Origin of the sequence: Microbacterium sp. RD1 (genome assembly GCF_052220165.1) — a bacterium.
Classification (GTDB): domain Bacteria; phylum Actinomycetota; class Actinomycetes; order Actinomycetales; family Microbacteriaceae; genus Microbacterium.
The window spans coordinates 1,081,360-1,194,091 of record NZ_JBQPOL010000002.1; the positions used below are offsets into that span (position 1 = coordinate 1,081,360).

At 71.4% G+C, this 112,732-nt stretch carries 101 protein-coding genes (2 of these 101 running past the window's edge); 47 read left to right on the forward strand and 54 right to left on the reverse strand.

The features are described from left to right. Positions 1–874, reverse strand: the 5' portion of a protein-coding gene (locus tag ACTU3I_RS13915; protein ID WP_442926284.1) for a 5-oxoprolinase/urea amidolyase family protein. 701 nt of this gene lie to the left of the window's left edge; only the first 874 of its 1,575 coding nucleotides appear in the window; it begins with the start codon at positions 872–874; its stop codon lies beyond the left edge, outside the window. Further along, positions 871–1,629, reverse strand: a complete 759-nt coding sequence (gene pxpA, locus ACTU3I_RS13920; protein ID WP_442926285.1) for a 5-oxoprolinase subunit PxpA — start codon at positions 1,627–1,629, stop codon at positions 871–873. The genes ACTU3I_RS13915 and pxpA overlap by 4 nt, the downstream gene beginning before the upstream one ends. Positions 1,630–1,717: 88 nt before the next feature. On the opposite strand from pxpA, the gene ACTU3I_RS13925 reads away from it, so the two are divergent. Continuing rightward, complete coding sequence (locus ACTU3I_RS13925) at positions 1,718–3,355, forward strand: ABC transporter ATP-binding protein (RefSeq protein WP_442926286.1); 1,638 nt, start codon at positions 1,718–1,720, stop codon at positions 3,353–3,355. Positions 3,356–3,367: 12 nt separating this feature from the next. On the opposite strand, the gene ACTU3I_RS13930 is transcribed toward ACTU3I_RS13925, so the two are convergent. The 3 genes from ACTU3I_RS13930 to ACTU3I_RS13940 all read right to left on the reverse strand — a co-directional run bounded on the left by ACTU3I_RS13930 (position 3,368) and on the right by ACTU3I_RS13940 (position 7,132). Beyond that, entirely contained in the window at positions 3,368–4,327 is a 960-nt protein-coding gene (locus ACTU3I_RS13930; RefSeq protein ID WP_442926287.1) for an ABC transporter permease, read from the reverse strand. After that, on the reverse strand, positions 4,324–5,328 hold the full coding sequence (locus ACTU3I_RS13935) for an ABC transporter permease (protein WP_442926288.1): 1,005 nt from the start codon (positions 5,326–5,328) through the stop codon (positions 4,324–4,326). The genes ACTU3I_RS13930 and ACTU3I_RS13935 overlap by 4 nt, the downstream gene beginning before the upstream one ends. Positions 5,329–5,464: 136 nt before the next feature. Further along, complete coding sequence (locus tag ACTU3I_RS13940) at positions 5,465–7,132, reverse strand: ABC transporter substrate-binding protein (RefSeq protein WP_442926289.1); 1,668 nt, start codon at positions 7,130–7,132, stop codon at positions 5,465–5,467. Between the two features lie 177 nt (positions 7,133–7,309). Between ACTU3I_RS13940 and ACTU3I_RS13945 the strand changes: the two genes are divergently transcribed. From ACTU3I_RS13945 to ACTU3I_RS13955, 3 genes are all read left to right on the forward strand, one after another. After that, positions 7,310–8,176, forward strand: coding sequence for a spermidine synthase (locus ACTU3I_RS13945; RefSeq protein WP_442926290.1), 867 nt, complete (start codon positions 7,310–7,312; stop codon positions 8,174–8,176). Positions 8,177–8,250: 74 nt separating this feature from the next. Further along, entirely contained in the window at positions 8,251–8,778 is a 528-nt protein-coding gene (locus tag ACTU3I_RS13950; RefSeq protein ID WP_442926291.1) for a hypothetical protein, read from the forward strand. A 30-nt stretch (positions 8,779–8,808) separates the two neighbouring features. Further along, a complete protein-coding gene (locus ACTU3I_RS13955; RefSeq protein ID WP_442926292.1) occupies positions 8,809–9,297 on the forward strand; it encodes a SprT-like domain-containing protein in 489 nt (162 codons plus the stop codon). A gap of 177 nt (positions 9,298–9,474) precedes the next feature. Here the strand turns inward: ACTU3I_RS13955 and ACTU3I_RS13960 are convergent, their stop codons facing one another. After that, the gene (locus tag ACTU3I_RS13960) at positions 9,475–10,074 is read right to left on the reverse strand and encodes a 2-phosphosulfolactate phosphatase (RefSeq protein ID WP_442926293.1); all 600 of its coding nucleotides are present in this window, start codon (positions 10,072–10,074) and stop codon (positions 9,475–9,477) included. Between the two features lie 68 nt (positions 10,075–10,142). Here ACTU3I_RS13960 and ACTU3I_RS13965 point away from each other — a divergent pair, with 68 nt between their 5' ends. Next, entirely contained in the window at positions 10,143–10,649 is a 507-nt protein-coding gene (locus ACTU3I_RS13965; RefSeq protein WP_442926294.1) for a hypothetical protein, read from the forward strand. Between the two features lie 88 nt (positions 10,650–10,737). Here ACTU3I_RS13965 and ACTU3I_RS13970 read toward each other — a convergent pair whose 3' ends face one another. The 5 genes from ACTU3I_RS13970 to ACTU3I_RS13990 all read right to left on the reverse strand — a co-directional run bounded on the left by ACTU3I_RS13970 (position 10,738) and on the right by ACTU3I_RS13990 (position 15,865). After that, positions 10,738–12,195, reverse strand: coding sequence for an FtsX-like permease family protein (locus ACTU3I_RS13970; RefSeq protein ID WP_442926295.1), 1,458 nt, complete (start codon positions 12,193–12,195; stop codon positions 10,738–10,740). Further along, complete coding sequence (locus ACTU3I_RS13975) at positions 12,192–12,962, reverse strand: ABC transporter ATP-binding protein (protein ID WP_442926296.1); 771 nt, start codon at positions 12,960–12,962, stop codon at positions 12,192–12,194. Before ACTU3I_RS13975 ends, ACTU3I_RS13970 begins: the two co-directional genes overlap by 4 nt. An 81-nt stretch (positions 12,963–13,043) precedes the next feature. After that, positions 13,044–13,688, reverse strand: coding sequence for a response regulator (locus tag ACTU3I_RS13980; RefSeq protein WP_442926297.1), 645 nt, complete (start codon positions 13,686–13,688; stop codon positions 13,044–13,046). Further along, positions 13,685–14,827 (reverse strand): sensor histidine kinase, encoded by a 1,143-nt coding sequence (locus tag ACTU3I_RS13985; RefSeq protein WP_442926298.1) that lies wholly within the window; start codon positions 14,825–14,827, stop codon positions 13,685–13,687. Before ACTU3I_RS13985 ends, ACTU3I_RS13980 begins: the two co-directional genes overlap by 4 nt. A 93-nt stretch (positions 14,828–14,920) precedes the next feature. After that, positions 14,921–15,865, reverse strand: a complete 945-nt coding sequence (locus tag ACTU3I_RS13990) for a diacylglycerol/lipid kinase family protein (protein WP_442926299.1) — start codon at positions 15,863–15,865, stop codon at positions 14,921–14,923. Between the two features lie 209 nt (positions 15,866–16,074). Between ACTU3I_RS13990 and ACTU3I_RS13995 the strand changes: the two genes are divergently transcribed. After that, complete coding sequence (locus tag ACTU3I_RS13995; RefSeq protein ID WP_442926300.1) at positions 16,075–17,496, forward strand: DUF6421 family protein; 1,422 nt, start codon at positions 16,075–16,077, stop codon at positions 17,494–17,496. Between the two features lie 229 nt (positions 17,497–17,725). Here ACTU3I_RS13995 and coaBC read toward each other — a convergent pair whose 3' ends face one another. Further along, a complete protein-coding gene (gene coaBC, locus ACTU3I_RS14000) occupies positions 17,726–18,937 on the reverse strand; it encodes a bifunctional phosphopantothenoylcysteine decarboxylase/phosphopantothenate--cysteine ligase CoaBC (protein WP_442926301.1) in 1,212 nt (403 codons plus the stop codon). Positions 18,938–18,982: 45 nt separating this feature from the next. Between coaBC and ACTU3I_RS14005 the strand changes: the two genes are divergently transcribed. Together ACTU3I_RS14005 and ACTU3I_RS14010 are read left to right on the forward strand one after the other, a co-directional pair. Then, complete coding sequence (locus ACTU3I_RS14005; protein ID WP_442926302.1) at positions 18,983–19,714, forward strand: NRDE family protein; 732 nt, start codon at positions 18,983–18,985, stop codon at positions 19,712–19,714. Between the two features lie 4 nt (positions 19,715–19,718). Continuing rightward, a complete protein-coding gene (locus ACTU3I_RS14010; protein WP_442926303.1) occupies positions 19,719–20,402 on the forward strand; it encodes an SDR family NAD(P)-dependent oxidoreductase in 684 nt (227 codons plus the stop codon). Here ACTU3I_RS14010 and ACTU3I_RS14015 read toward each other — a convergent pair. Continuing rightward, a complete protein-coding gene (locus ACTU3I_RS14015) occupies positions 20,399–21,811 on the reverse strand; it encodes an MFS transporter (RefSeq protein ID WP_442926304.1) in 1,413 nt (470 codons plus the stop codon). The two genes, ACTU3I_RS14010 and ACTU3I_RS14015, sit on opposite strands and share 4 nt — an antisense overlap. 54 nt (positions 21,812–21,865) lie before the next feature. Between ACTU3I_RS14015 and ACTU3I_RS14020 the strand changes: the two genes are divergently transcribed. Then, positions 21,866–22,936 (forward strand): threonine aldolase family protein, encoded by a 1,071-nt coding sequence (locus tag ACTU3I_RS14020; protein ID WP_442926305.1) that lies wholly within the window; start codon positions 21,866–21,868, stop codon positions 22,934–22,936. A gap of 196 nt (positions 22,937–23,132) precedes the next feature. On the opposite strand, the gene ACTU3I_RS14025 is transcribed toward ACTU3I_RS14020, so the two are convergent. From ACTU3I_RS14025 to mmsA, 3 genes are read right to left on the reverse strand one after another with little or no spacing between them, the layout of a single operon-like run. Then, positions 23,133–24,248, reverse strand: coding sequence for a substrate-binding domain-containing protein (locus ACTU3I_RS14025; protein ID WP_442926306.1), 1,116 nt, complete (start codon positions 24,246–24,248; stop codon positions 23,133–23,135). 49 nt (positions 24,249–24,297) lie between these two features. Next, positions 24,298–25,638, reverse strand: coding sequence for a multiple monosaccharide ABC transporter permease (gene mmsB / locus ACTU3I_RS14030; RefSeq protein ID WP_442926307.1), 1,341 nt, complete (start codon positions 25,636–25,638; stop codon positions 24,298–24,300). Further along, a complete protein-coding gene (gene mmsA / locus ACTU3I_RS14035; protein ID WP_442926308.1) occupies positions 25,635–27,188 on the reverse strand; it encodes a multiple monosaccharide ABC transporter ATP-binding protein in 1,554 nt (517 codons plus the stop codon). The genes mmsB and mmsA overlap by 4 nt, the downstream gene beginning before the upstream one ends. Before the next feature lie 147 nt (positions 27,189–27,335). Here mmsA and ACTU3I_RS14040 point away from each other — a divergent pair, with 147 nt between their 5' ends. Beyond that, positions 27,336–28,343 carry a LacI family DNA-binding transcriptional regulator gene (locus ACTU3I_RS14040; protein WP_442926309.1) on the forward strand — a complete coding sequence of 336 codons (1,008 nt, stop codon included), beginning with the start codon at positions 27,336–27,338 and terminating at the stop codon, positions 28,341–28,343. A 1-nt stretch (position 28,344) separates the two neighbouring features. Here ACTU3I_RS14040 and ACTU3I_RS14045 read toward each other — a convergent pair whose 3' ends face one another. After that, a complete protein-coding gene (locus ACTU3I_RS14045) occupies positions 28,345–30,264 on the reverse strand; it encodes a M3 family metallopeptidase (protein ID WP_442926310.1) in 1,920 nt (639 codons plus the stop codon). A gap of 60 nt (positions 30,265–30,324) precedes the next feature. After that, the gene (locus ACTU3I_RS14050) at positions 30,325–30,942 is read right to left on the reverse strand and encodes an NUDIX hydrolase family protein (RefSeq protein ID WP_442926311.1); all 618 of its coding nucleotides are present in this window, start codon (positions 30,940–30,942) and stop codon (positions 30,325–30,327) included. Positions 30,943–31,026: 84 nt separating this feature from the next. Between ACTU3I_RS14050 and ACTU3I_RS14055 the strand changes: the two genes are divergently transcribed. Further along, on the forward strand, positions 31,027–31,680 hold the full coding sequence (locus ACTU3I_RS14055; protein WP_442926312.1) for an alpha/beta hydrolase: 654 nt from the start codon (positions 31,027–31,029) through the stop codon (positions 31,678–31,680). A 110-nt stretch (positions 31,681–31,790) separates the two neighbouring features. Here the strand turns inward: ACTU3I_RS14055 and ACTU3I_RS14060 are convergent, their stop codons facing one another. Further along, on the reverse strand, positions 31,791–33,938 hold the full coding sequence (locus tag ACTU3I_RS14060; protein ID WP_442926313.1) for a thioester domain-containing protein: 2,148 nt from the start codon (positions 33,936–33,938) through the stop codon (positions 31,791–31,793). A gap of 259 nt (positions 33,939–34,197) precedes the next feature. On the opposite strand from ACTU3I_RS14060, the gene ACTU3I_RS14065 reads away from it, so the two are divergent. Further along, entirely contained in the window at positions 34,198–35,868 is a 1,671-nt protein-coding gene (locus ACTU3I_RS14065) for an ABC-F family ATP-binding cassette domain-containing protein (RefSeq protein WP_442926314.1), read from the forward strand. 4 nt (positions 35,869–35,872) lie between these two features. Here the strand turns inward: ACTU3I_RS14065 and ACTU3I_RS14070 are convergent, their stop codons facing one another. After that, positions 35,873–37,480, reverse strand: coding sequence for a sensor histidine kinase (locus ACTU3I_RS14070; protein WP_442926315.1), 1,608 nt, complete (start codon positions 37,478–37,480; stop codon positions 35,873–35,875). A gap of 125 nt (positions 37,481–37,605) precedes the next feature. On the opposite strand from ACTU3I_RS14070, the gene ACTU3I_RS14075 reads away from it, so the two are divergent. The 3 genes from ACTU3I_RS14075 to ACTU3I_RS14085 all read left to right on the forward strand — a co-directional run bounded on the left by ACTU3I_RS14075 (position 37,606) and on the right by ACTU3I_RS14085 (position 43,599). After that, positions 37,606–42,237, forward strand: a complete 4,632-nt coding sequence (locus ACTU3I_RS14075; protein ID WP_442926316.1) for a DNA glycosylase AlkZ-like family protein — start codon at positions 37,606–37,608, stop codon at positions 42,235–42,237. Continuing rightward, positions 42,230–43,006: a DNA-formamidopyrimidine glycosylase family protein gene (locus ACTU3I_RS14080; protein WP_442926317.1), complete on the forward strand. Its 777-nt coding sequence runs from the start codon at positions 42,230–42,232 to the stop codon at positions 43,004–43,006. Before ACTU3I_RS14075 ends, ACTU3I_RS14080 begins: the two co-directional genes overlap by 8 nt. A 185-nt stretch (positions 43,007–43,191) precedes the next feature. Further along, entirely contained in the window at positions 43,192–43,599 is a 408-nt protein-coding gene (locus ACTU3I_RS14085; protein WP_442926318.1) for a transferase, read from the forward strand. Position 43,600: 1 nt separating this feature from the next. On the opposite strand, the gene ACTU3I_RS14090 is transcribed toward ACTU3I_RS14085, so the two are convergent. Next, positions 43,601–43,999: a DUF1304 domain-containing protein gene (locus ACTU3I_RS14090; RefSeq protein ID WP_442926319.1), complete on the reverse strand. Its 399-nt coding sequence runs from the start codon at positions 43,997–43,999 to the stop codon at positions 43,601–43,603. Between the two features lie 194 nt (positions 44,000–44,193). Between ACTU3I_RS14090 and ACTU3I_RS14095 the strand changes: the two genes are divergently transcribed. Both ACTU3I_RS14095 and ACTU3I_RS14100 read left to right on the forward strand, forming a co-directional pair. Next, positions 44,194–44,748: a LysR substrate-binding domain-containing protein gene (locus ACTU3I_RS14095; protein ID WP_442926320.1), complete on the forward strand. Its 555-nt coding sequence runs from the start codon at positions 44,194–44,196 to the stop codon at positions 44,746–44,748. Between the two features lie 35 nt (positions 44,749–44,783). Further along, positions 44,784–45,518 carry a glutamine amidotransferase-related protein gene (locus ACTU3I_RS14100; RefSeq protein WP_442926321.1) on the forward strand — a complete coding sequence of 245 codons (735 nt, stop codon included), beginning with the start codon at positions 44,784–44,786 and terminating at the stop codon, positions 45,516–45,518. Position 45,519: 1 nt separating this feature from the next. Here ACTU3I_RS14100 and ACTU3I_RS14105 read toward each other — a convergent pair whose 3' ends face one another. Then, entirely contained in the window at positions 45,520–46,323 is an 804-nt protein-coding gene (locus ACTU3I_RS14105; RefSeq protein ID WP_442926322.1) for a tryptophan-rich sensory protein, read from the reverse strand. Positions 46,324–46,514: 191 nt separating this feature from the next. Then, positions 46,515–47,555: an isopenicillin N synthase family dioxygenase gene (locus ACTU3I_RS14110; RefSeq protein ID WP_442926323.1), complete on the reverse strand. Its 1,041-nt coding sequence runs from the start codon at positions 47,553–47,555 to the stop codon at positions 46,515–46,517. Between the two features lie 277 nt (positions 47,556–47,832). Between ACTU3I_RS14110 and ACTU3I_RS14115 the strand changes: the two genes are divergently transcribed. After that, the gene (locus ACTU3I_RS14115; RefSeq protein ID WP_442926324.1) at positions 47,833–48,027 is read left to right on the forward strand and encodes a hypothetical protein; all 195 of its coding nucleotides are present in this window, start codon (positions 47,833–47,835) and stop codon (positions 48,025–48,027) included. Here ACTU3I_RS14115 and treZ read toward each other — a convergent pair. The 11 genes from treZ to ACTU3I_RS14170 all read right to left on the reverse strand — a co-directional run bounded on the left by treZ (position 48,024) and on the right by ACTU3I_RS14170 (position 62,802). Beyond that, positions 48,024–49,790, reverse strand: a complete 1,767-nt coding sequence (gene treZ, locus ACTU3I_RS14120; RefSeq protein ID WP_442926325.1) for a malto-oligosyltrehalose trehalohydrolase — start codon at positions 49,788–49,790, stop codon at positions 48,024–48,026. The genes ACTU3I_RS14115 and treZ overlap by 4 nt on opposite strands. Positions 49,791–49,902: 112 nt before the next feature. Beyond that, complete coding sequence (gene treY, locus ACTU3I_RS14125; protein WP_442926326.1) at positions 49,903–52,326, reverse strand: malto-oligosyltrehalose synthase; 2,424 nt, start codon at positions 52,324–52,326, stop codon at positions 49,903–49,905. Between the two features lies 1 nt (position 52,327). After that, entirely contained in the window at positions 52,328–54,538 is a 2,211-nt protein-coding gene (glgX, locus tag ACTU3I_RS14130) for a glycogen debranching protein GlgX (RefSeq protein WP_442926327.1), read from the reverse strand. Between the two features lie 61 nt (positions 54,539–54,599). Further along, positions 54,600–55,097, reverse strand: a complete 498-nt coding sequence (locus ACTU3I_RS14135) for a glutaminase (RefSeq protein ID WP_442926328.1) — start codon at positions 55,095–55,097, stop codon at positions 54,600–54,602. A 10-nt stretch (positions 55,098–55,107) separates the two neighbouring features. Continuing rightward, complete coding sequence (locus ACTU3I_RS14140; protein ID WP_442926329.1) at positions 55,108–56,361, reverse strand: cation:proton antiporter; 1,254 nt, start codon at positions 56,359–56,361, stop codon at positions 55,108–55,110. Between the two features lie 31 nt (positions 56,362–56,392). Next, positions 56,393–56,938 carry a hypothetical protein gene (locus tag ACTU3I_RS14145; protein WP_442926330.1) on the reverse strand — a complete coding sequence of 182 codons (546 nt, stop codon included), beginning with the start codon at positions 56,936–56,938 and terminating at the stop codon, positions 56,393–56,395. A gap of 53 nt (positions 56,939–56,991) precedes the next feature. After that, a complete protein-coding gene (locus ACTU3I_RS14150) occupies positions 56,992–58,179 on the reverse strand; it encodes an alpha/beta fold hydrolase (protein WP_442926331.1) in 1,188 nt (395 codons plus the stop codon). Next, positions 58,176–58,577 (reverse strand): BP74-related protein, encoded by a 402-nt coding sequence (locus tag ACTU3I_RS14155; RefSeq protein WP_442926332.1) that lies wholly within the window; start codon positions 58,575–58,577, stop codon positions 58,176–58,178. Before ACTU3I_RS14155 ends, ACTU3I_RS14150 begins: the two co-directional genes overlap by 4 nt. Then, positions 58,574–59,422, reverse strand: a complete 849-nt coding sequence (locus ACTU3I_RS14160; RefSeq protein WP_442926333.1) for a transposase — start codon at positions 59,420–59,422, stop codon at positions 58,574–58,576. The genes ACTU3I_RS14155 and ACTU3I_RS14160 overlap by 4 nt, the downstream gene beginning before the upstream one ends. 122 nt (positions 59,423–59,544) lie before the next feature. Next, entirely contained in the window at positions 59,545–60,225 is a 681-nt protein-coding gene (locus ACTU3I_RS14165) for a GTP pyrophosphokinase (RefSeq protein ID WP_442926334.1), read from the reverse strand. Positions 60,226–60,270: 45 nt separating this feature from the next. Beyond that, positions 60,271–62,802, reverse strand: a complete 2,532-nt coding sequence (locus ACTU3I_RS14170; RefSeq protein WP_442926335.1) for an MMPL family transporter — start codon at positions 62,800–62,802, stop codon at positions 60,271–60,273. Between the two features lie 106 nt (positions 62,803–62,908). Here ACTU3I_RS14170 and ACTU3I_RS14175 point away from each other — a divergent pair, with 106 nt between their 5' ends. Next, complete coding sequence (locus ACTU3I_RS14175) at positions 62,909–63,481, forward strand: TetR/AcrR family transcriptional regulator (protein ID WP_442926336.1); 573 nt, start codon at positions 62,909–62,911, stop codon at positions 63,479–63,481. A gap of 14 nt (positions 63,482–63,495) precedes the next feature. Here ACTU3I_RS14175 and ACTU3I_RS14180 read toward each other — a convergent pair whose 3' ends face one another. After that, positions 63,496–64,497 carry a LacI family DNA-binding transcriptional regulator gene (locus ACTU3I_RS14180; RefSeq protein WP_442926337.1) on the reverse strand — a complete coding sequence of 334 codons (1,002 nt, stop codon included), beginning with the start codon at positions 64,495–64,497 and terminating at the stop codon, positions 63,496–63,498. 155 nt (positions 64,498–64,652) lie between these two features. Here ACTU3I_RS14180 and ACTU3I_RS14185 point away from each other — a divergent pair, with 155 nt between their 5' ends. From ACTU3I_RS14185 to ACTU3I_RS14200, 4 genes are read left to right on the forward strand one after another with little or no spacing between them, the layout of a single operon-like run. Further along, positions 64,653–65,936: an ABC transporter substrate-binding protein gene (locus tag ACTU3I_RS14185; RefSeq protein ID WP_442926338.1), complete on the forward strand. Its 1,284-nt coding sequence runs from the start codon at positions 64,653–64,655 to the stop codon at positions 65,934–65,936. Positions 65,937–65,953: 17 nt separating this feature from the next. Beyond that, on the forward strand, positions 65,954–66,949 hold the full coding sequence (locus tag ACTU3I_RS14190; RefSeq protein WP_442926339.1) for a carbohydrate ABC transporter permease: 996 nt from the start codon (positions 65,954–65,956) through the stop codon (positions 66,947–66,949). Then, the gene (locus ACTU3I_RS14195) at positions 66,946–67,821 is read left to right on the forward strand and encodes a carbohydrate ABC transporter permease (RefSeq protein ID WP_442926340.1); all 876 of its coding nucleotides are present in this window, start codon (positions 66,946–66,948) and stop codon (positions 67,819–67,821) included. Before ACTU3I_RS14190 ends, ACTU3I_RS14195 begins: the two co-directional genes overlap by 4 nt. Position 67,822: 1 nt before the next feature. Then, positions 67,823–70,120, forward strand: a complete 2,298-nt coding sequence (locus ACTU3I_RS14200) for a beta-glucosidase (protein ID WP_442926341.1) — start codon at positions 67,823–67,825, stop codon at positions 70,118–70,120. Between the two features lie 33 nt (positions 70,121–70,153). On the opposite strand, the gene xylB is transcribed toward ACTU3I_RS14200, so the two are convergent. Then, a complete protein-coding gene (gene xylB / locus ACTU3I_RS14205; RefSeq protein WP_442926342.1) occupies positions 70,154–71,551 on the reverse strand; it encodes a xylulokinase in 1,398 nt (465 codons plus the stop codon). 93 nt (positions 71,552–71,644) lie between these two features. Continuing rightward, positions 71,645–72,832, reverse strand: coding sequence for a xylose isomerase (gene xylA / locus ACTU3I_RS14210; protein ID WP_442926343.1), 1,188 nt, complete (start codon positions 72,830–72,832; stop codon positions 71,645–71,647). A 76-nt stretch (positions 72,833–72,908) separates the two neighbouring features. On the opposite strand from xylA, the gene ACTU3I_RS14215 reads away from it, so the two are divergent. From ACTU3I_RS14215 to ACTU3I_RS14225, 3 genes are read left to right on the forward strand one after another with little or no spacing between them, the layout of a single operon-like run. Further along, positions 72,909–74,090, forward strand: a complete 1,182-nt coding sequence (locus ACTU3I_RS14215; protein WP_442926344.1) for an ROK family protein — start codon at positions 72,909–72,911, stop codon at positions 74,088–74,090. Between the two features lie 48 nt (positions 74,091–74,138). Continuing rightward, on the forward strand, positions 74,139–74,315 hold the full coding sequence (locus tag ACTU3I_RS14220) for a hypothetical protein (protein ID WP_442926345.1): 177 nt from the start codon (positions 74,139–74,141) through the stop codon (positions 74,313–74,315). A 58-nt stretch (positions 74,316–74,373) separates the two neighbouring features. Continuing rightward, positions 74,374–75,774, forward strand: coding sequence for an aspartate aminotransferase family protein (locus tag ACTU3I_RS14225; RefSeq protein WP_442926346.1), 1,401 nt, complete (start codon positions 74,374–74,376; stop codon positions 75,772–75,774). A gap of 2 nt (positions 75,775–75,776) precedes the next feature. Here ACTU3I_RS14225 and ACTU3I_RS14230 read toward each other — a convergent pair whose 3' ends face one another. Continuing rightward, the gene (locus ACTU3I_RS14230) at positions 75,777–75,902 is read right to left on the reverse strand and encodes a hypothetical protein (RefSeq protein WP_442926347.1); all 126 of its coding nucleotides are present in this window, start codon (positions 75,900–75,902) and stop codon (positions 75,777–75,779) included. A gap of 128 nt (positions 75,903–76,030) precedes the next feature. Here ACTU3I_RS14230 and ACTU3I_RS14235 point away from each other — a divergent pair, with 128 nt between their 5' ends. Further along, entirely contained in the window at positions 76,031–76,360 is a 330-nt protein-coding gene (locus tag ACTU3I_RS14235) for a DUF7882 family protein (RefSeq protein ID WP_442926348.1), read from the forward strand. Between the two features lie 2 nt (positions 76,361–76,362). Here ACTU3I_RS14235 and ACTU3I_RS14240 read toward each other — a convergent pair whose 3' ends face one another. Next, the gene (locus ACTU3I_RS14240) at positions 76,363–76,680 is read right to left on the reverse strand and encodes a DUF7882 family protein (protein WP_442926349.1); all 318 of its coding nucleotides are present in this window, start codon (positions 76,678–76,680) and stop codon (positions 76,363–76,365) included. 108 nt (positions 76,681–76,788) lie between these two features. Between ACTU3I_RS14240 and ACTU3I_RS14245 the strand changes: the two genes are divergently transcribed. After that, the gene (locus ACTU3I_RS14245; protein WP_442926350.1) at positions 76,789–77,100 is read left to right on the forward strand and encodes a DUF7882 family protein; all 312 of its coding nucleotides are present in this window, start codon (positions 76,789–76,791) and stop codon (positions 77,098–77,100) included. Positions 77,101–77,112: 12 nt separating this feature from the next. Here the strand turns inward: ACTU3I_RS14245 and ACTU3I_RS14250 are convergent, their stop codons facing one another. Both ACTU3I_RS14250 and ACTU3I_RS14255 read right to left on the reverse strand, forming a co-directional pair. Beyond that, a complete protein-coding gene (locus tag ACTU3I_RS14250) occupies positions 77,113–77,373 on the reverse strand; it encodes a three-helix bundle dimerization domain-containing protein (RefSeq protein WP_442926351.1) in 261 nt (86 codons plus the stop codon). Positions 77,374–77,450: 77 nt separating this feature from the next. Beyond that, the gene (locus ACTU3I_RS14255; protein WP_442926352.1) at positions 77,451–77,999 is read right to left on the reverse strand and encodes a MarR family winged helix-turn-helix transcriptional regulator; all 549 of its coding nucleotides are present in this window, start codon (positions 77,997–77,999) and stop codon (positions 77,451–77,453) included. Between the two features lie 165 nt (positions 78,000–78,164). On the opposite strand from ACTU3I_RS14255, the gene ACTU3I_RS14260 reads away from it, so the two are divergent. Next, entirely contained in the window at positions 78,165–78,662 is a 498-nt protein-coding gene (locus tag ACTU3I_RS14260) for a MarR family winged helix-turn-helix transcriptional regulator (protein WP_442926353.1), read from the forward strand. Then, complete coding sequence (locus ACTU3I_RS14265) at positions 78,659–79,384, forward strand: DUF72 domain-containing protein (RefSeq protein ID WP_442926354.1); 726 nt, start codon at positions 78,659–78,661, stop codon at positions 79,382–79,384. The genes ACTU3I_RS14260 and ACTU3I_RS14265 overlap by 4 nt, the downstream gene beginning before the upstream one ends. A 79-nt stretch (positions 79,385–79,463) precedes the next feature. Here the strand turns inward: ACTU3I_RS14265 and ACTU3I_RS14270 are convergent, their stop codons facing one another. The 7 genes from ACTU3I_RS14270 to ACTU3I_RS14300 all read right to left on the reverse strand — a co-directional run bounded on the left by ACTU3I_RS14270 (position 79,464) and on the right by ACTU3I_RS14300 (position 86,702). Further along, on the reverse strand, positions 79,464–80,162 hold the full coding sequence (locus ACTU3I_RS14270; protein ID WP_442926355.1) for a hypothetical protein: 699 nt from the start codon (positions 80,160–80,162) through the stop codon (positions 79,464–79,466). Positions 80,163–80,275: 113 nt separating this feature from the next. Next, positions 80,276–80,935 carry a response regulator gene (locus ACTU3I_RS14275; protein WP_442926356.1) on the reverse strand — a complete coding sequence of 220 codons (660 nt, stop codon included), beginning with the start codon at positions 80,933–80,935 and terminating at the stop codon, positions 80,276–80,278. Then, complete coding sequence (locus ACTU3I_RS14280; protein ID WP_442926357.1) at positions 80,925–83,009, reverse strand: sensor histidine kinase; 2,085 nt, start codon at positions 83,007–83,009, stop codon at positions 80,925–80,927. Before ACTU3I_RS14280 ends, ACTU3I_RS14275 begins: the two co-directional genes overlap by 11 nt. Before the next feature lie 67 nt (positions 83,010–83,076). Next, positions 83,077–83,316 (reverse strand): DUF3072 domain-containing protein, encoded by a 240-nt coding sequence (locus ACTU3I_RS14285; protein ID WP_442926358.1) that lies wholly within the window; start codon positions 83,314–83,316, stop codon positions 83,077–83,079. An 84-nt stretch (positions 83,317–83,400) separates the two neighbouring features. Beyond that, positions 83,401–84,405, reverse strand: a complete 1,005-nt coding sequence (locus tag ACTU3I_RS14290) for a sugar phosphate isomerase/epimerase family protein (RefSeq protein ID WP_442926359.1) — start codon at positions 84,403–84,405, stop codon at positions 83,401–83,403. Positions 84,406–84,427: 22 nt separating this feature from the next. Next, positions 84,428–85,567: a Gfo/Idh/MocA family protein gene (locus ACTU3I_RS14295; RefSeq protein WP_442926411.1), complete on the reverse strand. Its 1,140-nt coding sequence runs from the start codon at positions 85,565–85,567 to the stop codon at positions 84,428–84,430. Between the two features lie 88 nt (positions 85,568–85,655). Then, positions 85,656–86,702: a substrate-binding domain-containing protein gene (locus ACTU3I_RS14300; RefSeq protein WP_442926360.1), complete on the reverse strand. Its 1,047-nt coding sequence runs from the start codon at positions 86,700–86,702 to the stop codon at positions 85,656–85,658. A gap of 309 nt (positions 86,703–87,011) precedes the next feature. Here ACTU3I_RS14300 and ACTU3I_RS14305 point away from each other — a divergent pair, with 309 nt between their 5' ends. Genes ACTU3I_RS14305 through ACTU3I_RS14315 form a run of 3 tightly spaced genes read left to right on the forward strand, consistent with a single transcriptional unit; the run spans position 87,012 to position 90,753 of the window. Continuing rightward, entirely contained in the window at positions 87,012–88,487 is a 1,476-nt protein-coding gene (locus tag ACTU3I_RS14305; protein WP_442926412.1) for a sugar ABC transporter ATP-binding protein, read from the forward strand. After that, positions 88,484–89,527 (forward strand): ABC transporter permease, encoded by a 1,044-nt coding sequence (locus ACTU3I_RS14310; protein ID WP_442926361.1) that lies wholly within the window; start codon positions 88,484–88,486, stop codon positions 89,525–89,527. The genes ACTU3I_RS14305 and ACTU3I_RS14310 overlap by 4 nt, the downstream gene beginning before the upstream one ends. 47 nt (positions 89,528–89,574) lie before the next feature. Continuing rightward, on the forward strand, positions 89,575–90,753 hold the full coding sequence (locus tag ACTU3I_RS14315) for an ROK family protein (RefSeq protein WP_442926362.1): 1,179 nt from the start codon (positions 89,575–89,577) through the stop codon (positions 90,751–90,753). 7 nt (positions 90,754–90,760) lie between these two features. Here ACTU3I_RS14315 and ACTU3I_RS14320 read toward each other — a convergent pair whose 3' ends face one another. Both ACTU3I_RS14320 and ACTU3I_RS14325 read right to left on the reverse strand, forming a co-directional pair. Beyond that, complete coding sequence (locus tag ACTU3I_RS14320) at positions 90,761–91,780, reverse strand: Gfo/Idh/MocA family protein (RefSeq protein WP_442926363.1); 1,020 nt, start codon at positions 91,778–91,780, stop codon at positions 90,761–90,763. Between the two features lie 100 nt (positions 91,781–91,880). Next, positions 91,881–92,396, reverse strand: a complete 516-nt coding sequence (locus ACTU3I_RS14325) for a cupin domain-containing protein (protein ID WP_442926364.1) — start codon at positions 92,394–92,396, stop codon at positions 91,881–91,883. 222 nt (positions 92,397–92,618) lie between these two features. Between ACTU3I_RS14325 and ACTU3I_RS14330 the strand changes: the two genes are divergently transcribed. The 7 genes from ACTU3I_RS14330 (at position 92,619) to ACTU3I_RS14360 (ending at position 101,105) form a co-directional block, all read left to right on the forward strand. Then, positions 92,619–93,470, forward strand: a complete 852-nt coding sequence (locus tag ACTU3I_RS14330; protein WP_442926365.1) for an SMP-30/gluconolactonase/LRE family protein — start codon at positions 92,619–92,621, stop codon at positions 93,468–93,470. 161 nt (positions 93,471–93,631) lie between these two features. Continuing rightward, the gene (locus tag ACTU3I_RS14335; protein WP_442926366.1) at positions 93,632–94,870 is read left to right on the forward strand and encodes a PucR family transcriptional regulator; all 1,239 of its coding nucleotides are present in this window, start codon (positions 93,632–93,634) and stop codon (positions 94,868–94,870) included. Next, positions 94,870–96,492 carry a long-chain-fatty-acid--CoA ligase gene (locus ACTU3I_RS14340; RefSeq protein WP_442926367.1) on the forward strand — a complete coding sequence of 541 codons (1,623 nt, stop codon included), beginning with the start codon at positions 94,870–94,872 and terminating at the stop codon, positions 96,490–96,492. Before ACTU3I_RS14335 ends, ACTU3I_RS14340 begins: the two co-directional genes overlap by 1 nt. Positions 96,493–96,557: 65 nt before the next feature. After that, positions 96,558–97,586, forward strand: a complete 1,029-nt coding sequence (locus ACTU3I_RS14345; RefSeq protein ID WP_442926368.1) for a sugar ABC transporter substrate-binding protein — start codon at positions 96,558–96,560, stop codon at positions 97,584–97,586. After that, positions 97,583–99,115: a sugar ABC transporter ATP-binding protein gene (locus tag ACTU3I_RS14350; protein WP_442926369.1), complete on the forward strand. Its 1,533-nt coding sequence runs from the start codon at positions 97,583–97,585 to the stop codon at positions 99,113–99,115. The genes ACTU3I_RS14345 and ACTU3I_RS14350 overlap by 4 nt, the downstream gene beginning before the upstream one ends. After that, positions 99,112–100,083: an ABC transporter permease gene (locus tag ACTU3I_RS14355; protein ID WP_442926370.1), complete on the forward strand. Its 972-nt coding sequence runs from the start codon at positions 99,112–99,114 to the stop codon at positions 100,081–100,083. Before ACTU3I_RS14350 ends, ACTU3I_RS14355 begins: the two co-directional genes overlap by 4 nt. Further along, the gene (locus ACTU3I_RS14360) at positions 100,080–101,105 is read left to right on the forward strand and encodes an ABC transporter permease (RefSeq protein WP_442926371.1); all 1,026 of its coding nucleotides are present in this window, start codon (positions 100,080–100,082) and stop codon (positions 101,103–101,105) included. Before ACTU3I_RS14355 ends, ACTU3I_RS14360 begins: the two co-directional genes overlap by 4 nt. Positions 101,106–101,116: 11 nt before the next feature. On the opposite strand, the gene ACTU3I_RS14365 is transcribed toward ACTU3I_RS14360, so the two are convergent. Genes ACTU3I_RS14365 through pdhA form a run of 3 tightly spaced genes read right to left on the reverse strand, consistent with a single transcriptional unit; the run spans position 101,117 to position 104,653 of the window. After that, positions 101,117–102,550, reverse strand: coding sequence for a dihydrolipoamide acetyltransferase family protein (locus ACTU3I_RS14365; protein WP_442926372.1), 1,434 nt, complete (start codon positions 102,548–102,550; stop codon positions 101,117–101,119). Then, on the reverse strand, positions 102,550–103,569 hold the full coding sequence (locus ACTU3I_RS14370) for an alpha-ketoacid dehydrogenase subunit beta (protein WP_442926373.1): 1,020 nt from the start codon (positions 103,567–103,569) through the stop codon (positions 102,550–102,552). Before ACTU3I_RS14370 ends, ACTU3I_RS14365 begins: the two co-directional genes overlap by 1 nt. A 1-nt stretch (position 103,570) precedes the next feature. Next, positions 103,571–104,653, reverse strand: coding sequence for a pyruvate dehydrogenase (acetyl-transferring) E1 component subunit alpha (pdhA, locus tag ACTU3I_RS14375; protein ID WP_442926374.1), 1,083 nt, complete (start codon positions 104,651–104,653; stop codon positions 103,571–103,573). Between the two features lie 158 nt (positions 104,654–104,811). On the opposite strand from pdhA, the gene ACTU3I_RS14380 reads away from it, so the two are divergent. The 7 genes from ACTU3I_RS14380 (at position 104,812) to ACTU3I_RS14410 (ending at position 112,464) form a co-directional block, all read left to right on the forward strand. Then, positions 104,812–105,252: an Lrp/AsnC family transcriptional regulator gene (locus tag ACTU3I_RS14380; protein WP_442926375.1), complete on the forward strand. Its 441-nt coding sequence runs from the start codon at positions 104,812–104,814 to the stop codon at positions 105,250–105,252. A gap of 86 nt (positions 105,253–105,338) precedes the next feature. After that, positions 105,339–106,670, forward strand: a complete 1,332-nt coding sequence (locus ACTU3I_RS14385) for a M20/M25/M40 family metallo-hydrolase (RefSeq protein ID WP_442926376.1) — start codon at positions 105,339–105,341, stop codon at positions 106,668–106,670. Positions 106,671–106,807: 137 nt separating this feature from the next. Further along, positions 106,808–107,806, forward strand: coding sequence for an amino acid ABC transporter permease (locus ACTU3I_RS14390; protein ID WP_442926377.1), 999 nt, complete (start codon positions 106,808–106,810; stop codon positions 107,804–107,806). Next, the gene (locus ACTU3I_RS14395) at positions 107,803–108,591 is read left to right on the forward strand and encodes an amino acid ABC transporter ATP-binding protein (RefSeq protein ID WP_442926378.1); all 789 of its coding nucleotides are present in this window, start codon (positions 107,803–107,805) and stop codon (positions 108,589–108,591) included. Before ACTU3I_RS14390 ends, ACTU3I_RS14395 begins: the two co-directional genes overlap by 4 nt. Positions 108,592–108,635: 44 nt before the next feature. Then, a complete protein-coding gene (locus tag ACTU3I_RS14400; RefSeq protein ID WP_442926379.1) occupies positions 108,636–109,637 on the forward strand; it encodes an ABC transporter substrate-binding protein in 1,002 nt (333 codons plus the stop codon). A 70-nt stretch (positions 109,638–109,707) separates the two neighbouring features. Then, positions 109,708–110,853, forward strand: coding sequence for an LLM class flavin-dependent oxidoreductase (locus ACTU3I_RS14405; protein ID WP_442926380.1), 1,146 nt, complete (start codon positions 109,708–109,710; stop codon positions 110,851–110,853). A gap of 267 nt (positions 110,854–111,120) precedes the next feature. Next, entirely contained in the window at positions 111,121–112,464 is a 1,344-nt protein-coding gene (locus ACTU3I_RS14410) for a DUF222 domain-containing protein (protein ID WP_442926381.1), read from the forward strand. A 219-nt stretch (positions 112,465–112,683) separates the two neighbouring features. Here the strand turns inward: ACTU3I_RS14410 and ACTU3I_RS14415 are convergent, their stop codons facing one another. After that, positions 112,684–112,732, reverse strand: the end of a protein-coding gene (locus tag ACTU3I_RS14415; RefSeq protein WP_442926382.1) for an FAD-dependent oxidoreductase. The gene runs 1,061 nt beyond the window's last position; only the last 49 of its 1,110 coding nucleotides appear in the window; the start codon falls outside the window, past its right edge; the stop codon is at positions 112,684–112,686.

The window sequence follows — 112,732 nt, forward strand, 5'->3', positions numbered from 1 at the left end:
TGACCTCGATGCCCGCGGCGGCTTCGTCATTGCCCACCAGTCGATTGCCCCGCCGCAGCGCCGCCCGATCCAGCGCGCCCGACCGGGCGATCCCGAGCGCCGCGCGTCCCCCCCGCCCGAGGTCCTGCACCGTGGCGAGGAGGCCGGTCTCGAGCACGCGGAAGCCGGCCTCGGCGCCGCCCCTTCCCAGCGAGACTGCATCCGCGCCACGAGACTGCGTCCCACGGCTGCTGTCTCGTGGCGCGGGTGCAGTGTCGCGAGCGGTCTCGACGAAGCGCACGCGCGCGCCGGGAGCCAGCAGCACCGGGTCGGGCGATGCCGGGTCGAACAGCGGCGCGTCGGTCGTCGCGATCAGCTGCCAGCCTCCGGGGGTCTCGCGCGGGTAGGCGCCGCAGAACGCCCCGGCAAGACCCACGGCGCCGGCGGGCACGCGCGTGCGCGGCGACTCCCGCCTCGGCACGTCGTAGGGCCACGCGTCGCTCACGAGGTAGGCGAACCCCGGCGCGAACCCGGTGAAGGCGACCCGCCATCGGGCGTCACGATGCCGCGCGACAAGTTCTCCGGGCGATACGCCGAGGAGCTCGGCGGTCGCGGCGAGGTCGGGGCCGTCGTAGCGGACCGGGACCTCGACGAGCGGCCCGGATGCGGCGGCAGCGGTGCCGGGCTCGGCACCGGTGATCCACGCACGCACCGCCGACGCCGGCAGCACGTGGGGATCGAAGGTCACCAGCACCGTCCGGGCGGCGGGGACGAGGTCGAGAATCCCGGGCGGGCGCGACCCTGCGAGCGCGGCCGACAACGCCAGCGCCTCGGCGAGCGAACCGGTCTCGGCCAGCATCGCTCGCTCCCCCATCGGACGCAGCGCGACGCTCACCACGGCGAGGCGACGCGGATGCCCGCGGCGTCGAGCGCGGATCGCACGGCACGGGCCATCGCGACGGCGGCCGGGCTGTCGCCGTGAAGGCACAGCGACGAGGCGCGCGCCTCGATCACGGTGCCGTCGACGGCGTCGACCACCCCCTCGCGCACGAACCGTACGGCCCGCTCCGCGACGCGACGCGGGTCGTCCAGGAGCGCGCCAGCCTCCCCGCGCGGCACGAGGCCGCCACCGGCCGTGTAGCCGCGGTCGAGGAAGGCCTCCGCGACGAACGGCATCCCCGCCTCTCGCGCCGCGCGGACGATCTCGCCGCCGAGCCCGAGGATCGGCAGCGCCCGGCCGATCCGGGCCGAGACGTCGGCGACGGCGGCAGCCACCGCATCCGCCTGCGCCGCGTCGACGGTGATCGCGTGGTAGAGCGCGCCGTGCGGTTTGACGTAGCGCAGGTCGGCGCCCGCGGCCACGAGCGCCTGCACCTGCGTCGCGACCGTCTCCCGCAGCTCGGCGGACGGCGGATCGTGACGGAGGCGTCCGAAGTTCCCGGGATCGTCGTAGGACGGATGCGCCCCCACGGCCACCCCATGACGCGCCGCACGCGCGACCGCCTCGCGCATCGAGTCCGCGTCGCCCGCGTGGCCCCCGCACGCGACGTTCGCGCTGGAGACGACGGCGAACAGCGCCTCGTCGTCGGCGGTGGGCACCCCGCCGATCGTCTCGCCGAGGTCGGCGTTGAGGTCGATCGCATCCGGCATGCCTTCACGCTACCGATGTGGCCCGAGTTCGGACGCTGCCCCCCCCCAGGCAGGTGCGGGCCGCGACGCCGGAAGGCAGGATGGGGGGATGACCCCCGGCACCCCCCTCCTCTCCGTCCGCGACCTCGCGGTCGAGTTCGCCACGATCGACGGACCCGTGCGCGCGGTCGACGGCGTCGACCTCGACATCGCCGCGGGCGAGACAGTCGCCATCGTCGGCGAGTCCGGCTCCGGCAAGTCCACGACGGCCATGGCGATCATCGGCCTGCTCGCGTCGGGCGGCTCCGTCGCGCGCGGCAGCATCCTCCTCGACGGCGAGGACCTCACGCGTTTCTCCGAGTCGCGCATGCGCGAGGTGCGCGGGCGCCAGATCGGCCTGGTCCCGCAGGATCCGATGTCGAACCTCAACCCCGTCGCGAAGATCGGCACGCAGGTCGCTGAGACGCTCCTGGCCCACGGGCTCGCCACGCGCTCCGACGTCAAGCGCAAGGTGGTCGAGACGCTCGAGGCGGCCGGGCTCCCGGATGCCGAGGCCCGCGCGAAGCAGTACCCGCACGAGTTCTCCGGCGGCATGCGCCAGCGGGCGCTGATCGCGATCGGAATGGCGTGCAACCCGCGTCTGCTCATCGCCGACGAGCCCACGAGCGCGCTGGACGTCACGGTGCAGCAGACGATCCTCGACCAGATCGACCGCATGACGACCGAGCTCGGCACCGCCGTGCTGCTCATCACCCACGACCTCGGGCTCGCCGCCGAGCGCGCCTCGCGCGTGATCGTCATGCACCGCGGCCGGGTGGTCGAGCAGGGCCCGGCGACGCAGATCCTCGAGGCGCCGCAGCATCCGTACACGCAGTCCCTCGTGGCCGCCGCCCCCTCGGTCGCCGCCGTACGGCTGCGCCCGGAGGAGTTCGCCCGGCTCGGCCTGGCCGGTGCTGCACCGACCGAGAACATCGTCGAGATCGAGAACCTCACGAAGGTGTATCCGCGACGGGGAAAGGGAGAGGACTTCCGGGCGGTCGACGACGTGTCGCTGGCCATCCCCCGCGGCCAGACGGTCGCCATCGTGGGAGAGTCGGGGTCGGGCAAGACGACGACGGCGCGGATGCTGCTGAAGGTCGTCGAGCCCACCAGCGGCAGCATCCGGTTCGAGGGGCAGGACGTGGCAACGCTGAAGGGCCGGGCCCTGCGCGACTTCCGCCAGAAGGTGCAGCCGATCTTCCAGGACCCTTACTCCAGCCTCAATCCGATGTTCACCATCGAGCGGATCATCGAGGAGCCGCTGTCGTTCTACAGACGCGGGTCGGCGAAGGAGCGATCGGCACGCGTGCGGCAGCTCATGGACGACGTCGCGCTGCCGCAGACGATGCTGCGCCGCTACCCGTCGGAGCTCTCGGGCGGGCAGCGCCAGCGCGTCGCGATCGCGCGGGCCCTCGCCCTCTCCCCCGATCTCATCGTGTGCGACGAGCCCGTGTCGGCGCTCGACGTGCTGGTGCAGGACCAGGTGCTGACGCTGCTGCGCGACCTGCAGCGCGAGTACACGCTCAGCTACCTGTTCATCTCGCACGACCTGGCCGTGGTGCGCCTGATCAGCGACTACGTGTGCGTCATGAAGGACGGCCGGCTCGTGGAGGCGGCATCCAGCGAGGAGATCTTCACCAACTCGCGCGACTCCTACACGCGGCGCCTGCTGGCCTCGATCCCCGGCAACGAGCTCAACATCGCCTGATCGGGCGGCTCCTCAGCGGGCGCGGGTGCGCGGGTCCATGGCCTCCCGCAGCGCCTCGCCGAGGAGCGTGAAGCCGAGCGCGGTGACGGCGATGCAGATGCCGGGGAGGAACGCCAGCCACGGCGCGATGGCGAGCTCGGCCTGGGCGTAGGTGAGCATCCGGCCCCATTCCGCCGTCTGCGGGAGCCCGCCGCCGAGGCCGAGGAACGACAGCGCGGCGGCGTCGATCACGGCGGTGGCGAGGGTCAGCGTCCCCTGCACGATGACGGGCCCCACGCTGTTGGGGAGCACGTGGCTCATCGTGATCGTGCGTCGCGAGAGGCCGAGCGTCTGCGCCGACAGCACGTAGTCGGCGCCGCGCTGCTGCAGCATCGAGGCGCGCAGCAGCCGCGCGAACACGGGCACCTGCGAGGCCCCGATCGCGATCATGATCGCCAGCTGGCTCTGGCCGAGGATGGCGGCGATCGACACCGCGAGGAGGAGGTTCGGCACCGACAGCAGGATGTCGACGAAGCGCATCACGACGTTGTCGACCCAGCCGCCGAACATGCCCGCGAGCAGGCCCAGGAACATGCCGCCGACGAGGCCGAACGCCGTCGACACGACGCCGATCACGAGCGATGCCTGCGCGCCCCAGATGAGCTTGGACAGCACGTCGCCGCCGAAGCGGTCGAGCCCGAGCGGGAACTGCGGCAGCTCCCCCGGGCCGGGGATGTGGGTCGGGGTGATGTAGCGCTGGCCGGGGAGCGCCTCGGCAGGATAGGGCGCGAGGATCGGGGCCAGGAGCGCGACGAGGAGGAACAGCGCCACGATGGCGGCGCCGATCCACGCGGTGGGGTTGCGCCGGATGCGGCGGAACACGTCGCGCCAGAACCCGCCGCGGGTCTGGGCGGCGAGCACGCCGGCGTCGACGATCGCGTTGTCGTCGACGGGGCCGCCGCTGGGCGCGGGGGGAAGGATGCCGGAGCTCATTGCACTCTCACTCTCGGATCGATGACGCTGTAGCTCACGTCCACGAGCAGGTTGATGAGGGCGTACGCGATCGCGATGAAGATGATGAAGCCCTGCAGCACCGGGAAATCTCGCGTGAAGATGGCGCGCGCGAGGAACTGCCCGATGCCGGGGAAGGCGAACACCGTCTCGGTGAGCACCGCCCCCGCGATGAGGAGACCGGTCTGAAGGCCCACCGTCGTGATCACCGGCAGCATGGCGTTGCGCAGGATGAAGCGGTTGCGAAGCGTCGCCTGACCGACGCCCTTCGCCCGGCCCGTCCGCACGTAGTCGGCGTTCTGCACCTCAAGGACCGACGCGCGCGTGATCCGCACGATGATCGCGAGCGGAATGGTGCCGAGGGCAAGCGCCGGCAGCACGAGATGCAGGATCGCGTCCCACGCGGCGTCGAACTCTCCCGTGATCAGCCCGTCGAGCACGTACAGGTTCGTGTAGTGCGTCGCGTCGATGCGGGGGTTCTGCCGCCCGTCCGAGGGCAGCCACCCCAGCTGCACGGCGAAGACGTACTTGAGGATGAACGCGAGGAAGAACACCGGCACCGTGATGCCGATGAGGCTGAGGACGACGGCGATGTGATCCCACGCCTTGCCGTGCTTGCGCGCCGCCCAGTAGCCCAGCGGGATGCCGATTCCCACCGCGACGATCAAGGCGGCGATCGACAGCTCGACCGTGGCGGGGAAGCGGCGCCAGAACTCCTCCAGAACCGGTCGCCCCGTCTGGATGGACGAGCCGAAGTCGCCCGTGAGGAGGCGTCCGAGCCACGTGAAGTACTGCACGTACAGCGGCTCGTTGAAGCCGTACAGCTCGTTGATGCGCTCGACGGCCTCGGGGGTGGCCCGCTCACCGAGGAGCGCCACGGCCGGTCCGCCCGGCAGGGCGCGGACCCAGAAGAACAGCAGGACCGAGAGACCGAACAGCGTGGGGATGAGCAGGAGCAGACGCCTGCCGATGGTGCGAAGCACGAAATCTCCGGGGTAGGAATCCTCGACTTGCGTGAATCGGCTGCTAAACGCGGCGCTTTAGCAGCCGATTCACGCAAGTGGGCGGGATGCTGCGACCCGGGCGCCGCGAGGAGACCCGGGCCGCAGCATCAGGGCGTCACTCGGAGAGCTCCACCATGTTGTAGACCTCGTCCTGCACCGGGCTGGCCGGGTACGACGTCACACGCGCGTCGAACGCGAGCGTGGGGACGGGGCTGGCCAGCGGAACGCCGGGGAGGAACTGGGCGATCTGCTCGTTGATGTCCTGGTAGGCCGCCTCCTGCTCCTCCTCGGTCGCGAGACCGCGCGCCGCCGTCAGAGCCGAGAACAGGTCGGGGTTGTCGAAGCCCCACTCGTTCGAGGCGGCGCCGAAGAACGTCCCCACGAAGTTGTCGGGGTCGTTGTAATCGCCCGTCCAGCCGAGGAGGTGGATGCCGTGGTCGGTGCCGCCCTGGATGAGGTCGAGGTACTCGCCCCACTCGTTCGACACCGGGTTCACGACGATGCCGACGGCCTCCAGCTGCGACTGCAGGTTCGCGAAGATCTGCTCCGGGTTCGGCATGTACGGCCGCGAGATGTTCGACGGATAGTTGAACGTCAGCGTCAGCGGGTTGGCCTCGTCGTAGCCGGCCTCCGCGAGAAGCTGCGTCGCCGCATCCGGGTCGTAGTCGTACGTCGTGACCGCGTCGTTGAAGCCGATGACGCTCTCGGGCATGAACTGGTCGGCCAGCTCGGTGCCCTCCGGGAGCACCTGGGTGACGAGCTGCTCGCGGTCGATGGCGTGCGCGAGAGCCTGCCGCACCCGGATGTCGGCCAGCGCCGGGTCGGCCTGGTTCATCCCGAGGTACAGGACGTTGAACGGGTCGCGGTTCACCAGGGTGAAGCCGGCGTCCTCCAGGGCGCCGAGGTCGGCCGGGGCGACGAGGTCGAAGCCGTCGATGGATCCCGATTCGAGCGCCTGGCGACGCGCCGTGGTGTCGCCGATCACGCGGAAGATGACCTCTTGCACCTGACCCTGCTCGCCCCAGTAGTCCTCGTACGCCGACAGGGTGGTCTCCGCTCCCGGCTCCCACGAGTCGAACGAGAAGGGGCCGGTGCCGGTCGGGTGCGCGGTGGCGTACTCGCTCTGCGTCGGCGCCTCCGAGGTGCCGCCGACGTTGTCGGCCTCGTACTCCTCGAGAGCGGTGGGGCTCTGGATCGCGAAGGCGGGCAGCGACAGCGCGGGGATGAAGCCGGCGAACGGCTGGGTGAGCGTGATCGTCACCTCGGTCGGGCTGGCCGCCTCGCATCCGCCGTAGATCGAGGTGCCGGTGTCGGCGTAGCCCCGCATGAGCTTGCCCCAGTAGTACGACAGGCTCTCGCTCTGCGCGACCCCGGTGAAGTTGTTCTGCCGGTCGAAGTTGAAGCAGACGGCGTCGGCGTCGAACTCCGTGCCGTCGTGGAAGGTCACGCCCTCCTTCAGCTGGAAGGTGTAGGACAGACCGTCTTCGGACTGCTCCCAGCTCTCCGCGAGAAGCGGCGCCGGGTCGGCCGTGCCGGGCTCGACGCCGACCAGGCCCTCGAAGATCTGCCGTGAGACGCGGAACGACTCGCCGTCGTTCGCGAAGGCCGGGTCGAGGCTCGTCGGGTCGCCGGAGGCGCCGAAGACGAAGGTGCTGTCGACGTCGCCCGACGGCTCGTCGTCGCCTCCTCCGCCGCGCTGACTCGAGCAGGCCGACAGCGCCAGCGCGCCGATCGCGATCGCCGCGGCGCCCGTGAGCAGGCGTCGCCGATAGTTGTGTGCCATGTGCTGTGCACCTTCCATGGGGGGATGGAACGGCCGAAAGTCGCACGACGACGTGCCGCTCCGGTTTCACCGATGTACCGACCGTACCCGTAACGCGGCGCCTCGCCGTTCCGGCTGTGTATCGATCTTGTTGCGACGGACCGGCCAGGGGTCGCCGACCGCCGCTAGCGTTGACGGATGGCACGAGCCCGCGTCGAACCCGCCGAGATCGCCTCGACCCGGCTGTCGGACGGCACCCTGGCGCGCATCGTGCCCTCGGCCTACGCGGCCGGGTACGAGCTCGTCGTCGACGGCACGCCGCAGTCGCACGTCGACCTCGACGACCCGACGCATCTGCACTTCGAGTACGTCGCGCGGATGGCGGCGGTCATCGACCGGCTGCGGATGCCGGGGCAGCCCCTCACCGCCGTGCACCTGGGTGCCGGGGCCTTCACCGTCCCGCGGTACATCGAGGCCACCCGTCCCGGCTCCCGCCAGCAGGTCATCGAGCTGGAGCCGGCGCTCGTGGAGCTCGTCCGCGGCGCGCTGCCCCTTCCCCGGGGAGCCTCACTGCGGGTGCGCATCGGCGACGCGCGCGACGGGCTGGAGCGGCTCCCCGCCGGACTCACCGGCGCCGTCGACCTGCTCGTGAGCGACGTCTATGCGGGGGCTCAGACGCCCGCGCACCTCACCACAGTGGAGTTCTACCGGGCAGCCGTGCGCCTGCTCGCCCCCGACGGCGTCCTGCTCGTGAACGTCGCCGACGGCGCGGGGCTCGCCTTCGCACGACGCCAGGTCGCGACGGTGCAGGCGGTGCTCCCGCACGTTCTCGTGCTCGCCGAGGTGCAGGTGCTGAAGGGCCGCAGATTCGGGAACCTCGTCATCGCGGCATCCGCCGCCCCGCTCCCCGCGCAGTGGCTGCCGCGCCTCATGGCGGCGGGTCCGCATCCGGCCAAGGTCGCCGCCGGCGCCGAACTGGAGACGTTCGCCCGCGGAGTCTCCCCGGCGACGGATGCCGACGCCACGCCGTCGCCCAAGCCGCTTCCGTCGCTCTTCGACCGCTGACCCGGCGTGCCGCGCCGGGGGAATCCACGCGCCATCGCAGACTGGGGAGGTCGATCGAGCGAGAGGGGACGACGATGAGCTACATCCGCGGATACGACGCCGAGACCCTGCGTGAGATCGTCGACCTGCGCGAGTGCGAGGAGCGCCTCGCCGAGATCGGACCGCAGCGGAGCCTTCCCGCCCTCCTTGAGCGCGTATGGCTGCTGAAGGTGCTCGACCGCCTGGACGAGGCGCTGTCGGTGTCGGAGCAGTCCGTGCGCGTCGCGCGCATGGCCGGCACGCGCAAGGATCTGCTGCGCGCCCGCATCCTGCACGCGACCGTGATGCAAAGCGGCGGCTCCCTCGCCGCCGCCGCCCAGGAACTCACGACCTGCGCGGAGGAGGCCGAGGGCGCCGGATGGGCCGGGATCGCGGCGTTCGCGCTGCAGCACCGCGGCAAGGTGTCGTACGACGGCGGCGACTACGACGAGGCGCGACGGGATTTCAAGCGCGCCCTGTTCCTGCGGCAGGAGTCGGGAACGCCCGACGAACAGCTCGAATCCACGCTCCTCGCGATCGACGCCGCCGACCGGCGTCGCGCGCACGCATCCGTCGCCAGCTGACTGTCGGACCTCGGGTCTACTGTTCCCCCCATGTCGGATCTGCAGCGAGTGCGCGTGTGGGCTGAGGCGCTCGTGGACCTGCACCTCGACGGCACGTGGTCGTTCGGGTTCGACAACGCCAAGCGCCGCGCCGGCCTGTGCGATTACACGCGGCGCCGCATCACCGTGTCGCGGTACCTCGCCGCACGCTACGACGACGACACCAACCACCAGACCCTGCTGCACGAGGTCGCCCACGCCCTCGCCGGACCGACCGCCGGCCACGGCCCGCACTGGAAGCGCGTGGCCCGCGGCCTCGGGTACGTCGGCGGCACGACCCACGCCGGCGAGACCGCGGTCGAGCTCGCGCCGTGGGTGGGGGTGTGCCCGGCGGGCCACGTCGCCTACCGGCACCGCCGCGCGACCCGTCCGACGTCGTGCGCGAAGTGCGCGCCGCGATTCGATCCGCGCCATGTCTTCACGTGGACCCGCCGCGAGATCACCCCCGCTGCGCGCCTCGCAGCGCAGACCCCGCGCTGATTGGGCGCTTCGTCTCGCTGCGCTCGCTCAGCGACCGGTGCTGCCCCGACCCTCAGCGACGCGGGGATGAGCGACGCGGGGATGAGGAGCGAACGACCCCGTCAGGTCGCAGCTCGGGTCGCCACACACGCCTGAAAGCGGCATCGGCTGACACCCGAGCCGCGCGCGGCGGAAGGCTTACGCGGCGACGAACGCGCCGTCGCGCAGCACGGGGACCACGGATGACGCGTCGACGGCGGCCGCGGCCCGCACCTCGTCGCCCCGCCCGGCCGCCTCGAGCGCGCGACCCGAGCCGCTCGCGGTGAGGAGGTGCCGCGCCGCGCCGCGAAGGGCGCGGAAGGCCTCGGCGGCGACGGCGGCCTCGGGTGAGCAGTGGTCGATGCCGAGGTCGCCGAGCGCGGCGATGATCGCCCCCGCGCCGAGGTGGTCCTCGACGGCGTAGCGCCCCTCGTTCCCGGCGGCGACCACGTTCACGCTCGTGCGGGCGCCGCGCTCGGTCTGACGCCGCACGACGTATCGCGCGACCGCCGACGCGTTGCGCAGCGCCCCGACGATCCGGTCGCCGGGGCCGGGGCCGGGGCCGGGGCCGGGGCCGGGGCCGGGGGGAGCCTCCGCCGGATGCTCGGGACGCGCCTCCGCGACGGCGATCTCGGTCGCCGAGACCCCGAGCACGTCGACGATCACGGTGATGTCGGCCGGCGCGAGCCGCGTGAGGGCCTCGCTCCCCCACTCGAGCCGCACCTGGTACGTCGCCTGGGCGAAGGCATCCGAATCCACGCCACGAGCCTAAGCGCGGCGGGCCGTCGTGCGGTGACGCACGACCCGTCGTCGGGGAGGATGGGGCGATGCGCATCCTCCTCAAGCTCGTGATCGACTGCGACGCGGATGCCGCGTGGCGGGCGCTGCACTCCCCCACCGCTGTCGCGGAGCTCTACGGGCCGCTCCTGGCGATGCAGCCGCTCGCCGACCCGCCCACATCATGGGACGCCGGAACCGACCTGCCGGTGCAGCTGTCGGTCGCCGGCGCCGTGCCGGTGGGGCGGCAGCTGATCTCCGTCACCGAGCGCGAGACCTCCGACGCCACTGGGCGCGTCCGCATCTTCCGCGACAGCGGCATCCCGCTCACCGGCCCGCTGTCGAGCCTCGACGTCTGGGATCACCAGATGGCCGTCTCGGCCGCTCCCGGCGACCCGGGCCGGACGCTGTGGCGCGACCGGCTCGTCATCGGCGGCCCGACCGCGGCACTGCTGTGGCCGGTGCTGTGGTCGACGTGGCAGTGGCGGGGCGCCCGCATCCGCGCGCTCGCCCCGACGTGGGCCCACGATCCCGAGCAGGCCGGGCAACCCGAGTAGCCCGGAACAGGCAAGACGCCGAGAACAGGACGACCGGCTCGCGCATCGTCCTGTTCGCGGCATCGGCCCTGTTCTGGGATGCCGTGCGCTACTCCGCGAGCGCCGCCACGGGGCTCACGCGCGTGGCCAGGCGGGTGGGGACCACCGCCGCCACGAGCGTGAGCACGGCTGTCGCTCCGATCACGATCAGGAGCGGGCCGAGCGGCACCGACGGCAGCACGAACGTCGGCGCCGAGAAGCTCGGCGGCATGCCGGCCGATCCGAGGAGGGACTGCGCGCCGGCCCATCCATAGGCGACCCCGAGCACGACGCCGACGATCAGCGAGGCGATCGTGATGTGCGCGGCCTCCAGGAGCACCATGGCCCGCACCTGCACGTTCGAGACGCCGAGCGCGCGCAGAAGCCCGAGCTCACGCCGACGCTGCACGACCCCGATCGTCAACAGGTTCACGAGCCCGACCGCCGCGATGACGGCGCTGACGGCCACGAGCGTCATCATGACCGCCGAGAACGAATCGATGAGGGTGGCGAACTGGGGCTCGATGCGTCCGCCGCTGGAGATGGCGATCATCGTCTTGACCGACTCCAGCGCGACCGCGAACATCAGCACCAGCGTGACCCCCATGACCACCCCGATCGCCATGCGCGACGACCGCTCCGGGTAGCGCAGCGCGTTCTCCGCGGCAAGACGTGCGGCGGCGGACCGACCGAACATGCGGCCAACCAGGCGCAGCACCGGCGGCATGATCAGTCCCGCCCCGAGCGCGAGCCCCGTGAACGACAGGATCCCGCCGACGAACGCGACGACGACGCCGAGGGGAGTGACGAGCCCGGCGAGGATGCCGAGGGCGAGCAGGGCCGCGCCGCCGACCAGCAGCACCAGCGCCCCCACGTTGCGTCCGGCGCGCGCGGCCAGGGCCTCGTGCGACGCCTCGACCGCCCCGCCGATCGCCTGGAGCGGCGTGACGGAGAGCACGCGCCGCGACCCCACCCACGCGGCCGCCCACGTGGTGAGGGCGACGACGACGGCCGGCGCCAGAAGCGCCGGCTGCACGATGGCGGCATCGACGTCGCGAAGGCCGAGCGCCTCTCTCGCGACGGCCGCGCCGGCGACGGAGACCAGCGTTCCCGCCGTCACACCGATCGCCGCCCCGAGCACCCCGACGACCAGGCCCTGGCGTGCCACCTCGGCGCGCTGGGATCGAGCGGATGCTCCGATGAGGCGAAGCAGCGCGATCCGGCGGGTGCGCCCGGCGACGACAGTCGCGAACGTGTTGGCCGTGACGATCGCGGCCACGTACACCGCCACGCCGATGAGGAGCCACGCGACGATGGCCGTCACCGCGGCGAGCGTACCGCTGTCGCCGATGTACGGGTCGGCACGGAGCATCGCCGCGAGGAAGGTCGTCGCCGACAGCAGCACCGCGCCGAAGGCGGCAGAGAGGGCGGCGACGAGGACGCTGGCGCCCATGCCGCGCTCGCGCAGCCAGGTCAGCCGCCCGGCCGCGGACCGCGGCATCCGCACGTCGACGGAGACGGCGGTCATGCCCGCGCCTCGGCCGTCTCGGCCTGCAGCATGTGCGCGGAGATCTGCTCGGGGCTCTGCCGCGGCTTGTCGGCGACGATGTGCCCGTCGCCGAGGAACAGCACGCGGTCGGCGTAGGCGGCGGCGACGGGGTCGTGCGTGACCATGGCGATCGACTGGCCGTGCTCCCGGCTAGCCGCCGCGAGGAGCCCGAGCACCTCGCGGCCGGACCGGGAATCGAGGTTGCCGGTCGGTTCGTCGGCGAAGACGAGGTCGGGGGCGGTGGCGAGAGCGCGCGCGATGGCGACGCGCTGCTGCTGACCGCCCGAAAGCTCGTGCGGGCGGTGGCGCAGGCGCGACCCGAGTCCGAGCGTTTCGATGAGCCCGTCGATACGGGCCTTCTCGAGCGCCGACGGCCGACGCCCGTCGAGGTCGAACGGCAGCAGGATGTTGCCGAGCGCATCGAGGGTGGGGACGAGGTTGAACGCCTGGAAGACGAACCCCACGCGCCGACGGCGCAGGATGGTGAGCTCGAGGTCGCCGAGTCCGGTGATCTCGGTGTCGCCGATCCACGCGCGACCCGACGTGGGGGCGTCCAGGCCGGCCATCACGTGCATCAGCGTCGACTTGCCCGAGCCCGAAGGCCCCATGATCGCGGTGAACTGGCCGCGGCGGATGCCGACGGAGACGCCGTCGAGGGCGGAGACGGCGCCCTCGCCCTGCCCGAAGGTCTTCGTGAGGTGCTGGACCCGCGCGGCGAGCCCCAGGTCGGTGGAGGTGATCTGCATGCCTCCGACGCTACGAACCGCCCGGGTCCCCGCGCGTCGCCTGGGCGGGGCATCCGGCTACATCGCAAGGATGATTCCGCGTCAGACCAGGCCGTGGTCGTACGCGAAGACGACCAGTTGTACGCGGTCACGCAAGCCCAGCTTGGGCAGGATGCGGCTGATGTGCGTCTTCACGGTGGCCTCGGACAGGAACTCCCGCGCGGCGATCTCGGCGTTGCTGAGTCCCTGCGCCGCCAGCGCGAACACCTCGCGCTCCCGGTCGGTGAGCGTGCCGTAGGACGGCGGCACCGGGGCGGTCGGACGAGAGGCGGCGGCGAACAGCTCGCGCGTCGCGGTGGCGGCGATCACCGCGGAGCCGGCGTGCACCGTGCGGATGGCCGCGAGGAGGAATTCCGGTTCGGCGTCCTTGAGGAGGAACCCGCTCGCCCCCTGCCGGATGGCGCGGGCCGCCGCCTCGTCGAGGTCGAAGGTCGTGAGCATCACCACGCGCGGCGGCTCGGGGCGGGCCAGCAGCTCCGCCGTGGCGGCGAGTCCGTCCAGAACGGGCATCCGGATGTCCATGAGCACCACGTCGGGGCGCGTGGCGGCGACCACGGCGAGCGCCTCGCGCCCGTCGGATGCCTCACCGACCACCTCGAGGTCGGGTTGCGAGTCGATGACCATGCGGATCCCGGCACGGAACAGACCCTGGTCGTCGACGAGGACGACGCGGATGGGCGTGGTCATGCGGCCTCTCCGATCGGCAGGCGGGCGGTGACGGTGAACGTGCCGCGGTCGGGTCCCGCTTCGAGCGTGCCGCCGACGAGCTGGGCGCGCTCGCGCATCCCGATGATCCCGTGCCCGCCGCCGGCCGCCGCCGCGGAGCCGTTCAGCGGATTGCGGACGGCGAGGTCGACGAAGGCCGGATGCCACGCCAGCCGGACCGAGACGGGACCAGACGTCCCGTGACGGAGGGCGTTGGTGAGGGCCTCCTGCAGGATGCGGTAGACGGCCAGCTGCACCGACGCCGACGGCTCGGCGACGGGCGCGGGATCGACATCGACCGAGAGGTCGACACCGGCCGCGCGCACTTGCGCGTACAGCGCCTCCACGTCGGCGAGCGTGGGCTGCGGGCCGGCAGCCTCGCTGTGACGCAGCTGCGTGAGGAGCAGCCGGACGTCGCCGAGGGCCGCCCGCGCGGTCGAGGAGATCGTGTCGAGCGCGGCCGTCGCGGCGGCGGGGTCGGATGCGGCGGCGTAGCGCGCTCCGTCGGCCTGGGCGATGACCACCGCGAGGGAGTGGGCGACGACGTCGTGCATGTCACGGGCGATGCGCACGCGCTCCTGTTCGGCGACGGCATCCGCCTCGGCCGCCTCGCGCGCGCGGCGGGCCTCGCGGGCGCGGATCGCCGTGCGCACCAGCGCGCCGGAGACCCACGCCAGCAGGAGCGCGAAGGTGGCGGCCACCAGCACCGCCAGCCCCACGCTCAGCAGCGACAGGGTGAGGGTCCCACCGGTGAAGACGTACAGGTAGAGCGTGATGACCAGCGCGCCCAGGAAGGCGGACGCGAACCCGAGCCAGTAGACGATGCGCCCGCCGTAGGCGGCGCTGGCGTAGAGGACCGCGAAGATCGCGAGGTTGGAGGGGGAGGGGTTCAGCAGCGCCAGCATCTGCACGAGCGCGCTCACCCACGCGATGCCCAGCGCGAGGCCCGGGGCGAGCCGGCGAAGCGCGAGCGCGAGCGCGAGTATCAGGGCCACGGCGACAGCGGCGAACAACTGCCCGGCGCTGCTCAGACTCAGGAGCGAGGCCTCCACGGGCACGGCGATCAGCGCGAACAGCACCGCCACAACCGCGTCGACGACGATCTGAGAGGGGCGGAGCATGCGGAACATCTCTCCCGAGGCTACGCGCGGGCCCGCGCCGCGGCATCCGTCGCCCGATGTATTCGCGGGCCGGTGACGGACCGGTGCGGGGAGCTACGGGGCGTAGACGCGGAGTGCGGCCGGGATGGCGCGCACGCGCAGGGTGAAGCCGGCGGGGTCGGCCTCCTCGAGCTCGCCGTCGTGCACGTACACCGGGGGCGCGTCGTCGGGCTGCACGCGCACCTCCCACGTCTGCTCGACGAACCGCTCGAGGTCGGACGAGCGCGGCATGAGGCGCAGTGCCCGCAGCACGGCAATGGTCCGCCGCCCGAACGCGAGCGAGGCCATCGCACGCACCCGCGTGCCGCGGGCGTGATGCACGCGGACGTCGAGCACCGCGTCGTTCAGGCCGGAGCGCTGCATCATGGCGTGCCGATCGGGGTCATTGCGGCCCACACTGACGAACACCGACCAGATGCGTGCCCGCCGATCTCCCACGCGGATGCGGATCGGGCGCGCCCCGCGCAGCTCGCGCTGGATGGCCACGACCCCGCCGAGCCACTTGCCGAGCGCACCCCGTCGCTCGCGCTCGGCGAGGAATTGGGGATAGGCGCCCAGCGACACCGCGTTGAGCACGGTGATCGGCTCCCCGTCGTCGACCGTCACCTCGGCGACGGCCACGTCGCGCAACTGCCCCGACGCGAAGGCATCGAGCGCGGCATCCGGGTCGTCCAGGCCGGCGGCCCGCGCGAAGTGGTTGAACGTGCCGCCGGGGATCACCAGGAGCGGCACGTCATGGCGCCGAGCCAGATGCGCCAGGCGCGAGACCGACCCGTCTCCGCCGAGGACTCCGAGAACGCGCGGCGGATGCTCCGCCGCCATGGCGGCCGTCACCGCGTCGTCGAGGCTCTCGTCCTCGCCCAGCTCGTGCACCGTGGCGCGCGCCAGCCGCTCGCGCACGCGGGGCAGCGGGTCGGCGCGCACGACCGCCTGCCCCGACCGGCTGTTGGTGACGAGGAACACGCCCTCGCCGTCGGGCGCGGCGGCGGTGTCGGGCATGTCCCGACGCTAGCGCGGCGCAGCGCCATGGCGGTAGCCCGGACCGCGAGACTGCAGGGCGCCCACGAGACAGCGGCCGACGGATGCTGTCTCGTGGCGCCCGTGCAGTCTCGCTGAGCGGGCGGGGGCGGGAGCTACGCTGGACGGACCACACCACCCCGCCGGTGCGCCGCGTGCACGCCGGCCGACCCCGAAGATCGGAGGTTCCCATGTCCATTCACGCCGCTCCCACCCGTGAGCAGAAGGCGATCGTCGGCGAGCCCGAGGTTGTCGAGGACGGCCGAGCCTCCGGCGCGGAGCGATCGGCCGCGTGGCTGTCGCTGAAGGCGGCCGCCACCGACCTGCAGGGGCTGCAGGCGCAGGACGGATCGGTCCCGGATGCCGCGGACCACGCCCGCGCACGCGAACTCGTCGGCGCGATCACCGCCGCGATCGCCGAGCTGGCGCCGCTGTTCCCGCACGACGCCGCGTATCTGCAGACATCGGTCGCCGACTTCCGGCGCTGGGAGGACGAGGGATTCGGCGTGCCCGACTTCCTCGACTCGCTCGTCGCCTTCCGGCCGCAGGAACACCGCGTCGACGGCATCCGTCACCTCGTGGTCTTCCCGATGTACACGCAGAACGGGTCGCGCGACCGGCATGTGGAAGCCGTTCTCGCCGAGGTCATCTGGCCGGAGTTCATCGCGCAGCTGGAGCAGGAGTACACCAACCGGCTGTTCGTGTCACTGCGCCTGATCGATTTCACGCCCGGCTACGACACGAACTCGGCGGTGCTGTTCCCCGAGACCGTGTCGATGCGTGAGATCCCGACGTTCACGTGGGGCGCGATCTTCCAGGATCGGGAGGCGGCGCGCTACGGCCGCGTCGTCCGCGCGGCTGCGGAGATCACGAAGCTCGAGCTGCCGGCCGAGGCGGCGCGGCTGCTGGACGATCAGGACCTCGCCGAGCAGACGTTCGTCATGTGGGACCTCATCCACGACCGCACGCACATGCGGGGGGATCTGCCGTTCGATCCGTTCATGATCAAGCAGCGGATGCCGTACTTCCTGTACTCGCTGGAGGAGCTGCGGTGCGACCTGACCGCGTTCCGCGAGTGCGTGGCGATCGAGAGGCGCCTGTGCGAGCGGGACGATCCGCTCGACGCCGCCGAGACCGCCATGCTCGAGCACGCCCGGCTGGTGCAGTACGCGGTGATCTTCGACCGGATCTTCCGGTTCGCGATCACCGGCTCGCGCGTGCGCAACTACGACGGGCTCGGCGGGCAGCTGCTGTTCGCGTGGCTCCATCAGCGCGGGGTCCTGCACTGGACCGACACCGCACTGGCGTTCGACTGGGACGAGGTCTCCGCCGCCGTCGTGGCCCTCGGGGATGCGATCGACGAGCTGTACTGGCGCTCGATCGACCGTCCGAAGACAGCGCATTGGCTCGCGGCCTACGACCTCGTGCGCGGCGTCGTGACGCCGCATCCGGCGTCGACGTGGAACCGCGGGCTCGCGGACGAGATCCTCGCGGGGCCGCCGAAGGGATACACCGACGCGGTCCTGGACGACGAGTTCCCGCTGTCGATGTTCTACGAGGCGCTGGAGAAGAAGATGCGGCCGGTCATCGAGTCGACCGCCGGCATCCACTGACCCGCGGTGCCAGCGACCCCCGTCCGCCCACCGGCGCGCGGGGGTCGCGTGCACTCGGCTCCCGTGAACTCGGCTCCCGTTCACTCGGCTCCCGTGCACGTACTCAGGCTTGCGTGTCGGCGCGGCGAGCGCCCCGCCCGTATTTCCGGGGATCGCGACCGCCATCCGGGGTCTGCAGCCTGAGTACGTGCCACGCGGCCGCGGCCGCACTGCGGGGTGTCGTGGACGCTCAGCGGAGGGAGAGCACGGCGTCCCAGATCGCGTCGGCGACCTCGCGTTTGGAGCCGGATGCCTCGGCGAGCACGGCGCCGTCACGCGAGACCACGACGATCGCGTTGTCGGGCGTGCCGAAGCCGGCGTTCCAGCCGACACGGTTGGCTACGAGCACGTCGACGCCCTTTCGCGCTGCCTTGCGCTGCGCGCGGCCGAGGAGGGCGTCGCGGTCTTCCTCCGTCTCGGCGGCGAACGCGATGACGATCTGGCCGTCGCAGCGCTGGGCGGCCAGCCCCGCGACGATGTCGGGGGTGCGGACGAGCTCGAGCGTCAAGCCGGGGCCCGCGGCATCCTCTTTGCTGAGCTTGTGGTCGGCGACGTCCGCCACCCGATAGTCCGACACCGCTGCGGCCATCACGACGAGGCCGGCCTCCGCGGCCGCGTCGGTCATCGCCGACTGCATCTGCGCGACCGTGCTCACGCGCTGGATGCGGATCCGCGGATGCCGTGCCACGGCGTCGAGCACGCCGTCGTCGACGTGCGCGGCCACGAGCGTCACCTCGGCGCCCCGGTCGGCGGCGGCCAGCGCGAGCGCCGCGCCCTGCCGTCCGCTGGAGCGATTGCCGAGGTAGCGGACCGGATCGATGGGCTCACGCGTCCCTCCCGCCGAGACGACGACGCGCGCACCGGCCAGATGGGCGCGCGCCGGGACGACGGCGAGCGCGGCCGCGGCGATGGCGTCGGGCTCGCTCATCCGGCCCGGGCCGCTGTCGCCGCCGGTGAGCGCCCCGTCGTCGGGACCGACGACGTGCACGCCGCGCTCGCGCAGCGTCGCGATGTTGGCCTGTGTGGCGGGGTGGCGCCACATCTCGGTGTGCATCGCGGGCGCGACGACGACGCGCGCGGAGGTCGCGAGCAGCGTGGTGCCGAGGAGATCTCCGGCGAGCCCCGCGGTCATCTTCGCGAGGAAATCCGCCGTGGCCGGCGCCACGATCACGAGCTCGGCGCGGCGGCCGAGGGCTACATGGCGCACCTCCGCCACATCCTCGTGCACACTGGTGGTGACGGGGTGGCGGCTGATCGCCTCCCATGTGGTGAGCCCGACGAACCGCAGCGCGTCCTCCGTCGGGATCACGTGCACCTCGTGGCCGGCGGTCACGAGGAGCCTGATGAGAGAAACGGTCTTGTACGCGGCGATGCCACCGGTGACGCCCACGACGATGAACACGCGCCCATCCTTCCATGCATGGGCGGAGGCGGAAGGAATCAGCCCATGTGCACGGTGATCGTTCGCGTGCCCGACGATCCGACGGCCCCGACGCGGCTCCTGGCCGTGCGCGACGAGGACCCGGGCCGCGCGTGGGACCCGCCGGGACCCTGGTGGCCCGACACCCACCCCGGTGTGGTCGGCGTGCGCGACGCCCGCGCGGGCGGGGCCTGGCTCGCGGCCGACTCCGCCGACCGGCGCCTCGCCGTGATCCTCAACCGCCACGACGTGCCGGGCGCGACCGCATCGCGCGGCGCCGTCGTGCTCGACGCGGTTGACGGGCGCCTCCCCACGGCGCCGCTCACGAACGGGTTCAACCTCGTGACCGTGGACGCGGGCGGGACGCACGTGACGTCGTGGGAGGGCACCGCGGTGCGTCTGACGCGCCTCGACCCCGGAGTGCACATGATCGCGCACGACGACGTCGACGACCCCGCGACTCCCCGCATCGCACGCTGGCGCGAGGAGTTCGCCGCCGCGAGCACGGATGACGCCGGCGAGCGGCCGTGGTGGGCCCCGTGGCTCGGCCTCCTCGCCCGCACCGCCGAGCTGGAGCCCACCGACGTCCGCGCGATCGTGCGCGACAACCGGCCGTACGGCGTGCCGACGCTGTCACTGCTCGTGTGCGCCGCATCCGTGTCGCCGGCGGGGATCGACCTCGAGTACAGCGAGCTGGCCGAGCCCGGGCACTGGAATGCGCTGTCCCTCCAGCCCCCGCAGGGCGCGCACCTACACTGACGGCATGACTTACGATGCGCGCCCCGTCGACGGGCGCCTTGTCCTCCTCTCCGGCGGCACCAGCACGGCGGGGGCGTCCGCCGCCGGCGCCCTGCTCGACGCCGGCGCCCGTGTGGTGGTGGCCGGGCGCAGCCGCGCGAAGCTCGACGCCCTCGCGACGGAGCATCCGGGGATCCTCACCGAGGAGTGCGACCTCACCGACGAGGCCGAGGTCGCCGCGCTCGCTGACCGCGTGCACGACAGCGCCGGGCCCGTCGACGGCGTGCTCCACCTGGTGGGCGGGTGGCGCGGGGGCGGCGGGCTGGCGGGGCAGACGGATGCGGACTACCGCGCGCTGGAGTCCTCCTTCACGTCACTCCGGCACGTCTCGCGCGCCTTCGACGCCGACCTGCGGTCCTCCGCCGCGGGCCGGCTCGCGATCGTGTCGTCGACGGCCGTCGCCCATCCCCTCGCCGGCGGGGCGAACTACGCGGCGGTGAAGGCCGCGAGCGAAGCGTGGACGCGCGCGGTGGGGCAGGGGTTCGCCAAGACGGCACGCGACGGAGGGTCGGCGCTCTCCGGCGCGGCTGTCATCTTCCGCGTGGGTACGCTCGCGGGGCTCGAGGACGCGCTCGCCGACGCGTTCGTCGCACTGTGGGACGACCCCGCCGAGGACTGGAACGACGTCGTGGTGGAGATCAGCGCCTAGGCCTCGGCGTCGACGGACGCGGTCGCGGCCACGTCGTCGTTGGCGTGCGATGTGCGGTACTGCTCCGAGAGGACCCGGTACGAGCGGGTGAGGAAGGCCAGGAGCGCCACCACCACCATGATCAGCCCGGCGACGAGGAACACCAGCGCGATCCCGCGGGCGTCGCCCTCGCCGAGCGCCCAGCCCCACGCGGCCTGGCCCGCCTCGCCTTCCATATACGGGATGATGAGGAACTCCGCGATCGGGGCGATGAGGAATGACGTGACGGGGGCCGCTGCCGACTCGAATGCCGCCGCGAAGCCGAAGACGCGGCCCTGCGTGCGGAACGGCACGACCTTCTGGATCACCGTCTGTTCCGCCGCCTCGACGGCGGGGTTGAGGCCCATGAAGAGCCAGATGCCGAGGGCGTAGAGCCACCACCATTCCCGGATCGTGAAGAACGCCCCGAGCACCCCCATCGCGACGACGAGGAACAGCAGAGTGCGGATCGGGTTGCGCCCGAGCCCCAGCTTGCCGACGAGAAGACCTCCGAGGATGAAGCCGGTGGAGGCGAACCCCAGCACCACGCCCCAGATCTCGACGCTGAAGAGCGTCAGACCGTAGGGGTCCATGAGCGCCATGTAGACGCCGCCGATGAGGTTGTTGAAGGTGCCGAAGATGATGAGGGCGAACAGCCCCGTCGCGGCACGGACGGCGCGGATGCTGCCCCGCAGGTCGAACGCCGCGGATCTGTCGGCGCCCGCCTGCGGGACCTGCTCGGGGATCCGCAGCGTCAACAGGTGCCCGAAGGCGAGCAGCGTCATCACGATCGCGATGACGAGCGTCCACCCCATCCCGAGCTGGCCGACGGCGAGGCCGCTGAAGACGCTCGTGATCACGAAGGCGATGCCCTGCACCGTCCCGACGTATCCGTTGGCGTTGGCGTGGCGTTCGACGGGAACCAGCAGCGTCACGGTCGTCGACAGCGCGATGTTGCGCATGTTCTCCACCACCGCCCCCGCCAGGATGATGCCCGCGAAGAGCCAGAACCACGGACCGCCGAGATCGAGGAGGGCGCTCTCGGGGAACGCGAGGTAGAGCCCGCCCGCGACGAGGAAGGCCGACAGGGTGACGACGCTCGAGACCACCATGACGCGGTGCTTGCGGTGGCGGTCGACGATGGAGCCGAACAGCATCGCGAACACGGCCAGCAGCAGCATGTAGGCGCCGCCGATGATGCCCGTCGCCAGGACCGAGCGGGTCTCGAGGTACACCCAGAACGTCAGAGCCCACCACAGGAAGCTCGTGGTGAGATTGGCGACGGCGGTGTTGACCAGCACGCCCGCGAAGGTACGCATCCCGTGAGGCGGCGGCGGGGGGTGAGCCACGTCTGGGGCGGATGCCGCGGCGGGCGGCGTCTCGGCGGACATACCGGCAGGCTAGCCCGGCCCGCCGACACGGTGCCACCGTCTTAGGCTGAGTGGGTGACCTCCCTGCATGATCCGGCCGTCCGCGGCTTCGCGTCCGACAACTATTCCGGCGTCCATCCCGACGTCCTCGCCGCGATCGCCGCCGCGAACGACGGCCACCAGACTTCCTACGGCGAAGACGTCTACACCGAGCGCCTGCAGGAGGTGTTCGCCGGGCACCTCGGCGAGGGCGTCGAGGCGTACCCCGTGTTCAACGGCACCGGCGCCAACGTGGTCGGTTTGCAGTCGATGCTGCCGCGCTGGGGCGCGGTGATCGCCGCCGCATCCGCCCACATCAACGTCGACGAGGGCGGCGCGCCGGAGCGGGTCGGCGGCATCAAGATCCTGAACGTCCCCACCGGCGACGGCAAGCTCACGCCGGAGCTGATCGACCGCGAGGCGTGGGGCTGGGGCGACGAGCACCGCGCGCAGCCGCTCGTGGTCTCGCTGACCCAGTCGACCGAGCTCGGCACGCTCTACAGCGTCGAGGAGCTGCGGACCATCTCCGCGCACGTGCATGATCGCGGCATGCGCCTTCACGTCGACGGCGCGCGCATCTCCAACGCCGCCGCGTCGCTCGGAGTGCCGCTGCGCGCCTTCACGCGCGACGTCGGCGTCGACGTGCTGAGCTTCGGCGGCACGAAGAACGGCGCGATGATCGGCGAGGCCGTCGTCGTGCTCAACCCCGGAGCATCCGAGGGGCTCACCTACCTCCGCAAGCTCGACATGCAGCTGTCGAGCAAGATGCGCTTCGTCTCGGCGCAGCTGATCGCGCTGCTCGAGGGCGACCTGTGGCTGCGCAACGCCTCTCACGCCAACGCGATGGCGCAGCGCCTGCGCTCCGGGATCGAGGCGGGCCTCGCGGACGGATCGATCCGCGGTGTCGGCTTCACGCAGCCGACCCAGGCCAACGGCGTCTTCGCGACGGTGCCGGACGGCGTCGCCGACCGGCTGCGCGAGAGCTTCCGCTTCTACGACTGGGACGCCGCGAAGAACGAAGTGCGCTGGATGTGCAGCTTCGACACGACCGAGGACGACATCGACGCGTTCGTCGCCGCGATCGCCCGCGAGACCTCGCGCGGCTGACGCGCGATTTGGCTGCCACGGCGTCCCCGAGGGAGGGCATCTCACCACGGGAGTGCCGGATGCGGCCCGCGCGCCCTCCGCTCGTGAAATGCCCTCCGCTCGTGACCGCGACGGCTGAGCGGCCCGCCGGACGCGAGCGAGCCCCAGCATCCGGGCGGATGCTGGGGCTCTGGCTTGCGCCCTTCGACGGGGCTGCCTACTGGGCAGCCTCGACGATCTCGAGGAGGTTCGGGACGTTCTGGTAGGCGTCGGCCGCGTTCTCCTTCGTCACGATGACGGGATCGAGCAGGTACGCCGGGACGACCTTCACGCCGTTGTCGTACTGCTCGGTGTCGTTGACCTCGGCCTCTTCGCCCTTCTGGAGCTGCTCGATCATCTTGATCGTCTGCTCGACGAGGAGCGTCGTGTCCTTGTTGATGGTGGAGTACTGCTCGCCGGCCATGATCGACTTCACCGACTCGACCTCGGAGTCCTGCCCGGTGACGGTGAAGGTCGAGACGTCCTTGCCGGCCTGCTTCACCGAGGTGAGGATGGCACGGGCGAGCGTGTCGTTCGGCGACAGCACGCCGTCGACGGTCTCGGTGCCGTAGGTCGACGTGATGATCGCGTCCATGCGGCTCTGGGCGTTCTCGGCCTCCCAGCCCTGGGTCGCGGTCTGCGCGATCTCGGTCTGGCCCGACTTCACCACGAGGGTGCCGTCGTCGATCTTCGGCTGGAGCACGTCCATGGCGCCGTTGAAGAAGACCGCGGAGTTCGCGTCGTCGGGCGATCCGGAGAACAGCTCCACGTTCCACGGCGCACCGTGGCCCGAGCGCTCCTCGAGCCCTGCCAGCAGGGCCTCGCCCTGGAGCTGGCCGACCTTGAAGTTGTCGAAGGCGACGTAGTAGTCGACGTTCTCGGTGTTCTCGATGAGCCGGTCGTAGGCGATGATCTTGACGCCCGCGTCGGCGGCCTGCTGCAGCTGAGCACCCAGCTGCTTGCCGTCCTTGGCACCGATCACGATGACCTTCGCGCCATTGGTGATCATGGCCGAGATCTGGTTCTGCTGCTCGGCGACGGTGTTCGACGCCGGGGCGTACTGCACGTCGGCCTTGAAGCCGGCCTCTTCGAGCCCCTCGGTGAACAGGTCACCGGCGAGCACCCAGTTCTCGCTGGTCTTGTCCGGAAGGGCCACGCCGATGGTCGCGTCGGCGGCGAAGCCGGCCGCGTCGGAGGAGTCCCCGCCGGCGTCGGTGCGCGCGTTCGAGCACCCCGACAGAGCCAGCGCGGCGACGGCCGCGAGGGCAGTCGCTGCGAGAGCGATCTTCTTCATGGATGAATCTCTTTCTTTCGGTGCGGAGACGAATCGGCCCGCGGGGTCGTCACTGACGGCTCGCGTCGACGGGCTGACTCGTCTCATTGGTTCCCGCAGTCGGTACGACTGCCGGAGGATCGAGGGGCTCCATGCGCGCGCGTCGCCGCGACGACCAGATCCCGATGATGGAGGGGCGACCGCTCATCTTGCTGAGCACGTCGACACCGACCGCGATGAGCAGCACCAGACCCTTGATGATCGACTGCCAGTCGGCGTCGACACCGGTCAGCTGCAGGCCGTTGGTGAGGAAGGCCATCACCAGGCCACCGACGATCGCGCCGATGACCGTGCCGATGCCGCCCGATACCGCCGCGCCGCCGATGAACACCGCGGCGATCGCATCGAGCTCCCAGCCGTTGCCGTCCTGCGGCCCGGACGCACCGGACCGTGCGACGAAGATCATGCCGGCGAGGGCGGCCAGGACCGACATGTTCATCATCACGAAGAAGTCGACGCGCCGGTCCTTCACGCCCGAGAGGGTCGCGGCGAGCCGGTTGCCGCCGACCGCGTAGATGCGACGACCGAACGTGGTGTTGTTGGTGATGAACGAATAGACGATCACGAGCACCAGCAGGATCACCCCGGAGATCGGGAAACCCGTGCCGGGGCGGCCGGTCGCGAACTGCCAGGCGGCCGCGAGGATCACGCCGCCGAGGACGACGACCTTCACCGCCGAGACCCACCCGGGCGCCGTCTCGGCGCCGGTCCGCCGCTGGCGGGCGCGCAGCCGCAGTTCGTTCACCACGATCCAGGCGGCGCCCACGACGCCGAGAAGGAGGGTGAGCACGTTGAACGGCACGGCGAGAGGCAGCTCCGGCACGTACCCCGCGCCGATCACCGTGAACTCCTGCGGGACGGCGAGGGTCGTCGACTGACCGACGACCTGGTTCGCCCCGCGGAAGATCAGCATCCCGGCGAGGGTCACGATGAAGGCCGGCACACCGACGTAGGCCACCCAGAACCCCTGCCACGCGCCGATCAGAGCGCCGACGACCAGACCCAGCACGATCGCCAGCGGCCAGGGAAGGTTCCAGTCGGCCATGGACTTCGCCACGACGATCCCGACGAACGCCGCCACCGATCCCACCGACAGGTCGATGTGGCCCATGATGATGACCATCACCATGCCGATCGCCAGGATCAGGATGTAGGAGTACTGGTTGATGACGTTGATGAGGTTGATCGAGGAGAGCGTCAGGCCGTTGGTCGTGAACTGGAAGAACAGCACGATCACGACGAGTGCGCCGAGGATGCCCAGCTGACGAGCGCTCGACGTTCCACCGCCGAAGGCCTTCCGGATGTCGGCGAAGCCTCCCCTGCGTCGGGGGGTGGTCTGAGCCTGGCTCATGCGGACACTCTCTTTCCTCGGTCGGCGGTCATGCTGCGCATCAGCTCCTCCGGCGTCGCCTGTGCGGCGGGGATCTCATCCGTGATGCGCCCCTCGAACACGGTGTAGATCCGGTCGGCCATGCCGAGGAGCTCGGGCAGCTCGCTGGAGATCAGCAGCACGCCCTTCCCCTGCGAGGCCAGGTCGTTGATGATCGTGTAGATCTCGTACTTGGCACCGACGTCGATGCCGCGCGTCGGCTCGTCGAGGATCAGCAGATCGGGGTCGGTGAACATCCACTTCGCGAGCACCACCTTCTGCTGGTTACCCCCGGAGAGCTTGGAGACGCCGTTGTCGACGTCGCCCGTCTTGATGCGCAGCCGCTTGCGGTACTCCTCGGCGACGGAGCGCTCCTCGTCCTTGTGCAGCACCCCGCGCGGCGCGATCTTGCGCAGCTTCGCCGAGACCACCGATCGGCGGATCGTGTCGAGCAGGTTCAGCCCGAGCACCTTGCGGTCCTCGCTCACGTAGGCCATGCCGTGCGAGATGGCCGAGGGGACGTCCTTGATCGAGACGGGCCTGCCGTCGATGAGGATCTGCCCCGACTCGTAGACGCCGTAGGAGCGGCCGAACAGGCTCATGGCGAGCTCGGTGCGCCCGGCGCCCATGAGGCCGGCGAGCCCCACGACCTCGCCTCGGCGCACGGTCAGGTTCGAACCCTTCGCCACGAGGCGTTCCGGGTCCTGCGGGTGGCGCACCGTCCAATCGCGGACCTCGAAGAACACCTCGCCGATCTGCGCCTCGCGCGGCGGGAACCGGTTCTCCAGCGATCGGCCGACCATGCCGCGGATGATGCGGTCCTCGTCGACGCCGCCGGCATGCACGTCCAGCGTCTCGATCGTCTTGCCGTCGCGGATGATCGTGATGGAGTCGGCGATCTGTTCGATCTCGTTGAGCTTGTGGCTGATGATGATCGAGGTCACGCCGCGGTCGCGCAGGTCGGTGATGAGCCCCAGGAGGTGCTGCGAGTCGGTCTCGTTGAGGGCTGCCGTCGGCTCGTCGAGGATCAGCAGCCTCACGTTCTTGGACAGCGCCTTGGCGATCTCGACGAGCTGCTGCTTGCCCACGCCGAGCTGCTTGATGGGCGTGGCGGGGTCGTCGTGCAGACCGACGCGCTGAAGCAGCTCGCGAGCGCGTGCCCGCGCGGCGTCCCAGTCGATGCGGCCGAAACGCGACACCTCGTTGCCGACGAAGATGTTCTCGGCGATGGACAGCTCGGGGATCAGCGCCAGTTCCTGGTGGATGATCGCGATGCCGGCGTGCTCGCTCGCCCGGACGTCCCGAAACTGCACCGGTGCGCCGTCGAAGACGATGTCGCCCTCGTACGAGCCGTACGGATACACGCCGGAGAGCACTTTCATCAGGGTGGACTTGCCGGCGCCGTTCTCGCCGCAGATCGCGTGGATCTCGCCCGCGCGCACCGACAGCGAGACGTCGGAGAGGGCGATCACCCCGGGGAAGCGCTTGGTGATGTTGCGCATCTCCAGCAGCGGTGCGGATGCGGCGGTCATCGCGCGTGTCCAGTGAATGTCAACGTTGTCATGGCGAGTGGCGACTATACGCCGGTTCGGCGTATTGGGGAAGTCGGAGGGAAGTCACGATCGTGCAACGGGCGAGGGAGGCGCTATCGTGTCTCACGTTGTCACAGTGAGGGACACATGAGCACGCCGACGGCGAGAGCCACCATCGAAGATGTCGCGCGTCTGGCAGGAGTCAGCGCGAAGACCGTCTCCCGCGTGTTCGCCGACTCCTCGCAGGTCGCCCCGGAGACGAAGGAGCGGGTGCTCTCCGCCGCATCCCGCCTGCGTTTCCGGCCGAACGCCCTCGCGCGCAACCTCCGCCGAGGCGGCGTCACGAGCACTGTCGCGTTCATCATCGGCGACATGCAGAACCCGTTCTACTTCGCCGTCGCCGCGGGCATCGAGCAGGAGCTCGCGCAGCACGGCTACACGATGCTGCTCGCAACGACCGACGACTCCCCCGCGACGGAGCGGCGCGTCATCGACGTGCTGCTGGCGCAGCGGGTTCGGGCGCTGCTGCTGATCCCCGTCGCCGACGACCAGTCGTACCTCGACGGCGAGCGTCAGCTGGGCACGCCCGTCATCGGCGTCGACCGGCCCCTGGGCGATCTCGTCGCCGACACCGTCGTGCTCAGCAACCGCACCGGCATGGCGGAGGCCGTGCGCTCCCTCGTCGCGCGGGGCCATCGTCGTATCGCGTTCGTCGCGAATCCGGCGGCGGTCTACACGGTGCAGGAGCGCCTCGCCGGCTACCGGCAGGCGCTGGCGGAGGTCGGCGTGACCGACACCGCGCGCTGGGAGCGGCTCAGCGACGACCCGACGAGCATCACGAGAGACGTCGTGCGCGGCCTGCTGGGAGCCGCTGAGCCGCCGACGGCGATCGTCACCGGCAACAACCGCGCGACCGCCGCCGTGCTGCGCGCACTCCGCGACACCGGCGCGTCGACGGCGGTCATCGGCTTCGACGACTTCGAGCTCGCGGAGATGCTCGGGGTCTCGGTGGTGTCGTACGACGCCTCCGCGCTCGGCCGCGCCGCCGCGCGGCTGGCGATCGACCGGATCGCCGAGCCCTCCGGGCGCGCGCGGGAGATCGAGATCCCGACCCACCTGGTGCACCGCGGGTCGGGCGAGCGCCCGCCGTCGTGACTCAGCGTCCGGCGAGCCATCCGGCATAGGCGTCGAACGAGAACGGCCGCCCGAGGAAGTCGGTCACGAGCTCGTCCGCATCGCGGCTGCCGCCCGGCTCGAGGATGCGGGTGCGGTAGCGGAGGGCGGCATCCGGGTCGGAGAGCCCGTTCGCCTCGAACACCGAGAGCAGATCGCGCGCGATGACGAGACTCCACTGGTACGTGTAATAGCTCGCCCCGTAGCCGGTGAGGTGACCGAATCCCGCGTAGGGGTGGAGCCCGGGGAGCGGCTTCACGGGCGAGGAGCGCGCGTACCAGCGTTCGACGGCGCTCTGCAGGTCTCCCGGACGGTCGACATGCAAGCGGTACGACACCGTGGAGTGGCCGAGCTGACGGCGCACCTCGAGGGCTCTTCCGAACGCGTCGGCGCGGCGCATGCGGGCCACCAGGTCGGGAGGGATCGCCTCGCCCCGCTCGTTCGTCGCGAACGACGCCAGCGCCCCCGCATCCCAGGCCCACTCCTCGAGCAGCTGGCTGGGCGCCTCGACGAAGTCCCACTCGGTCTCGAAACCGCTGAAACGAGCCCACGGCTGGTCGCCGCCGAGGATCGCGTGCACGAGGTGGCCGAACTCGTGGAAGAAGGTCACGACCTCATCGTGCTCGAGCAGCCCGCGGGAGAAGTTGCACAGCAGCACCGCCTCGGGGAGAACGCGCCCCCGCACGCCGGGCGCGAGCGGGAAGCAGGCCGCGTGGTTGTACTTGCCGTCCCGGGGGTGCAGGTCGAGGTGGATGCGGCCGAGACGGACGCCCGCGCGCCGCACGTCGTAGGTGCGCACATCCGGATGCCAGGACGGCGCGTCGACCGGGAGGTACTCCACGTCGAGGAGTCGCGCCGTGGTCGCCAGCACTCCGGGCAGCACGCGCTCGAACGCGAAGTACGAACGCACCTCCTGGGCGTCGACGTCGAACTCCTCGCGCTTGAGGGTCGCGAGCAGGTACCAGAAGTCGGCGATGCTGACGTGTTCCGCGTCGGGCACGTCCTGCCGCAGACGCTGGAGCAGCCGCGCGTACTCCCGGGCGGCCGCCTCGGCCGAAGCCTCGTCCAGGCTTGCCAGGAAGCTCGGGACGCGATCGCCCGCCCCGATCATCCGGACCTGGGCCTCGTAGTCGGCCCAGTCCGGAAAACCCAGCAGGCGCGCCCGCTCCGCGCGGACGGTGAGCAGCTCGGCGAGGATCTCCTCGTTCTGGGGCCAGGCGAGATCATTGTAGGCGGCGACGAGGGCGGTGCGCGTGTCTCGATCCCGCGCATATTCCCGAACCGGCATGAGATCGGTGTACTCGGTCGTCAACAGCACCGAGCCGTCTTCCCCGGCGGGGTGGGACGCGAGAAAGTCGTCGGGCAGGCCGGCCAGACCCGACGGCGGCACCCGGATCTCCCGCCGCCCCTCGCGGATGTTGCGGGCGAACGCCAGCGACAGCTCGGTGTCGCGCTCCGCCAGGATGCGTACCCTCTCCCGTCCCGCGTCGTCGAGGTCGACGCCGCCGCGGCGGAAGTCACGACGGATGTGCCGCAGCATCCGCATCTCATCGTCGGCGAGATCGTCTTCGGTGAGGTCGGAGAACGCGGCCCACAGCCTGCGGTCGAGGAGGCGGGACGCCGCGAACGCCTCGACCTCGCTGGCCCGGGTCTCGGCCGTCGCGCGTACGTCCGCCGAGGGATGCGCCTCACTCAGCAGATACGCCTCGTTCAGCGCCTCCCGGAGGGCGATCTCGGCGTCGTTCCACAGCGCCAACCGCTCCCTCGCCGTTCGGGCGGTTCCTGCGGTGAGGCGCGCGTCAACCTGCCGGACGGTCGCGATGCGGTCGGTGGGGCGCTCCGAGACGAACGCGAGCCAGCCGTCCGGGTCGGTCGGCAGGGGGAGGGGATCCGGGGTGCTCATCCCCCGAGCCTAGAACCGGGGGGGCCTCCTCCGGAGGCCGGCACAGGGCTCAGCGGACCCTCAGCGCAGGGCGCCGACGCTGGCCAGCGCGAGACGCACGAGAGTTCCGCGGCCGCCCTCCATCTCGGCGGCGAGAGCGTCGGATGCGGCCTCCTCCGGTGAGAGCCAGGTGACCTCGAGCGCGTCCTGGCGCGGCTCGCACGTGCCGGTCACGGGCACGACGAAGGCGAGGGAGACCGCGTGCTGGCGGTCGTCATGGAAGGCGCTCACGCCGGGGATCGGGAAGTACTCGGCGACCGTGAAGGGCGTCGGCTGCGGCGGGAGGGTGGGGAACGCCATCGGGCCCAGGTCGTTCTCGAGGTGGCGGAAGAGCGCGTCGCGCACCGTCTCGCCGTAGCGCACGCGCCCCGACACGATCGTGCGGGTCATCTCCCCCACGGGCGTCGCGCGCAACAGGATGCCGACCTGGACGACCGTTCCCATGCCGTCGGTGCGGACCGGTACCGCTTCGACATACAGCATCGGCATCCGCCGTCGCGCCTCCGCGAGCTCGACGTCGCTGAGCCAGCCGGGGTTGGCCGACGCCTCGGGCGACGACGTCTCGAAGGGGGCGCCCAGCGGCGGGCGGCGCTCGTCGCCGTCGTCGGCGGGTTCGGGGTCGGGGGTGCGCACGGGCATGCTCCCTGTATAACCGACGCGGGGCGATCTCGCCCGATCGAATGCGGCGTCGCCGCGAGCCCGGTGGCCTGGAAGGATGGCGATATGCCCGACGCACCGCGCATCGATCCCGATCTCGTCCTGTGGTCCGCATCGCCGGACGAGCGCGCGGGTCGGCCGCTCCTGGTGCTGCTGCACGGCTACGGCGCCGATGAGCGCGACCTGTTCGGACTCGCCCCACGCCTCCCCGAGGCGTTCGCCGTCGCCGCCGTCCGGGCGCCGTTGACGCCGCCGTGGCCGGCACCCGGCTACTCCTGGTACGCGATCGACGGGCTGAACGGCCGCGACTCGGCCGCCGTGACCGCGGCTGCGGAAGGGCTGCTGGCCTGGCTGGATGCTGCGCCGCCGGCACCGCACGTCGGACTGCTCGGCTTCTCCCAGGGGGCCGCGGTGGCGCTGCAGGCGCTGCGGCTCGCGCCGGAGCGCTTCGCTTTCGCCGTCAACCTCTCCGGCTATGTCGCGCCGGGCGCGGTGCACGGCGACGCCGCCCTCGCGCAGCGCCGGCCACCGGTCTTCTGGGGCCGCGGCACGCACGACGAGGTCATCCCGGAGCCGCTCGTCGCCCACACCGTCGACTGGCTCCCCCGCCATGCCGATCTCAGCGGCCGTGTCTACCCCGGCCTCACGCACAGCGTGTCGGAGGACGAGCTGCGAGACGTCCGCACGTTCCTCGACAAGCGCCTCGACGACCTGGCCTGAGGCGGCGCGGCCTCCGGCGCGGCGCACAACGGCGGAGACCCGCGCCGACACGCCGCCGCATCCGCCCGCCGGCCGGCATGTCGCGCATCATCTCCGCCGTTGTGCGGAGTTCAGAGCGAGCGGCGGCGAACCCGGAGCGACACGAGTACGGCGAGCGCGCCCGCGATCAGCAGCGCGAACCCGCCCACGCCCCAGGCGGTGAGGTCGGCACCACCGGTGGGCGGCAGCGGCGCGGGCGTCGAGGTGGGTGTCGGGGTGGGAGTGGGCGTCGGCGGAGGAGCGGGCAGCGCGTAGGCGTTCGCCAGCGCGAGCGCGGCAAGGCCGCCCGGGGGCACGACGGTCGAGGGAGGCGTGACGGAGGACGACGAGAGCACGGCGCGCGCGTTCGCGCCGTCGGTGGTCTGCGCGAGCGTGCAGACGCTCTCGGCCTCCACGCTCGGGAAGGTGGCGGCGACGATCGAGCCGGTCGTCCCCGCCGGAACTGACGCGGCGTACGGGGTGGTCGCGCCGTCCACCGTGCAGCTCACCGCGAGCGAGACCGCGGACTGCTGTCCCGCTGCCGCCCCGGTGATCCTCGCGTCGATGCGCAGCGTCCCGGTGGCCGGCACGGGGACGGCGTAGGTGTCCACGATCGCCAGCGCGTTCGCGCCGGCGGCGATGACGACGGGACCCGGCGGGACGAACGCGGATGACTGCAGCGCGGCATCCGCGTTGCTCCCGTCGGCTGTCTGCACGGCGGCGCACGAGGTTCCCACCGGGATGTCGGAGACCGCGCCGAGCACGACGGTGCCGGTGGCCCCCGCCCCGCCGGTGAGCACCCGGCTGAACGTGGTGGAGGGGTCGCTGCACGTCACGACCAGCTGGATGTCGGACTGATCGCCGGCCGCCGCACCCTGGAACGTCGCGGAGACCTCGAGCGACCCCGTCACGACGGGCGCGACGTAGGTGTCGACGACAGAACCGGCGGACGTGCCGCCCGCCACGATCGGAGACGGCTGCGTGATCGCCGGTGGACCCGAGAGGGTGGCGAAGGCATTCTCCCCGGCATCCGGCTGCGTCAGCACGCAGTCCGTGCCCGCCGGGAGGTTCGGGATGGTCGCCACCTGGTGGCTGCCGGTGACGCCCGCGGGAACCGTGGCCGGGAAGGCGTGCGTGTCCCCGCCGAGCGTGCAGGTCGCGAGGAGATCGATCGCGCCCTGTCGGCCGGCGGCGGCGCCGTCCACGGTGAGGTCGACGGTCAGCGTGCCGGTCGTGACGGGCGCAGGGACGACCTCGCCGCTCGCGCGCAGCGGGACGACCGCCGGGGCGGCCAGGACCAGCTTCTGCGCGGTCGTGCGAGGCGGGTTGCCCTGGTCGTAGACGAAGACGTTCCCCGCGACGACCGTGGGCGCAGCCGACACCGCGAATCCGTCCGGGGCGATGTCGGGGTCGTACCTCACCCACAGGCTCGTCCCCGACGAGATCGTGGCGCCGTCGGCCACCGGCAGTGCCGGATCGTCGGCGGAGAACACCTCCGCGCCGTCGAAGATGTCGATCGTGGACTGCGCGACGCTGCCGCCCACGACGAACGGGCCGATCAGCTCGCCCGGGACCGCGCCCTCCCGGGAAGCCGGGTCGACTGTGAGGGTCGGAAGCGACGGGGTGGGCGGGGCTCCTCCGGCGACCGCGGCCTGCGCCGCATCGACGATCGCCTTCACCGCCGCGCGCTCCTCGGGGTAGAAGCGCGACACGACGAACTGATCCGTGAAGTACCACAGCGCGCCCTGCACGGCGCGCACCTTCTCGGCGTCCGTCCCCGCCGGCGCGGTCGGGACCTGGGGGAAGTAGTTCGTGAGGATCCACTGCACGTAAGGCTGCGCGTCGGGTGGCAGGATCTCGGTCGACCAGTCGCCCAGCTCGTAGTGCACGCCTACCTCGGTCTCGGTGCCGAGGTCGATGCAGTAGGTGACGAGATCCTGACGGCCCGCAGCGTTCGGATCGTCCAGCACGATCTGCGCGGTGGTCACGCTCCGCTGATTCGTCAGCCCGCCGCTGGGGTAGGGCGTCTGCGGCGTCGCGGAGGCGACGTCGCCGCCGAACAGGCCGCTCGTCAGGCGCATCTCGACGATCGTCGCCTCGGTGGTCACTCCCGGTGCGGCGCCGGCGACGCCGTCGAGGTCGGGCGCGGCGAAGGCCGGCGCGGCGACGAGCGCGGACGCGGTCACGGCGATCGTGGTGAGCACCGCCGCGACCACGCGGCGGACGGATGATGTCGACACGATTCCCCTCGCTGACATGCCCACCCTCGGGCCCATCAGCGCCACTCTGCCAGATGCGGGGTTGCGGCGCTGCATCCGGAGCCCTATCGTGGCGGAGTCCTGTCCCGAGTGTGAGGAACCCTCCGGTGAAGATCGTCGACGCTTTCGCGCCCGCATCCGCGCGCTGAACCGTCGACCCGCCGTAGCTCGGTAGACCTGCCCGCCTGCTCCAGGCAGCGGCCGCGTCCGGTTTCAGTGCATCCCACTGATCGGAGGCTCCATGCCCGCCCTCGCCCCTTCTCTCATCCTCGACGCCGTCTCCTTCACGTGGGATGACGGCACCCCCGCGCTGCGGAGCGTCTCCGGCGCGTTCGGGGCCGGTCGTACCGGACTGGTCGGCCGCAACGGCTCCGGCAAGTCCACGCTGTTGCGCCTGATCACGGGGGAGCTCCGCCCGAGCAGCGGCGCGATCACGCGCGGCGGCGACATCGCCTATCTGCCGCAGCGGTTGACACTCGATGTGGATCGGCCGGTGGCGGAGCTCCTCGGCGTCGCCGCGCCTCTCGCGGCGGTCCGCGCCATCGAGTCGGGCGACCCCGACCCGCGGCACTTCGACGCCGTCGGGGACGCGTGGGACATCGAGGCGCGGGCCGTCGCCGCGCTCGCCGAGGCCGGCCTGCCGCCGGATGCGCTCGATCGCGACATCGGCTCGCTCTCCGGCGGAGAGTCGATCCTGGCCGCGATCGCCGGCATCCGTCTCGCCGAGGCGCCCATCACCCTCCTGGACGAGCCGACGAACAACCTCGACGGCCCCGCCCGCGCTCGGCTGGCCGAGGCCGTGCGCACGTGGCGTGGGGCGCTGATCGTCGTCAGTCATGACGTGTCGCTTCTCGAGCTGATGGACGACACCGCCGAGCTCTACGCCGACGAGCTCTCGGTCTTCGGAGGACCCTATTCGGCGTGGCGAGCGTGGCTGGAGACGGAGCAGGATGCGGCTCGCCAGGCCGAGCGCGCGGCCGTCCAGGTCGTCCGCCGCGAGAAGCGCGAGCGCATCGAGGCCGAGCACAAGCTCGCCCGCCGCGCGCAGGTGGGGCACAAGGCTCAGACGGAGAAGCGCGTGCCGGGCATCATCGCGGGCGCCCGAAAGCGCGCGGCCCAGGTGGCGGCGGGGCGGCTGCGATCGGAGGTCCTCGGCAAGGAGTCGGCCGCCCGCGCGGCGCTGGAGGTCGCCGAGCGCCGTGTGCGCAACGACGAAACGCTCCGGATCGACCTTCCCGATCCTCGGGTCGCGCCGTCGCGGCGCATCCTGAGCCTCGGCAGCGGCGAGCGCACGTGGGTGGTGCAGGGCCCTGAGCGGGTCGCACTCGTGGGAGCCAACGGCGCCGGGAAGACGACGCTCCTGCAGTCGCTGGTGCGCGCTTCGGGCGGACCGTGCTCCGTCTCCGCGGATGCGGGCGCTCCTTCCGACCCCGGGATTGCGCGCATGGCCGGCGCGAGCGCACCGCTCGGGCCGGGTACGGTACGCGGGGAGCTCTTCACCGACCGCGTGGCGTACCTGCCGCAGCGGGTCGACGGCCTCGACGAGCACGCGTCGGTCCTGGCGAACGTGCGGGCGGCGGCGCCTGGCCTCCCGATCGCCGAGCTGCGCAACCGCCTGGCACGGTTCCTCCTCCGCGGCGACACCGTCGATCGCGCCGTCGCGACCCTGTCGGGCGGCGAGCGCTTCCGCGTCGCCCTGTCCCGACTGCTCCTGGCCGATCCGCCGCCGCAGCTGCTGATCCTGGACGAGCCGACGAACAACCTCGACCTCGAGACCGTCGACCGGCTCGTCGAGGCCGTGGACGCGTATCGCGGCGCGGTGCTCGTCGTGAGCCACGACGACGCATTCCTCCACCGCCTCCGACCGGACCTCACGCTCGAGATCGATCGGAACGGGATGAGCCAGCGGTGACGGCCTAGGCGGGGAGGGTGAGGCGGAAGCATGCGCCGTCGTCGGCCGGCTCCGCTGTCAGCGTGCCGCCGTGGGCGACCATGATCTCGCGGCTGACCGACAGGCCGATACCCGTGCCCGGGACGGCATCGCGCTGCGCATTGCGGCCGCGGTAGAACCGATCGAAGATCCGCTCCAGGTCCTCGGCGTCGATGACGGATCCGCTGTTTCGCACCGTCAGCCACGCCGTGTCGCCGTCCACGTCTGCACTGATGCGGATGGTGTCGCCCGCGCGCGAGAACTTCGCCGCGTTGTGCAGCAGGCTGTTGAGCACCGTCCGAAGCCCTCCGGGATCGGCGACCACCGCGAGGTCGTCGGTCACCTCGACCGACACCTCGCGCTCGGCGAAGCCCGGCGTGGTCAGGAGCACGTCGAGCGTCTCCTCGATCAGCTCCCGCACCGCCACCTGCACCCGCTGCACCTCGGGCGGGCGATGCAGTCCGTCCAGGAATGCCGACGTCATCGCGAGGAGATGCTCGGCGTTGCGGGCGATGACATCGACGCGGGTAGATGCGGCCGGCGGAAGCGGGTCGGCGCTCAGGAGTTCGGCGTATCCGACGATCGAGGTCAGCGGCGTGCGAAGCTCGTGGGCGAGCGTGGCGAGGGCGTCCTCGCGCGTGCGCTCGGCGCGGAGCGGATCGGTGATGTCCTGCACGATGAGCATCGACCCGGCCACGCGTCCGTCGCTGCGATGGACGATGCGGCCGTTCGCCAGGAGCGCGCGCTGCCGCCCGCGCGGGCCCACCCAGTGGAGGAGGTCCTGCACGGCCTCGCCCCGTCGCAGTCGCGCGACCGGTTGCTGATCGGCGGGCATGGGCGTCACCTGGTCGTCCTCGAAGACGAGCCTGCCCCCGCCGCTGAGATCGTCGTAGTGCGCCATCTCGCCGAACGCGACGATCGGCTTGTTGAACATCGGCGGAGCGCCGTCGGCGTCGAGGAAGACCATCCCCAGATCGATCTCGTCCGAGAACGAGCGCATGACCGCGCCGATGCGCTCCGACTCGGCAGCGGCGGCGTTGCGCTGCTCCATCGCCTGCCGCGTGCGTTCGTTGGAGCGCTGGATCCGGCGCACCAGGATCACGGCGACGCCCGCCAGCACCGACACGATCACCGGCGGCAGCAGAGCGGACGTCCATGCCGCCGGGGACGGCGGTGTGTGCGCGTACATCAGCGGCACGATCGCCGCGATGTACCCCGCGACGATCCCGACCCCCGCCCCCACGAAGCCGCCGATCACCGCGAGCCAGATGACGGGGAAAGCGGCGAGCATGCTGGCCGTGGGGATGTCGTCGTGCAGCGCGGCGGCCAGCACCGTCACCCCGACGAGATCGAGGACCGCCATGATGCCCTGGCTGCGCGTGGGAAGCCGCTCCCACGGAACGACGAGCGCGGCGAGGGTCGTCGCCCCGAGGATCCCCGTGGCGAGCACGAGCGACCCGAGGTGCGCGGAAAGGTCGACGCCGAAGGCGGCGGCCACCAGCAGCAGGATGAGGACCGCGGCGGCCAACGGGGCCTGCGAGCGCAGGAACAGCGCCCAGCGCGGGCGCTGCTCTCCCTCGAGCACTCTGGCCATGGCGGACCCCGAATCCTAGTGAGGACGAACCTATATCCCGCGACGCGGCGGGCGGGATACGGACGCGCGGGCGGCGACGCGGTCAAGCCCGCCGCGATGTCGGAGGCCCGGGGGAAGATGGGGGGATGGACGCCGTCCTCGACCGGTTCGGTCCTGCCACGCAGGACTGGTTCCGCAGTGCGTTCGCCGCACCCACCGACGCGCAGATCGGCGCCTGGGAGGCGATCTCCGCGGGGCGCCATGCCCTCGTGGTCGCGCCGACCGGCTCGGGTAAGACGTTGTCGGCCTTCCTCTGGGCGCTGGACCGGGTCTTCCACGACAAGGCACCGGATGCCCCGGCACCGGAGCGGGGTCGCCGCACCGCGCCGCGCGGCTCGACGCGCATCCTCTACATCTCGCCCCTCAAGGCTCTCGGCGTCGATGTCGAGCGCAACCTCCGATCCCCGCTGGTGGGCATCGGGCAATCCGCGCGCCGGCTCGGGATCGAGGTGCCGGGGGTGACGGTCGGGGTCCGCTCCGGCGACACCACGTCATCGGATCGGCGCAAGCTCGTCACCGAGCCGCCCGACATCCTCATCACCACGCCCGAGTCGCTGTACCTGATGCTCACGAGCCAGGCCGGCGACACGCTCCGCGACGTGCACACCGTCATCGTCGACGAGGTGCACGCCGTCGCGGCCACCAAGCGGGGCGCCCATCTCGCCGTCAGCCTCGAACGGCTCGACGCGCTGCGGCAGAGCTTCGCCCCCGACGTCGCGCCGGCGCAGCGCATCGGCCTGTCGGCCACCGTCCGCCCGATCGACGAGGTCGCCCGATTCCTCGGCGGCTCCCAGCCCGTCGACATCGTCGCCCCGCGCGCGACGAAGGCCTTCGAACTGAGCGTCGTCGTCCCCGTCGACGACATGCTCCACCCCCCGCCGGCCCCGGGCGCCGAGCCGCCCGCCGGCGAAGGCGACGCCGAGTGGTACGCCGAGAACACCGAGATGACCGGGTCGGTGTGGCCGCACGTGGAAGAGGCGATCGTCGATCGCATCCTGCAGCACCGCTCGACGATCGTCTTCTCCAACTCCCGTCGCCTCGCCGAGCGCCTCACCGGTCGCTTGAACGAGATCTACGCCGAACGCACCGGAGCCGACGACGCCGTCCTCGCCAAGGCGCATCACGGGTCGGTGTCCAAGGAGCAGCGCGCGCTGGTCGAAGACGAGCTCAAGTCGGGCACCCTGCGCTGCGTCGTGGCGACGAGCAGCCTGGAGCTCGGCATCGACATGGGTGCCGTCGACCTCGTCATCCAGGTCGAGGCGCCGCCCAGCGCCGCATCCGGTCTCCAGCGGGTCGGCCGCGCCGGCCACCAGGTCGGCGAGGTGAGCCGAGCCGCGCTCTTCCCGAAGCACCGCAGCGACGTGCTCCACACCGCCATCGTCACCGAGCGGATGCTGGCGGGCCAGATCGAGGCGATCTCCGTGCCGCAGAACCCGCTCGACATCCTCGCCCAGCAGACCGTCGCCGCGTGCGCGCGGGGTCCGATCGACGTCGAGGAGTGGTTCGAAGCCGTCAAGCGCAGCGCGCCGTTCCGTTCGCTCCCCCGCTCCGCCTACGAGGCGACGCTCGACCTGCTCGCCGGGCGCTACCCCTCCGACGAGTTCGCCGAGCTCCGCCCCCGCGTGGTGTGGGACCGCGATGCGGGAACCCTCACCGGGCGGCCCGGCGCGCAGCGCATCGCGGTCACCAGCGGCGGCACGATCCCCGACCGCGGCCTGTTCGGCGTCTTCGTGGCGGGCGAGTCGCAGAACGCCCGCGTCGGCGAGCTCGACGAGGAGATGGTCTACGAGTCGCGCGTGAACGACGTGTTCACCCTCGGCACCACCAGCTGGCGCATCGTGGAGATCACGCACGACCGCGTCAATGTGCTGCCGGCGTTCGGGCAGCCCGGCAAGGTGCCGTTCTGGCATGGCGACGGCATCGGCCGCCCGGCGGAGCTCGGCGAGGCGCTGGGGAAGTTCTCCCGCGACCTGTCCACCGCCGACGGCGCCAAGGCCCAGGCACGGCTGCGCGACTCGGGACTCGACGACAACGCCGTGGCGAACCTGCTGTCCTACCTCGCGGAGCAGCGTGAGGCCACCGGCACGCTCCCCACCGACCGCACCCTCACCGTCGAGCGCTCCCGCGACGAGGTCGGTGACTGGCGCGTCATCCTCCACTCGCCCTACGGCCTGCAGGTGCATTCGCCGTGGGCGCTCGCGGTCAACGCGCGCATCCGCGAGCGGCTCGGCGTGGAGGGCGCGGCCGTCGCGAGCGACGACGGCATCATCGCGCGGGTCCCGGATGCGACGGCGGAGCCTCCCGGCGCCGACCTGTTCGTCTTCGAACCCGACGAGCTGGAGCAGATCGTCACCGACGAGGTCGGCGGGTCGGCGCTGTTCGCCTCCCGGTTCCGGGAGTGCGCGGCGCGCGCACTCCTCCTCCCCCGCCTGAATCCGAACCGCCGATCGCCGCTGTGGCAGCAGCGGCAGCGCTCGGCGCAGCTGCTGGAGGTCGCGCGGCGCCATCCGACCTTCCCCATCATCCTCGAGACCCTCCGCGAGGTGCTGCAGGACGTCTACGACCTTCCCGCGCTGCTGCGGATCGCCCGCGGCATCGGCGAGCGCCGCATCCGGCTGGTCGAGACGACCACGTCCTCCCCGTCGCCGTACGCGCGCGACCTGTTGTTCGGATACGTCGGCGCCTTCATGTACGAGGGCGACTCGCCGCTGGCCGAGCGTCGCGCCGCGGCGCTGTCGGTCGACCCTGCGCTGCTGAGCGAGCTGCTCGGCAAGGTCGAGATGCGTGAGCTCCTCGACCCCGACGTGATCGCGCAGTTCGTGCGCGAGGTGCAGCGCCTCGACCCCGAGCGCCGGGCGCGCGGCGTGGAGGGGGTCGCCGATCTGCTGCGGATGCTCGGCCCGATGGATGCGGCCGAGGTGGCCGAGCGCCTCGAGCCGTCCAGCGAGCCCGGCTCCGACGTGCTCGCCGACGCCACGGCGCATCTGGATCAGCTGATCTCCGATCGGCGCGCGATCGCCGTGACGGTGGCCGGGGTTCCGCGCGTCGCCGTCATCGAAGACGCCGGGCGCCTGCGCGACGCCCTCGGGGCGGCGCTTCCCGTCGGACTCCCCCACGCGTTCCTCGAGCCGGTGGCCGATCCGCTCGGCGACCTCGTCGCACGCCACGCCCGCACGCACGGGCCCTTTACGGCGGACGCCGTCGCGGATCGGTTCGGGATCGGCGTGGCCGTCGCGCGATTGACGCTGCAACGGCTCGAGGCGCAGGGGCGGGTGTCGAGCGGCTTCTTCCTCCCCGCCCCCGCGAGCGACCCGCCGGCAAGCGCCGGAACCGGGCCGGGGGATGACACCGAGTGGTGCGACACCGAGGTGCTCCGCCGCCTGCGGATGCGCTCCCTCGCGGCGATCCGCGGGAGCGTCGAGCCGGTCCCTCCCGAGGCCTACGCGCGCTTCCTGCCGGTGTGGCAGCACGTCACGCGACCTCTCGAGGGTGTCGACGGCGTCGCCGCCGTGGTCGAACAGCTCGCGGGGGTGCCGATCCCCGCCAGCGCGTGGGAGTCGCTCATCCTCCCGTCCCGCGTGAGCGGGTACAGCCCCGCCATGCTGGACGAGCTCACCGCCACCGGCGAGGTCATCTGGTCGGGGTCGGGCACTCTCCCCGGCCGCGACGGGTGGATCGCGCTGCACCCCGCCGACGCTGCGCCCCTCACCCTGGCCGCGCCGGAGGACGAGCTGGCCCCCGGGTCTCTCGAGGCACGCCTCGTCACCGCGCTCGAGGGGGGCGGTGCGTACTTCGCCGCGCAGCTGCGCCAGCTCGCCGACGCCGAGAACGAGCAGTCGGTCATCGAGGCGCTGTGGGCGCTCACGTGGGCGGGGCGCGTCACCAACGACACCTTCGCCCCGGTGCGCACCCTGGTCGGCGGCGGCGGGCAGGCCCACCGCACGGCGCGCCGCGCCCCCCGCGCGCGGCTGTACCGTTCCGCGACCCTGCCGCGCACATCCGCCCCGCCCCGCCCCCCGGCCCTGGGCGGTCGGTGGTCGCTGCTGCCGACGGCGGAGCCGGATGCCACCCTCCGTGCCACCGCGTCGGCCAGCCTCCTCCTCGACCGCTACGGCGTGGTCACGCGCGGCGCGGTGCAGTCGGAGGGCGTCCCGGGCGGATTCGCCCAGGTGTACCGCATCCTTTCGGGGTTCGAGGAGGCTGGCCACTGCCGCCGCGGCTACGTCATCGAAAAGCTCGGAGCAGCGCAGTTCGCCGCCTCCACGACCGTCGACCGGCTGCGCGAGTTCGCGGGTCTCCCCGACCCGGCCCCGCTGCGCGCCGTGACGCTGGCCGCCACCGATCCGGCGAACCCCTACGGCGCCGCGCTCGGCTGGCCCGCGCTGGAGGGAGTGACGCACCGCCCGGGCCGCAAGGCCGGCGGCCTCGTGGTGCTCGTCGACGGGTCGCTGACGCTCTACCTCGAGCGCGGCGGACGATCGGCCCTCGCGTTCACCGACGACGAGGAGCGCCTGCGCGCGGCGACCCGTGACCTGGCGGCGACGGCACGCGCACGGCGGCTCGACACGCTCACGATCGAGCAGGTCAACGGCGCCTTCGTCTACGGCACGGCGGTGGGTGCCGCCCTGCGGGACGCCGGCTTCGTCGAATCGCCGCGCGGGCTCACACTTCGCCGTCTCACCGCCGGTGACACGCTCCGCGAGGCAGCGCGTGCCTGAGGGCGACACCGTCTATCGCACCGCCGAGCGCTTGCGCGGAGCCCTCGAAGGCCAGGAGGTCACGCGGTTCGACATCAGGGTGCCGCGCAGCGCCGCCGCCGATCTGCGCGGAGAGACCGTCACTGCCGTGGTCGCCCGTGGGAAGCACCTTCTGGAGCGGGTCGGGCGCTGGACGCTGCACTCGCACCTGAAGATGGAGGGTCGCTGGGACGTCTACCTCCCCGGACAGCGGTGGCGGCGGCCCGCGCACTCGGCACGCGCCATCGTCGGCACGGCCCGAGCCGAGACCGTGGGCTTCGATCTCGCTCTGGTCGAGGTGCTCCCCACCGCGGAGGAGGACCGGGTCGTGGGCCACCTCGGTCCCGACCCGCTGGCGGCGGACTGGGACGGCGCCGAGGCGGCGCGGCGGCTGGGGTCCGACGCGCGCGCCGCGCACGTGGCGCTGCTGGATCAGCGCAACGTCGCCGGCTTCGGAAACGAGTACGCCAACGAGATGCTCTTCGTCCGCGGCATCCCCCCGACCCGCCCCGCCACCGAGATCGACGCGGCCGCCCTGCTCGACGTCGGGACGCGCATGATCCGCGCCAACCTGCCGCGGGGTGAGCGCACCTTCACCGGCGACGCCCGACCGGGACGGCGCACATGGGTGTACGGGCGGGAGGGGCAGCCCTGTCGTCGCTGCGGCACGAGGATCCGCGCCGGCTCGCTCGGCGCGTCGGCGACCAGCGAGCGCAACGTCTTCTGGTGCCCGGTCTGCCAGGCCGGCTGACCCTCTGTCACCGGACGCCCGTGTCAACCGGGTGTCGATGCCGCCGCATGGGGGGCATCGTCGAGTCTTGCCTCGCTGCGGCATCCGTCGCGGGGAGGATACCGAACAACCATGCGCGGGAATGAACACGCATTCCCCGACGTTGCATTCGTTGTCGGCGCCAGATGGTGCCGCCGGAGGAGAACGTGGGCAAGAACTACATCGACATCGAGAACGACCGCGGCGAGACTCTGCGCTATCGCAAGCACGTCAACGGTCGGGGTCTGATCGCGCATGGCGCCAAGGTGCACCCGAGCGCACTCGTCGAGGCGGGGGCGTATGTCGAGCCTGGCGCGCATGTCGCGGAAGGCGCGCGCATCGGCCGTGGAGCGTGGATCGAATCCGACGCGACGATCGGTCCGCAGGCGCACATCGCGCCGCACGCGCACGTCGGGACCGGAGCTGCCGTGGGGGCCGGCGCCACGATCGGCGTCCGCGCGCACGTGGGAACCGGGGCGCGCGTCGCCGTGGGGTCGCTCATCGGAGACGACGAGACGATCGCCGACGGCGAGGTGGTCGCGACCGACCGACGCGGCCTCCGCCTGGCGGCCTGAGTCAGGCGAACAGCAACAGCACGAACCCCAGCAGAGGCAGGGTCCCCTGCAGCAGGGCGGCGCCAACGTAGCGCCGGCCGCTGGAGATGAGAACCAATGCCGCCGCCGCCATGGACCCCAGCGTGAACAGCATCAGCGTGCGCCCGGCGACATCGGCGGCGGTGCCGGTTCCGCCGGCCCAGAACAGGACGATCCCTATCGTCGCGCCGATCGCGAGGAACAGGTTGTAGAACCCCTGGTTGTAGGCCATCGGACGGATGGCGTCGGCCGTCTCCTGGTCGGTCACCCCGAATCGGCGCCAGACGCGCGGCGTCGTCCACTGCACGCTCTCCATCACGAAGATGTACACGTGAAGGAGGGCGGCCAGAGCCGCCAGGACTGTCGCCACGATCGCCGGCATGAGCGAACAGTAGCGCGGATGGCCGCGGCGCCCCCGGTTAGCATGACGGCATGGCGAGAAGCGGCCCCCGGCGCCCCATTCCCCCGAAGGGGTCGGGGAGGCGCGCGCCGACCCCGCAGCGCAGCCCGAAGCCGGCGCCCCGGCCTGCGCCCGAGCCTCCGCGGACCTTCCGGCTCGGGGTGGTCTCCGGCGCGATGCCGGGGAAGTGGATCCAGGCGTGGCGCGCCCGGATGCCCCGCGTCCCCCTGGAGCTCGAGACGATCGGCGTCGCCGAGCAGCGGACGCTGCTCGATTCCGGAACCCTCGACGCCGCCCTCGTCCGGTTGCCGATCGACACGGAAGGGCTCTCCGTCATCCGCCTCTACGACGAGGTCCCCGTCGTCGTGACCTCCGTGGAGTCCTCGCTGACCGCCGCCGAGGAGCTCGACCTCGCCGACCTCGCCGGCGAGGTCGTGATCGTGCCGCGCGATGCCGTTCTGACCGCGCCCGTGCCCGGCGCCGTCCCCGCCGCCTTCGACCCGCCCGAGACGACCGCCGACGCGATCGCCACTGTCGCTGCGGGCGTCGGCGTCGTGATCGTCCCGATGTCGCTGGCCCGGCTGCACGCGCGCAAGGACGTGACCTACCGGCCGCTGCGCGAAGGCCCCTCCTCGACCGTCGCCCTCGCCTGGCCCCGCGACGCCGACACCGACGACGTCCAGACGTTCGTCGGCATCGTCCGGGGGCGGACGGCCAACTCCTCGCGGTGAGGAGCGGCCGGGTCGGCACGCTCTAGAATTTCCTGATGTCCTCCCCGCTCCTCTACGTCTGCGTGCGCCCGCAGCTCGAGGCGGCCGACGCGGAGTACGCCTCCTTCTGCGAGGGGCTCGGTGTGGGAGAGGGCCTTCTCGCCCGGCACGACCTCGTCCGCCGGCCGCTGCCCGCCGACGCCTTCGATCGCTTCGGGGGTTTCGTCGTCGGGGGGAGCCCTTTCAACCTCACCGATGACGAGTCCGACAAGTCCGAGGCGCAGCGGCGCCTGGAAAGCGATCTGGAGCGCATCGCCTCCGCGGCGGCGGAGGCCGCGACCACGGCCCTGTTCACCTGTTACGGCATCGGCGTCGTCACCCGGATGCTCGGGGGCGTCGTCTCGCGGGAATTCCCGGAGGACACCGGCCCCACCACCATCCGGCTCACCGCCGCCGCCACCGGCGACGCCCTCTTCGGCGGCCTCCGCGCCCCGTTCGTGGCGCTGACCGCGCACAAAGAGGGGACCGCGGCACCTCCTCCGGGCGGCGTGCTGCTGGCGGAGAACGAGGCGTGCCCGGTGCAGGCGTACCGCGTGGGCGAGCGCCTGTGGGCCACGCAGTTCCACCCGGAGCCGACCACCCGCGCGTTCACCGAGCGCATGGCGATCTACCGCAACGACGGGTACTTCGCCCCCGAGGAGTACGACACGCTGTCGGCACGCGTCCTGGCGGCATCCGTCTCGGAGCCGGCGCGGCTCCTGCAGGCTTTCGCCGCCCGCGCCGCGGCGTGACTCAGTCGCCCTGCGGGCGCAGCAGCCGCAGTCCCGCGACGGCCAAGGGCAGCACCGCGACGACGGCCGCGACGACGATCGCGGTGACACCGATCGCCGTGCTCTGCGGCTCCCCGGCCAGGCGGCCGACGGCAAGCCATGTCGCGCCCCATCCGATGGCGAGCCCCGGCGTGACGCGCCATCCGCTCGCCCACGCGATACCGAGGCCGATCACGCCCACGACGACGAGGACGGTGACGCCGAGCGGCGCCGCGGCGTCCTCCCAGTCGCTCGGAACTGTCGCCGTCAGAAGCGCCGCCGTGTTCGCGACGGTGGCGAGGGTCACCCACCCGAGGTGGAGCCCCGTCACCCCGTCCAGGAGCACCGCGTCGGCCACGCCGTCGCCCGGCGTCCGCGTCACCACCGCGACGCGGAACGTGATCGCCAGAGCGACCAGCAGCAGGGCGATGACGACGACGGTCGCCGTCAGGGTCCAGAACTGCGCTGCGACCAGCCACATCCCGTTCAGGACCGTCGTGAGGGCGACCAGCCACCCGAGGTCGCGTTGCCGCTCCGTCGCCCGCTGGCGCGGGAGGGCCTGCCAGATCGCGTACGCGACGAGGCCGATGTAGATCACCGACCAGATCGAGAATGCAGGGCCGGCGGGGGCGAGGTACGACGCATCCGAGTCCAGCGCGCCACCCTGCACGTCCCGGACGGGAGTGCCGCCGAGGAGCCCCGTGCCGAGCGCGGACGCGACAAGCATGAACGACACCGCCGACAGCACGGCGATCTGGCGGAGCAGGTCGAGCGGTCGCGAGGTCATGCTCCGACGGTACGGGGCACTGGCGCGCGACGGCCCCCGGTTGACAGCCGCTCGCCGCCGATCCGGGCGCGCGTACCGTACTCAGTCTGAACGTGCCTGGCCTCGGCACTGGCCCGCGGATTTCCGCGGACCAACCCCCGTGGCGGCTCCAGCCAGACTGAGTACGGCACGGGGCAGGTCGACGACGTCGGTCAGCGGGAGCTCGCCAGCACCCGCGCGCCCTCCCGTTCGGCCCGCTCGTTGCGGATGCCCGCGCGCGACCCGGCGAGCTTCGCGGCGATGTGCTCGCCGACGGTGACCGGCTCGTAGAGATCCGGATGCCCCGCGTCCACGCACGACGGCAGCGTGCGGATGACCGCGTCGACGTCGCCGTCGTGGAAGAACGCCACCGAGCGCCGGCGCTCGATGGTGCCATCGATGACCGGCGGCTTCACCCGGTGGAGCGTCGACATCCACCGTTCGTTGGTCCAGCGCGCCGTGACGTCCCCGAGGTTGATGAGCAGGGCGCCGTCGGCCGGTGACACGTCGTTCCAGGAGCCGTCGGCGCCGAGCACCTGCAGTCCGCGCACCCGGTCGGCCCACAGGATCGTGACGATGCCGTAGTCGGTGTGCTCCCCCATCCCGACGAGGTCGCCGTCGAGCGTGACATCCGTCCCGGGCGCAAGGGCGTAGTTGTTCATCCGCATCACGTCGAGGGAGTGCCCGGTGCGCTCGGCGAAGAAGCCGGGTTCCAGCTCCAGGGCGTCGGCGAAGATCCGCGTCATCGTGCGCGCGACCCTCGCGGCCTCGGCGAAGTACGCGCCCACCTGTCTCTCGAAGCCGTCGACGGCGGGCCACACGTTGTCGGCGTAGTCGGGCTGCGGAAGATCGACGCCGGGATAGGTCACCGCCGTCGCGCCGATGTTGAACGCCTCGAAGAAATCGTTCATGCGGTTCGCCGACTCGACGCCGAGCGACAGGCTCAGCGACTCCGACTTCGGCGGGCTGTAGCCGCGGTTGATCTCCGGCGGCGTGCGGTAGCGCTTCTTCTCGTCGAGGTCGAGGGCGAAGAAGCGATCCACGGCATCGGTCAGGCCATCGAGCACGGCGGTAGGGACGCCGTGGCCCGTGATCTGGATGAAGCCGACGGTGCGGCAGGCGTCGTCGATGCGACGCGCCACATCGGCGCGGTCGGCAGGGCTTCCGTCGACGACGTAGGACGTGATGTCGACGGTGGGGACGGTGAAGGTCATGGCAACTCCTCGATCGGAGGCCGCCGCGCGGGCGGCCGGATTGTTCGGCAGCCGCTTACGCATTCCCGACGCCCGGGGCGTCTCGCTTACGAGCGAGCCCCCACGGTACGCGCCACGCGTTTCGCGCGCGTTACATCTCGCCGAGATCACATGCTGTTGGCGAGCGCACACCGTGTGGGGTCCGAAACGGTGTGCGCTCGGCGAGAGCATGTGCTCTCGCCGAACCCTGCGGCGTAGGGTCGGACTGCAAGCATCCGTCTGAACAGAGGGAGCCGCCGTGTCCACCATTCCCCCCGCATCCGAGTCACCTATCGACCACGAGCCCACCGACGAAGACCGCCCCGCCGACCCCGACGAGGACCGCGCCGAGCCGCTCCCCGAAGACGAGCGTCCGCTCGACCCCGCGGACGCCGTGCCCGAGCCGCCGCTCGACGACGATCGGCCGGTGCGTCTGGACGACGGCGAGGACTAGAGCGGCGGGCCGTAGATCACGGCCGCATCGGCCGGAACGAGCATCTCCGTCGCGCCCGGCAGCTGCTCGGGCGGCTCGCGGAGATCGCGCGTGGCCAGGAGCACCACGCTCCCGGCCGGAACGGAGACGGTCGCCTCGCTGCTCGTGAGGTTCGCGAACACCACGAGGTCGCCCGAGCGCAGTTCGTAGGTGCGGCCGTTGCCGCCGTCTCCGACCCCGGCCGTGCGCGCCGACCACGCGGGGTCGGTGAGCTCCGGGCGTTCCCGCCGCACCCGCGCCAGCGTGCGGTAGAGCTCCAGCAGGCGGGCGTGATCGCCCTCGGATGCCTCCGCCCAGTCCAGCTTGGAACGCTCGAAGGTCTGCGGATCCTGCGGGTCGGGGACGACGGATTCGTCCCATCCCATCTGCTCGAACTCCGCGATGCGCCCCTTCGCCGTCGCCTCGCCGAGCTCGGGCTCGGGGTGGGACGTGAAGAACTGCCACGGTGTCGAGGCGCCCCACTCCTCCCCCATGAACAGCATGGGGGTGCCGGGCGTGGTGAGGGTGAGCACGGCCGTGACGGCGAGCCGGTCGTAGGACAGGGTCTGCGACAGCCGGTCGCCGACGGCGCGGTTGCCGATCTGGTCGTGGTCCTGCGCGAACGTCACCAGGCGCCACGCCGGCACATCCCGCGGGATGGGAAAGCCGTGGTTGCGGCCGCGGAACGACGAGTAGGTGCCGTCGTGGAAGAAGCCGCCCTGGGTGACCTTGCCGAACGCCTCGAGTGCGGCGAAGTCCTCGTAGTAGCCCGTCGTCTCGCCGCTGACGGCGACGTGCACCGTGTGGTGCCAGTCATCCGACCACTGCGCCGTCAGGCCGTATCCGCCCGCCTCGCGGGGCATGATGAGCTTCGGGTCGTTCATGTCCGACTCGGCGATCGTGGTGAGGGGGCGCTGCTGCGCCGCCGACAGCGCGTCGGCCGCCTCCGCGATCTCGCGGAGAATGTGGCTCTCTCGCTCGTCGTGCAGGGCGTGCACGGCGTCCAGGCGCAGGCCGTCGACGCGGTAGTCGCGCATCCACATCAGGGTGTTCTCGACGATGAAGGAGCGCACCGCGTCCTCGTCGAGGTTGACCGAGTCGCCCCACGTGTTGCGGCTGCCGGTGCGCAGGTACGGCCCGAACTCCGGCAGGTAGTTGCCGCTCGGGCCCAGATGGTTGTAGACGACGTCCTGGATCACGGCCAGGCCGACGGCGTGCGCCGCGTCCACGAACCGCTGGTACGCGGCAGGGCCGCCGTAGGCCTCGTGGACCGTGTACCAGGCGACGCCGTCGTACCCCCAGTTCCACACCCCGTTGAAGCCGTTGACCGGCAGCAGCTCGACGTGCGTGACGCCGAGGTCGACCAGGTGGTCAAGCTTGCCGATCGCGGCATCCAGGGTGCCCTCCGGCGTGAAGGTGCCGAGGTGGAGCTCGTAGATCAGCCCGCCGGCCAGCTGCCGTCCGGTCCAGTGGGCGTCGGACCACGCGTGGGCAGACGGATCGAACCACGCGGATGCGCCGTGCACGCCGTCGGGCTGACGCCGCGACCGCGGATCGGGGCGAAGCTCGCCGTCACCGAGGACGAACCCGTAGCGCTCGCCGTCGGCGAGCTCGACGTCGGTGCGCCACCACCCGCTCTGCGGGTCTGCGGTCAGCTCGACGTCTTCGACGGCCGTCGCGCCGTCAGCATCCAGCCGGCGCAGCCGCACGCGCTCCGCGAGGGGTGCCCACACCTCGACCGTCATCGCCGTCTCCATTCCGCGAGATCACATGGTGTTGTCGAGCGCACATCGGAATCGGCCGGGCAGCATGTGCGCTCGGCGAGGAGATGTGCGTTCGAAGAAAGGTGGCACATGCTCACGCCTCCGCAACGAGGAGCGCCACGGGGTACACGGCGAGAAGCTCCGCGAGCGGCACCGTCGAGCCCTCGTACCGGCGGCCGGTGTAGACGTCGACGGCCGGGCCGGGAGAACGCAGCAGCACGGTGTCGCCCCAGCCGCCGCTGCGCGCCAGCCCGACCGGCAGGCGCGTGGCCACCGCGAGCGCCCCGCCGCGGTCGAACGCGATCGCGTGCGCGGATGCTTCGCCCACGACGGTCATCGGCGTGTACCGGGAGAACAGCTCGGGGCGGTCGCGGCGCAGGCGCAGCGTCCGCGAGGTCACGAGGAGCTTCGCCGCGCCGTCGGCATCGACCGGCGGAAGCTCGCCCCGAGCGAACCCGGCGTCGATCGTCGCCAGGAGGGCGCGGCGCGCGGAGAAGTCCACTGGACGGCGGTTGTCGGGATCGACGAGAGACATCTCCCACAGCTCCGAGCCCTGATAGACGTCCGGCACGCCGGGGCCGGCCAGCTGCAGCACCTTCTGCGACAGGGCATTGGTCCAGCCCGCGGGGGCGATCTCGTCGACGAAGCCGCTGACGAGCTCGGCGGCGTGGCCGGTCGCGGCGTCGACGACGCCGTGCATGGCCGACTCGAACGCGGGCACCGGGTCCCACCATCCGGTCGCCTCCGCCGCTTCCCGCGCCGCCTTCTCGGCGTACGCGTGCAGGCGCTCGCGCAGCTGCGGGTCGGGACTGCCCGTCCACGCTCCGACGATCGCCTGCCACAGCAGCGCGTCGAACGGACCGTGTCCGGTCGTGGCGACGCGACGGAAGGTGTCGAGCGTGCGCGACCAGCGATCGGGCATCTCCGCCAGCACCGTCAGGCGGGCGCGAACGTCTTCGCCGCGCTTGGTGTCGTGCGTCGAGAGGGCCGTCATCGCGTGCGGCCACGACGCCAGGCGCGCGGCCTGGGCGGCGTGGAAGCCTGCGACCGGGAGCGAGAACTGCGACGGATCGCCCCCGACCTCCGTCAGCGGCCCGAGCCGGGTGTGCCGGTAGAAGGCGGTGTCTTCCACGCCCTTGGCCATGACCGGGCCGGTCACCTGCTGGAAGCGCCGCGCGACCTCGTTCGCCGGGTCGGCCAGTGCCGGCAGAAGGCGGACGATCGCCTCGGCCAGGTCGGGGCGTCGACCGGATGCGTCGGCCGCCGCCGCGTCGAGATGCTCGCGGCCCGCGGGCAGGTACGACCGGTACACCGGGAAGCAGGTCAGAAGCTCGGCGAGGGCGTCCTGCAGCACGGCGGAGTCCAGGGCTCGCAGATCGCCCGGGAGCACGCGGATGAGCCGGCGGATCTCCGCGACCTGGATCGTGTCGGCGATCATGCGCTTGGTGTCGTGGATGAGGTCCGCCCACCCCATCGTCGCCGCCATGCGCGACTCCCGGCGCAGGCGTGCATCGAGCGCATCGAGTCCCTGCTCGCCGACCGAATCGACGAGGACGCGGCCGAACTCGGCGAGCGCGTCGTAGCCCGTCGTCCCGTCGGTCTCCCACCAGGCGGGAAGGGCCTCCCCGTGCTCGAGGATCTTCTCCACGAGCACGTATCCCACGTTTCCCGGTCCCTGGGCCTGGCGGAGGGCGTCCGCGAGCCGCTCCAGATAGCCGCCCGGGTCGAGCAGCCCGTCGGGGTGGTCGATGCGCAGGCCGTCGGCGAGGCCCTCGCGCACCCAGCGGAGGATCTCGGCGTGAGTGGCGTCGAACACCGCGGGGTCTTCGATCCGCAGCCCCGCCAGCGTCGTCACCGCGAAGAAGCGGCGGTAGTTCAGCTCGGCGGCCTCGTCGCGCCAGAAGCGCAGCTCGTAGTTCTGCCGCTCGAGCACGGCCCGCACGATGGCGGGGTCGGTGAGGTTCTCCAGGCCGGCGTCGTCGATCGAACCCGGGGCCAGGGGGAAGACGTGGTCGAAGTACCGCAGCAGCCCCGACGGCGCGTCCTCCGCGGGTTCCGGGTCGACGACCAGCTCGCCGGCGCGCAGGACGTCCTCCGGGGCGCTGCCCAGCACGGGAACGCGCACGCGCCCGTCGGCGGCATCCCAGTCGATGTCGAAGGCGGCGGCGTGCGGGGAGTCCGGCCCGAGACGGAGAACGTCCCACCACCACGGGTTCTCCCGCGGCTGGGAGACCCCCATGTGGTTCGGAACGATGTCCACGAGGATGCCGAGGCCGGCGGCGCGGGCGGATGCCGCGAAGCGGGCGAGCCCATCGGGACCGCCGCGCTCGGGGTCGACGCGCGTCGGGTCGACGACGTCGTACCCGTGGTCGGAACCGGGGGTCGCGCGAAGGAGCGGCGAGAGGTAGGCCCACGAGACCCCGAGGTCGCGGAGGTACGACGTCACCCCCGCCGCCTCATCGAGGTCGAACCCGGCGCGGATCTGCAGGCGATAGGTCGACAGCGGACGCCGGGTCATCTCAGAGCTCCGGCTTGGGAGCCTGCGACGGCAGGTCGTCGGGGGCCGTGAGACCCGCGTTGAGCGTGAGCGATGCGGCCACCGAGTGGTCGATCTCGGGCTCCGGCAGGTCGTGCTCGCACAGCACCATGAGCGACTTGGCCGCGAGGGGCAGGGTCGCCCCGGGCAGCACCGGCTCGGTGTTGGCGAAGGCGCCCGCGGTGTCGACCAGCACATCCCATTCCGGGCTGTACTTCTGGTCGGGGAGGGCGAAGTCGACCTCGTCGTCACCGGCGTTGAACAGCACGATGAAGTGCTGGTCGGAGATCTGCTCGCCGCGGCGGTCGCGCTCGCGGATGCCGCGGCCGTTGAGGAAGACCCCGATCGCCCGGCCGAAGCCCGACTCCCAGTCCTCCGGCTGCATGACGGAGCCGTCGGGGCGGAGCCAGACGACATCGGGGATGGGGGCGCCCTCCTCCATCTTCACCGGCCGGCCGTTGAAGAAGCGGCTCCGCCGGAACGCCGGGTGCTCCTTGCGCAGGCGCGACAGTGCGGCGGTGAACTCGATCAGCGGCTGATCGGCGGTCGACCAGTCGACCCACGTGATCTCGTTGTCCTGGGCGTAGCCGTTGTTGTTGCCGCCCTGCGTGCGTCCCATCTCGTCGCCGTGCAGGAGCATCGGCACCCCCTGGCTCAGCATCAGGGTCGCGATGAAGTTGCGCTGCTGACGGGCACGGGCAGCCAGCACCGACGCGTCATCCGTCGGCCCTTCCACCCCCATGTTGTTGGAGCGGTTGTGCGATTCGCCGTCGTTGTTGTCTTCGCCGTTGGCCTCGTTGTGCTTCTCGTTGTACGACACCAGGTCGCGGAGCGTGAAGCCGTCGTGCGCCGTGACGAAGTTGATGGATGCCACGGGCCGGCGCCCGGAATGCTCGTAGAGGTCGGCGGAGCCGGTGAGCCGCGAGGCGAACTCGCCGAGCGCCTGCGGCTCGCCGCGCCAGAAGTCGCGGACGGTGTCGCGGTACTTGCCGTTCCACTCCGTCCACTGCGGCGGGAAGTTGCCGACCTGGTAGCCACCGGGGCCCACGTCCCAGGGCTCGGCGATGAGCTTCACCTGCGAGACCACCGGGTCCTGCTGCACGAGCTCGAAGAATGTCGCGAGGCGGTCGACCTCGTAGAACTCGCGGGCGAGGGTCGAGGCGAGGTCGAACCGGAACCCGTCGACGTGCATCTCCAGGACCCAGTAGCGCAGCGAATCCATGATCAGCTGCAGCGTGTGGGGGTTTCCCACGTTGAGGCTGTTCCCGGTGCCGGTGTAGTCGGTGTAGTACCGCTTGTCGTCCTGCTCGAGCCGGTAGTAGGCCTCGTTGTCGATGCCGCGCATCGACAGGGTCGGCCCCATGTGATTGCCCTCGGCGGTGTGGTTGTAGACCACGTCGAGGATGACTTCGATCCCTGCCGCGTGCAGAGCCCGCACCATGGCCTTGAACTCCTGCACCTGCTGGCCGTGCTGACCGGTCGAGGCATACGTGTTCTGCGGCGCGAAGAACGCGATGGTGTTGTAGCCCCAGTAGTTCGACAACCCCTTCTCCTGAAGCGTGGAGTCGTTGACGAACTGGTGCACCGGCATCAGCTCGAGCGCGGTGACCCCGAGCTTTTGCAGATGGTCGATCACGGCGGGGTGGGCGATGCCGCTGTAGCTGCCGCGCAGCTCCTCGGGGATGTGCTCGTTGAGCTGGGTGAGGCCCTTCACGTGCGCCTCGTAGATGAACGACTCGGCGTACGGCGTCTTCGGCTGGCGATCACCTGACCAGTCGAAGAACGGGTTGACGACGACGCCCTTCATCATCGCGGCGGCGGAGTCGTCGTCGTTTCGCGAGTCCGGGTCGCCGAAGTTGTACCCGAAGACCGACTGACCCCACTGCACCTGCCCGTCGACGGCCTTCGCATAGGGGTCGAGGAGCAGCTTGTTCGGGTTGAAGCGCTGCCCGTTCTCGGGATCGTTCGGCCCGTAGACGCGGTAGCCGTAGCGCTGACCCGGCTGGATGTTCGGCAGGTAGGCGTGCCACACGTACGCGTCCACGTCGCGGAGCTCGACCCGCGTCTCCCGCCCGCGCTCTCCGAAGAGGCAGAGCTCGACGCGCTCGGCCCCTTCACTGAAAAGGGCGAAGTTCGTTCCGTTGCCGTCGAACGTCGCCCCGAGGGGATAACTGGATCCTGGCCATGCCTGCACGGGGCAACACTAACCGAGCGGAATTTCGGCGCACGCCGGTTGACCGGGGGTGCTCTGCGGGTTATGCGCCGGCCGGCGGATGCTGCAGCAGCTCGATCCGCTCCGCGAGGTAGCGCTCCAACGGCAGATACCCCCCGGCCGCGCTCCAGCGCACGACCGGGACGCCCTCCCGCACCGCGAGGGGCGTGGTGCGGTCGGTCATGAGGTGCAGGCTGAGCGGCACCCAGTCGATGTGGACGATCTGACCGTCGGCGAAGCCCCCGCGAGAGGCCGCCGCCGCCACCGCGGCACGAGCGCGCTGGGACTCGGCTGTGAAGCCGCGCACCGCTTCGGCCCGCGCACGGATGATCTCGCCGGTGGCCAGCACCTCCTCGTCCGTCAGGAGGAGCACGCCGAGGTGCCAGGCCTCCCCGGCCGCGACGATCCGCGGGGCGCGCGCGATGCCGAGGATGCGGCGACGCTCCTGAAGGGCGCCGAGAGCTTCGCGCGGCGCGCCGCTCAGGGTCCGTCGCGCCCGCTGGAGCAGCTCGCGCGTGCGCTCGAGATCGCGGGGGTCCACGCGCTCGATGCTATGCCGACGGGCGCGGATCGGTCTCCGGCGCTTGCGTCGCGGGCGGCACCTCCAGCACCACCGGATCCAGCGCGGGGGTCGTCACGACGGCACGGTCGCCGTGCAGCGCCATCCCGAGGAACGGGAACAGCAGCACCGACAGCATCCCGGCCCCCACCATCGCGGATGCGACACCCGACGTCATGAGGTCCGCGTCGACGGCGATGGCGGTGACGGCGACGATGATCGGCAGGCCGGTGGCGCCCAGCAGCCCGAGCGCGACGCGATCGCGCATCGACGACCCCGCGGGTGCCGCCCACGCCGACGGCAGCCCCCGCACGACGAGCAGCGCGACGAGGAAGGCCGGTACGAGCACCCCGATCCGCCAATCCGAGACGAGGGCGCCGAGGTCGAACGAGACCCCGGTGTAGAGGAAGAAGAGCGGCACGAGGAAGCCGAAGGCGATCCCCTCGACCTTGCTCTCGACGGCCTCGCGCACCGGGCGCCGGGCGTTGCGCATGACGAGCTTCCAGAGCATCCCCGCCGCGAAGGCCCCCAGGAGCATGTCGAGCTCGAGCCACAGGCTCAAGGCGACCAGCGCGCCGAGGATGAGCAGGACCAGGCGGACCGCCATCTGACCCGACGTGTGGAGCGTGGCGTGGACGAGGCGGTGGATGCGGCCGTGCTCGAAGCGCAGCGCGAACCAGATGGCCGTCCCGGCCAGGGCGAGGAACACCAGCAGGACGATGGTGGACGTGCCGGGGTCGCGCGCTCCGAGGAAGAGGGAGATCGCCACGAGCGGGCCGAACTCGCCGACCGCGCCGAGGGCCGTGGCGGCACGCCCCCAGGGCGTGCCGAGCTCGCCGGCGTCGCGGAGGACCGGGAGGAGGGTGCCGAGCGCGGTGGAGCACAGCGCGATCCCGATGACGACGGCGGTCTCCCCTGGCGCGACCAGGACGCCGATGCCGAGGCCGGCCGCCAGCCCGAGCACCCACCCGATGCCGGCGCGGACGAGCGGACGTCCCGCGATCGCCGGCACGTCGATCTCGCACCCGGCCATGAAGAACAGCATCGCCAGCCCGAACGACGACAGCACGTCGAAGAACTCCGACGGCGCCACCCAGCCCAGCAGGCTGGGCCCGAAGACGATGCCCAGCAGCAGCTCGAACACCACGATCGGGATGCGTACCCATCGTGCGAGGCCTCGCGCGAGCAGCGGCGCGGAGACGGCGAGAGCGGGAAGGAGGAAGAACCCGGCGCTCAGGAGCGACATTCCGCCACAGTAGCGGGGAGCGCCGCCTCCCTCACGCCGCGGCGAGCCCCGTCGTGAGCGTCCACACTCCCACGGCGAGGAACACGGGCGCCGCGAGGGCCCCGCACCAGAAGCTCGGCTCCGCCATCCGCCGTCGGACGACGAAGCCCGAGACGGCGATCGCGGCGAGGAGCACGGCGACACCGTGGAGCACCGGCTGGGCGAACACCACCGCGAGCGGGAAGAAGTGCAGCCCCACCACCAGCAGCACGAACGGCGCGATGAGATGCGTGCGCTTGCGCCGTGTGAGCATGATCGCCCCTCCGACGGCCACCACGACTTCGACCCAGAACCACACCAGGTAGGCGATGAACTCGGGCGTGCCCGGCGTGATGGCCGTCCCCTCGCTCCACGCTCCGACGACGGCGGGCACCGCGAAGGCGACCAGCGCGAGAGCGGCGATGCTCGCGATCGCGAGATACACCCGCCACGCGACCGACGGCGGCCGGTCCTGGGCCCATCCCGCCCATACCAGCGCCGCGACGCCGAAGATGGCGGCGATCATGAGCAGATCGCGCGGATGATCCGGATTCAGCATCGTCGCTCCTTCTCGGGTCGTCGGCGACCGCGTCGCTTCGATGCTACGAGCGCTCAGACCCCGTGCGCGTCGAGCCACGCCACGAGGAAGGGCAGGGCGAGGTAGGCGATGGTGGCGTGCGTGGCCCACGGGATCGTCTGCTCGGTCACGTCGATGCCGAGGCTGCGCTCGGAGGCGGCGAATGCGGCGGTGTCCTCGGGGAGGATGAGCTGGTCCGACAGCCCCTGTGCGAGGAACAGGGGCGCGTCGAACGCGACAGCTCCGGCGGAGTTCTGGGTGAGCAGCGTCCGCCACGGCTCCGTGGTGGTCGGGTCGACCGAGACGAAGTCCCCCACGAGCGGCCCGCCGATCTGATGCAGCCGGTCGAGGTTGCTGAGGAGGCAGAGCTCGTTCATCTGCGGGACGAGGCGCTGCGCGGCGGGGGTGAGCACCGCGTCCAGGGTGGCGCCGGGGACTGTCGCACCATAGGTCTCGGCGTAGGCGGTGAAGGCGTAGGCCCCGATCGTGACCCCGGAGATGTCGTCGAGGTGGTCCTTCATGAGGCTGAGGAGGTCTGCCGCGGGTGCCGCCGCGGCCACGGCGACCACGTCGAGCTCCGGCGCGTAGGCCGCGGCATCCTGCGCAGCGAAAAGAGCAGCCTGCCCTCCCTGCGAATGCCCCCACAGCACGACATCGGCCCCCGCCTGCGCCCCCGGGATCGCGCGCGCCGCGCGCACCGCGTCCAGGACGTTGCGGCCCTCGGTGCCGCCGATGAGGTAGGAATCGGGCCCGTCGGTCCCCATGCCGGCGTAGTCGGTCGCGGCGACCGTGTAACCGCGGTCGAGGAGGGTGCGGAGCCCTTCGATGCCGAGGAAGGGATCCAGTCCGTACGACGGCGCGCACGTCCGTGCCGCTCCGGTCGTGGGGTGCGCCCACGCCAGCACGGTCCGGCCGCCGGGCGGGGGCGGCCCCCACGGCGTCACGACGACGCCCGTGACGACGACGGGATCGCCGGCGTCGGTCGTCGAGCGGTACATGACGCGCCAGGCGTCGGCGGCGAGCGGGGTCCCCGCGAGCGGCTCGCTTCTGACGAGGGTCCCCGGATCACCGGTGACCGCACCGTCCGGCTGCGCGTAGAACGCGTCGATGCCCGACCGCTCGAACTCGTCGCCGACGAGGCGGCCCTCCTCCGCGATCAGCACCGCGCCGACCGCGACGGCGATCAGGACGACCGCCGTCCAGCGGATCCGGCGCCGGATCACGGAGCCGGCTCGAGGGAGACGATCTTCGCCGACCACGGACAGTAGGTGTCGCTCGTGAGCGTGCGGTCCTCGACGAACTCGGGGAGCCCGTCGCACACCTCGGTGGTGAAGTCGGCGAACTCGACCGTGTCGGGGTCGATGTGCCACGACCACGGCTCGTTCACCGACGCGTCACCGCGGACGATGCGTCCCACCGGGATCGCGGCGACCTCTTCGCCGTCGAGCAGCTGCCGCGCGTGCTCGACGAGCTCGGGCGTGACGAGCTCGATGCGATACGTCTGATCCACGACCTCGAACGTCGCGACGGAGGGGACACTGTCTGCACCGCCTCCCGGGCCGGCGCATCCGGCCAGGAGCGCGACGGCCGCGACCAGCGTCAGCGGGGCGATTCGTTTCATCGGTCCTCCTCCAGGGCGGCGCGGGCGCGGTCGGCGTCCTTCGCCGCCGCCTTCGCGCGCGTGGCCGCATCCGCCCGCTCATCCTCCCGGCGCTCGAGCTCGGCGTCTGCCGCCTCGGCGTCGCGCTGTACTCGGGTGAGGTCGGCCCGGATCTCCTCGACGCGCTCGTGCAGCAGATCGGCGCGCTCGCGGGCCTTGTCAAGCTTCGCCTGGAGCCGGGCGAGCTCGCGCTCGGCCTCGGTGGCGGCGCGGTCGGCCTCTCGCACCGCGGCCTCCGCGGCCTTGCGCGCACGGCGGGCGGCGAGGTCGTCGCGGCTCGGCTCGGGGCGGGCGGCGACGCCGGGCACCGATCCGGCGACCGCGTCGGCGAGCTCGGCGTCATCCGTTCGGTCGGCGGAGACCGTGCGCACGAGACGCCCGGTGAGCACCGCGGCTCCGGCGCTCTCGTCCACGATCGCGGCGTTGATCGTGCGCTCCACCTCCTCGACCACCGTGCGGCTGAGAGGTGAGCCGGCGTCCTTCGCGAGCGCCGCCGCGGAGCGCGCGAGCCCCGCGACGAGCGCGCGGCGCTGGCGGCCGAGTTTCGCCAGCTCGGCAGCATCCAGGTCGTCCTGGGCCTCGTGGAGCGCACGAGAGAGCTCCACGGCCTCGCCGAGCTGCCCGTCGCGGACGAGGAGGTTCACCGCCCACGCAGCGACCGAGGGCTTGCGAAGGCCCTTGATGCTCCGGGCGAGCGCCCCGGCGGCCTGGGCGGCACGCGCGTTGCGTGCGGCGGTGAACTCCCCCGGCGTCACGCCGTAGAGCGCGTCGGCGACCGCATCCAGTTCGTCCGTCGCATCCGCCATGCGCCGATTCTGCCCGACCCGCCCCGCGCACAACGGCGGAGACCGTCGGCGACGCGCCGCCCGAGCGGCCGGCGACCCCGCGCGGCGGCGCAATCGCCCGCCGTTGTGCACGGCGAGCGCGCTCAGATCGAGACGACCTCGGGGGCGGCGCCGCCCCGGATCTGACGGTGGAGCCGCTCCATCCGTTCGTCAAGCTCGGCCGCGGTGTCGGCGGCCTCCTTCAGGCTCGCGAGCAGTTCGCCTGGCACCTGCCGGTCGTACTTGTAGTAGATCTTGTGCTCGAGGCTCGCCCAGAAGTCCATCGCGATCGTGCGGAACTGCACCTCGACGGGCACGGACACGCGGCCGGTGGAGAGGAACACCGGCACCTCCACGATCGCGTGGAGGCTCTGGTAGCCGTTGGGCTTCGGACGGGCGATGTAGTCCTTCACCTGCAGCACGGTGATGTCGTCCTGCTGAGTGAGCAGGTCGAACAGCCGATAGGCGTCGCTGACGAAGCTGCAGGTGATCCGGATGCCGGCGATGTCGGTGATCTCGGCACGCACCGTGGCGAAGTCGGCGTCGATCCCCTTCCGCCGGACCTTCTCGACCAGGCTGTCGGGCGTCTTCACCCGGCTCGAGACGTGCTCGATCGGGTTGTACGCGTGCATCTCCTGGAACTCCTCGCGGAGGATCGAGATCTTCGTCTCGACCTCGGCCAGACCGAACCGGTATTCCATGAGGAACCGCTGGAACTCGTCGCGCATCGCGCGAAGGGCAGCGCCCGAAACGGTGATCTGCTGCTCGTCGAGCGATCCGGGCATGCCCAGCACGCTACGGTCCGCGCCTACGAGACCCCTGTGAGCCGGTCAGTGAACGGCGTGCGACGGATGCCGGCGCTCGAGGGCGGCACCTTCGACATCGACGTTCGGGACGATCCGATCCAGCCACCGCGGCAGCCACCACGCCGGACGGCCCAGCAGGTGCATCAGCGCCGGGACGAGCAGCATCCGCACGAGGAACGCGTCGGCGAGCACGCCGAACGAGAGCCCGAAGCCCATGGACTTGATGATCACCGACTCGCTCGTGACGAAGCCGCCGAAGACCGACACCATGATGAGGGCCGCCGCGATCACGACGGTACGGCCGGCGCGGAAACCCTGGGCGACGGCGAGTCGTGCCGGGGCGCCGTGCACGTACGCCTCCCTCATGCCCGTCGCGAGGAACAGCTGATAGTCCATGGCGAGGCCGAAGAGGATCCCCACGAGGATCACCGGCAGGAAGCTCAGGATGGGACCGGGGCTGTGGATCCCGAAGACATCGCCGAGCCAGCCCCATTGGAAGACCGCCGTGACCGCGCCGTACGTCGCGAAGAGCGACAGGACGAACCCGACAGTGGCCAGCAGCGGCACCAGCAGCGAGCGGAAGACCATCACCATGATGAGGAACGACAGCCCCACGACGACCGCGAGGTACAGCGGCAGCACGTCGGCGAGGCCCTCGGAGATGTCGATGTTGATCGCGGCCTGGCCGGCGACGCCCAGCTCGATGTCGCCGTCGACCGCCGGCAGCGCGCGAAGGTCGCGCACCAGGCGCTCCGTCGAGACGCTGTTGGGCCCTCCGGCGGGCACGATCTGGAACGCCGCGAGGGCAGAGTCCTCCGACACGGCGACGGGGGCGACGGCGACGACGTCGCGCTGAGCGGAGAGCTCGCGGGCCACCGCGAGCTGCGCGTCCTGGACCCCGTCCTCGTCCAGTCCGCGCGGCAGGGCGGCCGTCACCAGGAGCGGCCCGTTGACGCCCTCGCCGAACGCCTCCGCCGTCGAGGTGTACGCGCGGTACGCGGAGGAATCGGCGGCCTCGGAGCCGCCGTCGGGAAGACCCAGCCGCATGGAGAGCGACGGGATCGCGATCACGAGCAGCACGGCGACGGCGACGACCGCGGTGACGACCGCGCGCCACGTGGGCATCGCGCGCACCGCCCGCTCGCGGGAGCGCCGCAGCGGCGCATCCGTCCCCGACGCCGCCGTCGCCCGCGCCCGCGCCCGGCGGCCAAGCACCCGCATTCCGGCGAGCCCGAGAAGGGCGGGGGTGAGCGTCACGGCGATCAGCACGGCGACGGCCACGCTCACCGCGCCGGCCGTTCCCATGAGGCCCAGGAACGGGATCCCGGTGATGTTGAGAGCCAGGAGGGCGACGATGACCGTGGCGCCCGCGAAGACGACCGCATTTCCGGCGGTGCCGTTGGCCAGTCCGATCGACTCGACGACGTCGGCACCGCGCAGCAGCTGACGGCGATGGCGGTACAGGATGAACAGCGCGTAGTCGATGCCGACGGCGAGGCCGAGCATGACCCCCAGGATCGGTGTCACCGATGCCATCTGGACCAGTCCAGAGAACGACAGGGTGGACAGCGCCCCGATCGCGACCCCCACGAGCGCCGTGACGATCGGGAACGATGCCGCCAGCAGCGAACCGAGGACGACGATCAGCACGACCGCCGCGATCGCGACGCCGACGGCCTCGCCGACACCGAGGATCTGCGGGACGCCCTGCGAGATGTCGGTCGAGAACGACACATCCACGCCGTCGATGGGCTCGTCGGAGAAGTGCGCCATGACGGCCTTCTTCGACGCCTCCGGAAGCTCCAGGCGGGGCTTGGTGAACTGCACGTTGACCAGGGCGGTGGCGTCATCCTCGGCCACGACGCGGATCTCATCCGCGAACGAGAGCAGCTCGGCGCCCCGCTCGAGCGTCACCTCTTGCGTGTCGAGCTGTGCCCGCGCGTCGGTGAGCGTCTGCTGCTGCGCGTCCAGCGCGGCCCGGCCCGCCTCGAGCTGGGCCTGCTGCGCATCGAGGGCGGCGCGCTGAGCCTGCCGCTCGTCGTCCGGCAGATCGGCCGCGTCGAGCCGGCTGCGGGCTGCGTCCAGCTCGGCTTGCCCCGCGTCGAGCTGAGCCCGCCCCGCATCCAGCTGCGCCTGCCCGTCCTGCGCCTGTGCCCGGCCCGCGTCGAGCTGCGCGCGGCCGTCCTCGACCTGCTGGCGCGAGGCGGCGAGCTCCTGCTCGGTCTCGAACGGATCGATGACATCGGCGACGTCCGGAAGATCCCTGGCGGAGACGACGAGGTCCGAGATGGCCGTGCGCTGGTCATCGGTGAGGGCTTCGCCGTCGGTGGTGAAGACGACGGTTCCGGATGCGCCGCTGAAGTCGGGAAGCGAGTCCTGCAGTTCCTCGATCACGGCACCGGAGGCGGTGCCGGGGATGTCGAAGCTCGAGCTGAGCCCCTTGAAACCGACCAGGAACCCGCCGACGGCGATCGCGAGCAGCGCGATCCAGGCGACGAGGACCGCCCACGCGCGGCGGGCGGCGAACGTCCCCAGTCGATGCAGCAGCTCTGCCATGCGATCCCTCCGACCTGTGAGGGCTCGCCGGAGGACGCCCTCGACACCGACAAGCAGCGTTTAAGATAACACGCAACGTCTCGTCTATTCCTGGAGATGAGCACTCATGCCCCTCCCGCGCAACGGCCCCGTGCGCAGTGAAGCCGTCCGCCAGGCGGTGTTGCAGGCGGCCGCCGACTCCCTCGTCGATCGCGGCTACGACGCGCTCACGATCGAGGGCATCGCCGCGCGCGCCGGGGTCGGCAAGCAGACGATCTACCGCTGGTGGCCGTCGAAGGGGGCGATCATCGCCGAGTGCCTCCTGGAGGGCAAGGTCCTGTCGGGCCGGCTCGTCCTCCCCGACACCGGAGACATCCGGCGGGATCTCGGCGAGTGGCTTCGAACGGTGTTCGCGGTGCTCGGCGGAGAGCACGGCGAGGCCCTGCTGCGCTCCCTCGTGGCGGCGGCGGCGGAGAACGCCGACGTCGGTCGGCGCCTCAGAGACAGCCTCACGGTGTCGGGCTCGGTCACCGAACGCCTCCGCGCCGCCGTCGGCACGGCCTCGAACCTCGCACCGGAGACGCCGGTGGAAGAGCTCGCCGAGGCGCTCATCGGCGCGGTGATCGTGCGCGCTCTCAGCCGCGTGCCGGTCCGCGACGGGGACGCGGACCGGCTGGTCGCCGCGGTCATCGGCCGCTGAGCGGGGCGCCGGCCTCAGAGCGGGGGCGGCGCCGTCGTCGCGCGCGGGACCAGGACCGTCGGCAGGCGCAGGTGCGTCTCAGCCGGCGCGGCGCCGCCCATCAGCTCCAGCAGCATCCTCAAAGCCTCCGCGCCCAGTCGCTGCATGGGCTGGCGCACGGTGGTGAGGGCGGGCTCGGCCTGCGTCGCATCCGGGACGTCGTCGAAGCCCACCACCGACAGGTCGCCGGGGACCGAGAGGGAGCGCTCGGCCGCCACGCGCAGCACCGTGAGGGCGGAGATGTCGTTCGCTGCGAAGATCGCCGTCGGCCGATCGGACTGCGACAGCAGGTGCGTCGCCGCCGTTCGGGCGGTGTCCTCCTCGTAGCGCCCCACCGCGACGAGGCTCTTGTCGAAGGGGATGCGGGCGTCTTCGAGAGCACGGCGATAGCCGCCCTCGCGGAACATCGAGGAGCGCAGGTCGGGACGGCCGGCCAGGAAGCCGATCCGGCGGTGGCCCAGCGAGATGAGGTACGACACCGCCTGGCGGGCCCCGGCGAAGCTGTCGGATTCGACGGTGGGGAGGTCGGCGGGGCCGGTGTGAGGGTCGATGGCGACCACGGGAACGTCCGTGGAGACGTTGACCACCGACGGGGTGACCATGATGACGCCGTCGACGAGGGTGCCGCTGAGACGGCTGAGCGAGCGTCGCTCCCAGCCTTCGGATGACTGCTGCCGCGAGCCGCTGTAGGCGAGGAGGTCGAGGCGGGATTCGCGCAACGCCGCTCCCACTCCCTTCAGGACCTCGGCGGAGAACGGCTCGAAGTCGGCCACCAGCACGCCGATCACCCCGGTGCTGCGCGCGCGCATGCTGCTGGCGACGAGGCTCGACTCGTATCCGAGCTCGGCGACGGACGCGAGCACCCGCTGCACGGTCGCCGTCGAGACGCCGTAGCGGCCGTTCACCGCTTTGGAGACCGTCGCGACCGAGACGCCCGCCGCGGCCGCGACGTCGTGGATGGTGACACGTCGGCGCATGGGGCCATCGTAGGGGCATGGAAAACATTTTCGAAAACGTTTGACGAATTTGTTGTCCTTTCAGACAATTGCGGTGCACCGGGCGTTTTCCACCGCGCGGAGACGAACGCACCTCGACGGGCGAGTGTGCACTCAATGAAGAGACAGGTGAACTCATGCGAACCAACCGAATCGCGGCCGGGGCAGTGGCCCTCGCAGCGGGCGCGCTCGTTCTGAGCGCGTGTTCCGGCGGCTCTCCGTCCGAAGGCGGCGACGTCGAGATGACGCTCTGGCAGAACTCCACGACGGGCCCCGGTCAGCAGTTCTGGAAGGACGCCATCGCCGCCTTCGAGGAGGAGAACCCCGGCGTCACGATCACGATGCAGTCCGTGCAGAACGAAGACCTCGACGGGAAGCTCCAGACCGCGCTGAACGCGGGTGACCCGCCCGACGTCTTCCTGCAGCGCGGCGGCGGCAAGATGGCCGCCATGGTCGAGGCCGGGCAGTTGATGGATCTGACCGATTCGATCGACGCGCAGCTGAAGGAGGAGATCTCTCAGGCGGCATTCGACGCGGAGACGCTCGACGACAAGATCTGGGCGATGCCGCTGTCGGTCCTGCCCGGCGGTTTCTTCTACAGCCAGGACGCTTTCGATGCCGCCGGCATCGCGGAGAACCCCACCACGGTCGACGAGCTGAAGACCGCCGTCGACGAGCTCAAGGCGACCGGCATCGCGCCGATCGCCCTCGGCGCGAAGGCGGCCTGGCCGGCGGCTCACTGGTACTACTTCTTCGCCCTCCGCGAGTGCAGCTCCGACGTCATCGAGGAGACCAGCGAGACGAAGGACTTCAGCGACGCGTGCTGGCTCACCGCGGCCGAGGATCTGGCCGACTTCGCCGCGATCGAGCCGTTCAACGAAGGCTTCCTCACCACCGAGCCCCAGCAGGGCGCCGGCAGCTCCGCAGGCCTCATCGCAAACCGCCAGGCGGCGATGGAGCTCATGGGCGCGTGGGATCCGGGCGTCATCGCGTCGCTGACGCCGGATGAGAAGCCCCTCCCTGACCTCGCGTGGTTCCCGTTCCCCGAAGTTCCCGGCGGTCAGGGCGCCCCCGGCTCGCTGATGGGTGGCCTCGACGGGTACTCCTGCTCCGCACAGGCTCCGAAGGAGTGCGCGGACTTCCTCAACTTCGTCGCCAGCGCCGACCAGCAGACGAAGTACTACGAGGCTTTCCAGTCGCCGCCGGTCAACTCCGTCGCGCAGGAGGCGGTCACCGAGCCGTACCTCATCGGGATCCTCGAGGCCTACAACGAGGCACCGTTCATCTCGCAGTGGCTCGACACCGTCCTCGGCCAGAATGTGGGCAACGCGCTGAACGTCGCCGTCGTCGACATGCTCGCCGGCAGCAGCGACCCCGAGAAGTTCATCCAGACCGTCAACACGGCGGGTGCGCAGGGCTGATCGTGACCCTTCGCGAGATGTCCGCCACGGACGCGAACCTCGCGCAGCACGACGGGGGCGGCACGACGCCGCCCCCGTCCGTGCCGCGCGCGCGACGTCGTCGCGGGCTGGGCTGGCCCGGGCGCCTCGAGGTGCTGCTCATGGCCGGCCCGGCCGTGCTCTTCTTCGTCGGCTTCGTGATCGTCCCGGTGATCATGGCCGCGTACTACGGGTTCTTCCGCTGGGCCGGGTACGGGCCGGCGACCGACTTCGTCGGGCTCAAGAACTACGTCACGATCTTCACCGACCCCAACTTCCAGGCCGCGCTCCTGCACAACGGTTTCATCGTCGTGATGTCGCTGGTGCTGCAGGGGCCGATCGCCATCCTGCTCGCTCTGCTGCTGAACCGCCGGATGCGGGGGCAGTCGGTCATCCGGGTGCTCATCTTCGTGCCCTATGTCATCGCCGAAGTGGTGGTCGGCACCGGCTTCAGCCTTCTGCTGGCCACGAAGGGCGCGGCAAACGGTGCGCTCGAGAACCTCGGGCTCGGTTTTCTGACGGCCGACTGGCTGTCCGATCCCGCGATAGCGATCTGGACGCTCATGGCGATCCTGACGTGGAAGTACGTCGGCTTCGCCGTCATCCTCTTCCTCGCGGGCCTGCAGGGCATCCCCGAGGAGCTGTATGAAGCGGCCGCGATCGACGGCGCCACCTACTGGCAGATCCAGCGACGCATCACGCTGCCGCTTCTCGCGCCCACCCTGCGCATCTGGGCGTTCCTGTCGATCATCGGCGCGCTGCAGCTCTTCGACCTCGTCTACATCATCTGGGGCCAGTACGTCTCCTCCGTCGCGGGCACCAACACGATGGCGATCTACATGGTGGCCACCGGGCGCAACGCGGGCAACTTCGGCTACGGCAACGCCGTCGCCGTGGTCATCTTCGTCATCTCGCTGATCGTCGCCCTCGTCTACCAGCGATTCGTGCTGCGCCGCGACACCGCCGGCGCCATCACAGAGAGGGGCGCCCGATGACCACGATGACGCTCACGACAGCCCGCACCGCCGGCCGCGCGCGACAGCGGCAACGCCTGCCGTGGGGCCCGCCGGCGGTGTACTTCATCGCCCTGGTCGTCATCGCCGTGATGCTCGGACCGGTCATCTACATCATCCTCGGCGGGTTTCGCACGAACTCCCAGATCACCGTCGACCCGGCCGGGTTCCCGAGCCCCTGGAACCTCGAGAACTACGCCGGCGTCATCAGCAGCGGCCAGTTCTGGACCCAGGTGGGCAACTCCACCCTCGTTGCGCTCGCGACGACGGCCGGAGCGGTGGCCCTGGGTCTCATGGCCAGCTACGTCATCGCCCGCTACAGCTTCCGCGGCCGCGGGGCGCTGTACGCGCTGTTCGCCTCGGGGCTGATGTTCCCCATCACGGTGGCGATCACGCCGCTGTACATCGTCGTGCGCTCGCTCGGGCTCATGAACAGCCTGCCGGGCATCATCCTCCCCCAGATCGCCTTCGCCCTGCCCATCACCGTCATCATCCTCGTGCCGTTCCTGCGCGCCATCCCCGACGAGATTCAGGAGGCCGCCTACATCGACGGATGCGGGCGGCTCGCGTTCTTCTGGCGGATGGTGCTGCCCCTGGCCGTGCCCGGGGTCATCACGGTGGCCATCCTCGCGTTCGTCAACAGCTGGAACGCCTACCTCCTGCCTCTTTTCATCCTCAACGACGAGGCGGCCTTCACGCTCCCCCTGGGCGTGCAGGCGTTCTCGTCGCAGTACTCGGTGGACACCGCTCGCGTCCTGGCGTTCACGTCGCTGTCCATGCTCCCCGCTCTGGCGTTCTTCAGCCTGTTCGAGCGACGGATCGTGGGCGGCCTGACCGGCGCGGTGAAGGGCTGACATGACGCACGCACACACGGGACCCTCAGCACGCGTGCGCGCGCTGCTGGCGGACATGACAGTCCAGGAGAAGCTGGCGCAGCTGGTGGGGTTCTGGGTCGATCAAGGCGGAGAGGTCGTCGCTCCTCTCGCCAACGAGATGGTCACCTCGTCGAAGTACGCCGACGTGACAGTGCACGGGCTGGGCCACCTCACCCGCGTGTACGGCACCCGCCCTGTCGATCCGATCGAGCGCGCCGGATGGCTGTGGGGCGAACAGCGCCGGCTCCTCACCCAGACGCGACTGGGCATCCCCGCCATCGTGCACGAGGAGGTGCTCACGGGGCTGGCCGCGTGGAAGGCCGCGACCTTCCCGACGCCGCTGGCCTGGGGCGCCTCCTTCGACCCGGCCCTGGTCACCGAGATGGCCTCGTCGATCGGCGAGTCGATGAGACAGCTCGGCATCCATCAGGGGCTCGCGCCCGTGCTCGATGTCATCCGCGATCCGCGGTGGGGACGCGTGGACGAGTGCATCGCCGAGGATCCGTACGTCGTCGGCACGATCGGCACCGCCTACGTACAGGGGCTTCAGAGCGCCGGCGTGCACGCGACCCTCAAGCATTTCGTCGGCTACTCCGCGTCGCAGGCGGCCCGCAACCATGCCCCCGTGCATGCCGGGCCGCGCGAGCTGGCAGACGTCCTCATCCCGCCGTTCGAGATGGCGTTGCGCGACGGCGGGGCACGGTCGGTGATGAACTCCTACGCCGAGATCGACGGCGAGCCCGTCGCGGCCAGCAGCGCGTACCTCCACGACCTGCTCCGGGAGCGCTTGGGGTTCGACGGCCCGGTCGTGTCGGACTACTTCTCGGTGGCGTTCCTCCACTCCACCCACGGCGTGGCCGCCGACCTCGGAGAGGCGGCCGATCTCGCCCTCCGCGCGGGCATCGACGTCGAGCTCCCCACGGTCGACGCCTTCGGCGACCCGCTCGTCGCGCGCATCCGGGAGGGCAGCACTCCCGAGTCGCTGCTCGACCGGTCCGTGCTGCGCGTGCTCGCGCAGAAGGAGGAACTGGGCCTTCTCGACGAGACCTTCGCCGAACCGCCCGTGGCCGTGGACCTGGACTCCCCTCACCATCGCGACCTGGCCCGGCGCCTGGCCGAGGAGTCCGTCGTGCTCGTGAGCAACGACGGTGCGCTCCCCCTCGCCGCTCCCCCGCGCGTGGCGGTGATCGGCCCGAACGCGGACGCCCCGGAGGCGCTCATGGGCTGCTACTCGTTCGTCAACCACGTGCTGGCCCACCACCCCGGCGTGGAGCTTGGCATCCGCATCCCGTCGGTCCTCGACGCGCTCCGCGCGGAGTTCGCCGATGCCGCCATCGAGACCGCGCGCGGCTGCGACGTCGACGGCGACGACGTCTCGGGCATCGCGGATGCCGCGGCCACCGCATCCGTCGCCGACGTCGCGATCGTCGTCGTCGGCGACCGTGCGGGCCTCTTCGGGCGCGGGACCGTCGGAGAGGGCAACGACGTCGACGACCTCGAGCTGCCCGGCGTCCAACGCCGGCTCGTCGAACAGGTCGCGGCGACCGGAACCCCCGTGATCCTCGTGGTGGTGTCCGGTCGCCCGTATGCGATCGACTGGGCGCTGGAGGGCGACTCCGCCGTCGCGGCGGTCGTGCAGACGTTCTTCCCCGGAGAAGAGGGCGCGGGAGCGATCGCCGGTGTGCTCTCGGGGCGGGTGAACCCCTCCGGGCATCTGCCCGTCTCGCTCCCGCGCTCAGCGGGGGCGCAGCCCTACACCTACCTGCACCCGCGCCTCGGCGGGCGCAGCGACATCACCAGCGCCGACCCGACGCCCGCCCGACCGTTCGGGTTCGGCCTGAGCTACACCGCCTTCGAGCGCACCGACCTCACCGCCGATGCGGCCGCCCCGGCGGGCGAGGCCTTCACCGTGGCGGTGACGGTGCGCAACACGGGCGGGGTCGCCGGCGACGACGTCGTGCAGCTGTACGGCCACGACGTGCAGGGGAGCATGACGCGTCCCCTCGCACAGCTCCTGGCCTACCAGCGGGTGCCGCTCGAGCCGGGAGAGAGCCGGCGCGTGACGTTCTGGGTTCCGTCGACCCGTCTCGCGTTCGCCGGACGCGACGGGCAGCGCATCGTCGAGCCGGGCCGTGTGGAGCTGTGGGTGGGACCGTCGTGCGCACAGCGCGACGTCGAGACCACGATCGATCTCACCGGCACGGTGCACACGGTGACGGCCGCCGACGCCCGCATCGCGACGGCCGGCATCACGCTGGCGCTCCCTGCGTCGGTCTGAACCCTGCGCCGGAGCGGACCGGCGCGGGGTGCGTCAGCCGACCTCCGTCGCGCGGACGGCGGCGACGTGATCGTAGGCGGCGCGGATGCCGGGGCGCGGGTCCGAGACGGACTCCTGTTGCAGCGGCACCGGCCAGGTCGGCCGCCTGCCCGTCAGCGCCCATGCCGCCTGGCGAGCGGCGCCGAGGGCGACGTACTCGCCGGGGGTGGGGACGACCACCGGCACGTCGAACACCTGCGCCGCGATCGTCGAGACGGCTGGGCTCTGCGCCGCGCCGCCGATGAGCAGCACTCGCTCGGCGCCGACGCCCAGCGAGCGGATCGCGTCGAGGCCGGTCGCCAGTCCCGCCAGCATCCCCTCGACCGCGGCGCGCGCGAGATTCTCACGGGTGGCGTTCGCCAGAGACAGCCCCGACACCGACGCCCGCGCGGTCGGCAGGTTCGGCGTGCGCTCGCCCTCGAACCACGGCACGAGCACGACGCCGCCGGCGCCGGGGTCGGCCGCGAGGGCGAGGGTTGCGAGCTCCTCGTGGCTCACGGCGAGAAGGCGCGCTGTCGCATCCAGCACGCGAGCGGCATTGAGCGTCGCCACGAGCGGCAGGTAGCCGCCCGCCGCATCCGCGAATCCGGCGACGGTCCCGGTGGCGTCGGCCACCGCATGGTCGGTCACGGCGAAAACCGTGCCGGAGGTGCCGATGGACACCCCGACATCGCCGGGTGCGGCGTCCAGGCCCAGCGCGGCACCGGCGTTGTCGCCGGCGCCCGGGCCGACGAGGGCGCCCTCGGGCGTGCGGCCGACGCTCTCGCCGGCGTCGGCCACGCGCGGCACCACCGCGTCGTGCCCGAGCGCGCGCACGAGCAGATCGCGGTCGTAGCCGTGCGGCCCCCAATAGGCGGTGCCGGATGCATCGGAGCGATCGGTCGTGAGCTCGTCGAGGCGCGGGTTCTCCGGGCCGAAGCCTCGGAGGCGCCACGTCAGCCAGTCGTGCGGCAGCGCGACGGCGGCGACGGCGGCGGCTTTGTCGGGTTCGGCGTCGCGCAGCCATCGGAGCTTCGCGGCCGTGAACGAGGCGACCGGCACGACACCCGTCCGCGCGGCGTACGCGTCGGCGCCGACCTCCCGGACCAGGTCGGCCGCAGCACCCGCCGACCTGGTGTCGTTCCACAGCAGCGCAGGGCGGATCACGCGGCCCCGGTCATCCAGCGCCACCATGCCGTGCTGCTGCCCGGCGATCGACACGGCGGCGACGTCGGGAAGGCCCCCGGCGTCGGCGAGTGCCTGCCGTAGCGCCTGCCACCAGGCCTCGGGGTCGACCTCGGTGCCCACCGGATGCGGTGCGCGGGCCTCCCGCACCACGACCCCGGTGTCGGCATCGAGGATGACGACTTTGCAGGACTGCGTCGACGAGTCGACGCCCGCTACCAACGGCATCCGCGTCTCCTTCTCACAGGGCGTCGAGTGTCCACGACACCCCGCCGCGCCCCCAACGCGAGCGGCGAGTCGTGGACGCTCGCCGAGGGGGTGTCAGCGCGCGCCGAGCAGATGCTCGGTGGCCAGCTGCTGCAGGCGGACGAAACCGCCGCCCTTGCCGCCGAAGTAGGCATCCGCGTCGAAGTCCTCGAACGCGGAGCGGTCGGCGAGGAAGTCGTCGTACGTCTCGCCGTCGCCGAGCGTCGGGGTGGAGAGGTCGTCGACCTTCGCGGCGGCGAGCGCCTCCTGCACCTCGGGGTCGGCCCGGAACGCCTGGGCCCGCTCCTTGAGCAGCAGATAGGTGCGCATGTTGGCCGCGGCCGACTCCCACACCCCGGTCTCGTCCTCGGTGCGGGACGGCTTGTAGTCGAAGTGGCGGGGACCCTCGTACGCCGGCACGCCACCGGGCCCGCCGTTTTCCAGCAGGTCGACGAGCGCGAACGCGTTGTGGAGATCACCATGACCGAACACGAGGTCCTGGTCGTACTTGATGCCGCGCTGCCCGTTGAGGTCGATGTGGAAGAGCTTGCCGTGGTACAGGGCCTGGGCGATGCCGGCGGCGAAGTTGAGCCCTGCCATCTGCTCGTGCCCGACCTCGGGGTTCAGTCCCACCAGCTCCGGGCGTTCGAGTGAGTCGATGAACGCCAGGGCGTGGCCGAGGGTCGGGAGCAGGATGTCGCCCCGGGGCTCGTTGGGCTTCGGCTCGATCGCGAAGCGGATGTCGTAGCCCTTGTCGACCACGTACTGACCGAGCAGGTTGACGGCCTCACGGTAGCGCTCGAGGGCCGCGCGGATGTCTTTGGCGGAGTCGTACTCGGCGCCCTCGCGGCCGCCCCACATCACGAAGGTCTTCGCGCCCAGCTCTGCACCGAGGTCCAGCTGGCGGAAGACCTTGCGCAGTGCGAAGCGTCGCACATCGCGGTCGTTCGCGGTGAAGCCGCCGTCCTTGAACACCGGCGCGCTGAAGAGGTTCGTCGTCACCATCGGCACGATGAGCCCCGTGTCGCCCAGCGCCTTCGTCAGCCGATCGATCTGCGCCTGCCGCTCCGCGTCGCTCGAGCCGAACGCGAACAGGTCGTCGTCATGGAAGGTCAGTCCGTAGGCGCCGAGCTCGGCGAGCCTCTCGACGACGTGCACGACATCGAGAGCGGGTCGCGTCGGGCCGCCGAACGGGTCGGTGCCGTTGTACCCGACGGTCCACAGACCGAAGGAGAACTTGTCCGCGGGGGTGGGTGTGGGCATGATCCGCGCCTTCGTCGAGAGAATTGTTGCCGTCCACAACCTATCGCACCTTGCGCACCGTCGCTACTGTGGGGCGATGAGCACGCCGCGGACCGGAAGCGAACAGGTCCGCGCCGCCAACCTCGGGAGACTGCTGCGTCGCGTGCACGTCGGCGGGGCCGCGTCGCGTGCGGTGCTGACCGCCGAGCTGGGCCTCAACCGCTCCACGATCGCCGACCTCGTCGCCGAGCTCGCGGACCTCGGGTTGGTGCACGAGCTCGCGCCGTCGCCGGAGCGTCGGGTCGGTCGCCCCTCCCCTGTCGTCCAGACCTCGCCCGGACCGACGGCGATCGCGGTGAATCCGGAGGTCGACGCGCTCGAGATCGCCGCGGTGCGCCTGGACCGCAGCATCCCGGTGCGCGAGCGCGTCGAGATGTACTCCCTCCTCACCCCCGCGGCCACAGCCGACCTGGTCCGCACCCGCGTGCAGTCGTGGCGGAAGGGCGTGCTCTCCGACGCGACGATCTTCGGCATCGGTGTCGCCGTCCCGGGGCTCGTGCGCGGTGTCGACGGGGTCGTGCGCACCGCGCCGCACCTGGGCTGGACCGAAGCTCCGCTGCGCACGCTCTTGGCGGATGCCACCGGCCTCCCCACTGTCGTGGCCAACGACGCCACCCTCGGCACGTGGGCCGAGCACCGCTTCGGCGCCGCTCGCGGCATCGACGACGTGGTCTATCTCAACGGCGGTGCGAGCGGCATCGGGGGCGGGCTCATCGTCGGAGGGGTGGCCGTGGGAGGCGCCGGGGGTTACGCCGGGGAGTTCGGCCAGAACCGCCCGGGCATCGTGTCGGACGACGACCGGCGCGCGCCCGACGGCGTCCTCGAAGACGAGGTCAGCCGCGCGCGGCTCCTCGAAGCGGTCGGGCTCGCCACCGCCGACGAGCAGACGCTCGCCGCCGTGCTCACCCACACCACCTCGCCGGCGGCGGCGTCCGAGCTCGCGCGGCAGCGCCGCATCCTCGCCACGGCGCTGGCGAACGCCGTCAACGTCCTCAACCCCGCCGTCATCGTGCTCGGCGGCTTCCTCGCGACCCTCGCCGAACTCGATCTGCCCGCTCTGGCGGCGGCGGTGACGGCCCAGTCCATGCCGGCGAACGCCGAGGGCCTCGACATCCGCGTGGCCTCTCTCGCCGCCGACCGGCTGCTCATCGGAGCGGCCGAGGCGGTGTTCGAGCCGGTGCTGGAAGACCCCGCGGCGATCGCTACACCCCGATCCTGACGCGGGCAACCCGTTGGCTGCGCACGCGGTCGCGCGAAGAGTGGATGCATGAGCGATCCCACCCTTCCCCCCGACCTCCCCTCCTCCCCGGGACTGCCCGATCCCTCCCCGGACGGCCCCCCGGCCGAGCCGAGCGCGCCGTACCCGGACGAGCCCCTCGCCCCGAACCCCGATGAGCCGACCCTGCCGCTGCCGCCGGAGGGTCCGGGCGGTGGCATCGGCTGAGCCGCACCGCTAGCGTCGGGGTCACACGGGCACGCGCCCGCGGGCGGAAGGAGCCCCCATGTCCACGACGACCGGTTCTGGACGGCGCACCGAGACCGAACTCCAGGCCGCCGCGCGCGACCATCTGTGGATGCACTTCGCGCGGCAATCAGCGATGACCGAGGGCGCGGGCATCCCGATCATCCAGCGCGGCGAAGGCCACCACATCTGGGACACCCGGGGCAGGCGCTACATCGACGGGCTCTCCGGGCTCTTCGTCGTCAACGCCGGGCACGGCCGCCGGCGCCTGGCGGAGACGGCCGCCGCGCAGGCGACCGAGCTCGCTTACTTCCCGATCTGGTCGTACGCGCATCCCGCCGCGATCGAGCTCGCCGAGCGTCTCGCCGCGTACGCGCCGGGAGACCTCAACCGCGTGTTCTTCTCGACCGGTGGCGGCGAGGCGGTCGAGACCGCCTTCAAACTCGCGAAACAGTATTGGAAGCTCGTCGGCCGCCCCACGAAGCACAAGGTCATCTCACGGGCCATCGCGTATCACGGGACCCCCCACGGCGCTCTCGCGATCACCGGCCTCCCCGCAATGAAGGAGATGTTCGAGCCGGTGGCACCCGGCGGCTTCCGCGTGCCGCACACGAACTACTACCGCGCTGCCGAGATGGGCTTCACGGGAAGCGAGGAGGAGTTCGGCCGGTGGGCAGCCGACCGCATCGAGGAGGTGATCCTGTTCGAGGGGCCGGAGACCGTCGCGGCGGTCTTCCTCGAGCCGGTGCAGAACTCCGGCGGATGCTTCCCGCCGCCCCCGGGCTACTTCGCCCGGGTGCGCGAGATCTGCGACCGCCATGACGTCCTGCTCGTCAGCGATGAGGTCATCTGCGCATTCGGTCGCATCGGCGAGTGGTTCGCGTGCGACGCCTACGGATACGTCCCCGACATGATCACGTGCGCGAAGGGCATGACGAGCGGGTACTCGCCGATCGGCGCGACGATCATCAGCGACCGCATCCACGAACCCTTCGCCTCCGGCACGGTGAGCTTCCCGCACGGATACACGTTCGCCGGTCACCCGGTCTCGGCCGCGGTCGCCCTGGAGAATCTCGCCATCTTCGAGGAGGAGGGGCTCAACGAGCGCGTACGCGAGAACTCCCCCGTCTTCCGCGCCACGCTGGAGAAGCTCCGGGATCTCCCGATCGTGGGCGACGTGCGCGGCGCCGGGTACTTCTTCGGCATCGAGCTGGTGAAGGACCAGGCGACGCGGGAGACGTTCGACGCGGAGGAGTCGGAGCGGCTCCTGCGGGGATTCCTCTCCGGCGCCCTCCTCGAGGCGGGGCTCTACTGCCGCGCGGACGACCGCGGCGACCCCGTCATCCAGTTGGCCCCGCCGCTCACGACCGGTCCGGCGGAGTTCGACGAGATCGAGCAGATCCTCCGCAGCGTCCTGAGCGAGGCCGCGTCGCTGCTCTGACGTCAGCGGTGGCGGCGCGGAAGCAGCTCCCCGTCGACGACGTCGATGGGGACGAGGCCCGCGAAGACATCGGAGTGCTCGGCGGCGTCCTCCTGATCCGATGCTCCCTGGTGCGGACGTGCAGCCATGACGGCCTCCCTCGCGAGAACCCCAGGCTCCCGCGCTCCCGCCGACGCCGCATCCCCTTGACAGCGACCGCGGACGCGGCGTAACCGGCCCATAGGGGCCCAGCGGGCCCGGAGGCTAGGGTGGGGGCATGGGCACCATCTATTACGGCGGATCGGGAGCTCCCATCCACATCGAGGATCGCGCCCTCGCGCACCTGAAGGTGGTGATCGCCACGAAACTCCGTCGCGGCGAGAGCTTCACGGTGTCATGGCGTCATCCCGACGGCTCCCCGCGCGGGCGCAGCACCCTATGGCTGCATCCCTCGATTCCCCTCCGGTTCGTCTTCGACGATCCGGAGCCGGCCACGCTGAGCCGTCAGTGGGTCGAAGAGCTCGCGAACTCCGCCAACTCCTCGGGGGGTATCATGCTCGTCGCCGAGCATTTCGACGTCACGACGGAACCGTCCGAGTTGTCGTAGCCTCAGCCCTCCTCGACGACCGCGTCCTCCGAGGGCTCCGGCACGATCGAGAGGCCGTTCGGACCGCTGGCAACGAGCATGAGCTCCTCCACCCAGGCGCGGTTGATGCGGGGGCTCCGGCTGCCGAAGAAGTGGAACTGGATGGGGACGGCCGGATGCATCCAGTAACTGCGTCGACCGCTGCCGTCGCCGACCTCGACGTCGAACATGAACGACTCCGAGCGCCGCAGCTTGTTCATCACGACGATCCGGAGGTGGGCGAGCGTACGGTCATCGATGTCGACCGAGTTCGCCATGGTGTCGTAGATGAATCTGCCCATGCGGCGAGCCTAGCGCTCACGGCTCGCCGGCGAGACGCCCGCGTAGGCGCAGCGACCGCCGGGCGCAACCCCTCCGGCGCGACGGGGCGGGCCCGATAACGTATTGACGTGGGAACGATCTTCTACGGCGACTCCGCCACACCCATCGAGATCGAGGACCGCGCACTGGCACACCTCAAGGTGGTCATCGCGACGAAGCTGCGTCGAGGTGAGAGCTTCACGCTCTCATGGACGCATCCGGACGATCAGGAACCCGGTCGCAGCACCGTGTGGCTGCATCCGTCGATTCCGCTGCGATTCGTGTTCGACGACCCCGAGCCGGCGATGCTCAGCCGCGCGTGGATCGAGGAGCTCGCGAACTCCGCGAACTCCTCCGGCGGGCTGCTGCTCGTCCCCGAGCCGCCCGAACCGGGGCAGTGACCGCGACGGGCGTCACGCCTGGTCGAGCAGTTCGCGCACCCCGGCCTCGACGGCGACCGGCACCACGAGCGGGCGGCCGGCCGTATACGCCTCCCACTCCCGCATGAGCACCGCTTCGATACGGGTGGTCGGCAGGGCCGGGTACTCGGCCCGGAGGCGTTCGACGACGGTCGTGAACGCTGCCACTTCGATGCCTTCGATCACCGTGATCGACGCGTCGGAGGATGCTGTCGCGGGCGAGCCGTCCGCGGCGTTGTCGTGCATGAGGCTCATCGTGTCATGCCCCTCGAGCGATTGCGAATGCTCGTTCGCCGAGTAGTTCGAGAGCCTGATTAGTCACCGCGCCGGCGTCAGAACGCCACTTCGACCGGTGGCGTCTGCTCGCCCGTCGACACGTGCTTGTCGACCTCGTCGACGGCTTCCTGCAGGCGCGCCAGGCACTCGATCACGACCGCGCTCTCCTCGGGCGTCATGTCGATGACGGCGGCCATCATCCGCTGGTGCATGCTCCCGAGCGTCGCGCGCACCTCGGCATCGGACTCCGCGGTGGCCACGACCAGGATGCTCCGCCGGTCCGACGGGTGCGGCACCCGCGTGACGTGACCGGACTTCTCGAGCCGGTCGATGATCGCCGTCGTGGAGGCCGTCGAGACGCCGAGGTATCGCGTCAGCTCGCTCGGCGAGACCGACCGGCCCTCCCCCGATGCCTTCAGCAGATAGCGCAGGACGAGGAGCTCGTTCTCGCCCATCGACATCGACTCCCGCGTACGCCGGCGCATCGCGATCTCGGCGGCCCGGTAAACCCGGAAGGCCTGCAGCACCTCGACGGCACGGCGCCGACGATCTTCGTCCGTGGCGCCGTACCAGTACCGCGACGATTCGGCCGGCGTTGATTCCACGTCTCGCATCCTATGCCAGCGCATGCGCCGCGCGTCCATCCCCCGGCCGGTTGCGCCCGACTCCTGCGCCGATCGCGTTCGCGGAGTACGATCCATTCAGTTGCAGATCTACTTGATCGGCAGCGGAGTATCTAGGTTACCTACCGATGCACGCCGGGGAGGGACGTGAGGCACACAGCGACAGCGGATGATGTCGTCTCGGCACTCGACGACCTGTCCGCGGCAGAGACCTCTGTCGACCGCGCCATCCTGCAGGCGCTGGGCATCGGCCCGAGGGATGCTCACGTGCTCCGCCACCTCCTGGATCTCGAGGCGAGCGGCGAGACCGTGACGCCGCGGAGTCTCGCCGATCTGCTCGGGATCTCGTCCGCAGCCATCACCGCTCTCATCGACCGCCTGGCCGACGCCGGGTGGGTCGAGCGGGCGCCGCACCCGCAGGACCGGCGCAGCATCCTCGTGCGCGCGACGGTACCCGCCGGCTCTCCCGCCCGCCGCCTGCTGGCCGTGCGTCGCGTCGCCGTCGCTTTCGCCGCCGCGCGCCTGGGCGCCTCGGAGCGGCGGATCGTCGTGGACTTCCTCGACGAGCTGCACCGCGCGGAGGAGCACTATCTGGCCGACGTCACCGAGAACGCCACTGCGGCGGCACCGCCTTCGGCGCGATGACCGGCGCCCGCGCCCGGATCGGGACGTCGGGGTGGAGCTACGCCCATTGGCGCGGTGTGCTGTACGAGCGCGGCACGCGCGACCAGCTGGCGCGGTACGTGCAGGAGTTCGACACCGTGGAGCTCAACTCGAGCTTCTACCGCTGGCCGAGACCGGAACGCCTCGCCGCGTGGCGCGACCGTGTGCCGGAGGACTTCGTGATGGCCGTGAAGGCGCCCCGCGGGGTGACGCACGCGCGCCGGCTCGAGCTCAGCGAACCCTGGCAGGAGCGGATCGCCGCGGGCCTCGCGGCGCTCGGGCCTCGGCGGGGTCCGTTCCTCGCGCAGCTTCCGCCGGGGGCCGAGCGCGATGACGCGCGCTTGGAGGCGTTCCTCACCGGCCTTCCGCCGGACTCGCGACCGGTGATGGAGCTGCGGCATCCGTCGTGGGCGGCGGAGGAGGTGTTCCAGATCCTCGAGCGGCACCAGGCGGCGTACTGCGTGATGAGCGGGGCGAACCTGCCGTGCATCCTGCGGGCGACGGCTCCGTTCGTGTACGTGCGGCTGCACGGCCCCGACGACACGCTCTACAACGGCTCGTACGGGCCGGAGGCGATCGCGTGGTGGGCCGACCGCATCCGGGAATGGCTGGGCCAGGGGCGGGACGTGTTCGCGTACTTCAACAACGACCTCGGCGGCAACGCGGTCCGCGACGCGCGGGCGCTGCGCGACGCTCTGGCCTGACGCGCGAAAGTGCACCGCCCTGCCGAACCGGCACCATATCCGGTACCGTTTCGGCGAGGCGATGCACTCTCGGCGAGGGCTACTTCGCGAGCGCCAGGCGCGTGCCGGCGACGAACAGCGGGGCATAGCAGACCAGCGCGGCGAGGGTGCCGATGAGGCCGAGCCCGAACGCGGGCAGGACCCACGGGAGGAACGCCAGGGGCGCGATCCACCACGTCACCGCCTTCGCCCGGGCCAGGGCGAGTCCGAGCAGGCCGATGCCGAGGATGCCGCCGGCCATGCCGGTGTACTGCCAGATCGCGACCGACCACTCCTTGGCGGACTCGTCCATCAACACCGCCTGGTCGATCGTGAGGACGTTGCCGGCGCTGACGAGGAACCAGTCGCTCAGCAGCAGCCCCGACATCTGGATAGCACCGAATGTCAGGATCGCGACGGCCAGCGGGAGGAAGACGCGGCCGCGCGCACCGCGGAGAAGGCCGAGGGCCGACACCGCGCCGATCGCGAGAGCGACCCAGCCGTAGTGGAGGAGGTTCGCCGACCACAGGCTCAGCGCCGGGTCGGCGGCGAGCGAGGCGATGTAGCCGGCGTTGCCGGGCTCGGTCTGGGCGGGGGAGGTGAGCATGCCGCCGGTGAACAACAGCGGCGCGGCGACGAGGGCAAGGCCGCCCATGCGCTGCAACAGGGTGGGGCGGACGGGTCCGAACTCGATGCCGCGGCGCTGCGGGCGGGTGGGGGCGGCGGCGGTCGCCGAGGTCGCGGATGCGAAGAGGTCCATGTTCGTGTGCCTTTCGGGGCGTTTCTGGTTGGTGATTCCAGATTCCCGCCCCGCCGTCCCGGGCGCCCAGGGCGCTGCGTCCCGGCGATGTCCCGAGTCGCGCCCGGGACGGGTCAGCCGCGGCCGAGACCGGCGTCCCGCGCCCGCACGATCGCCTCCGCGCGGTCGGCGACCTGCAGCTTGGCGAAGATGTTCGACACGTTGTTGCGCACCGTCTTCGGCGAGAGGTACAGCGCCTGCGCGATGTGCGGGTTCGACCGCCCTGCCGCCAGCAGGTCGAGGATCTCCCGCTCCCGCGCCGTCAGCTGCGGAAACACGTCCATCCCCGGCGCCGACGCCGGGCCCGCGGCGAAGTACTCCGCCACGCGGCGAGCGATCGCGGCGCCGAAGACGAGCTCGCCGCCGGCCACGGCTCGGACGGCGGCGAGGATCTGATGCTGGCTCGCCCCCTTCACGAGATAGCCGCGCGCCCCCGCGCGCATCGCGGCGAAGACCGTCTCGTCGTCCTCAGACATCGTGAGCACGACGACGCCGAGGTGCGGATGGCGCGTCACGAGCTCCCGCGTGGCGGCGATGCCGTCGAGCTTGGGCATCTGCACGTCCATGACGACGACGTCGGCGTCGGCCCTCTCGACGACGGTGAGCGCCTCCTCGCCGTCGGCGGCCGTGCCGGCGACGTCGACACCGTCCATCGATTCCAGAAGCAGCGACAGACCCTCGCGATAGACAGGATGATCGTCGACGAGGACGACCCGGATCGGCTCAGCGGACATGGGCGGACGCCTCCTCTTGGATGGCACGGGCGGAAGAGTCGGAGCCGGCCGGGACCAGCGGAAGGAGCGCCCGGACGACAGTGCCGGTTTCGCCCGGCCGCTCGATGACGACCGTCCCGCCCAGCTCTGCTGCGCGCTCGCGGAGAGATCGCAGGCCGACACCACCGGCGGCGTCGTCGGGGATCCCCGTTCCGTCGTCGCGCACGATCAGCTCGAGCTCGGGACCGTCGGCCCGCAGCTCGACGGTGACGACGGATGCCTCGGAGTGACGCCGGGCGTTGGCCAGGGCCTCGGACGCGATGCGATACGCGGCCACCTCGACCGCGGGCGGGAGCGCCGCGGGCGGGTTCCCGGTGACGGTGGCGACGAGGCCCCCGCCCGACAGCCGCGCGGCCTGTTGGCGCAGCGCGCCGAGGAGACCCAGATCGTCGAGGGCGGGCGGGCGCAGGTCGTGCACGATCCGACGGATCTCGTCGATGGCCTCGCTCGAGTCGGCGATCGCGGCATCCAGGAGCGCGACCGAGCGCTCGGGCGCCTTCTCCGCGAGGTTGCGCGCGGTCTCCAGGCGCAGCTTCACGCCACCCAGCACCGGCCCGAGCCCGTCGTGCAGCTCGCGCCGCAGGCGCGAACGCTCCTCCTCGCGGGCGAGGACGAGTCGCTCGCGGATGGCCTGCAGCTCGCGACTGAGCTCCGCACCGCGGAGGGATGCGGCCGCCAACCGCACGAGGTCGCCCAGGAGGCGCTGATCACGCCGTGAGACCACCGGGCGCCGACCCGGCTCGAGCAGGATGCGGCCGATCACGACGCCGCCGGAGTCGATCGGCACCGTCACCGGCGCCACCCCGGGCGTCCCGCGCTCCGCCATGAGCGGCGCGCTCTCGGCGCGATCCAACTCGACCCGCACGTAGGGGGACGCGAACGCCTCCGCGACCGCGGCGGCGAGCTCCCCCAACTGCGTGCGCGTGTCGGCTGAGCCGTCCAGCCGGTCGCCGAGCGAAGAGACGACGGCATACGGGTCGCCGCGACGACCGCTGACGAGACGGCTGAAGAAGGCGAAGACGCGATCGCGCAGCGGCGCGTAGACGGCGGTGACGACGATCATCGCCGCCACCAGCGCCACGCGATCGTCGATCGCGCTGCCCAGCGCCAGGACGAGCACGATGTCGACGGCCAGCACACCGACGAGCAGCAGACCGTACGCGAGGGTCCAGGGAAGCACGCGGTCGATCGCGTACAGCCGGTGGCGCGTCACGGCGAGCACGACCGAGGCGCAGACCAGCCCGATCGCCAGCGTGAGCATCACGTCGACGAGGAAGGTCGGGACGTACGGCATGCCCACCAGCGAGGCGACGAACACGATGCCCGACCACACCAGCCAGCGCAGTTGCGCGCGTTCATCGGCCGACGCCCCGAATCGGCGACTGACGCAGACGACCAAGGCCAGCAGCAGCGAGAGCGCCATGCACGGCGCGCCGACCTGCAGGAGCACCGACCACACCCCGTCCGGAAGCGGCAGCACCCCGATGTCGCGCTCGTAGACGGCCATCAGCGGGTCGCGGTCGGGGTCGTCAGCGGCCAGCGCCCGGGCGGGGGCGAAGAGGAACGCGAACGGCATCACCAGGCTCAGCGCAATCGACACGATCGACACGATCCGCCATCCGCGAGGACGCAGCCGGCCGTCGGGGAAGAGCAGGAGCAGCAGGGTGATGGGAAGAAGCAGCACCGACCCGAACCGCGTGAAGAACCAGAAGGCCGGGAGCGCCCACGCCGCCGCGCGGTCGAAGTACCAGGCGTAGTTGACCGCCGCGGAGGCCAGCCCGTCGACGACCCACAGCACGCCGAACGCGGTCAGCACGACGGCGATGGGATGCCACGCCAGACGCCACAGCAGGAGGCTCCCGGCCACCAGCAGAGCGGCGCCCGGGAGGACCCCCGCCCATCCGGACGACAACGGCGGTTGCGGATGCGCCGGCAGCACGAGGACGTCGAAGACGAGGGCGCCCGCACCGGCGACGACAGCCACCGCCAGGGCGACGAGAGTCGCGACGCGGCTCGAGGCCAGGGCGCGGGTCATCCGCTCATCGTGTCAGCAGCAGTGTCCCGCTGTCACGGGACCGGTGTCCCGAGTTGCACGAACGCGGCTACTGGGGGGAGCGACCCGTCTTCTGCTGCAGCCGCTCGATGTGCTCAGACGCCTCGGCCTTCGTGATGTCTGCGGGGATCTCCTCCCCGGCCTCGCGGGCGAGGGTGTCGAGGTAGCTGCGCTGCGCGGCCGTGATCGGCTCGTCGCCGGTCACCCACGTCGAGGGATCCTTCTGAGCCGCGTCGGCGCCATCGGAGGTCGCGCCGAGCATCTCGCGGTCGTCATTCGATTCGGACATGCCTCGATGCTAGGCAGGGCAGCCGACTCCGGCCCGGGCCTTGACTCGGAAGCTCCGACCCCGCGGGCACGTCGACGCGGCGTTTCAGCGCCGGCTGAACGCGGCGTCGAACGCGGCCCCCGACGGCTCGTACGACGACAGCTTCCGGACGAACCCGAGGGCCTCGGGGGCGCCTACCAGGCGGTCCATCCCGGCATCCTCCCACTCGACCGACAGCGGGCCGTCGTAGCCGATGGCGTTCAGCATGCGGAAGGCGTCCTCCCAGGGCACGTCGCCGTGGCCGGTGGAGATGAAGTCCCACCCGCGGCGCGGGTCGGCCCACGCGAGATGCGACGACAGCCGCCCGTTGCGACCGTTGCCCAGGCGCTTCTTGGTGTCCTTGCAGTGGACGTGGAAGATGCGGTCGCGGAAGTCCCACAGGAAGGCGACCGGGTCGATGTCCTGCCAGACCATGTGGGACGGATCCCAGTTCAGGCCGAACGCCTCCCGGTGCCCGATCGCCTCGAGCGCACGGACCGTGGTCCAGTAGTCGTAGGCGATCTCCGACGGATGCACCTCGTGGGCGAAGCGCACTCCCACCTCGTCGAACACGTCGAGGATCGGATTCCACCGGTCGGCGAAGTCCTGATAGCCGGCGTCGACCATCTCGGCAGAGGCCGGCGGGAACATCGCGACGTACTTCCAGATGCTCGATCCGGTGAAGCCGGTGACCGTTGCCACGCCGAGCTTCGCGGCCAGGCGTGCGGTGTTCTTCATCTCCTCCGCGGCGCGCTGACGCACGCCCTCCGGGTTCCCGTCGCCCCAAACGCGGTCGGAGAGGATGTCGCGATGGCGGGCGTCGATGGGGTCGTCGCAGACGGCCTGCCCCTTGAGGTGGTTGGAGATCGTCCAGATCTTCAGGCCGTTGCGCTCCAGAACGTCGAGCTTCTCCTGCACATAGGCGTCGTCGTCCCAGCGCCACGGGTCGAGGTGATCGCCCCAGCAGGCGATCTCGAGGCCGTCGTAGCCCCACTCGCCGGCGAGGCGTGCCACCTCGGTGAAGGGCAGGTCGGCCCATTGGCCGGTGAACAGGGTGATCGGTCGCGTCATCGCGATCTCCTTTCCGGGGATGTCAGTTCTCGACGGCGGTCCACGCACTGGAGGCTTCGGAGCTGCGCTCCACCGCATCCAGGACGCGCTGTACGTGCAGTCCGTCCGCGAACGACGGGCGCGGGGGCGTCCCCGTCGCGATCGCGGTGACGAAATCGTAGGCCTGATGTGAGAAGCCGTGCTCGTAACCCAGCGCATGACCGGTCGGCCACCACGCGCCGGCGTACGGATGCTGCGGCTCGGTGACGAGGATCCGCCGGAAGCCCTGCTCGGTGCCGGGGAGGGTGCCGTCGTAGAACTCGAGCTCGTTGAGACGCTCGAGATCGAACGCGATCGCACCGAGGGATCCGGAGATCTCGATGCGGAGCGCGTTCTTGCGCCCGGTGCGGAAGCGGGTCGCCTCGAAAGAGGCGAGGGCCCCCGAGGACAAGCGCCCGGTGAACAGGGCGACGTCGTCGACGGTGACAGCGCCGCGCTCGCCCGCCGCGGTGCCCGACAGGCCGACGCCCTCCGCGAGGAGCGGGCGCTCGGCGACGAGGGTCTCGAGGATGCCGGAGACCGTCTGTACGCGCTGGCCGGTGATGTACTCGGTCAGATCGACGGCGTGCGCACCGATGTCGCCCAGCGCGCCCGAACCGGCGAGGTCCTTCTTCAACCGCCAGGTGAGCGGCGCCTCGGCGTCGGTCAGCCAGTCCTGGAGGTACTCCGCACGCACCTGGCGGATGTCGCCGATCCGCCCGGCGGCGACGAGATCCCGTGCGAACGTGGCGGCGGGAACGCGGCGATAGGTGAAGCCGACCATCGCCCGCACGCCGACGGATGCTGCCCGCTCGGCGGCGGCGGCCATCTCCTCCGCCTCGGCGACGGTGTTCGCCAACGGCTTCTCGCAGAGGACGTGCTTGCCGGCCGCGAGCGCGGCGACGGCGATCTCGGCGTGCGTGTCTCCCGGGGTGACGATGTCGATGATGTCGATGTCGTCGCGCGCCACGACATCGCGCCAGTCGGTGGCCGCCTCGCCCCACCCCCACCGGCGGGCGGAGGAATCGGGATCATGGCGACCGACGAGCACGGCCATGTCGATCGGACGGGGGAAGTCGAAGAAGCGCGGCGCGACTCGCCAGCCCTGCGAGTGCGCAGCGCCCATGAAGCCGTGGCCGACCATCGCGATGCGAAGAGTCTCGGTCACCGGGGTCTCCTCTCGGGAGGGAGGCGCGGGGCGCCCGTCCGCAGACGAGCGCCCCGCGGAATCGTCAGGAAGCGAAGGCGAGGTCGATGTAGGTCTCGACGTTGTCCTTCGTGACGACGGGGGCGTCGAGCACGATCCGGTTCGGGATGCCGGGCGTGATCAAGTCGCTGACCGTCTTGTCCTGTGCGATGAGGCGAGCGAGCGCAATGCCATCGGCGGCCTGCGTCGACGGATAGATGACGGTCGCCTTCAGCACCGAATCATCCGCCTGGATCAGGTCCATGGCGTTGCGGCTTCCCGCGCCGCCCATCATGAAGAACTCGTCACGGCCGGCCGCGTCGATCGCCGCCAGCACGCCGACGCCCTGGTCGTCGTCGTGGTTCCACAGCGCATCGATCTGGGGGTTGGCCGACAGCAGCTGCGAGGCCGCGGCCTCACCGCCGGCGACGGTGAAGTCGGCGGCGACACGCGCCGTCACCTCCAGACCGCAGTCCTCCAGCGCGTCGGCGAAGCCCTGCGAGCGGTCCTGGGTCAGGGGCAGCGAGTCGATGCCCGCGATCTCGGCGACCACGGCGTCGGGGTTGTCGCCCAGCTGCTCGCAGATGTACGTGCCCGCGCTCACGCCCATGCCGTAGTTGTCGCCGAGGACCGTGGCGCGCGCGGCGAACGGGCTCGAGAACTCGCGGTCGACGTTGATGACGGGGATGCCTGCCTCCATCGCCTTGATCGCCACCTCGGTGAGAGCGGCACCGTCGGTGGGAAGCAGCACGATGGCGTCGACACCCTCGTTGATGAACGTCTCGACAGCGGCGATCTGGGCGTTGGCGTCGTTCGTGCCCTCGGCCACGCGGAGCTCGACATCGTCGAAGCTGTCGGCGGCCGCCTGAGCGCCGGAGTTGATGGCACCGAGCCAGCCGTGGTCGGCGGCCGGGCCGGAGAAACCGATGACGACGGTGTCACCCGACTCGGCGTTCTCCTCGCTGGTGGTCCCCTGCTCGGTGACGTCCTCCTCGGCTCCAGAGCCGGTGCAACCCGCGAGAAGGCCGATGGCCGCGAGGACTGCCGTGCCGGTCAGAACCAGCCGTGTCCGCGCCGGAAAGCGTGAGCGCATTTTTTCCTCCTTGAAATGTGATGCAGCACGTCAGCAGCCTCCGAGCGAGAGTGCCCACCTGCGAGGTCGGCGCTGACGAACCTCACCGTAGCAGAAGAAGGCGCAAGTGCGTCAGCTTTTGTCTGTGCCCCGGCAAAAGCGCCAGATGCTTCGGAAAGCCGCGAATTATTCGAGGGGATCAGTCCTGCCGTCACGGGCATGCGGACGCATTCGGATCGAAAGAAGAAACTCCCGTCGGCCGCCACGGCGTGTTATGTTGCCTCGGTGATCAAAGTTGACCATGACTCGGCATTACTCGAGGCGCGAGGCATCACGAAGGCCTTCGCCGGAGTCCAGGCGCTCCGCGGCGTCGACCTCGAAGTGCTGCCCGGGGAGGTGCACTGCATCCTCGGCCAGAACGGCGCCGGCAAGTCCACCCTGATCAAGACGCTCGCGGGCGTCCATCGGCCTGACGAGGGTGCCCTGCTCTGGCGGGGGGAGACCGTGGACATCCCCGACCCGCAGGCGGCCCTCGAGCTCGGGATCGCGACGATGTACCAGGAGCTCGACGTCGTCGACGGCCTCACGATCGCAGAGAACATCTTCCTCGGGCACGAACTCAGCCGGGGCGGATTCTCTCGCCGGTCCGAGGCTGCCCGCCAGACGCGGGAGCTGCTCCGGCGGCTCGGGCATCCGAAGATGTCCCCTCACACGGAGGTGGGCTCCCTGAGCGCGGCCAACAAGCAGATCGTCAGCATGGCGCGTGCGCTGTCGCACGACATCAAGCTCATCATCATGGACGAGCCCTCCGCCGTGCTCGACGCCGAGGAGGTCAAGAACCTCTTCGCGGTCGTGCGCGAGCTGACATCGGAGGGCATCGCGGTGGTCTACATCACGCACCGCCTCGAAGAGATCCGCCAGATCGGGGACCGCATCACCGTCCTCAAGGACGGGCGATCGATGGCGAGCGGCCTGGCCGTCGCCGACACTCCGACCAGCGAGCTGATCACGCTCATGACCGGACGCACCGTCGCGAACGTCTTCCCCCCCGCCACGCCCGTCCCCGCCGACGCACCCGTGGTGCTGGACGTGGACAGCCTCGGCCTCGCCGGCGTCTTCGAGGACGTCTCCTTCACCGTGCGCGCGGGCGAGATCGTCGGGCTGGCCGGCCTCGTCGGCTCCGGTCGCTCCGAGATCCTCGAGACCGTCTACGGGGCCCGCAAGGCGACAGCCGGCCGGGTCTCGGTGGCCGGCAAGGCGCTTCGCCGCGGCTCCGTCGTCGCCGCCGTGGATGCCGGTGTCGGGCTCTCGCCGGAGGAGCGCAAGAGCCAGGGCTTGGTCCTGGACGAGCCGATCTTCGTCAACGTGACCCTCTCGTCCGTGTCGCGGTTCGCCCGGGCGGGGTTCCTCGACAGCGGGGCAGAGCGGCGCGTCGCCGCCGAGCAGATCGACGCGCTCGAGCTGCGGCCGAATGATCCGGGCCGCCCGGCGCGAACGCTCTCCGGCGGCAACCAGCAGAAGATCCTGTTGGCGCGATGGCTCGTCCACGGCACCCGTGTGCTCCTGCTCGACGAGCCGACGCGCGGCGTCGACGTCGGGGCGCGTGCCGAGATCTACGCGCTCATCCGCCGCCTCGCCGCGGCCGGCAACGCGGTGGTCATCGTCTCCAGCGAGATCGAAGAGGTGCTGGGCCTCGCCGACATCGTCCTCGTGGTGGCGGACGGTCGCGTCCTGCAGACCGTGCCCGCCTCCCAGATCGACGAGCACGGCGTGCTCGACCTCGTCATGAAAGGAACAGCCGCGTGAGCGAGCAGATCACTTCCCGGGCCGACTCCGTGCCCTCCACCCCGCCGGCGGCCTCCGACGGCCGCAGCAGGCTGCAGCGCGCGCTGTCCGGCTCGGTCGGCCGCAACCTGGGCCTCGTCGTCGCCCTCGCCCTGATCGTCGCGGTCGGCGCGGCGACGGCCACCGACACGTTCTTCGGCGTGTCGAACATGCTCACGATCCTCCGCCAGGCCTCGATCATCGGGGTCGTCAGCATCGGCATGACGCTCGTCATCATCGCCGGCGGCATCGACCTCTCCGTCGGCGCCGTCGCCGGCCTCGCCTCCGTCGCAGCGACCCTGGCCGCGGTCCAGGATCTCGCCGACTCGACGCACTGGATCGTGCTCGTCGTCATCGCGCTGGCGGTGGGGATCGGGGCGGGTCTCATCAACGGCATCGTCATCGCGTACGGCAACGTCGTGGCGTTCATGGCCACCCTCGCCATGCTCGTGGCCGCGCGCGGCCTCGCCGAGATCCTCGCCGAGCGGCGGACGCTCGTGGTGCAGGAGCGCGGATTCATCGACTTCATGAATCTCGACTTCCTCGGCGTCGACGTCCTCATCTGGATCTTCGCCCTCGTGGCTGCGGGCGGGTGGGTGCTGCTCAACCGCACCACGTTCGGTCGCCGCACGGTCGCGATCGGCGGCAACCGCGAGGCGGCACGGCTCGCGGGCATCAACGTGAAGCGCCACACGATGTGGCTCTACGCCCTCGCCGGGCTGAGCGCCGGAATCGCGGCCGTCATGATCCTGGGGCGCACCACGGCGGGCACCTCGACGCATGGTCTGCTGTGGGAGCTCGACGCGATCGCCGCCGTCGTGGTGGGTGGCACGCTGCTCGTCGGCGGCCGCGGGACGATCACCGGCACCGTCTTCGGCGTCCTCATCTTCGCGACCCTGTCGAACGTCTTCGTCCAGAACAACCTGTCGTCGTCGGTGCAGGCCGTCGCCAAGGGTGTCATCATCGTCGTCGCCGTGCTGCTGCAGCAGAGGTTCGCCCGCCCGAGCGGGCGCGCCTCATGACGGCGGCGTACCCCGTGGGGGCGCGGATAGAGTGAAACGTGGCGAAAATGAGCGGTGACGCGACCTCCCCCGTGTCCGGCGTCACTCAGCTCTTCCAGATCCTCCGCGACGGCGTGCCCCGCACCCGCGCCGAACTGGCGAAGTCGACCGGCCTCGCGCGCTCGACGATCGCCGCGCGCGTGGACGAGCTGATGCGGATGGGCCTGGTGACGCCGATCGCCGAGACCGTCTCCACCGGGGGGCGGCCGCCGTCGCAGTTCGCGCTCAACCCCGCCTCGCGCCTGGTGCTCGCCGCCGACATCGGCGCCTCGCACGCCACGGTCGCCGTCGCCGACCTCTCGGGGACGACGCTGGCCGAGCACAGTGAGCCGCTGGATGTCACGCTGGGACCCGTACCGGTGTTGACGTGGCTCGTCGACAACGCCGCCGCACTCGTCGAGGGGATGGGGCGCTCCCCCGCAGACCTCGCCGCCATCGGCGTCGGCATCCCCGGCCCCGTGGAGCACTCCACCGGACAGCCGGTCAACCCGCCGATCATGCCCGGATGGGACCGCTTCGACGTTCCCGGATGGGTACGGCAGCACCTGGATGTCCCGGTGCTCGTCGACAACGACGTGAACATCATGGCTCTCGGCGAGAGCGCCGTCGCCTGGCCGGGGGTCGAGCACCTCATCTTCGTCAAGGTCGCGACCGGCATCGGGGCGGGCGTCATCTCCGGCGGCGCGCTCCAGCGCGGGGCGCAGGGGATCGCCGGCGACATCGGTCACGTGCGGGTCGCGCGGGGCGCCGGCGTCCCCTGCCACTGCGGGAACCAGGGCTGCCTCGAGGCGCTCGCCTCCGGACCCGCCATCGCGCGGGCCCTCACCGCTCAGGGGGTGCCCGCCGAGAACGGCAACGACGTGATCGCCCTCGTCAAGCGGGGGAACGTCGATGCCATCCAGGCCGTGCGTCAGGCCGGGCGCGACATCGGCGAGGTGCTCACGACGGCCGTGAGCCTGATCAACCCGTCGGTCATCGCCGTCGGCGGTTCGATGTCGCGCGTGGGAGAGCATCTCATCGCCGGTGTCCGAGAAGTGGTCTACACGCGCTCCACGCCGCTGGCCACCGAGCACCTGGCGATCGTCGCGTCGGCGGCCGGTCAGAAGGCAGCCGTGATCGGCGCGAGCATGCTCGCGATCGAGCACGCGCTCTCGCCCGCGACCCTCGCCACGCTCGTCACGGCCTGATCGCCCGTCACCCCGGGACGACGGCGCTCCGCCACCCCGTCAGCACATGCGCCACCGCGCGCGTGTGCGCCCACGGCATCTCCGGGGCCTCCCGCCGCCCCGCCGCGAGAGCACGGCTGACCGCATCCGCCTCGGCGGCCATCGGCTGCACGGCGGGAACGTCGATGATCCGCCGCTCCTCGCCGTCAGGGCGCAGGATGATCCGCGTGGCGCTGACGTCGCGCTCCCCCCACGCATCGGGGAGCTCGATCGTCCCGTGCTCGCAGCGGATGACCGCGGCCGGCGTCAAATCGCGGACGATCGAGGTCCGCAGCACGGCGTCGATCTGGCCGAGCCGGACACGCGCGGTCGCGTCGCCGTCCACGCCCGACACGATCTCGCCCGAGGCCGACTGCAGCGCGACCGCCGACAGCGGAACCTCGCCCGCGGCGAACGCCACCTCCACGGCCAGTGACGCGGGATAGCACCCGACGTCCAGGATTGCGCCGCCGGCCAGCGCCGGGTCGAAGAGCCGTCCGGAGCGCTCGGGCGCGGCGAAGCCGAAGGCGGCCTCGACCTCGCGCGGAGCGCCGAGCGAGGCGCCCGACAGCACCGATCTCAGTTCGTCCGCCCAGGGGCCGAAGCGGTTCTTGTACGCCTCGACGAATGGCCTGCCGGCACGCTCGGCGGCCGCGAGGATGCGGTCCACGTCGGGGGCGGTGGGGGCGGCCGGCTTCTCGCACAACACCGCCTTGCCGGCCTCGAGCGCGCGGATCGCGAGGTCGGCGTGCAGCGGATGCACCGTGCCGATGTAGACGGCGTCGACATCGGCGCGCGCCAGCACCTCGTCGTACGTGCCGGTGAAGCCCGCGCCCGCGTCGTCGGCGAAGCGGGCGGCTCGATCGCGATCGGAGCTCCCGACGGCTCCGAGCGTCCCCGACGCGCTCGCTCGCAACCCCGCGAGGAAGTCGCGGCTGATCGCCCCCGGGCCCAGGATCGCCCAGGTCGTGCGCTGCGTCGGATCCGGTCGTGTCTGCGGCTCGGTCACTCCCCGATGCTATTTCCTCCGCCGAGACAGGGACCGGCGCTCGCACCGGGGCGGCGCCCACCCATTCGACGGTCGTCGCCGGCTCGGCGGAGAGAGCCGCTCAGTAGCGCGACGGATCGCCGCCGATCTGCGCGAAGACCATCGTCGCGGGCTGGTCGCCGCGGTTCTCCCATGCGTGGCGGGTGCCGCGCTGCACGACGACGGTGCCCGGGGTGATGCGCACCTCGCGACCTTCGTCCAGCACCAGCCACATCTCGCCCGAGAGACAGATGCCGTAGTCGATCGAGTCGGTCGTGTGAAACGGCGTACCGTCCTCGAAGACGCCGAGAAGGCCGGGAAGAAGCGCCTCCGCCTCGGCGGGATCGGCATTCCCGTCCCCCTCGACGACCTGCCCCGCGGGCGCCCACGTCACCCCCACCAGACGCGTGCCGTCCGGTCCGGGGAAGTACGGGCGCGTCTGGCCGTCGGGGAGCGACGCATGATCCTCCGTCGCCCACAACGGGAAGAAGCGGAACCCGGCCAGCGCAGGAGTCTCGACCGGCGGCACGTCCCCGGTCGAGACGAACCCCGACGTCCCGTCCGAGCGGACTTCCGTGACGACGCGCGTGATCTGCATGCGAGTGCCTCCTCGTCGGCTCCGCGGCGATGCGGAATGTGACCAGGCTATCCGGGGCCTGCAGATCCCCGTGTGTCCCTTCTGGACGAATTCCGCCCGTGCAGTTGGCGCGAGAGGCCGATGCATCGGTCATCTGCGACAACTACGGTATGCAGAGCGAGGCAGCCTCCCCGAACGCGAAGCCGCATCGGCGGCGCGGCGCCCGCGCGAGAGGAGTCGCCGATGATTGCTCGGACCGAAGTCCTGATCGAGGGCCTGCGCTTTCCGGAGGGCTGTCGGTGGCATGACGGTCGCCTGTGGTTCAGCGACATGCACAGCGGCACGATCTACGAAGCGGGATCCGACGGCCGCGCGCCCCGCGCCGTCTTCGAGATCGATGACCAGCCCTCCGGCCTCGGGTGGCTGCCCGACGGCAGCGTCGTGGTCAGTGCGATGCTGTCGCGACGACTCCTGCGCTGGACGCCCGAACGCGGCGTCGAGCTCTACGCCGACCTGTCGGACGCGACGGACCATCCCATCAACGACCTCACCATCACCGATGACGGAAGGATCTTCGTCGGCGGCTTCGGCTACGACCTCTACGGCGACGCCCCGCAGGCCCCCGGACCGCTGTTCCGCGTCGACCCCGATCGCTCGATCCACCGAGTGGCGGACGACCTCGTCTTCCCCAACGGGATGGCGATCCTGCGCTCGGGAGTGCTCGTGGTCGCGGAGACCTGGGCCGCGCGGCTGTCGGCGTTCGACATCGGCCGGGGCGGCGAGCTCGGCGCGCGCCGCGTGTGGGCCGAGCTCCCCGAGGGGTCGACCCCGGATGGCATCGCCGTCGACGCCGAGGACGGCGTCTGGGTCGCTTCCATCGTGCCGCGCACCTTCCTGCGCGTGACGGCGGGCGGCACGGTCACCGACGTGTGGGAGCTCGGAGACCGTCTTGCGGAGGACTGCGTTCTCGGCGGCGACGACGGTCGCACCCTCTTCCTGGCCACGTCCAACAGCTGGAGCCCGCCGGAGACCGAGGCCGCCCACGCCGGACGCATCGAGAGCGTTCGCGTGGACGTGCGCGGCCCCCACACCTGAGCCGACTGCCCGCTCGGAGCGCTTTCGTCCACAATGGCCGAAAAGCGCCCGATGAGTTGGCAAGGAGAGCCGATGTGTAGGGAAAACCCGACAACTAGCGTGATTTCACGATGCAGCCCGAACACCCGCGGGACGCAACCCGATCGAGATGAGGACGTCTCGTGAACGCGGCGGCCGACAAGGCGCCGGGCACCTTCGGCGACCTGCGCCCGCAGACCGCCGCACTGCTTCGCGATGTCGCGAAGAGACTGGAAACCCAAGTGGACGAGATCGCCGACACGATGATCCGCACGCAGCAGGTCGAGATCCCTGCTTACGCGGACATGCACGACACCACGCTGCTGGCCGACGCCCGGTCGGTCTCGGTGGCCGTCGTGAAGCTCTGGCTGATGGTCATGGCGACCGGTCGCCCGCTGGAGGACGACCTGCTGGTCCCCGTCTCCGAGGGCGCGCGGCGACGGGCGGCCCAGGGCGTCGGTATGGAGCCGCTGCTGCAGGCCTACCGCCTGGGCATCCGGGTGATGTGGACGGAGATCACCTCGTCGCCGGCATGGCACGGCGACGACCTGGCCGAGGGGGTGCGCGCTGCGGCGGCGTGGGTGCTGGATTTCGCCGACCGCCTGACCACGGCCGTCGCGGCGGCCTACGTCGACGAGTCGGCTCATCTCGCCCGTGACCGCGAGCACCGCCGGTCGAGCCTTCTCAACCTCATCCTCGCCGGCCCCTCGACCGAGCAGCACCGCGCCCTGGCCGATCTCACGGCGCCGCACTCCGTCGTTGTCGCCCAGGTGAGCGAGGGCGAGTCCCTGGCACGCCTGGAGGCGGTCGGCATGATGCTGGAGCGGCACGTCAACGCCTACCTGTGGACCGTGCGCCATTCCAGCGTGGTCGCCGTGGTGTTCGGCAGCCTGTCGCGCGCCGAGATGCGCACGCGCTTGGACGCGATGCCCGATGACGGCCGCATCCTGGCGTTCGGACTGGGCAATCGCGCGTCCTCGCCCGCGGAGACCCGCGTGAGCTACGCCGAGGCCTCCGAGGCGCTTCAGCGGGGGCCCGCGCTCGGCACGCCGTGGGGGCGTGTCTACGACCACAGCGCGCTGGCCCCCCTGCTCGCCCTCCTCCGGGAGCCCGCCACCGCCCGCCGCTTCGCGGCGACCACGCTGGAGCCGTTCGCGCCTGTCCTCTCCCGGCGCTGGGTGCTGCCGACCCTCGATGCCTTCGTCACGCGGCGTGGGCGGCTGGGCGACATGGCCGCTCATCTGGATGTGCACCCCAACACCGTGAAGTACCGGATGAGCGAGCTGCAGCCCTATCTGTCCGACGGGGCGCTCGACGGCGATCAGGCGACCACGCTGCTGCTGGCGATCCGCGTGCACCGGTATCTGGAGCAGGAGGGCTGATGTTCGGACGGATGCAGGAGCGGCCGCTGTCGATCTCGGACGCCTTCCGCCGCGCGGAGAGGCTCTTCCCCGACAAGCTCATCGTGACGCTGGCACCGGCACCACTCGAGGATGTCGCGATGCCGGTGTCGGCGTGGGCGGTGCGGGTGCGTCGCCTCGCCGCGGCGTTGGATGACCTGGACCTCGCCCCGGATGCGCGCGTGGGCACGTTCGGTGTCAACAGCCAGCGGCACCTGGAGGCGTACTTCGCCGTCCCGATGACCGGCCGCATCCTGCACACCGTCAACATCCGCCTGTCGGCCGCCGACCTCGAGTACGTCATCACGCACGCGGCCGACGAGGCGCTCCTGGTCGATCGCGGGCTCCTGGCGACCCTGTGGCCGCTGGCCGACCGCCTCCCGACCGTGCGCACCTGGATCGTCCTGGCTGACGGCTCGGATGCCCCGATCCCGGCGGACCCCCGCATCCTCGACTACGACGCCCTCCTGGCCGCGAGCACGCCCCGCGACGATGACTTCCGCATCGACGACGAGACGCGTGCATCCGCGCTCTGCTATACCTCCGGCACGACGGGAAAACCCAAGGGCGTGCTGTACTCCCACCGCTCGACCATGCTGCACACCCTCGGCGCGCTGGGCGTCGACAGCCTGGCGGTGAGCGAAGCCGACGTCGTGATGCCGATCGTGCCGATGTTCCACGTGAACGCCTGGGGTCTGCCGTACGCGGCCGCCCTCGCCGGGGCGACCCTCGTGCTCCCTGGACGCGCCACCCGGCCACCCGAGCTCCTGGCCGCCATGCAGCGCTACGGGGTCACGCTGACCGCCGCGGCGACCACGGTGTGGAACATGGCCGCCCCGCACCTCGCGGACTACGACCTCTCCCGGCTGCGGATGGTGCTGTCGGGCGGATCGTCGACGCCGACGGCGCTGTCGGAGACCTGGCGTCTGACCGCCGGCGTCCCGATCACCCACTCATGGGGCATGACCGAGATCTCTCCTCTCGCCGTGCTCGGCAGGCTCCGCCCCGAGGACGCGTCGCTCGACGAGGACGAGGCCCGGGCGAAGCGCTCGCTCCAGGGCCGCCCCGTCGCGCTGGTCGACGTGCGTCTGCGCGCCGACGGCGTCGAGCGGGCATGGGACGGGGAGTCGGTCGGAGAGGCCGAGGTCTCGGGGCCGTGGGTGGCCGCCGGCTACTACCGACGTGACGACGACGCGTCCATCACCCCGGACGGCTGGCTCCGCACCGGCGATCTCGCCACGATCACGCCCGACGGATATCTCCACGTCGTGGATCGCCTGAAGGACATCATCAAATCCGGTGGCGAATGGATCCCGTCGGTCGAACTCGAGAACGCGATCATGGCCCATCCGCTGGTCGTGGAGGCGGCCGTGATCGGTCGGCCGGACGAGCGGTGGGCGGAACGCCCGGTCGCGTGCGTGGTGGCCGTGGCGGGTGCGGCGCTCACCGCCGAAGACATCCTCGACCACCTCCGCCCGCTCGTGGCCAAGTGGTGGCTCCCCGACGACATCGTCTTCCTGCCCGAGCTGCCCAAGACCGGCTCGGGCAAGTTCGCCAAGGCCGAGCTCCGGCGCCGGTACGCCGCCACGGGGGCGCCCATGTGATCCGAATCCCGCGCCGCGCACAGCATCCGTTCCTGCAGATCTCACCCGTTTCAAAGGAGAAACCCATGCACCGCTCACCCCTCTCCCGACGCCTGGGCACCGCACTGGTGGCCGGCGCCGGCGTTCTCGCCCTTCTCGCCGGATGCGCCTCATCCGGTGGGACCGGCGGCTCCGACACCGATACCGGAGACGCCGGCGTCGAGGGCAAGACCATCGCGTTCCTCGGCTACGGCGACACCAACCCCTGGGGAGCGGCGTTCAACGCCGACTACGTCCCCGCACTCGAGGCCGAGGGCGTCGAGGTCATCGACTACGCCACGATGGATCCCGGCACCCAGGTGCAGAACTTCAACCAGGCCGTCGCCGAGCAACCCGACGCGATCGTCGTCGCCCTCGTCGACACCGCGGCCATGGTGGCGCCGATCAAGAAGGCGGTGGCCGCCGGCGTGCCGGTGATCGTGTTCGACGGGCGCCCCGATCCGGCTGTCGCGGAGGAGGAAGGGGTCCGCCAGGTGCTCTCCGACAACGCCGCTCTCGGGAGGTTCGCCGCGGAGAACATCATCGAGGGCCTCCAGGCCCAGGGCAAGGACAGCGGCAACATCATCGTCATCAAGGGCACCGCCTCGATGCTGGTCACGCAAGACCGGATGGAGGCGTTCACCGAGGCGCTCGAGGGCACCGGGTACACCGTGATCGCGGAGGAGGACGGCAACTGGGACCCGACGCTCTCGGGCACCATCGCCACCTCGCTGCTGTCGAAGTTCGGCGCCGACGGCGTGGATGCGGCCTTCGGCATGGCCGACTACATGGCGATCCCGATCGTGGAGGCCGCCAAGCAGCAGAGCATCCCGGTGGGGCCTGACGGTCTCATCGTCACCGGCAGCAACTGCTTCAAGGCCGGAATCGACTCCATCACCGCCGGCGAGCTGTACGGGACCGCCACCGAGGACCCCGAGACGATCGCCGCCGCGACAGTGGACTACACCCTGGCGTTCCTGCGCGGCGAAGAACCCGAGCGCGTCGTCACGGTCCCGTCCGACCGAGTGACCGCCGAGACCGTGGACACCTTCGCGGAGCAGTGCTCGTTCGCGTGAGTACGACAGACATCGCATCCGCTCCCTGGAGCAGCGCCACGGCGCTGCTCCAGGTGGCGGGTGTGACCAAGCGGTTCGGCGCGGCGACGGTCGTCGACGACGTGAGCTTCACGGTGGCCCCCGGGGAGGTGCGGGGGCTCTGCGGGCACAACGGCGCCGGCAAGAGCACCGTCCTGCGCATGATCTCCGGGCAGCTCGCCCCCGACGCCGGCGAGGTGCGGATCGAGGGCCGCGATGCGCGCATCCGGTCCCGATCCCAGGCGCAGCGCGCCGGCATCGCGCTCGTCGACCAGGAGCTGAGCGTCGTCCCGTCGCTGACCGTCGCCGAGAACCTCGCGCTGGGAAGCAGCGCGGCGGGGTTCTTCGTGCGACCGGGGGCACTCCGCGCCCGCAGCAGGGCGCTGCTGGACGGCGTCGGCCTGGAGCACGTCGACCCCGACACCCTCGTCTCCGAGCTCGGACTCGGCGAACGGCAGCTCATCGAGGTGGCACGCGCCGTCAGCGAGGGATCGCGGCTGCTGATCCTCGACGAACCGACGGCCACCCTCAACGACGCCGAGAGTGCGCACGTGTACGCAGCGGTGCGGCGGCTCGCGGCAGACGGATGCGGCATCCTGTTCGTCTCCCATCGGCTCGGCGAGGTCCTGCGTCTGTGCGACAGCGTGACGGTGCTGCGCGACGGCAAGGTCGTCGACACCACCCCCAGCGCAGAGCTCACCGTCCCCGCTCTGATCGAGCAGATGCTGGGCGGGCTGGACGACGTCCCCCCGCCCGCGCGGGCCGCCGACGACACGGTCGCCCACACGCTCTCCATCCACGGACTCACCGTCCCGGGCGTCGTGACCGACTTCACGCTCGACGCCCATCCCGGCCGCATCTACGCCCTCGCGGGCCAGGTGGGCTCGGGCACCTCCGACGTGCTGCGCGCGCTTGCGGGCCTGCACACCAGCGCGCGCGGCGAGGTCGTCGTGCGCGAGCGCCGTCTCCCGCTCGGCGACGCGGTCGCAGCGAGCCGCTGCGGCATCGCCTTCGTGTCGAACGACCGCAAGGAGGAGGGCCTGTTCCTCGCCCGCTCCGTCGGCGACAATCTGCTCGCCACGCGCCTGAGCGCCCTCTCCCGCGCAGGCCTGCGCCGACCGGCTCATGAGCGCACGACGTCGCGCAGCCTCCGCGAGCTCGCCGGCATCCCCGCAGCGCTCCGCGCCCGCACCGGCGCGCTCAGCGGCGGCAACCAGCAGAAGGTCTTCGTCGCGCGCAACTTCGACCGGCCGGGAACGTCGGTGCTGCTCGTGGACGAGCCGACCCGCGGCGTGGACGTGGGCGGGCGTCAGGCGATCCATCTCCTGCTCCGGGAGGCGGCGGACTCCGGGCTGGTCGTGATCTTCACGTCGACCGAGACCGAGGAGCTGCTGGAGCTCGGCGACGTCGTGATCACGATGCGGGGCGGCCGCATGGTGGCTCGCCACGACTCCCCTCCCCCGGTCGCGACGCTGCTGCGGGAGACCACGCACGAGGAGGACGCCTCATGACCACGCTCACTGACGCACCCCCGGTCGAGCCGCGTCGGCGGACGGGGACGCGCGCGGGGTGGATCGCGCTGTGGGTGGTCGTCGGAGCGATCGCGCTGTACCTCTGCGTCACGACCGACCGGTTCGCGACGTGGGAGAACGCGCGGGCGATCCTCATCGCCTCCACCGCGGTCGGCATCACGGCCATCGGTGCCACGTTCCTCACGCTCGTGGGCTCCATCGCCTCACTGGCCACGTCTCAGCAGGTGTCGCTCCTGGCCATGATCTTCATCGCGGCGCAGGCGTGGGGGCTTCCGGTCGCCCTCCTCGTGACGGTCGCCGCCGGCGCGCTCTTCGGGGCGCTGCAGGGGTACGCGGTGGGTGCCTGGTCGGCCAATTCGATCGTCCTGACCATCGCGGTGGGCTTCGGGCTGGTCGGGGTGTCGACATGGGTCACCGGCGGGCGGATGGTCGCGCCGTCGGACACCGGGTTCGCGCTGCTCAACGCCACGCCGCTCGGCATCCCCATCGCGGTCTACGTGCTGTGCGCCCTCGCCGTCGTGGCCGAGCTGACGCTGCGATGGACGACCCCCGGCCGTCAGGTGCTTCTCGTCGGCGAGAACGTGCGAGCGGCACGGGCGGCGGGGCTTCCCGTGACGCGCATCACCGTGTTCGCGTGGACGATGTTCGGCGTGGCATCCGGGGTCGGCGCGGCGTTCCTGGCCGCGTTCAACCGGCAGGCGAACATCACCCTCGCCGGCAACCTCACGTTCGATGTGATCGCCGCGATCCTCGTCGGAGGCACGCTCATCAGCGGCGGGCGCGGCTCGGCTCTTCGCACCCTCGGCGGCGCGGTCGTCATCGCCGCGATCACCAACCTGCTTCTCCTGCGCGGATTCTCCACCGGCGCGCAGATGGTCCTGAAGGGTGCCCTCGTGCTCGTGATCGTCGTCGTCGTGCACCTGCGGACGAGAGGGGGCACCCGATGAGCACCGCACAGGTCGCCCCGTCCGCCGACGCGCGCACACCCGCACCTGCACGCGCGGTGCGCCGCTGGCGACGGCCCGATCGTCTGGTGCCCGCCGTCGCCCTGACGGTCGTGGCCATGTGCTTCGTCGTTCTGCCGCTGCTGGCGGGGCGCGACTTCCGCGTCTTCGACCTGTACAACGGGTTCCAGGGCTTCGCGCAGTTCGGGTTCGTCGCGCTCGCCCTCGGCCTGACGATGATGGCCGGGGAATTCGACCTGTCCGTCGGCGGCATGGCCGCGGTGGGCGGCGTGATCGCGGTGTCGCTGGGAGCGGAGGATCCGCTGTTCGGCGTGCTGGCAGCCGTGGGCACGGGCTTGGCCGTGGGGCTCGTGCAGGGCGGCGTCATCGCCGCGACCGGGATCTCGTCCCTCCCGGTGACCCTCGGGACGCTGATCGTTCTGCTGGGCCTGGCGAATCTGCTCTCCGGAGGGCTGAGCCTCAGCTATCCGAACACCGACGCGACGCTGTGGGTCGACGAGGCACTGCTCGGGGTGTTCTCGCCGCGGAGTCTGCTTCTCCTGGCCCTGTTCGCCCTCGCCGCGCTCGTCTTCGGCGGCACCCGGCTCGGCCGCGACCTCCGCGCCGTCGGCGGCGACCGCCGGGCCGCACGCGTGTCGGGCGTACGGGTGCGGGCGGTTCTCACGGCGGTGTTCGGAGCATCCGGAGCGCTGGCTGCCACGGGAGGAGCGCTGCTGGCCTACAGCTACTCGTCGGCCAACCCCGACCCCGGCCAGCAGCTGCTCATCGTCGGGGTCGTCGCCGCGCTCCTGGGCGGCGTCTCGCTCGCCGGCGGGAGAGGCCGCCCGCTCGGGCTCCTCTGCGGCGCGATCGCCGTGGCGTTCCTCACGCAGCTGACGACGATGCTCGCCCTCCCCGCCTTCGTCACGCAGCTGGCGTTCGCCGCATTCCTCGTCCTCATCGTCGTGCTCGACGCTCCCGGCCTGGCAGCCCAGGTCGAGCGGCTCGTGGCGCGGCGGCGCTGACACCCGCCCGGCTAGAGGCGGGGGTACAGCGACAGCGGATGCTCGATGGCCGAGGTGATGCGACGGAGGAACCCGGCCGCGTACCCGCCGTCGCAGATGCGGTGGTCGAAGACCAGCGACAGCTGCACGATGCGCCGCGCCACGATTCCGCCGTCGACGACCCACGGCCGCTCGATCATGCGGCCGACCCCGAGGATCGCCACCTCGGGATGGTTGATGATCGCCGCGGATCCGTCGACGCCGAGCGAGCCGTAGTTGTTGAGCGTGAACGTCGAGCCCGCGAGCCGCTCCGGCGGCAGCTGCCCGGCGCGGGCGGCGACCGCCACCTCACGGAGTGCGCCGTCCAGCCGGTCGATCGAGAGCCGGTCGGCGCGCGGCACGACGGGAACGAGGAGTCCCCGCTCGGTGTCGGCCGCCACGCCGAGGTTGACGCCGTCGTAGCGGATGATCTCCTGTCCGTCGTCGCTCAGGCGCGACGCGAGGAGCGGATACTCCTCGAGCGCGAGAAGCACGAAGCGCGCCAGGAGGGCCGTGAGCGACGGTGCGCGCTCGCCCTCGCGTGCCATCTCCGCCCGCAGGTCCCACAGCCGCGTCGCATCGACGTCGACCCAGACCGTCGCCTCGGGGATCTCGCTGCGGCTGCGTGACATCTTCGTGCTCACCGCGCGACGGAGCATCGACATCCTCTCCCGTCCGATCTCGGCCAGGTCGGCGGGAACCGAGGCGCCGGAGACAGTGGCGGCTGCGGATGCCGCGGGGGGAGCGGCGTCGCCGTCCGCCACGGCCGCCGCACGCAGGATGTCGCCGCGCGTGACGGCGCCGTCCGACCCCGACGGGGTCAGCGACGTGACGTCGACTCCGAGGTCGCGGGCGAGGCGGCGCAGCAGCGGCGAGCGCACCGGCACGTTCGGACGCGTTCCCGTCGTCACGGGGCCCGCGGCAGGCGCGGGGGCCACCGGATGCGTGCTGCCGGATGCGGCCGCACGGCGCGCGCGTCGCCGTGCGGCGCCGTGGCCTCCGGATGTGCCGTAGCCGATCAGGACGTTGCCCGAGCCGGCGCGCTCCTCCTCACGGTAGGCCTCGATCTCGGCGGCCTCGGCGGGCAGTCCCTTCGCGCCCGAGGAAGTGGCCTCACCGGGGGACGCCTCGACGGGAGCCGCCGCGGCGGCGGCTGCCGCGCCCTCCGCGCCGACCTCGATCACCGGCGCACCCACCAGCAGGGTCTCCCCGACCGTGCCGTGGAGGGCGAGGACGACGCCGGCGAAGGGCGACGGCAGCTCCACGCTGCTCTTGGCCGTCTCCACCTCGGCGATCGGCTGGTCGATCGCGATCGTGTCGCCGACTTCGACGAGCCACTGGACCAGCTCGGCCTCGGTCAGCCCCTCACCCAGGTCGGGGAGGCGGAAGATCTGAGCGGTGACGGTGTTGGCGGATGCGGCGGTCATCAGTCGTCCTCCCACTGCAGCGTGTCGATGGCGTCGAGCACGCGGTCGACGTCGGGCAGGTAGTACTTCTCCAGCTTCGGCGGCGCATAGGGCACATCGAACCCGGTCACCCGGCGCACGGGCGCGTGCAGGTACGAGAAGCAGTGCTCCGAGATACGCGCGGCCAGCTCCGAGGCCACCGACACGTAGCCCGGCGCTTCGGAGAGCACGATCGCCCGGCCGGTGGAGCGCACCGCGGCGAAGATGGTCTCGTCGTCGCAGGACGTCAGCGTGCGCACATCGACCACCTGGACGCTGCGACCCTCGCTCTCGGCGACACGGGCGGTGTCCAGCGCGATGCCGACCGACGTGCCATAGGTGACGATCGTGAGGTCGGTTCCGGGGCGGACGACGGCCGCCTTGCCGACCTGCTCGGCGCGGTCGAGGTCGACGGCGCCCTTCGACCAGTAGAGCTTCTTCGGCTCGAGGAAGACGACCGGGTCGGGTGACCGGATGGCGGCGCGCAGCAGGCTGTACGCATCCTGCGGGTTGGAGGGCGTGACGACCGTCAGCCCCGCGGTGTGGGCGTAGTACGCCTCCGACGAGTCGCAGTGGTGCTCGACTCCCCCGATGCCGCCGCCGTAGGGGATGCGGATCACCATCGGAAGGCGCACCCGTCCCCGCGTGCGGTTGGCGAGTTTGGCGACGTGGCTGACGATCTGTTCGAACGCGGGATAGGCGAACGCGTCGAACTGCATCTCCACTACCGGCCGCATGCCGTTCATCGCCATACCGATCGCGGTGCCGACAATGCCGGACTCGGCCAACGGGGTGTCGAAGCAGCGGTCCTCGCCGAAGGTGGCGGCGAGCCCGTCGGTGATGCGGAAGACGCCGCCGAGGGCGCCGACGTCTTCGCCGAAGACGAGCACGGACGAGTCGGCGGCCATCTCGTCGGCGAGCGCACGGTTGAGCGCCGCCGCCATCGTCATGGTCGTCTGGGTCGGGGCCGCGGCATCCGGGGCCATCTCCATCAGCGTCATGTCAGTTCCCTTCTCGGGCGATCTCGTCGCGCACGAGGTCGCGCTGCGCGCGCAGCTGCGCCGACGGCTCGGCGTAGACGTAGGCGAACAGGTCGTCGGGGTCGAGCTCGCTCTCGGCGTTCATCGCGTCCCGGAGCGCTGCCGCGGTGTCTTCGGCGGCGAGCGCGAAACGCGCCTCGTCGTCGTCGGTGAGCACGCCCTGCGCGGTGAGGTAGGTACGCAGACGCGTCAGCGGATCGCGGGCGACCCAGGCCTGCACCTCGTCGCGCTCGCGGTAGCGCGTGTCGTCGTCGGCGTTGGTGTGGGCCTGCATCCGGTAGGTGTGCGCCTCGACGAGAGTCGGCCCGCCGCCCGATCGCGCCCGCACAACCGCCTCGCCGAGCACGGCGAGCACGGCGGCGAGGTCGTTGCCGTCGACGCGGCGCCCCGGGATGCCGTACCCGATGCCCTTCGCGGCGAGCGAGGGCGCAGCGCTCTGGCGGGAGAGCGGCACGGAGATGGCGAACTCGTTGTTCTGCACGAAGAACACCACGGGGAGATGGAACACCGCAGCGAAGTTGACGGCCTCGTGGAAGTCACCCTCGCTCGTCGCGCCGTCGCCGCACATCGCGAGGACCACGGTCTCCTCGCCGCGGAGCTTCGCGGCGTGCGCGACCCCGGCCGCGTGAAGGAGCTGCGTCGCCAACGGCGTCGCCTGGGGGGCCACGTGATGCTCGTAGGGGTCGTAGCCCGAGTGCCAGTCCCCCTTGAGGAGCACGAGGGCGTCGGCGGGGGCGACGCCGCGCGTGATGACGGTCACCGAGTCGCGGTAGGTCGGGAAGAGCCAGTCGCCCTCGTCGAGCACGAGAGCCGCGGCCACCTGGCACGCCTCCTGCCCGTGGGAGGAGGGGTAGACGGCGAGGCGACCCTGCCGCACGAGGGCGTTCGCCTGGTCGTTGATGCGGCGGCCGCGCACGAGCTCGCCGTAGGCGCTCACCAGCCGATCGGTCGCGGGCACCTCGTACGACTCCTCCGGTGTGCGTTCGCCTGCCGGGTCGATCAGCTGCACCGGATGCTCCGGCGGCAGCAGCTCTTCGTGGGTCATCGTCGTCCTCCACCGTCGTCCCGTGTCGTCTACTCAGAGTGCGGGATTCTGCACCTCGGAGCACTGCTGGGGAAGCATCCGGAGACGCATATCGCGAAACGTGCGCTCTTACTGACAAACTGTCCAGCATCGACCCCTTCCCCCTTCGAGGAGCCGCCATGGCACTGGACACCATCGATCGCGCCATCTTGCAGGCGCTTCGCCGCGACGCGCGGACGTCGATCCACGTCATCGCGCAGGAGGTTAACATCTCCCGTGCGAACGCCTACGCCCGGGTCAAGCGGATGACCGACGACGGGGTGATCCTGGGGTACGGACTGCGCACCGATGCGATCCTGGAGGGCTACCACGCATCCGCCTACGTCGCCCTGAACGTCGATCAGCAGCAGTGGCAGGGCATTCGTCAGAGCCTCATCGCGCTGCCGGAGGTCGAGCACGTCGCCCTCGTCGGCGGCGAGTTCGACGTGCTCGTCCTCGTGCGCGCTCGCGACAACCGCGATCTGCGCCGGATCGTGCTCGAGACGGTCCAGTCGTTGCCCGGTGTGCGGTCCAGCCGCACTTTCCTCGTGTTCGAAGACCTCGACGCGACCGCGCTGTAGCCGGCGCCGTCGGGGGGTGGGGCAGCGACGTTACGGCTCGTTCCGTTCCGCGGGCGCCTTCGAGGGGAGGCCCGTAGCCTCCTCCCATGGGGACCGACGACGCCGCGGAGCTCGCGCGACTGCAGCACGAGGCTGTCGAGTTCACCCGCGCCCTCATCCGCATCGACAGCGTCAACACCGGGGTCGCCGAATCGATCGGCGACGGCGAGACCCGGGCGGCGCGGTACGTGCAGGAGCGGCTGGCCGAGGCGGGGATCGCCGCCGAGCTCGTCGAGCCGGTCGCCGGGCGGGGCTCGCTCATCGCGCGGATCGCCGGGAGCGACCCCGACGCCGGCGCCCTTCTCGTGCACGCGCATCTCGACGTCGTCCCCGTCGCCGGCCAGGAGTGGACGCACCCGCCGTTCGGCGCGGAGGTGCACGACGGGTGGCTGTACGGCCGCGGGGCAGTCGACATGAAGAACTTCGCCGGTACCGTCCTCGCCGTCGCACGCTGGTTCGCGCGCACCGGGACACGTCCCCGACGCGACCTCGTCCTCGCCTTCCTCGCCGACGAGGAAGCAGGCGGCGCGCACGGCGCCGGGTGGCTGGTCGATCACCGCCCCGATCTGCTCTCCGGAGCGACGGAGGCACTGAGCGAGGTCGGCGGATTCTCCATCCCGGGTGCCGCCGGTCGCCGAGCGTACCTCGCCGCGACGAGCGAGAAGGGGGTCGCCTCGGTCACCCTGACGGCGCGCGGGCGGGCGGGCCACGGGTCGCGCCCGACCGACGACAACGCCGTCGTGCGCCTGGCGCGAGCCGTCGCGGCGGTCGGAGCGCACCGGTTCCCCGTCGTGCGCACGCGCGCCCTCGAGGCGTTCCTGGACAGCTACGGGCCAGCGAGAGGCGTCCCGCTGACGGCCGAGACCCTCGACGCCGATACGGGGGACCTGGGGTTCATCGCGGATTTGATCCGCCCGAGCCTGCGCAACACCGCCACCCCGACCGTCCTCGCCGCAGGCCAGAAGACGAACGTCATCCCTGCCGAGGCGCGCGCGCGGCTCGACGTGCGCGTGCTCCCGGGGCAGGATGACACGCTGCGCGCTGACGTGCGGGCACTGGTGGGCGAGGGCATCGACATCCGCTGGGGACGCTGGTGGCCGGCGACCGAGGCCGATCCGTACGCTCCCCTTCTCGATGTGCTCCGCGCCGCGATCAAGGCAGAGGATCCCGACGGCATCGTGGTGCCGTACCTCCTCCCCGCCAGCACCGACAACAAGCACTTCGCACGTTTGGGCATCGCCGGGTACGGGTTCGTGCCGCTTCGCGTCCCCGACGGGTTCGACGTCTTCGGTCAGTTCCACGCCGCGGATGAGCGCATCCCGGTGGAGAGCCTGGCGTTCTCCGCGCGCACGACGGCGCGAATCCTTCGCGACGCCTGAGACCGCCCGCGACGACGTGTTACGGCGCATGACCAGCGGATGCGCCAGATGACACCGGCGCCTGCGGCCCCCGGCGGCGGATCCTAACGTTGCCGATCATCCGCGGCTCTCGCGGTGCAACCGACAGGACTCGGCACATGACCTCGACGATCCAGGCGCCCCCGGCGACGGGCGAGCCCTCCGCCGCGGCATCCGGCGCACGCTCCCGCGTCGACCTCGCGGCGGTGCGGGTGGTCCACACCCGTCATTGGTTCCGCTGGACCCTCAGCGCCCTCCTTCTCTTCGTGATCGCGCAGTTCGCCTGGTCCCTCGTCACCAATGAGAACTACGAGTGGGGCGTCTTCGCGTCGTACTTCTTCGCGGAGCCGGTGCTGATCGGCATCGGCTACACGCTGGCACTCACCGCGATCTCGGCCGCCGTCGGGTTCGTCCTCGGCACGGTACTGGCCCTCGGCCGCCTGTCGCGCTCACCCCTGCTGAACTCGCTGTCGTGGAGCTACATCTGGTTCTTCCGCTCGGTGCCGCTCGTCGTGCAGATCATCGTCTGGTTCAACCTCGGCTACCTGTACCCGACCCTCGGCCTCGGCACCCCGTTCACCACCGACTTCTGGATCGTCGAGTTCCGCACGGTGCAGCTGATCAGCGCCTTCGCCGCCGCGATCCTCGGCCTCGGCCTCCACCAGGCGGCGTACTCGGCCGAGATCATCCGCGGCGGCCTCATCTCGGTCGACCCCGGCCAGCAGGAGGCGGCCGCCGCGCTCGGGATCCCCGCCCACAAGCGACTGTTCCGCATCATCCTTCCGCAGGCGATGCGCTCGATCGTGCCGAACGCGACGAACGAGGTGATCGGCCTCGTGAAGGGCGCATCCGTGGTGTTCGTCATCGCGATCCCGGAGCTCTTCTATGCGGTGCAGGTCATCTACAACCGCAACAGCCGGGTCATCCCACTGCTTCTGGTTGCCGTGGTCTGGTACACGATCATCACGACCATCCTGAGCGTCGCTCAGTACTACATCGAACGCCACTACGCGCGCGGATCGGTGCGGATGCTGCCTCCCACGCCGCTGCAGCGCGTGCGCCGGTGGGTCACGCTGCAGTGGGCGCGCCTGGGCGAGAACCCGGCGGCACCGCGATGAGCGCCCCGGCGTCGACCGGAACACACGGGCTCGTCGAGATCCACAACGTCCACAAGAGCTACGGCCAGCTCGAGGTGCTCGCCGGCATCGACCTCACTGTCCAGCCGGGCGAGGTCGTCGCGATCCTGGGACCGAGCGGCTCGGGGAAGTCGACGCTCCTGCGCACGATCAACCACCTCGAGTCGGTCGACCGCGGGTCGGTGCTCGTGGACGGACAGCTCATCGGGTACGAACTTCGCGGCGGCAGGCTCCACGAGCTCAGAGAGCGCGAGATCCTCCGCCGGCGCACCCAGGTGGGCATCGTCTTCCAGCATTTCCACCTGTTCCCCCACCTCACGGCTCTCGAGAACGTCATCGAGGCGCCCGTCGCGACGCGCCTGCTGAGCAAGGATGCGGCACGCGAGCAGGCTCGCGTCCTCCTCGAGCGCGTCGGCCTCGCCGACAAGGCCGATCACTTTCCGCGCCAGCTCTCCGGCGGACAGCAGCAGCGGGTCGCGATCGCTCGCGCCCTGGCTCTCAGCCCGCGCGTGCTGCTCTTCGACGAGCCCACCAGCGCCCTCGACCCGGAGCTCGTGGGCGAGGTGCTCGACGTGATCCGTGATCTCGCCGAAAGCGGAACGACGCTTCTCATCGTCACGCACGAGATCGGCTTCGCCCGCGAGGTCGCCGACCGGATCGTGTTCATCGACGCCGGACGAGTCGTCGAACAGGGACCGCCCGAGCGCGTCCTCGTCGACCCCGAGCACCCCCGCACACGCGAGTTCCTCGCCAAGGTCCTGTCCTGACTCACCGCCTTCACCCGAAGACCGACACCGAAAGAGAATCCGCCATGGCCATCAGCAGAAAACAGGGAATCGCGATCGGCGTCGCCGTCGTCGCGGTCGCCGCGATCGTGGGCGGCGTCTTCGCCGCCGTCAGTCTGACCGCAGGAAGCGCGGAGGCAGCGCCCGCAGGCGAGCCGTCCGCGTCGGGCAACACGGCCACCGAGGAGATCACCTGGTTCCACACCGAGCCCGTCGCCGAGGCCGTCGCCGCCCTCGAGGCCAGCGGCTTCGAACCGATCGAGCCGGGGAAGCTCACCGTCGCCGTCGGCGCGTTCACTCCGCCGCTGAGCTATCAGCCCGACGGCACGTCCGCGGCGACGGATGTCGCGGGAACCGAGCCCAATATCGGCGCACTGATCGCGGAGGGCCTCGGCCTGGAATACAACCCGCAGGTCGTCGCGTGGGCCGACTGGCCGCTGGGCATCCAATCGGGCAAGTACGACCTGATCACGGCGAACGTCACCGTGACGGAGGAGCGCAAGGACCTGTACGACTTCGCGAGCTACCGCATCGACCAGCTCGGCTTCTACGTCGCCGCGGACAGCGACATCGGGACCATCGAGGAAGCCGACGACATCTCCGGACTCAAGATCATCGTGGGGTCGGGCACCAACCAGGAGAAGGTGCTGCTGGCCTGGAACGAGGAGCTCGAGGCGGCCGGCGAGGAGCCTGCCGAACTGCTCTACTACGACGACAACGCCGCCGCCACGCTCGCGTTGGTGTCCGGCCGCGCCGACGCGAACTTCGGCCCGAACGCGTCCTTCGCGTGGCAGGCGCGGGAGACCGGGGAGATCGAGCTCGCGGGACTCGTGCCCGGCGGATGGCCCGAGACCGCGAACATCGCGGCGGGAACAGCCAAGGACAACGGCCTCATCGAGCCGGTGTCGATCGTGCTCGACTCGATCATCGAGGATGGATCGTACGACGATCTGCTCGAATTCTGGGGCGTCGAGTCCGAGGCCGTGTCCGAGTCGCTCGTGAACCCTCCGGGGCTTCCGCGACCCTGACTGATCCGGGTCCGGGTGGCGTCACGACGCCGCCCGGACCACCTCCTGTCCGACCACTGCAAGGACTCGCATGACCTCTCGTGTGCCGTTGGCCGTTCTCGACCTCTCCCCCTACGGCGAAGGGCAGCGTCCCGCCGACGGCTTGCGCGCGAGCATCGAGCTGGCCCAGCGCGCCGAAGCCCTCGGCTACGCGCGCTACTGGCTCGCCGAGCATCACCTCAATCCGGGCGTCTCGGGTGCCGCGCCCCACGTTCTGCTCGCCGCGATCGCCGCCGCCACCGACAGCATCCGGCTGGGAACGGCAGCGACGATCATCGGAAACTACTCGGCCCTGCAGGTCGCCGAGGCCGCGGGCGTCGTCGCGGCGCTGCATCCGGGACGCTTCGATCTCGGCATCGGACGCAGCGGTACGACCAGCGCCGGCCGCCCTCCCTTCCCGGATGCGGTCTCCGACGATCGCGTCGTCGACGGCCTCCTGCTTCCGAGCACGCCGCCGCTTTCCTTCGCCGCCGACCGCTTCGTCGCGCAGGCGCGGCTCCTGCGACGCGAGCCCGGCGACGCCGACCGCTTCGAGCAGGACGTGCTCGACATTCTCGACTTCATCTCCGGCACCTACGTCGCGCCCGAGGGCGTTCCCATCCACGCCACGCCGGCCGAGGGCACCGACATCGAGGTATGGCTCCACGGCAGCACCGCGGGCCCGAGCGCCGAGCTGGCCGGGCGCCTCGGTCTCGCATTCGGCGCGAACTATCACGTCGCTCCGACCTTCGTGATCGACGCGGTGCGTGCGTACCGCGACGCCTTCCAGCCCGGCGTGCGACTCGCGTTGCCCTACGTGACGGTCTCGGTGGACGTGCTGGTCGCCGAGACGGATGCGCAGGCCCGGCATCTGGCGGCCGGGTACGAGGAGTGGGTGCACAGCATCCGCGCCGGGGATGGCGCGATCCCCTACCCGTCGCCGTGCACGGCGCGAGCACTCGACGCGGCGAGCGCCGGACTCGTTCGGGACCGCGCGCTCACCCGGTTCGTGGGGAACCCGGAGCACGTCGCGGCGCGCCTGGAGACGCTGCAGCGAGCGACCGGTGCCGATGAGCTGCTCGTCACCACGATCGCCCACGATCCCGCGGTGCGGCAGCGCTCGTACGAGCTGCTCGCCGACGTGTGGGGTCTTGAATCGCGTGCCCGCATCGGCGAGCTGGTGGCGGACGCCGTCTGACCCGCGTACAGCCGCTCGGGAAAGGCGCGCGCGATCCCCGGACCTGACGCTGGCTCCCGGCGTGGACGCTTCGTCTCGCTCCGCTCGCTCAGCGACCGAGGCGGCGTCGATTCCGGTCGCTGAGCGACAGCGCACCGACGAGACGAAGCGCCCCCACGACGTGACTGTTCCTCCACAACCTGCCCGAGAAAATACCTGTCCACAGCTTCTTTCCGGCGACCTGGGCGGGGACGCTCGATGTCGGTGGCCCTGCCTATCGTGGAGGGTATGGACACGTTCCCGATCCCCGGTGGGATAGACCCCGAGCAGGCGGTGCGGATGCGCGCAGCGCTGGCGGGGGTGCTCTCCGAAGACGCCGTCATCGCGGCGGCGCAGGCGAAACGGGTCCGTCACCTCGCCGCACTGATGACCGAAGCGATGACACAGATGGAGGTGTCGGGGTCGGCGGTGCGGGAGATGCCGGTGCGGTCGATCGCCGCGGAGGTCGCGTTCGCCGCGCACATGCCCGACCGCACCGCGCAACGAGAACTCGACGACGCCTACACCCTTGTGACCCGGTTCCCGCGCACAGTAGAGGTATGGGAGGCGGGACGAATCTCCCGCGGGCACGCTGCCATCATCCTCAAGACCGGGCTCCCCCTGCCCGACGAAGTCCGCGCCGCGTGGGAAGAGACGGTGCTGGAGTTCGCGGTGAAAGAGACCCCCGGCCGCACCGACGCCTACGCCCGCGAACTCGCCGAAATCATCAACCCGGTATCCATGGCAGAACGGCACGCCGAAGCCGTCACGAAAAGGTCGATCAGCGTGGTGGACCTGGCCGACGGGATGGCGTTGCTCCAGGTCCTCCTCCCCGCCACGATCGCATACGCCATCCGGGACCGGATCCGTCAACAAGCGAAGATCGTCCGCGACACCGCCAACGCCCACCGCGCCCGCCGTCGCACGGAAAGTGCTGGCCCACGGGTTGACGGGACCGTGACCGAGCCCGCCGACGGCGCGGTTGTGGATGATGTCCGCACGACCGCGCAGATCAGCGCGGACCTCGTCGCGGACATGCTGCTGTGCGCGACCCCGACGATCGACCCCACCGGGAACGCGGCGCTGGACCGGATCACGGGGCACGTGCAGATCACCATCCCCGCCACCGCACTCACCGGGATGACGGAATCGGGGGCGATGCTCAACGGACGCACCCCCGTCGACCCCGACACCGCCCGCCGCCTCGCTGGTGGCACGCCCGGATGGGATCGGGTGTTCACCCACCCGATCACCGGGATCGTCATCGCCGTCGACCGGTACACCCCGGCGGCGTCGCAGGCCCGGTTCCTCCGCGCCCGCGACAGGCGGTGCCGCGGATACGGGTGCCGGCAACCCGCCCACCGGTGTCAGATCGACCACAACCACGAACACCACGACGGCGGCGAGACAACCAACACCAACCTGGCGCACTTCTGCACCCGCCACCACACCCTCAAAACCGAAACCCCCTGGACCGCCACCCAACACCCCAACGGCACCCTCCAATTCCGAAGCCCGTTAGGCCACACCTACACCGACCAACCCCCACCCCACGTCACCTTCATCCCCGACAACCAACCACCACCCTTCTGACAACTCCGCGCATACGCACCGCATGACCGAGGCGCGCAGGGCGCTTCGTCTCGCCTACGGCTCGCTCAGCGACCGAGGCGAGGCACCACGCCCCACCGCGCGGAGACGCTTGCCTCGCCCTCCGGGCTCGCTCAGCGACCGGACGGGGGTGACGCCTCGACTCGCCTGCGGCTCGCTCAGCGACCGGATGGGGGCACCACGCCACGCCGGAGGGGCGGGTCAGGGGGTCGTTACGAGGTCGGCCAGGATACGGCCGATCACGGGAGCG

Bases quoted from the DNA above. Each gene is read 5' to 3' on its own strand.
- ACTU3I_RS14270 (WP_442926355.1), bottom strand. From the start codon at position 80,162: ATGGACCTCTTCGCATCCGCGACCTCGGCGACCGCCGCCGCCCCCACC.
- ACTU3I_RS14380 (WP_442926375.1), top strand. From the start codon at position 104,812: ATGGCACTGGACACCATCGATCGCGCCATCTTGCAGGCGCTTCGCCGC.
- ACTU3I_RS14155 (WP_442926332.1), bottom strand. From the start codon at position 58,577: ATGAAACGAATCGCCCCGCTGACGCTGGTCGCGGCCGTCGCGCTCCTG.
- ACTU3I_RS14065 (WP_442926314.1), top strand. From the start codon at position 34,198: ATGCCCGCCCTCGCCCCTTCTCTCATCCTCGACGCCGTCTCCTTCACG.
- ACTU3I_RS14240 (WP_442926349.1), bottom strand. From the start codon at position 76,680: ATGGGCAGATTCATCTACGACACCATGGCGAACTCGGTCGACATCGAT.
- ACTU3I_RS14015 (WP_442926304.1), bottom strand. From the start codon at position 21,811: ATGTCCGCCGAGACGCCGCCCGCCGCGGCATCCGCCCCAGACGTGGCT.
- ACTU3I_RS13980 (WP_442926297.1), bottom strand. From the start codon at position 13,688: ATGACCACGCCCATCCGCGTCGTCCTCGTCGACGACCAGGGTCTGTTC.
- ACTU3I_RS14395 (WP_442926378.1), top strand. From the start codon at position 107,803: ATGAGCGCCCCGGCGTCGACCGGAACACACGGGCTCGTCGAGATCCAC.
- ACTU3I_RS14200 (WP_442926341.1), top strand. From the start codon at position 67,823: ATGACGCACGCACACACGGGACCCTCAGCACGCGTGCGCGCGCTGCTG.
- ACTU3I_RS13985 (WP_442926298.1), bottom strand. From the start codon at position 14,827: ATGCTCCGCCCCTCTCAGATCGTCGTCGACGCGGTTGTGGCGGTGCTG.
- ACTU3I_RS14275 (WP_442926356.1), bottom strand. From the start codon at position 80,935: ATGTCCGCTGAGCCGATCCGGGTCGTCCTCGTCGACGATCATCCTGTC.
- ACTU3I_RS14075 (WP_442926316.1), top strand. From the start codon at position 37,606: ATGGACGCCGTCCTCGACCGGTTCGGTCCTGCCACGCAGGACTGGTTC.
- ACTU3I_RS14265 (WP_442926354.1), top strand. From the start codon at position 78,659: ATGACCGGCGCCCGCGCCCGGATCGGGACGTCGGGGTGGAGCTACGCC.
- ACTU3I_RS13945 (WP_442926290.1), top strand. From the start codon at position 7,310: ATGGCACGAGCCCGCGTCGAACCCGCCGAGATCGCCTCGACCCGGCTG.
- ACTU3I_RS14070 (WP_442926315.1), bottom strand. From the start codon at position 37,480: ATGGCCAGAGTGCTCGAGGGAGAGCAGCGCCCGCGCTGGGCGCTGTTC.
- ACTU3I_RS14100 (WP_442926321.1), top strand. From the start codon at position 44,784: ATGTCCTCCCCGCTCCTCTACGTCTGCGTGCGCCCGCAGCTCGAGGCG.
- ACTU3I_RS14410 (WP_442926381.1), top strand. From the start codon at position 111,121: ATGGACACGTTCCCGATCCCCGGTGGGATAGACCCCGAGCAGGCGGTG.
- pdhA (WP_442926374.1), bottom strand. From the start codon at position 104,653: ATGACCCACGAAGAGCTGCTGCCGCCGGAGCATCCGGTGCAGCTGATC.
- ACTU3I_RS14045 (WP_442926310.1), bottom strand. From the start codon at position 30,264: ATGAGCACCCCGGATCCCCTCCCCCTGCCGACCGACCCGGACGGCTGG.
- ACTU3I_RS14230 (WP_442926347.1), bottom strand. From the start codon at position 75,902: ATGGCTGCACGTCCGCACCAGGGAGCATCGGATCAGGAGGACGCCGCC.
- ACTU3I_RS14405 (WP_442926380.1), top strand. From the start codon at position 109,708: ATGACCTCTCGTGTGCCGTTGGCCGTTCTCGACCTCTCCCCCTACGGC.
- ACTU3I_RS14360 (WP_442926371.1), top strand. From the start codon at position 100,080: ATGAGCACCGCACAGGTCGCCCCGTCCGCCGACGCGCGCACACCCGCA.
- ACTU3I_RS14300 (WP_442926360.1), bottom strand. From the start codon at position 86,702: ATGCGCTCACGCTTTCCGGCGCGGACACGGCTGGTTCTGACCGGCACG.
- ACTU3I_RS13995 (WP_442926300.1), top strand. From the start codon at position 16,075: ATGTCCATTCACGCCGCTCCCACCCGTGAGCAGAAGGCGATCGTCGGC.
- treY (WP_442926326.1), bottom strand. From the start codon at position 52,326: ATGACCCGGCGTCCGCTGTCGACCTATCGCCTGCAGATCCGCGCCGGG.
- ACTU3I_RS13975 (WP_442926296.1), bottom strand. From the start codon at position 12,962: ATGCAGATCACCTCCACCGACCTGGGGCTCGCCGCGCGGGTCCAGCAC.
- ACTU3I_RS14090 (WP_442926319.1), bottom strand. From the start codon at position 43,999: ATGCCGGCGATCGTGGCGACAGTCCTGGCGGCTCTGGCCGCCCTCCTT.
- ACTU3I_RS14285 (WP_442926358.1), bottom strand. From the start codon at position 83,316: ATGTCCGAATCGAATGACGACCGCGAGATGCTCGGCGCGACCTCCGAT.
- ACTU3I_RS14400 (WP_442926379.1), top strand. From the start codon at position 108,636: ATGGCCATCAGCAGAAAACAGGGAATCGCGATCGGCGTCGCCGTCGTC.
- ACTU3I_RS14315 (WP_442926362.1), top strand. From the start codon at position 89,575: ATGAGCGGTGACGCGACCTCCCCCGTGTCCGGCGTCACTCAGCTCTTC.
- ACTU3I_RS14190 (WP_442926339.1), top strand. From the start codon at position 65,954: ATGTCCGCCACGGACGCGAACCTCGCGCAGCACGACGGGGGCGGCACG.
- ACTU3I_RS13940 (WP_442926289.1), bottom strand. From the start codon at position 7,132: ATGGCACACAACTATCGGCGACGCCTGCTCACGGGCGCCGCGGCGATC.
- ACTU3I_RS14055 (WP_442926312.1), top strand. From the start codon at position 31,027: ATGCCCGACGCACCGCGCATCGATCCCGATCTCGTCCTGTGGTCCGCA.
- ACTU3I_RS14325 (WP_442926364.1), bottom strand. From the start codon at position 92,396: ATGCAGATCACGCGCGTCGTCACGGAAGTCCGCTCGGACGGGACGTCG.
- ACTU3I_RS14235 (WP_442926348.1), top strand. From the start codon at position 76,031: ATGGGCACCATCTATTACGGCGGATCGGGAGCTCCCATCCACATCGAG.
- ACTU3I_RS13930 (WP_442926287.1), bottom strand. From the start codon at position 4,327: ATGAGCTCCGGCATCCTTCCCCCCGCGCCCAGCGGCGGCCCCGTCGAC.
- mmsB (WP_442926307.1), bottom strand. From the start codon at position 25,638: ATGAGCCAGGCTCAGACCACCCCCCGACGCAGGGGAGGCTTCGCCGAC.
- ACTU3I_RS13965 (WP_442926294.1), top strand. From the start codon at position 10,143: ATGCGCATCCTCCTCAAGCTCGTGATCGACTGCGACGCGGATGCCGCG.
- ACTU3I_RS14105 (WP_442926322.1), bottom strand. From the start codon at position 46,323: ATGACCTCGCGACCGCTCGACCTGCTCCGCCAGATCGCCGTGCTGTCG.
- ACTU3I_RS13925 (WP_442926286.1), top strand. From the start codon at position 1,718: ATGACCCCCGGCACCCCCCTCCTCTCCGTCCGCGACCTCGCGGTCGAG.
- ACTU3I_RS14365 (WP_442926372.1), bottom strand. From the start codon at position 102,550: ATGACCGCCGCATCCGCCAACACCGTCACCGCTCAGATCTTCCGCCTC.
- pxpA (WP_442926285.1), bottom strand. From the start codon at position 1,629: ATGCCGGATGCGATCGACCTCAACGCCGACCTCGGCGAGACGATCGGC.
- ACTU3I_RS14040 (WP_442926309.1), top strand. From the start codon at position 27,336: ATGAGCACGCCGACGGCGAGAGCCACCATCGAAGATGTCGCGCGTCTG.
- mmsA (WP_442926308.1), bottom strand. From the start codon at position 27,188: ATGACCGCCGCATCCGCACCGCTGCTGGAGATGCGCAACATCACCAAG.
- ACTU3I_RS14250 (WP_442926351.1), bottom strand. From the start codon at position 77,373: ATGAGCCTCATGCACGACAACGCCGCGGACGGCTCGCCCGCGACAGCA.
- ACTU3I_RS14280 (WP_442926357.1), bottom strand. From the start codon at position 83,009: ATGACCCGCGCCCTGGCCTCGAGCCGCGTCGCGACTCTCGTCGCCCTG.
- ACTU3I_RS14185 (WP_442926338.1), top strand. From the start codon at position 64,653: ATGCGAACCAACCGAATCGCGGCCGGGGCAGTGGCCCTCGCAGCGGGC.
- ACTU3I_RS14025 (WP_442926306.1), bottom strand. From the start codon at position 24,248: ATGAAGAAGATCGCTCTCGCAGCGACTGCCCTCGCGGCCGTCGCCGCG.
- ACTU3I_RS14355 (WP_442926370.1), top strand. From the start codon at position 99,112: ATGACCACGCTCACTGACGCACCCCCGGTCGAGCCGCGTCGGCGGACG.
- ACTU3I_RS14110 (WP_442926323.1), bottom strand. From the start codon at position 47,555: ATGACCTTCACCGTCCCCACCGTCGACATCACGTCCTACGTCGTCGAC.
- xylA (WP_442926343.1), bottom strand. From the start codon at position 72,832: ATGCCCACACCCACCCCCGCGGACAAGTTCTCCTTCGGTCTGTGGACC.
- ACTU3I_RS14370 (WP_442926373.1), bottom strand. From the start codon at position 103,569: ATGACGCTGATGGAGATGGCCCCGGATGCCGCGGCCCCGACCCAGACG.
- ACTU3I_RS14345 (WP_442926368.1), top strand. From the start codon at position 96,558: ATGCACCGCTCACCCCTCTCCCGACGCCTGGGCACCGCACTGGTGGCC.
- ACTU3I_RS14170 (WP_442926335.1), bottom strand. From the start codon at position 62,802: ATGGCAGAGCTGCTGCATCGACTGGGGACGTTCGCCGCCCGCCGCGCG.
- ACTU3I_RS14215 (WP_442926344.1), top strand. From the start codon at position 72,909: ATGAGCACGCCGCGGACCGGAAGCGAACAGGTCCGCGCCGCCAACCTC.
- ACTU3I_RS14095 (WP_442926320.1), top strand. From the start codon at position 44,194: ATGCCGGGGAAGTGGATCCAGGCGTGGCGCGCCCGGATGCCCCGCGTC.
- ACTU3I_RS13990 (WP_442926299.1), bottom strand. From the start codon at position 15,865: ATGCCCGACACCGCCGCCGCGCCCGACGGCGAGGGCGTGTTCCTCGTC.
- treZ (WP_442926325.1), bottom strand. From the start codon at position 49,790: ATGACGGTCGAGGTGTGGGCACCCCTCGCGGAGCGCGTGCGGCTGCGC.
- ACTU3I_RS14225 (WP_442926346.1), top strand. From the start codon at position 74,374: ATGTCCACGACGACCGGTTCTGGACGGCGCACCGAGACCGAACTCCAG.
- ACTU3I_RS14010 (WP_442926303.1), top strand. From the start codon at position 19,719: ATGACTTACGATGCGCGCCCCGTCGACGGGCGCCTTGTCCTCCTCTCC.
- ACTU3I_RS14180 (WP_442926337.1), bottom strand. From the start codon at position 64,497: ATGCGCCGACGTGTCACCATCCACGACGTCGCGGCCGCGGCGGGCGTC.
- ACTU3I_RS14140 (WP_442926329.1), bottom strand. From the start codon at position 56,361: ATGTCGCTCCTGAGCGCCGGGTTCTTCCTCCTTCCCGCTCTCGCCGTC.
- ACTU3I_RS13950 (WP_442926291.1), top strand. From the start codon at position 8,251: ATGAGCTACATCCGCGGATACGACGCCGAGACCCTGCGTGAGATCGTC.
- ACTU3I_RS14385 (WP_442926376.1), top strand. From the start codon at position 105,339: ATGGGGACCGACGACGCCGCGGAGCTCGCGCGACTGCAGCACGAGGCT.
- ACTU3I_RS14160 (WP_442926333.1), bottom strand. From the start codon at position 59,422: ATGGCGGATGCGACGGACGAACTGGATGCGGTCGCCGACGCGCTCTAC.
- ACTU3I_RS14195 (WP_442926340.1), top strand. From the start codon at position 66,946: ATGACCACGATGACGCTCACGACAGCCCGCACCGCCGGCCGCGCGCGA.
- xylB (WP_442926342.1), bottom strand. From the start codon at position 71,551: ATGCCGTTGGTAGCGGGCGTCGACTCGTCGACGCAGTCCTGCAAAGTC.
- ACTU3I_RS14390 (WP_442926377.1), top strand. From the start codon at position 106,808: ATGACCTCGACGATCCAGGCGCCCCCGGCGACGGGCGAGCCCTCCGCC.
- ACTU3I_RS14330 (WP_442926365.1), top strand. From the start codon at position 92,619: ATGATTGCTCGGACCGAAGTCCTGATCGAGGGCCTGCGCTTTCCGGAG.
- ACTU3I_RS13955 (WP_442926292.1), top strand. From the start codon at position 8,809: ATGTCGGATCTGCAGCGAGTGCGCGTGTGGGCTGAGGCGCTCGTGGAC.
- ACTU3I_RS13970 (WP_442926295.1), bottom strand. From the start codon at position 12,195: ATGACCGCCGTCTCCGTCGACGTGCGGATGCCGCGGTCCGCGGCCGGG.
- ACTU3I_RS14175 (WP_442926336.1), top strand. From the start codon at position 62,909: ATGCCCCTCCCGCGCAACGGCCCCGTGCGCAGTGAAGCCGTCCGCCAG.
- ACTU3I_RS14050 (WP_442926311.1), bottom strand. From the start codon at position 30,942: ATGCCCGTGCGCACCCCCGACCCCGAACCCGCCGACGACGGCGACGAG.
- ACTU3I_RS14005 (WP_442926302.1), top strand. From the start codon at position 18,983: ATGTGCACGGTGATCGTTCGCGTGCCCGACGATCCGACGGCCCCGACG.
- ACTU3I_RS14295 (WP_442926411.1), bottom strand. From the start codon at position 85,567: ATGGTCGGCCACGGCTTCATGGGCGCTGCGCACTCGCAGGGCTGGCGA.
- ACTU3I_RS14290 (WP_442926359.1), bottom strand. From the start codon at position 84,405: ATGACGCGACCGATCACCCTGTTCACCGGCCAATGGGCCGACCTGCCC.
- ACTU3I_RS14145 (WP_442926330.1), bottom strand. From the start codon at position 56,938: ATGCTGAATCCGGATCATCCGCGCGATCTGCTCATGATCGCCGCCATC.
- ACTU3I_RS14165 (WP_442926334.1), bottom strand. From the start codon at position 60,225: ATGCCCGGATCGCTCGACGAGCAGCAGATCACCGTTTCGGGCGCTGCC.
- ACTU3I_RS14340 (WP_442926367.1), top strand. From the start codon at position 94,870: ATGTTCGGACGGATGCAGGAGCGGCCGCTGTCGATCTCGGACGCCTTC.
- ACTU3I_RS14220 (WP_442926345.1), top strand. From the start codon at position 74,139: ATGAGCGATCCCACCCTTCCCCCCGACCTCCCCTCCTCCCCGGGACTG.